The 114,098-nt window shown below is 62.8% G+C and carries 107 protein-coding genes (2 of these 107 only partly in view); 29 read left to right on the plus strand and 78 right to left on the minus strand.

The window, feature by feature from the left end; translation table 11 throughout:
• From EG19_RS03590 to EG19_RS03600, 3 genes are all read left to right on the plus strand, one after another.
• On the plus strand, positions 1-1,653 hold the 3' portion of the coding sequence (locus EG19_RS03590) for a 3-hydroxyacyl-CoA dehydrogenase/enoyl-CoA hydratase family protein (RefSeq protein ID WP_038047590.1). It extends 762 nt beyond the left edge of the window; the window shows 1,653 of its 2,415 coding nt (coding positions 763-2,415); its start codon lies off the left edge, out of view; its stop codon occupies positions 1,651-1,653.
• A 12-nt stretch (positions 1,654-1,665) separates the two neighbouring features.
• A complete protein-coding gene (locus tag EG19_RS03595; protein ID WP_038047591.1) occupies positions 1,666-2,829 on the plus strand; it encodes a thiolase family protein in 1,164 nt (387 codons plus the stop codon).
• A 112-nt stretch (positions 2,830-2,941) separates the two neighbouring features.
• Entirely contained in the window at positions 2,942-3,739 is a 798-nt protein-coding gene (locus EG19_RS03600; protein ID WP_152543893.1) for a GNAT family N-acetyltransferase, read from the plus strand.
• 55 nt (positions 3,740-3,794) lie between these two features.
• Here EG19_RS03600 and EG19_RS03605 read toward each other — a convergent pair whose 3' ends face one another.
• The 7 genes from EG19_RS03605 to EG19_RS03635 all read right to left on the minus strand — a co-directional run bounded on the left by EG19_RS03605 (position 3,795) and on the right by EG19_RS03635 (position 11,724).
• Positions 3,795-4,799 carry an NAD(P)-dependent alcohol dehydrogenase gene (locus tag EG19_RS03605; RefSeq protein ID WP_038047596.1) on the minus strand — a complete coding sequence of 335 codons (1,005 nt, stop codon included), beginning with the start codon at positions 4,797-4,799 and terminating at the stop codon, positions 3,795-3,797.
• A gap of 11 nt (positions 4,800-4,810) precedes the next feature.
• The gene (locus tag EG19_RS03610) at positions 4,811-5,545 is read right to left on the minus strand and encodes a response regulator transcription factor (protein WP_053334834.1); all 735 of its coding nucleotides are present in this window, start codon (positions 5,543-5,545) and stop codon (positions 4,811-4,813) included.
• Positions 5,506-6,399 carry a sensor histidine kinase gene (locus EG19_RS03615; protein WP_038047597.1) on the minus strand — a complete coding sequence of 298 codons (894 nt, stop codon included), beginning with the start codon at positions 6,397-6,399 and terminating at the stop codon, positions 5,506-5,508. Before EG19_RS03615 ends, EG19_RS03610 begins: the two co-directional genes overlap by 40 nt.
• Positions 6,396-6,764, minus strand: coding sequence for a hypothetical protein (locus EG19_RS03620; RefSeq protein WP_038047598.1), 369 nt, complete (start codon positions 6,762-6,764; stop codon positions 6,396-6,398). Before EG19_RS03620 ends, EG19_RS03615 begins: the two co-directional genes overlap by 4 nt.
• Before the next feature lie 80 nt (positions 6,765-6,844).
• Entirely contained in the window at positions 6,845-9,178 is a 2,334-nt protein-coding gene (locus EG19_RS03625) for a M4 family metallopeptidase (protein WP_152543894.1), read from the minus strand.
• A 154-nt stretch (positions 9,179-9,332) separates the two neighbouring features.
• The gene (locus EG19_RS03630; protein WP_200867111.1) at positions 9,333-9,731 is read right to left on the minus strand and encodes a YraN family protein; all 399 of its coding nucleotides are present in this window, start codon (positions 9,729-9,731) and stop codon (positions 9,333-9,335) included.
• Positions 9,721-11,724, minus strand: coding sequence for a (Fe-S)-binding protein (locus EG19_RS03635; protein ID WP_038047600.1), 2,004 nt, complete (start codon positions 11,722-11,724; stop codon positions 9,721-9,723). Before EG19_RS03635 ends, EG19_RS03630 begins: the two co-directional genes overlap by 11 nt.
• Positions 11,725-12,027: 303 nt before the next feature.
• Here EG19_RS03635 and EG19_RS03640 point away from each other — a divergent pair, with 303 nt between their 5' ends.
• Positions 12,028-12,972 carry a GNAT family N-acetyltransferase gene (locus EG19_RS03640; protein WP_038047602.1) on the plus strand — a complete coding sequence of 315 codons (945 nt, stop codon included), beginning with the start codon at positions 12,028-12,030 and terminating at the stop codon, positions 12,970-12,972.
• A gap of 10 nt (positions 12,973-12,982) precedes the next feature.
• Here the strand turns inward: EG19_RS03640 and EG19_RS03645 are convergent, their stop codons facing one another.
• The 9 genes from EG19_RS03645 to EG19_RS03685 form a co-directional block, all read right to left on the minus strand.
• A complete protein-coding gene (locus EG19_RS03645; RefSeq protein ID WP_038047604.1) occupies positions 12,983-13,213 on the minus strand; it encodes a glutaredoxin family protein in 231 nt (76 codons plus the stop codon).
• Between the two features lie 111 nt (positions 13,214-13,324).
• Entirely contained in the window at positions 13,325-13,816 is a 492-nt protein-coding gene (locus tag EG19_RS03650; RefSeq protein ID WP_038047606.1) for a hypothetical protein, read from the minus strand.
• A 308-nt stretch (positions 13,817-14,124) separates the two neighbouring features.
• Positions 14,125-15,036, minus strand: coding sequence for a GTPase Era (era, locus tag EG19_RS03655; RefSeq protein WP_038047613.1), 912 nt, complete (start codon positions 15,034-15,036; stop codon positions 14,125-14,127).
• Positions 15,033-16,304 carry a hemolysin family protein gene (locus tag EG19_RS12300; protein WP_053334835.1) on the minus strand — a complete coding sequence of 424 codons (1,272 nt, stop codon included), beginning with the start codon at positions 16,302-16,304 and terminating at the stop codon, positions 15,033-15,035. Before EG19_RS12300 ends, era begins: the two co-directional genes overlap by 4 nt.
• Positions 16,301-16,732: an rRNA maturation RNase YbeY gene (gene ybeY, locus EG19_RS03665; RefSeq protein WP_053334836.1), complete on the minus strand. Its 432-nt coding sequence runs from the start codon at positions 16,730-16,732 to the stop codon at positions 16,301-16,303. The genes EG19_RS12300 and ybeY overlap by 4 nt, the downstream gene beginning before the upstream one ends.
• Entirely contained in the window at positions 16,722-18,992 is a 2,271-nt protein-coding gene (locus tag EG19_RS03670) for an HD family phosphohydrolase (RefSeq protein WP_038047616.1), read from the minus strand. The genes ybeY and EG19_RS03670 overlap by 11 nt, the downstream gene beginning before the upstream one ends.
• On the minus strand, positions 18,989-19,948 hold the full coding sequence (locus EG19_RS03675) for a PhoH family protein (protein ID WP_038047619.1): 960 nt from the start codon (positions 19,946-19,948) through the stop codon (positions 18,989-18,991). The genes EG19_RS03670 and EG19_RS03675 overlap by 4 nt, the downstream gene beginning before the upstream one ends.
• A gap of 99 nt (positions 19,949-20,047) precedes the next feature.
• Positions 20,048-20,578: a cob(I)yrinic acid a,c-diamide adenosyltransferase gene (locus EG19_RS03680; protein ID WP_038047622.1), complete on the minus strand. Its 531-nt coding sequence runs from the start codon at positions 20,576-20,578 to the stop codon at positions 20,048-20,050.
• A gap of 38 nt (positions 20,579-20,616) precedes the next feature.
• The gene (locus EG19_RS03685) at positions 20,617-23,241 is read right to left on the minus strand and encodes a hybrid sensor histidine kinase/response regulator (protein ID WP_081799885.1); all 2,625 of its coding nucleotides are present in this window, start codon (positions 23,239-23,241) and stop codon (positions 20,617-20,619) included.
• 74 nt (positions 23,242-23,315) lie between these two features.
• On the opposite strand from EG19_RS03685, the gene ggt reads away from it, so the two are divergent.
• A complete protein-coding gene (ggt, locus tag EG19_RS03690) occupies positions 23,316-25,016 on the plus strand; it encodes a gamma-glutamyltransferase (protein ID WP_038047855.1) in 1,701 nt (566 codons plus the stop codon).
• 3 nt (positions 25,017-25,019) lie between these two features.
• Here ggt and EG19_RS12305 read toward each other — a convergent pair whose 3' ends face one another.
• The 5 genes from EG19_RS12305 to EG19_RS03715 are packed head-to-tail and all read right to left on the minus strand — an operon-like array spanning position 25,020 to position 29,298.
• Entirely contained in the window at positions 25,020-25,847 is an 828-nt protein-coding gene (locus EG19_RS12305; RefSeq protein WP_081799886.1) for a helical backbone metal receptor, read from the minus strand.
• Positions 25,844-27,142, minus strand: a complete 1,299-nt coding sequence (locus EG19_RS03700; RefSeq protein WP_053334838.1) for an acetyl-CoA hydrolase/transferase family protein — start codon at positions 27,140-27,142, stop codon at positions 25,844-25,846. Before EG19_RS03700 ends, EG19_RS12305 begins: the two co-directional genes overlap by 4 nt.
• 9 nt (positions 27,143-27,151) lie before the next feature.
• Positions 27,152-28,270, minus strand: a complete 1,119-nt coding sequence (locus tag EG19_RS03705) for an alanine dehydrogenase (protein ID WP_038047628.1) — start codon at positions 28,268-28,270, stop codon at positions 27,152-27,154.
• A gap of 27 nt (positions 28,271-28,297) precedes the next feature.
• Entirely contained in the window at positions 28,298-29,023 is a 726-nt protein-coding gene (locus EG19_RS03710; protein ID WP_038047630.1) for an SDR family NAD(P)-dependent oxidoreductase, read from the minus strand.
• Positions 29,020-29,298: a hypothetical protein gene (locus tag EG19_RS03715; protein ID WP_152543895.1), complete on the minus strand. Its 279-nt coding sequence runs from the start codon at positions 29,296-29,298 to the stop codon at positions 29,020-29,022. The genes EG19_RS03710 and EG19_RS03715 overlap by 4 nt, the downstream gene beginning before the upstream one ends.
• A 66-nt stretch (positions 29,299-29,364) precedes the next feature.
• Between EG19_RS03715 and EG19_RS03720 the strand changes: the two genes are divergently transcribed.
• Positions 29,365-30,552: an acyl-CoA dehydrogenase family protein gene (locus tag EG19_RS03720; RefSeq protein WP_038047637.1), complete on the plus strand. Its 1,188-nt coding sequence runs from the start codon at positions 29,365-29,367 to the stop codon at positions 30,550-30,552.
• A 51-nt stretch (positions 30,553-30,603) separates the two neighbouring features.
• Here the strand turns inward: EG19_RS03720 and EG19_RS03725 are convergent, their stop codons facing one another.
• From EG19_RS03725 to EG19_RS03760, 8 genes are all read right to left on the minus strand, one after another.
• Positions 30,604-31,353 (minus strand): hypothetical protein, encoded by a 750-nt coding sequence (locus tag EG19_RS03725; RefSeq protein WP_038047640.1) that lies wholly within the window; start codon positions 31,351-31,353, stop codon positions 30,604-30,606.
• Positions 31,354-31,479: 126 nt separating this feature from the next.
• Positions 31,480-31,710: a hypothetical protein gene (locus EG19_RS03730; RefSeq protein WP_038047643.1), complete on the minus strand. Its 231-nt coding sequence runs from the start codon at positions 31,708-31,710 to the stop codon at positions 31,480-31,482.
• Positions 31,711-31,791: 81 nt separating this feature from the next.
• A complete protein-coding gene (gene trpS, locus EG19_RS03735; RefSeq protein WP_038047645.1) occupies positions 31,792-32,763 on the minus strand; it encodes a tryptophan--tRNA ligase in 972 nt (323 codons plus the stop codon).
• Between the two features lie 431 nt (positions 32,764-33,194).
• Positions 33,195-33,881: a lytic transglycosylase domain-containing protein gene (locus EG19_RS12310; protein WP_053334839.1), complete on the minus strand. Its 687-nt coding sequence runs from the start codon at positions 33,879-33,881 to the stop codon at positions 33,195-33,197.
• Positions 33,878-36,529 (minus strand): alanine--tRNA ligase, encoded by a 2,652-nt coding sequence (gene alaS, locus EG19_RS03745; RefSeq protein WP_038047649.1) that lies wholly within the window; start codon positions 36,527-36,529, stop codon positions 33,878-33,880. The genes EG19_RS12310 and alaS overlap by 4 nt, the downstream gene beginning before the upstream one ends.
• A complete protein-coding gene (locus tag EG19_RS03750) occupies positions 36,483-36,995 on the minus strand; it encodes a regulatory protein RecX (RefSeq protein WP_053334840.1) in 513 nt (170 codons plus the stop codon). Before EG19_RS03750 ends, alaS begins: the two co-directional genes overlap by 47 nt.
• Positions 36,976-38,157 (minus strand): type IV pilus twitching motility protein PilT, encoded by a 1,182-nt coding sequence (locus EG19_RS03755; protein ID WP_081799887.1) that lies wholly within the window; start codon positions 38,155-38,157, stop codon positions 36,976-36,978. The genes EG19_RS03750 and EG19_RS03755 overlap by 20 nt, the downstream gene beginning before the upstream one ends.
• An 83-nt stretch (positions 38,158-38,240) precedes the next feature.
• Positions 38,241-39,737, minus strand: a complete 1,497-nt coding sequence (locus EG19_RS03760) for a type IV pilus twitching motility protein PilT (RefSeq protein WP_081799888.1) — start codon at positions 39,735-39,737, stop codon at positions 38,241-38,243.
• Between the two features lie 50 nt (positions 39,738-39,787).
• Between EG19_RS03760 and EG19_RS03765 the strand changes: the two genes are divergently transcribed.
• Positions 39,788-40,846, plus strand: coding sequence for a TolB family protein (locus EG19_RS03765; protein WP_038047652.1), 1,059 nt, complete (start codon positions 39,788-39,790; stop codon positions 40,844-40,846).
• A 10-nt stretch (positions 40,847-40,856) separates the two neighbouring features.
• Positions 40,857-43,091 carry a thioredoxin domain-containing protein gene (locus tag EG19_RS12315; protein ID WP_053334841.1) on the plus strand — a complete coding sequence of 745 codons (2,235 nt, stop codon included), beginning with the start codon at positions 40,857-40,859 and terminating at the stop codon, positions 43,089-43,091.
• On the opposite strand, the gene EG19_RS03775 is transcribed toward EG19_RS12315, so the two are convergent.
• Complete coding sequence (locus EG19_RS03775) at positions 43,088-43,633, minus strand: hypothetical protein (protein ID WP_038047655.1); 546 nt, start codon at positions 43,631-43,633, stop codon at positions 43,088-43,090. The genes EG19_RS12315 and EG19_RS03775 overlap by 4 nt on opposite strands.
• Positions 43,630-44,283 (minus strand): lysophospholipid acyltransferase family protein, encoded by a 654-nt coding sequence (locus EG19_RS03780; protein ID WP_152543896.1) that lies wholly within the window; start codon positions 44,281-44,283, stop codon positions 43,630-43,632. Before EG19_RS03780 ends, EG19_RS03775 begins: the two co-directional genes overlap by 4 nt.
• Before the next feature lie 78 nt (positions 44,284-44,361).
• On the opposite strand from EG19_RS03780, the gene guaB reads away from it, so the two are divergent.
• Complete coding sequence (guaB, locus tag EG19_RS03785) at positions 44,362-45,831, plus strand: IMP dehydrogenase (protein WP_038047658.1); 1,470 nt, start codon at positions 44,362-44,364, stop codon at positions 45,829-45,831.
• Between the two features lie 96 nt (positions 45,832-45,927).
• Here guaB and EG19_RS03790 read toward each other — a convergent pair whose 3' ends face one another.
• From EG19_RS03790 to EG19_RS03850, 14 genes are all read right to left on the minus strand, one after another.
• Positions 45,928-47,880 (minus strand): cytochrome c3 family protein, encoded by a 1,953-nt coding sequence (locus tag EG19_RS03790; RefSeq protein WP_081799889.1) that lies wholly within the window; start codon positions 47,878-47,880, stop codon positions 45,928-45,930.
• Positions 47,881-47,953: 73 nt separating this feature from the next.
• A complete protein-coding gene (locus EG19_RS03795) occupies positions 47,954-48,388 on the minus strand; it encodes a multiheme c-type cytochrome (protein ID WP_053334843.1) in 435 nt (144 codons plus the stop codon).
• A gap of 87 nt (positions 48,389-48,475) precedes the next feature.
• Positions 48,476-50,434: a cytochrome c3 family protein gene (locus EG19_RS03800; RefSeq protein ID WP_038047662.1), complete on the minus strand. Its 1,959-nt coding sequence runs from the start codon at positions 50,432-50,434 to the stop codon at positions 48,476-48,478.
• Entirely contained in the window at positions 50,431-51,342 is a 912-nt protein-coding gene (locus tag EG19_RS03805; RefSeq protein WP_053334844.1) for a formate dehydrogenase subunit gamma, read from the minus strand. Before EG19_RS03805 ends, EG19_RS03800 begins: the two co-directional genes overlap by 4 nt.
• Positions 51,335-52,396 carry a cytochrome c3 family protein gene (locus tag EG19_RS13590; protein WP_053334845.1) on the minus strand — a complete coding sequence of 354 codons (1,062 nt, stop codon included), beginning with the start codon at positions 52,394-52,396 and terminating at the stop codon, positions 51,335-51,337. The genes EG19_RS03805 and EG19_RS13590 overlap by 8 nt, the downstream gene beginning before the upstream one ends.
• Complete coding sequence (locus tag EG19_RS03815; protein ID WP_038047664.1) at positions 52,396-53,100, minus strand: cytochrome b/b6 domain-containing protein; 705 nt, start codon at positions 53,098-53,100, stop codon at positions 52,396-52,398. The genes EG19_RS13590 and EG19_RS03815 overlap by 1 nt, the downstream gene beginning before the upstream one ends.
• Position 53,101: 1 nt before the next feature.
• A complete protein-coding gene (locus tag EG19_RS13595; RefSeq protein WP_161685346.1) occupies positions 53,102-53,266 on the minus strand; it encodes a hypothetical protein in 165 nt (54 codons plus the stop codon).
• Between the two features lie 15 nt (positions 53,267-53,281).
• Entirely contained in the window at positions 53,282-54,064 is a 783-nt protein-coding gene (locus EG19_RS03820; RefSeq protein WP_053334846.1) for a formate dehydrogenase subunit gamma, read from the minus strand.
• Positions 54,061-55,281 carry a cytochrome c3 family protein gene (locus EG19_RS12320; protein ID WP_053334847.1) on the minus strand — a complete coding sequence of 407 codons (1,221 nt, stop codon included), beginning with the start codon at positions 55,279-55,281 and terminating at the stop codon, positions 54,061-54,063. Before EG19_RS12320 ends, EG19_RS03820 begins: the two co-directional genes overlap by 4 nt.
• A 65-nt stretch (positions 55,282-55,346) precedes the next feature.
• Positions 55,347-55,700, minus strand: a complete 354-nt coding sequence (locus EG19_RS03830) for a SpoVG family protein (protein WP_053334848.1) — start codon at positions 55,698-55,700, stop codon at positions 55,347-55,349.
• An 11-nt stretch (positions 55,701-55,711) separates the two neighbouring features.
• Positions 55,712-56,647 (minus strand): 4-(cytidine 5'-diphospho)-2-C-methyl-D-erythritol kinase, encoded by a 936-nt coding sequence (gene ispE, locus EG19_RS03835; protein WP_053334849.1) that lies wholly within the window; start codon positions 56,645-56,647, stop codon positions 55,712-55,714.
• The gene (locus tag EG19_RS03840) at positions 56,644-57,303 is read right to left on the minus strand and encodes a hypothetical protein (RefSeq protein ID WP_038047665.1); all 660 of its coding nucleotides are present in this window, start codon (positions 57,301-57,303) and stop codon (positions 56,644-56,646) included. Before EG19_RS03840 ends, ispE begins: the two co-directional genes overlap by 4 nt.
• Positions 57,287-59,200 carry a tetratricopeptide repeat protein gene (locus tag EG19_RS03845; RefSeq protein ID WP_161685349.1) on the minus strand — a complete coding sequence of 638 codons (1,914 nt, stop codon included), beginning with the start codon at positions 59,198-59,200 and terminating at the stop codon, positions 57,287-57,289. Before EG19_RS03845 ends, EG19_RS03840 begins: the two co-directional genes overlap by 17 nt.
• 70 nt (positions 59,201-59,270) lie before the next feature.
• Positions 59,271-60,182: an SMP-30/gluconolactonase/LRE family protein gene (locus tag EG19_RS03850; RefSeq protein WP_038047667.1), complete on the minus strand. Its 912-nt coding sequence runs from the start codon at positions 60,180-60,182 to the stop codon at positions 59,271-59,273.
• A gap of 17 nt (positions 60,183-60,199) precedes the next feature.
• Here EG19_RS03850 and queG point away from each other — a divergent pair, with 17 nt between their 5' ends.
• From queG to elbB, 6 genes are all read left to right on the plus strand, one after another.
• Positions 60,200-61,147, plus strand: coding sequence for a tRNA epoxyqueuosine(34) reductase QueG (gene queG / locus EG19_RS03855; RefSeq protein WP_038047668.1), 948 nt, complete (start codon positions 60,200-60,202; stop codon positions 61,145-61,147).
• Positions 61,148-61,299: 152 nt separating this feature from the next.
• Positions 61,300-61,908: a hypothetical protein gene (locus tag EG19_RS12325; RefSeq protein WP_053334850.1), complete on the plus strand. Its 609-nt coding sequence runs from the start codon at positions 61,300-61,302 to the stop codon at positions 61,906-61,908.
• On the plus strand, positions 61,902-63,008 hold the full coding sequence (locus EG19_RS12330; protein ID WP_152543897.1) for a L,D-transpeptidase family protein: 1,107 nt from the start codon (positions 61,902-61,904) through the stop codon (positions 63,006-63,008). The genes EG19_RS12325 and EG19_RS12330 overlap by 7 nt, the downstream gene beginning before the upstream one ends.
• The gene (locus tag EG19_RS12335; RefSeq protein WP_053334852.1) at positions 62,998-63,693 is read left to right on the plus strand and encodes a L,D-transpeptidase; all 696 of its coding nucleotides are present in this window, start codon (positions 62,998-63,000) and stop codon (positions 63,691-63,693) included. The genes EG19_RS12330 and EG19_RS12335 overlap by 11 nt, the downstream gene beginning before the upstream one ends.
• Positions 63,668-64,372 (plus strand): hypothetical protein, encoded by a 705-nt coding sequence (locus tag EG19_RS03875; RefSeq protein ID WP_152543898.1) that lies wholly within the window; start codon positions 63,668-63,670, stop codon positions 64,370-64,372. The genes EG19_RS12335 and EG19_RS03875 overlap by 26 nt, the downstream gene beginning before the upstream one ends.
• A gap of 51 nt (positions 64,373-64,423) precedes the next feature.
• Positions 64,424-65,092 carry an isoprenoid biosynthesis glyoxalase ElbB gene (elbB, locus tag EG19_RS03880; protein ID WP_038047678.1) on the plus strand — a complete coding sequence of 223 codons (669 nt, stop codon included), beginning with the start codon at positions 64,424-64,426 and terminating at the stop codon, positions 65,090-65,092.
• Between the two features lie 274 nt (positions 65,093-65,366).
• Here elbB and EG19_RS03885 read toward each other — a convergent pair whose 3' ends face one another.
• The 9 genes from EG19_RS03885 to ffh all read right to left on the minus strand — a co-directional run bounded on the left by EG19_RS03885 (position 65,367) and on the right by ffh (position 73,243).
• On the minus strand, positions 65,367-66,134 hold the full coding sequence (locus EG19_RS03885) for a hypothetical protein (RefSeq protein ID WP_152543899.1): 768 nt from the start codon (positions 66,132-66,134) through the stop codon (positions 65,367-65,369).
• Between the two features lie 127 nt (positions 66,135-66,261).
• The gene (locus EG19_RS03890; protein WP_038047681.1) at positions 66,262-68,973 is read right to left on the minus strand and encodes a tetratricopeptide repeat protein; all 2,712 of its coding nucleotides are present in this window, start codon (positions 68,971-68,973) and stop codon (positions 66,262-66,264) included.
• A gap of 3 nt (positions 68,974-68,976) precedes the next feature.
• Positions 68,977-69,534: a ribonuclease HII gene (locus tag EG19_RS03895; protein ID WP_200867112.1), complete on the minus strand. Its 558-nt coding sequence runs from the start codon at positions 69,532-69,534 to the stop codon at positions 68,977-68,979.
• A 67-nt stretch (positions 69,535-69,601) separates the two neighbouring features.
• On the minus strand, positions 69,602-69,949 hold the full coding sequence (rplS, locus tag EG19_RS03900; protein WP_038047684.1) for a 50S ribosomal protein L19: 348 nt from the start codon (positions 69,947-69,949) through the stop codon (positions 69,602-69,604).
• 121 nt (positions 69,950-70,070) lie between these two features.
• Positions 70,071-70,835 (minus strand): tRNA (guanosine(37)-N1)-methyltransferase TrmD, encoded by a 765-nt coding sequence (gene trmD, locus EG19_RS03905; RefSeq protein WP_038047686.1) that lies wholly within the window; start codon positions 70,833-70,835, stop codon positions 70,071-70,073.
• On the minus strand, positions 70,825-71,352 hold the full coding sequence (gene rimM / locus EG19_RS03910) for a ribosome maturation factor RimM (protein ID WP_053334853.1): 528 nt from the start codon (positions 71,350-71,352) through the stop codon (positions 70,825-70,827). Before rimM ends, trmD begins: the two co-directional genes overlap by 11 nt.
• Before the next feature lie 3 nt (positions 71,353-71,355).
• On the minus strand, positions 71,356-71,586 hold the full coding sequence (locus EG19_RS03915) for a KH domain-containing protein (protein WP_038047688.1): 231 nt from the start codon (positions 71,584-71,586) through the stop codon (positions 71,356-71,358).
• Positions 71,587-71,617: 31 nt separating this feature from the next.
• Entirely contained in the window at positions 71,618-71,854 is a 237-nt protein-coding gene (gene rpsP, locus EG19_RS03920; RefSeq protein WP_038047690.1) for a 30S ribosomal protein S16, read from the minus strand.
• Between the two features lie 66 nt (positions 71,855-71,920).
• On the minus strand, positions 71,921-73,243 hold the full coding sequence (ffh, locus tag EG19_RS03925; protein ID WP_038047692.1) for a signal recognition particle protein: 1,323 nt from the start codon (positions 73,241-73,243) through the stop codon (positions 71,921-71,923).
• A gap of 64 nt (positions 73,244-73,307) precedes the next feature.
• Between ffh and EG19_RS03930 the strand changes: the two genes are divergently transcribed.
• Positions 73,308-74,222: a sensor histidine kinase gene (locus EG19_RS03930; protein WP_038047694.1), complete on the plus strand. Its 915-nt coding sequence runs from the start codon at positions 73,308-73,310 to the stop codon at positions 74,220-74,222.
• Positions 74,215-75,177 (plus strand): RluA family pseudouridine synthase, encoded by a 963-nt coding sequence (locus EG19_RS03935; RefSeq protein ID WP_053334854.1) that lies wholly within the window; start codon positions 74,215-74,217, stop codon positions 75,175-75,177. Before EG19_RS03930 ends, EG19_RS03935 begins: the two co-directional genes overlap by 8 nt.
• On the opposite strand, the gene EG19_RS03940 is transcribed toward EG19_RS03935, so the two are convergent.
• The 4 genes from EG19_RS03940 to EG19_RS03955 are packed head-to-tail and all read right to left on the minus strand — an operon-like array spanning position 75,143 to position 78,499.
• Positions 75,143-76,138 (minus strand): NAD(P)H-dependent glycerol-3-phosphate dehydrogenase, encoded by a 996-nt coding sequence (locus tag EG19_RS03940; RefSeq protein ID WP_038047695.1) that lies wholly within the window; start codon positions 76,136-76,138, stop codon positions 75,143-75,145. The two genes, EG19_RS03935 and EG19_RS03940, sit on opposite strands and share 35 nt — an antisense overlap.
• Positions 76,135-76,725 carry a glycerol-3-phosphate 1-O-acyltransferase PlsY gene (gene plsY, locus EG19_RS03945; protein ID WP_038047699.1) on the minus strand — a complete coding sequence of 197 codons (591 nt, stop codon included), beginning with the start codon at positions 76,723-76,725 and terminating at the stop codon, positions 76,135-76,137. Before plsY ends, EG19_RS03940 begins: the two co-directional genes overlap by 4 nt.
• On the minus strand, positions 76,722-77,282 hold the full coding sequence (thpR, locus tag EG19_RS03950; protein ID WP_053334855.1) for an RNA 2',3'-cyclic phosphodiesterase: 561 nt from the start codon (positions 77,280-77,282) through the stop codon (positions 76,722-76,724). The genes plsY and thpR overlap by 4 nt, the downstream gene beginning before the upstream one ends.
• Positions 77,279-78,499, minus strand: a complete 1,221-nt coding sequence (locus tag EG19_RS03955) for a competence/damage-inducible protein A (RefSeq protein ID WP_038047702.1) — start codon at positions 78,497-78,499, stop codon at positions 77,279-77,281. Before EG19_RS03955 ends, thpR begins: the two co-directional genes overlap by 4 nt.
• Positions 78,500-78,582: 83 nt before the next feature.
• On the opposite strand from EG19_RS03955, the gene EG19_RS03960 reads away from it, so the two are divergent.
• The 4 genes from EG19_RS03960 to EG19_RS03975 all read left to right on the plus strand — a co-directional run bounded on the left by EG19_RS03960 (position 78,583) and on the right by EG19_RS03975 (position 81,879).
• Positions 78,583-79,338: a Nif3-like dinuclear metal center hexameric protein gene (locus tag EG19_RS03960; RefSeq protein ID WP_038047705.1), complete on the plus strand. Its 756-nt coding sequence runs from the start codon at positions 78,583-78,585 to the stop codon at positions 79,336-79,338.
• Between the two features lie 90 nt (positions 79,339-79,428).
• On the plus strand, positions 79,429-79,965 hold the full coding sequence (locus EG19_RS03965) for a DUF6580 family putative transport protein (RefSeq protein WP_038047708.1): 537 nt from the start codon (positions 79,429-79,431) through the stop codon (positions 79,963-79,965).
• Between the two features lie 18 nt (positions 79,966-79,983).
• Positions 79,984-80,700: a Dph6-related ATP pyrophosphatase gene (locus EG19_RS03970; RefSeq protein WP_038047710.1), complete on the plus strand. Its 717-nt coding sequence runs from the start codon at positions 79,984-79,986 to the stop codon at positions 80,698-80,700.
• Between the two features lie 102 nt (positions 80,701-80,802).
• A complete protein-coding gene (locus EG19_RS03975; RefSeq protein WP_038047712.1) occupies positions 80,803-81,879 on the plus strand; it encodes a branched-chain amino acid aminotransferase in 1,077 nt (358 codons plus the stop codon).
• 138 nt (positions 81,880-82,017) lie between these two features.
• Here the strand turns inward: EG19_RS03975 and ahcY are convergent, their stop codons facing one another.
• The 6 genes from ahcY to EG19_RS12340 form a co-directional block, all read right to left on the minus strand.
• A complete protein-coding gene (gene ahcY / locus EG19_RS03980; RefSeq protein ID WP_038047715.1) occupies positions 82,018-83,352 on the minus strand; it encodes an adenosylhomocysteinase in 1,335 nt (444 codons plus the stop codon).
• A gap of 292 nt (positions 83,353-83,644) precedes the next feature.
• Entirely contained in the window at positions 83,645-84,322 is a 678-nt protein-coding gene (locus EG19_RS03985) for an LA_3696 family protein (protein WP_200867113.1), read from the minus strand.
• Between the two features lie 513 nt (positions 84,323-84,835).
• On the minus strand, positions 84,836-85,279 hold the full coding sequence (locus EG19_RS03995) for a hypothetical protein (protein WP_038047720.1): 444 nt from the start codon (positions 85,277-85,279) through the stop codon (positions 84,836-84,838).
• A gap of 18 nt (positions 85,280-85,297) precedes the next feature.
• The gene (locus EG19_RS04000; RefSeq protein ID WP_152543900.1) at positions 85,298-87,790 is read right to left on the minus strand and encodes an RHS repeat-associated core domain-containing protein; all 2,493 of its coding nucleotides are present in this window, start codon (positions 87,788-87,790) and stop codon (positions 85,298-85,300) included.
• Between the two features lie 115 nt (positions 87,791-87,905).
• A complete protein-coding gene (locus tag EG19_RS04005; protein ID WP_038047723.1) occupies positions 87,906-88,229 on the minus strand; it encodes a hypothetical protein in 324 nt (107 codons plus the stop codon).
• Positions 88,226-89,455: an RHS repeat domain-containing protein gene (locus tag EG19_RS12340; RefSeq protein WP_235208694.1), complete on the minus strand. Its 1,230-nt coding sequence runs from the start codon at positions 89,453-89,455 to the stop codon at positions 88,226-88,228. Before EG19_RS12340 ends, EG19_RS04005 begins: the two co-directional genes overlap by 4 nt.
• Positions 89,456-89,525: 70 nt before the next feature.
• Here EG19_RS12340 and EG19_RS13600 point away from each other — a divergent pair, with 70 nt between their 5' ends.
• Positions 89,526-89,816, plus strand: a complete 291-nt coding sequence (locus tag EG19_RS13600) for a hypothetical protein (protein WP_161685355.1) — start codon at positions 89,526-89,528, stop codon at positions 89,814-89,816.
• 270 nt (positions 89,817-90,086) lie between these two features.
• On the opposite strand, the gene EG19_RS04015 is transcribed toward EG19_RS13600, so the two are convergent.
• The 3 genes from EG19_RS04015 to EG19_RS04020 are packed head-to-tail and all read right to left on the minus strand — an operon-like array spanning position 90,087 to position 91,467.
• On the minus strand, positions 90,087-90,371 hold the full coding sequence (locus tag EG19_RS04015) for a hypothetical protein (protein ID WP_038047726.1): 285 nt from the start codon (positions 90,369-90,371) through the stop codon (positions 90,087-90,089).
• Positions 90,372-90,385: 14 nt separating this feature from the next.
• On the minus strand, positions 90,386-90,898 hold the full coding sequence (locus EG19_RS13355; RefSeq protein WP_152543902.1) for a hypothetical protein: 513 nt from the start codon (positions 90,896-90,898) through the stop codon (positions 90,386-90,388).
• A gap of 41 nt (positions 90,899-90,939) precedes the next feature.
• Complete coding sequence (locus EG19_RS04020) at positions 90,940-91,467, minus strand: hypothetical protein (RefSeq protein WP_038047728.1); 528 nt, start codon at positions 91,465-91,467, stop codon at positions 90,940-90,942.
• A gap of 271 nt (positions 91,468-91,738) precedes the next feature.
• Here EG19_RS04020 and EG19_RS04025 point away from each other — a divergent pair, with 271 nt between their 5' ends.
• The 5 genes from EG19_RS04025 (at position 91,739) to EG19_RS04045 (ending at position 99,880) form a co-directional block, all read left to right on the plus strand.
• Positions 91,739-92,911, plus strand: coding sequence for a pyridoxal phosphate-dependent aminotransferase (locus EG19_RS04025; protein WP_038047731.1), 1,173 nt, complete (start codon positions 91,739-91,741; stop codon positions 92,909-92,911).
• Between the two features lie 38 nt (positions 92,912-92,949).
• Positions 92,950-94,701, plus strand: coding sequence for an alkaline phosphatase (locus EG19_RS04030; RefSeq protein ID WP_053334857.1), 1,752 nt, complete (start codon positions 92,950-92,952; stop codon positions 94,699-94,701).
• 15 nt (positions 94,702-94,716) lie between these two features.
• On the plus strand, positions 94,717-96,108 hold the full coding sequence (locus EG19_RS04035) for a sodium:solute symporter family protein (protein ID WP_038047733.1): 1,392 nt from the start codon (positions 94,717-94,719) through the stop codon (positions 96,106-96,108).
• A complete protein-coding gene (amrB, locus tag EG19_RS04040; protein ID WP_038047735.1) occupies positions 96,105-97,559 on the plus strand; it encodes an AmmeMemoRadiSam system protein B in 1,455 nt (484 codons plus the stop codon). The genes EG19_RS04035 and amrB overlap by 4 nt, the downstream gene beginning before the upstream one ends.
• Positions 97,560-97,669: 110 nt before the next feature.
• Positions 97,670-99,880: a carbohydrate binding family 9 domain-containing protein gene (locus EG19_RS04045; RefSeq protein ID WP_053334858.1), complete on the plus strand. Its 2,211-nt coding sequence runs from the start codon at positions 97,670-97,672 to the stop codon at positions 99,878-99,880.
• A gap of 180 nt (positions 99,881-100,060) precedes the next feature.
• Here EG19_RS04045 and EG19_RS14395 read toward each other — a convergent pair whose 3' ends face one another.
• From EG19_RS14395 to EG19_RS04075, 6 genes are all read right to left on the minus strand, one after another.
• The gene (locus tag EG19_RS14395) at positions 100,061-100,285 is read right to left on the minus strand and encodes a type II toxin-antitoxin system HicA family toxin (RefSeq protein ID WP_081799892.1); all 225 of its coding nucleotides are present in this window, start codon (positions 100,283-100,285) and stop codon (positions 100,061-100,063) included.
• On the minus strand, positions 100,282-100,497 hold the full coding sequence (locus tag EG19_RS04050) for a type II toxin-antitoxin system HicB family antitoxin (RefSeq protein ID WP_038047737.1): 216 nt from the start codon (positions 100,495-100,497) through the stop codon (positions 100,282-100,284). The genes EG19_RS14395 and EG19_RS04050 overlap by 4 nt, the downstream gene beginning before the upstream one ends.
• A gap of 295 nt (positions 100,498-100,792) precedes the next feature.
• Entirely contained in the window at positions 100,793-102,235 is a 1,443-nt protein-coding gene (locus tag EG19_RS04060) for a helicase HerA-like domain-containing protein (RefSeq protein ID WP_200867114.1), read from the minus strand.
• Positions 102,236-102,319: 84 nt separating this feature from the next.
• Positions 102,320-102,889 carry an elongation factor P gene (locus tag EG19_RS04065; protein ID WP_038047741.1) on the minus strand — a complete coding sequence of 190 codons (570 nt, stop codon included), beginning with the start codon at positions 102,887-102,889 and terminating at the stop codon, positions 102,320-102,322.
• A gap of 106 nt (positions 102,890-102,995) precedes the next feature.
• Positions 102,996-104,630, minus strand: a complete 1,635-nt coding sequence (gene groL, locus EG19_RS04070) for a chaperonin GroEL (RefSeq protein ID WP_038047744.1) — start codon at positions 104,628-104,630, stop codon at positions 102,996-102,998.
• A gap of 14 nt (positions 104,631-104,644) precedes the next feature.
• On the minus strand, positions 104,645-104,935 hold the full coding sequence (locus EG19_RS04075) for a co-chaperone GroES (protein ID WP_038047746.1): 291 nt from the start codon (positions 104,933-104,935) through the stop codon (positions 104,645-104,647).
• A gap of 177 nt (positions 104,936-105,112) precedes the next feature.
• Between EG19_RS04075 and EG19_RS04080 the strand changes: the two genes are divergently transcribed.
• A complete protein-coding gene (locus tag EG19_RS04080) occupies positions 105,113-106,279 on the plus strand; it encodes a glycosyltransferase family 4 protein (RefSeq protein ID WP_152543903.1) in 1,167 nt (388 codons plus the stop codon).
• On the opposite strand, the gene EG19_RS12345 is transcribed toward EG19_RS04080, so the two are convergent.
• The 3 genes from EG19_RS12345 to EG19_RS04095 are packed head-to-tail and all read right to left on the minus strand — an operon-like array spanning position 106,265 to position 110,895.
• Entirely contained in the window at positions 106,265-107,128 is an 864-nt protein-coding gene (locus EG19_RS12345; RefSeq protein ID WP_053334859.1) for a glycosyltransferase family 2 protein, read from the minus strand. The genes EG19_RS04080 and EG19_RS12345 overlap by 15 nt on opposite strands.
• Positions 107,128-108,459, minus strand: coding sequence for an exopolysaccharide biosynthesis polyprenyl glycosylphosphotransferase (locus tag EG19_RS12350; RefSeq protein ID WP_081799893.1), 1,332 nt, complete (start codon positions 108,457-108,459; stop codon positions 107,128-107,130). Before EG19_RS12350 ends, EG19_RS12345 begins: the two co-directional genes overlap by 1 nt.
• Before the next feature lie 45 nt (positions 108,460-108,504).
• Entirely contained in the window at positions 108,505-110,895 is a 2,391-nt protein-coding gene (locus EG19_RS04095; RefSeq protein ID WP_038047752.1) for a M6 family metalloprotease domain-containing protein, read from the minus strand.
• Positions 110,896-111,108: 213 nt separating this feature from the next.
• Between EG19_RS04095 and EG19_RS12355 the strand changes: the two genes are divergently transcribed.
• Complete coding sequence (locus tag EG19_RS12355) at positions 111,109-112,935, plus strand: phosphoenolpyruvate carboxykinase (ATP) (RefSeq protein WP_053334861.1); 1,827 nt, start codon at positions 111,109-111,111, stop codon at positions 112,933-112,935.
• Position 112,936: 1 nt separating this feature from the next.
• Here EG19_RS12355 and EG19_RS04105 read toward each other — a convergent pair whose 3' ends face one another.
• On the minus strand, positions 112,937-114,043 hold the full coding sequence (locus tag EG19_RS04105; protein WP_038047755.1) for a response regulator: 1,107 nt from the start codon (positions 114,041-114,043) through the stop codon (positions 112,937-112,939).
• A gap of 2 nt (positions 114,044-114,045) precedes the next feature.
• Positions 114,046-114,098: the 3' end of a UDP-2,3-diacylglucosamine diphosphatase gene (locus EG19_RS04110; protein WP_038047757.1), read on the minus strand. Its footprint extends 715 nt past the window's final position; 53 of the gene's 768 nt are visible here — the last part of the coding sequence; the start codon falls outside the window, past its right edge; it ends in the stop codon at positions 114,046-114,048.

The raw sequence follows: 114,098 nt of genomic DNA on the forward strand, positions 1-114,098 counted from the left end.
CTGGTGGGCCTCGACACCATGGTGCACGTGGTGCGCACGCTGCGCGAAGACCTGCCCAACGATGAGGGGCAACCCTACTTCCAGGTCCCCGAATTCGTCACCCGCATGGTGGAGCAAAAGATGCTGGGGCGGAAGTCCGGCGCTGGCTTTTTCAAGCGCGAAAAGGGCGCCAACGGGGAAAAGCAGGATTTCGTGCTGGATTGGAAGACCTTCAACTACCGTCCCAAGCAGCGCTATGACTTTCCTTCGCTCAAAGCCACGAAGAACATTCACGATCCGGGGGAGCGCATCAAGACGCTGGCTTTTGCTGAGGACCGCGCCGGCAAGTTCGCGTGGCGGGTGCTGCGCGACACGCTGGCCTACACCTCCCGCCGGCTTTTCGAAATTGCCGACACCATCGTGGACATTGATAACGCCTTAAAGTGGGGGTTCAACTGGGAGCTGGGGCCGTTCGAAACCTGGGACGCCCTGGGCGTGCGCACGGTGGTGGAGCGCATGAAGGCCGAAGGCGTGAGCCCGGCGCCGTGGGTGGAGGAAATGCTGGCCTCCGGAGCGGAGAGCTTCTACCGGCCAGGAGAGCTGAGGCGAGAGTACTGGGATGCCGCCAAGAAGGCGTACCTCCCCGAGCCGCGGCCGGACACCTTCCTGGTGCTTCCCGAAATCAAAAGGCGAAACCGCATCGTTTACGAAAACCCCGGAGCCTCGCTTATTGACCTGGGGGACGGCATTGGCTGCGTGGAGTTCCATTCAGCCATGCAGCCCAAGCTCAACCCCATTGATGACCAAATCATGGAGGTCATGCACAAGGCCCTGGAAATCGGTCCCCGGGAGTTCCGCGGTTTGGTCATCCACCACCAGGCGGAGCAGTTCTGCGCCGGCGCCAATTTGCTCATGATTCTGGAAGGCGCCACGTCCCAAGCGTGGAAGGCCATTGACGAAATGATCCGCAAGTTCCAGGGGATGACCATGGGCATGCGCTACGCTCCCATTCCGGTGATTACCGCCCCCTTTGGCTTTACCTTCGGTGGCGGCGCAGAGATCACCATGGGCGGCGACCGGGTTTGCGCTTTGGCCGAAACCTACATCGGTCTTGTCGAGGTGGGAGTGGGCTTGGTCCCCGCCGGTGCCGGGCATGTTTTCATGTTGGAGCGCGTCTTGGAAGGGATTGACGAGCCTATCCTCGACAACCTCCCCTTCATCCGCAAGGCCTTTGAAACCATCGCCATGGCCAAGGTGGCCACTTCCGCCGAGGAAGCCCGGGAGCTCAAGTACCTGCGGCCCTGCGATCACGTGGAGCTCAACCGCGACCAGCAGCTGTGGACCGCCAAGCGCATGGCCATTGCCATGGCCGAGGAGGGCTACAGGCCACCGGTGCCCAAGACCTTCCGTTTGCCGGGGCGTTCCGGAATCGCCACCCTGCGCATGATCCTGCACAACCTCAAGCTCACCCACAACATCTCCTCCCACGACGAAAAGATCGCCACGCACATTGCCACCATCCTCTGTGGTGGCGACACCACCATCAACAACCCGGTTTCGGAGCAAACCATCCTTGATTTGGAACGGGAAGCGTTCCTGTCGCTGTGCGGCGAGCCCAAGACCCAGGAACGCATCAAGTACATGCTTTTGAACAACAAACCGCTGCGCAATTAAAAGGAGGCGAGCATGAGACAAGCCGTGATCGTCAGCTACGCCCGAACCCCCATCGGCCGAGCCAAAAAAGGGAGCCTCAAGGACACCAGACCCGAGGAGTTCGCGGCGGCGGTTCTGAAGGACCTGGTACGCCGCACCCCGGGCTTGGACCCCGCCATGGTGGATGACTTCGTCGTGGGCTGCGCCATGCCTGAAGGCGAACAAGGCATGAACATGGCGCGGCTCATCTGGCTTCTGGCGGGCTTCCCGGTGGATGTTCCGGCCACCACCATCAACCGCTTCTGCTCCTCCGGTTCGCAATCCATCGCTTGGGCGGCGGATGTAATCAAGGCCGGCTCCGCCGACATCATCATTGCCGGCGGGGTGGAATCCATGTCCATGGTGCCCATGGGGGGCAACAAGCTCACCGCTGACCCCGAGCTCATGGACCTCCTGCCCAACGCGTACATCGCCATGGGCACCACAGCGGAAGTGGTGGCTCGGCAGTTCGGCATTACCCGGGAAGATCAGGACGCCTTTGCCCTGCGCTCCCATCAGAAGGCTTCCGCCGCCATTGCCGCCGGCAAGTTCAAGGATGAAATCGTCCCCCTGAAGGTCCGCACCATGGACGACGGCGTGTGGCGGGAGTTTGTGTTTGACACCGATGAAGGCCCGCGACCGGACACCTCCTTGGAGGCTTTGGCCAAGCTCAAGCCGGTCTTTGACCCGCGGGGCACCGTCACCGCGGGGAACTCCTCGCAGATCAACGACGGTGCGGCTTTCGTGGTGGTCATGTCCGAGGAAAAAGCCAAAGAAATGAGGCTGGAAATTCAAGCGTACGTGCGGCAGTGGGCGGTGGCGGGGGTCCCTCCGGACATCATGGGCATTGGTCCGGCCAAGGCGGTACCCAAGCTTTTAGCCAAGGCCAACCTCTCGCTTAAAGACATTGACCTGGTGGAAATTAACGAGGCTTTTGCTTCGCAATCGGTCTACTGCGTACGGGAACTGGGGCTTTCCGACGAGCAATTCAACGTGAACGGCGGCGCCATTGCCACGGGACATCCCCTGGGGGCTACCGGTGCGATTTTGACGTGCAAGATCATCGGCGAAATGAAACGACGCAACGCCAAGCGGGGCATCGTCACCATGTGCATCGGCGGCGGCATGGGCTTTGCCTACCTTTTGGAAAGGCCGTAAGGCAGAAGTCCAGGAAAAAACTGCGGGGCGGGGGGTCTCCCTCGCCCTTTGTTGTTTGCGCACGAGTCACAACAGCCTTTCTTTTTTGTTGTTGAATGGCTACCATACAGTTGTGCTGGACCACGTGGCGCAACTCGAGTACAACGTGGCATCGCTTGTCACATTTCTTTCGCAGTGGCCGGGCTGGCGCGTTTACACCGAGCCTGGTCTTGTCTGGTGCGAAAGCGCCATCGCCAACGAGGCCTTCAATAAGGTCATTCGCTGCGAGCTCGCCAACGTTGACGCCGCTTTACGGCTGGTTCGCTTACGGGATGAAGCTTTCGGAAGGGGTGCTCCACTGGCCTTTTGGGTAGGACCCCGGTCAAAACCCGCAAACCTCACCCACATTTTGGAGGAGCTGGGCTTTCGCCCCACCGCCCAAGCCTGGGGCATGGTGCGCTCCACGGAGCTTGAGCTTCAACGTCACCACCTTCCCGATGTGGAGGTTCAAATCCTCAGCGGGTACAACCTCTGGCCCTCCTGGCTTGCAGTTTTCGGCCAGGGCTTTGGCTTACCTTGGGAGGTGGCCGAAGCGTACGGCGAACAACTGGCCATAGGTTTGGGCGCAGAACAGCCCCTCATGCACCTGGCCGCCTTCATTCAGGGCAAGCTGGTAGGCACCGCCAGCATGTTTGTAGACGACGACCAGGTGGCGGGCATTTACAACCTGGCCACCGCCGCTTCCGCCCGCGGGCAAGGTGTGGGCGAGGCGCTGGTCAGCCACATCCTCTCCCAGGCCAGGGCCAGGGGTTGCCGGTGGGCGGTTCTGCGTTCCACGGCGTCTGCGTACGGCTTTTACGTTGGCGTTGGCTTCCAGCCGGTGGCCCGTTACCAAATTTACGCGGCCACGCCACCGGCAACCCTGCTCTAGCGCCGGGAAAAAGCGACAATTTGGAGAATCCTTTGCTCCCCTTCCCAGGACGCCCTCAGGCGTTCCGGAGCACCGCTCGATACCGCACGCGGTTTTGCCGTACGTGCTCCAGCGCTTGGTTTACGGAAGCCATGGGAAACACCTCCACCTTCGGGGTAATCCCCAAACGCGCGGCTAGCTCCAGCGTTTCCTTGAGGATGGCCCGGCCGCCGATGGGCGACCCCATGATCCTACGGCGTTTGGTCAAAAGCGCCCAAAAGGGAATTTCCAGCGGCTTGGGTCCGCCAGCCACCAGCACCAAGGTACCGTCGGAATCCAGCCAGTGGAGGTAAGCCACCCAATCCTGGGGGTAAGGCACGGTGCTCAAAAGCAGGTTCAAACGATACGGAGGCGCCGGCGGACTTTGCCCAGGTTCCACCACAAAGGCCCGGGTGGCTCCAAGCTTTTCCGCTTCCTTGGCCTTCTCCGGGGTGGTGGTGAACACCGTCACCTCGTTACCCAACCGCGCAGCAAACAGCACCGCCAGGTGGCCTAACCCACCCAGGCCAATCACCCCGACCCGCTGGCCCGAGCTCATGCCGGCGTGACGCAGGGCCGAGTACACGGTCACCCCGCCGCACAGGAGCGGCCCCGCTTCCACCGGCAGCTTTTCCGGGAACGGCAAGGCAAAGCGTCCGTCCACCTTCACATGGGAGGCAAAGCCACCCTTGCCCGTGACGATGAGCCCCTGGTGGTGATCGCAGAGGTTTTCGTTGCCGGAAAGGCAGTCGGGGCAGGTCATGCACGCGGAAGCCTGCCAGCCAATGCCCACCCGCTGGCCCACCTCCAGCCCTTCCACCGCAGCCCCCTTTTCCACCACCCGACCCACCACTTCGTGGCCAGGCACCAACGGGTAGGTGGACATCTGCCAGTCGTTGTCAATCATGTGGATGTCCGAATGGCAAATGCCACACGCCTCCACAGCCACCAAAACCTCGTGGGGTGAGCTCACCTCCAGCTCGTACTCCAAAGGCTCAAGTTGCGCTCCTTTTTCTTTTGCAGCCCAACCTCGAACCTTCATCGCAGCACCTCCTAGCTTTTTTGGGGGGAACCCCCCTCTTCCCAGCACAACCGATATCCTAAACCACGGACCGTGACCAAAAATTGGGGGTTCTCCGCATCCTGCTCCAGCAGCCGGCGCAGCTCCATCACCGCGTTGTCCACGATGCGGCGGGAGCCAAACTTCTTCCCCGGCCGGGCAGCGGCAAACAGGTCCTCCCGGGAAACCACCGCCCCTTTGGCCCGCACCAGGGTAAAGAGCACCGTACGAGCGGTGGGGGAAAGGGCAAGGACCTCCTCACCCCGCCGCACCACCTGACGCCCCAGGTCCACGGTAAGAGGGCCCACCTGCAGGACCTCCGGGGTCTGGGCCCGACGCAACAGAGCCCGCAAGCGGGCGGCCAGCTCCGCCGGAGCAAAGGGCTTGGTCATGTAATCGTCGGCGCCCAAATCCAGGGCCATCACCTTGTCCAGGGGATCGCTTTTGCCCGAGAGCACCAGCACCGGGGTGCGGATGCCCTCCGCACGGAGCGCCGTAAGCAGCTTGAACCCGTCCACGCTGGGGAGGGTCAAATCCAACACCACCGCGGCAAAATCGCCGCGAAGTGCCAGCGCCAGGCCGCGGGAACCATCCTGCGCCGTAACCACCTCGTAACCTTCCCGGCTGAGAAAGCTCTGGAGCGCCTGCAAAAGCTCGCTGTCGTCCTCCACCGCTAAAACCCGCAAGCTCATTCCCGCTGCCCCCGGCGAAACCACAGGGTAAAGCACGAGCCTTCCCCGGGCTTTGAGTAGAGCGTCACCTTCCCGCCCTGGGCGGCCATGACCTGGGACACAATCGCCAAACCTAAGCCAAAGCCCTCCACCCCCTGGGATTCCACAAAGGGGAGGCGGAAAAAGGGGCGGAAGATCTTGCGCTGTAAGCCAGGGGCAATGCCCACCCCCTGGTCCCGCACCCATACGGTGACCCACTCCCCCTTTTCCCCAATGCCCAGCTCCACGGTGCTCCCCGGGGGGCTGTACTTGCTGGCGTTGGTGAGGAGGTTGACCAGCGCGGAAACCGCTGCTTCCTGGTCCGCCCAAACTGAGGCATCCTCAAGGCCGGATCTCACAACCCGCTGCCCCCTCGCTGCCAAGCTGGCTTCAGTACGCCGCAGCGCCTCCCCCACCACGTGAGCCACCGACACCGGCAGCAAACGCAAGTGCAGCTGCCCGCCGGTGAGGCGCCCCCAGTCAATGAGCCGGTGAATGCCGGCCTCCAGCACGGCCACCGCGTTTTCCAGGGCGCGGGCCTTTTCCCGATCCTCCAAGCCCGAAGCCAAAAAACGCAAGGTGGTGAGCGGCGTGCGCAGCTCGTGACTGGCTTGCGCCACAAACAAAGCCTGGTTCTTGCTCATGCGGGAAAGCTCCCGGGAAGACAAGAGCAAAAGCACCCCGCCTGCCAATAGGGCCGCTGCCAGAGGCACCAGAAAAAGAGGAAACAGCAGGGAGCCGGGTTCCGGCAGGAGCTGCACCATGGCGAAGCTCAAAGCCAAAATCGCCACCGCCGGGATGAGCACCAACCCCACGGCAATACGCACCACATCCCGGGGCAGGGAACCCGCCGGCAACCCCCGCCAGCTCACGACGCCACACCCTCAAAGCGCCGCCAAAGGGACACCCCCCAAAAGGCGTAAGCCGCACCAAAGAAACCATGAAAGAAAACCACCGCTGGAGGCAAGCGGAACTGGGAGGGATCGGGGATCTTTGCGGCCAGGTAAAAGCCGTAAAGAGCGTCAGCCAGGGCGTAGAGAATGAAAACCACAAAAAACCACGGGGAAAGTCCCCGGCGCAAACTCACCACCAGGCCTACCAGGCAAAAAAGCAACCAAAGGTAGGAAAACACGCCCAACCAGGCCCATCGAGACGAAGGACCAAAGCTGGCCACCGCCACTGCTTCTCCCAAAAGTAGCAACCCAACGGCCGCTCCGCCCAGGTAATACCAGCGCATGGTCCCCTCCTGCCTGATGCAAGCCTAGCAAAAAAAGGCCCGGGGATGACCCCGGGCCCGGAAAAAGAGGAGGCCAGGTTCTATTGCACGGTAAGGGCGGTGTCATCAATGAGGAAGCCGGTGGCTAAGCTCGAGTCCTCAGCGCCGTAGAAGTAAATCCGCAAGGTTTGACCCTTGTACTGGGTGATGTCAAAGCTCTTCTGCACGTAGGTGGAGGTCTTGTTGAGGTTGGAGTAAATGGCCAGCGTCTTGATCAGCGAGTTGTCCGAAGGCCGGCGCAGCTGCACCCAGAGCCGATCGTAGGCGGTGGTGGTGCTGGTCTCCTGCGTGCGGATCCACAGCCAGAAGGAAAGCGTTACCGAGGTGGCGCTGGCCGGCACCGTGACATCCTGGTACAGGTATTCGGAGGAAATAGTGCCGTAGCCATTCAGGTAGGCCTTCCAGGAGCCGCTGCGGGGCGCCGGCGAGGCGTTGTTTTCAATGACGCCGGTGCTCGCCGTCCAAATCACGTTGCCCTGCTCAAACCCCGGGTTTTGCAAAAGCTGGCTACCCGAGCTGCAGGAGGCGGTGAAGTTAATGCCGGTGGCGTTGGGTCCCACCGTCACCGAGCGGGAGGTGGGGGTAAAGGTGCAGCCGGACTTGGAAGGCGTCACGGTGTAGGTGCCCGCAGCGAGGCCAGAAATGGTGTAGTTGCCGCTGGCATCGGAGGTGGCGCTGGCGCTACCCGCGGTCACCGTGGCTCCGGAGGTGCCCACGTTTCCGGAAATGGAGTAGGTACCCGGTGCCGAGCAGCTCCAGGTTCCCGGAACGCCCACCGCATCCCACGCCATTTGCACGGTCTTCCACTCAGGCGTGCAGGTCCCGCCGTACAGATCGGCGGCCGCTTGAGCGGTGTGGTTGCGGGCTTGCTCAAATGTGTCCGAGGAGGTCATATACACGGTGAGGGCGCGATAAAAGATGGAGCGCATCTTCACCACCCCAAAGCCCGGCACGTTCACCGAGGTCTTGCCGCGCGGATGGGTGCCACCGTAGGACATGAGGAAAGCCGCCAAGTTGGCAATCCCCGAGTTGGTGTGCACACCGCAGTAGTCGTTGGAGGAAGAAGGCGTGCAACCCGAGGCGTAGTTGCGCTCGGGGTAGTAATCCGCCGACTGCCCGTCCTTCTTGGGGTCGTACATGTACCGCAGGGCGTCCCCGGATTGATTCGGGGTGTAAACATCAGCGCCAATAACCCAATCGGTCTTCACCGAGGGGTCCCCCTGTCCAGCCCAGAACGATGTGGCCCGACCCAGGATGTCCGACATGGCCTCGTTGAGCGCTCCCGACTCGTTCTGGTAGGCCAGGTTTGCGGTCCGGGAGGTGACACCGTGGGTGAGCTCGTGGGCCGTCACATCCAGGCTGCGGGCCAGATCCCCCAGGGTCGAGCCGTCGCCATCACCGTAGGCCATTTGGTGGATGCTCGAGGTGTCAATCCACGCCGCGTTGTTCTTGGTGCAACCGAAGAGTCCCGTGGAAAACTGCGCGTGCACGGAAGAGCGCAGCTCCGCTCCTTGCCCATCGTAGGAATCCCGGCCAAACACGTTCTTGTAAAAGTCGTACGTGGTGCCGGTGCCGTTGTAGGCCCCCATGGCCGATTGATCGGAAGAGCTGCCACCTTCGGAGAACATGAAGGTGCCGGGGAGTTCCGAGCCGGTATAAATGCACTTTTGGTTGAGGTTGTAAATGGTCCGGTACTTAGCCGTGAATAGCCGCGGCTCCAAGCCCTTCACTTCCCCGGTGGTGGCATCCACGTAAAAGATGTCCAAATGGGGGTTGCCTTGGTAGGAGTAGTAAACCAGCACCGGCAAAGCCAGGTATGGCACCGTGTCCCGGGCGTAAATCACCGGCGCACCCACTTCCACCACCCCTTCCGGCATCCCGCCGTCCGCTTCCACCCGGGCCGTAGCTGCTGCAATGGCCTCTCGCTCCGAAAGACGGGGTGAAACCTCCAGGTCCAGATCAGGCACAAACTGACCGTTTACCCCCAACACCTGCTGGGAATCCAGGTGCACGATGAGGTCCCCTCCCACCACCGGCACACCGCGGTAGGTTTGCTGCAACCGCACGTGCTCCTGGCCCAGCTCGTCCCGCTCCACCACCCGCGGGGTGAAGTTGTCCTCAGCCTGGAGACGGAAAAGCGGACCCAGCTCATGAACGGCCAAGAGCGCGGCTCCTTCCGCTTGCGGGGCCAAACGGGCTTTCCCCGGACGCCAAAGCTCCCGGGGCACACCCCTCTCGCTTAAGCTCAGCTCCGCGCCCTCAGGCAGGGCCTGGAGCGCTTGCTCCTGGAGCGCCCAACGGTCCTGGGACGAAGCGGCCCAAAGGGTTCCCGTCCCAAGACCCAAAACCAGCATCGCTACTGCCATCCTCCTCATGGTTCCTCCCTCCTCCCCCTGTTGGGGAAGCTTGAATTGGCAAATCAAAGGCAGAAACGGCTTCAAGCCCTTCACCTCCTGGTGCTGGGGCCTTTTTTACCCGGAGGCCCAGGGAGGGGGAAGGCGTTTTTTTCCGAGAAAGGTCAGGGAAACGTCAGGTTTTCATGACAAAGGCGCCCCGGTGGTGGCGCAAGCGCGGGAAAAAGCCAGAAAGCTCCACCGCCACCACGTCAAAGCGGCAAGGGGGCAGAGGGCCCCGGCGCTGGGAAAGGTACGCCTTGGCGACCCGCGCGAGCTGCGCTTGCTTGCCCAAGGAAACGGCCTCTTCCGGCAACCCCACCTGCCGGGAGGTCCGGGTTTTCACCTCCACGAAGACCAGAAGCTCGCGCCGGCGCATCACCAAATCCAGCTCCCCCAGGGTGCAACGCCAGTTGCGAGCTTCCAGGCGGTAGCCTTTGAGCCAAAGCCACAGGAGCGCCAGGGTTTCCCCCCAGCGGGCAAGCCGCAGGTGCCGGCCTTTGTGGGAACTCGAAGGAAGCGCCTTAGCTTTCACCTAAAGCCTGGGCCGCCAACTGCACCACATCGAGGGTCTTAGCTTGCTCCCTTCCCAGCTCCCCCTGGGCGTTGCCGATCATGATGGCGCAGAAGGGGCAGGCCACCGCCACATCCTGGCAACCGGACCCCTCCAGCTGCTGCAGGCGGGTTTGGTTGATGCGGCTGCCCAGCTTTTCCTCCAGCCACATGCGGCCACCACCGGCCCCACAGCACATGGACTTTTCCCGGGAAAGAGGGGCTTCCTTCAGCTGCAAACCGGGGATGGCCGCCAAAACCTCCCGGGGGGCGTCAAACTCCCGGTTGGTGCGGCCCAAATAGCAGGGATCGTGGAAGGTGAGTTCCTGGTGGAGCTCCTTGGTAAGCTTGAGCCTTCCTTCCCGCAAAAGCTGGGCCAGCAGCTGTGTGCCGTGGACCACCTCGTACTGGCCGCCAAAATCGGGATACTCGTTTTTCAACGTGTGCAAGCAGTGCGGGCAGTTGGTGACGATCTTTTTCACGCCGTAGCGGTTGAGGGTTTCCACGTTGGCCTGGGCCAGCATTTGGAACAGGTACTCGTTTCCCAAACGACGGGCCGCATCCCCGGTGCAGGTTTCCTCGGGTCCCAAAATGGCAAACTTGACCCCCGCAGCCTTGAGGAGCCTGGCCAGCGCTACCGAGGTGCGCTTGCCCTGGTCGTCAAAGGAGCCGGCGCACCCTACCCAGAACAGGTACTCGAACTCACCAGCTTCGCTGGCCAGGGGCACATCCAGGCCCCTGGCCCAATCCGCCCGGCTGTCCGCCGGCAGCTGCCAGGGGTTGCCTGCGGTTTCCATGCCGCGGAAGGCCGGCTCGGCTTCCGGGGGGAACTCCGCCTTTTCCAGCACCAGGTGCCGGCGCATTTCCACGATCTTGTCGGTGTAGGAGATGAAAAGCGGGCAGGCCTCCTCGCACCAGCGGCAGGTGGTACAGGCCCAAACCGTTTCCGGGTTAATCACCGGCCCCGCCAGGTCTGAAAGTTCGCCCTTCTTCCCACTTAGGATGAGCCCGCTGTTGGCGGTGAGGTGATCCCGCAGGTCAATGGTGAAATCTCTGGGGATGAGGGGCTTGCCGGTAATGGTGGTGGGGCAAACCACCGTGCAGCGGCCGCACTCGGTGCAGGTGTAAAGGTCCAAGAGCTGCTTCCACGTGAAGTCGGTGACCTTGGCGGCCCCCAGAGTAGTGCCTTCTTCGATGTTTTCCAAATCCATCTTGGTGAGCTTGCCGGGTTGCTCCAGGGGCCGCAAAAGCACGTTGGGAAGCGAAAGGTACACGTGAAAGTGCTTGGAATACGGGAGGTAATTGGCAAAAACGAAGAGCACCAACACGTGGAGCCACCAGGAAACGGCATACACGGCATCGAGCGTCCCTGCCGCCGAACCCGCAAACCACCCGGCTACGAACTTGGAAACCACCGCGCCCTGAAAGCCTTCCGCAGCTCCCGCAGCCAGGCGCGGCGCATCCATGGTGATGTCGGTGATCATGAGGGTAGCGATCATGCCCAAGATGAACCAGGCGTCGGCCGAATACTCCAGGCGCGCCGGGCGGGTCACTGCCCGGCGGAACATGGCCACGCCCACCCCCAAGAGCACCAAAACCGCAAACACATCCTTGGTAAAGCCGTAAACGGTGCCAAAGCCTCCGGAAAGGAAGGGAAGCCCATGGCCGCCGGTGATGCCTTCATAGACGAGGGCCAAGGAGCGCAAAAGGAACACGCAAAAGCCCCAGAAGATCAGCGCGTGCATAACCCCCGGCACAGGATCGGAAAACATGCGCTTTTGACCCAGCACGTACACCACCACGTCCCAAATCCTGCGACCCCATTGCCCCAACACCACCCCACGCCGCCCGGCAGCCACCAACTTCAAGCGCCGGGTGAGCGAATAGGCCACCCCGGCAGCGGCAAGCAAAAGCAACAACCAAAAAAGCCACAAACCTAACCCAGAACCCGGAAAAAGCTGCGTGGCGTGGTGCATAGCCCCTCCCTTCCCGGCAATTATGCCAAAGAAAGGGATGTTTGCCACAGAACTCTTATCAAGGTGAGGCTCTTCGTTGGACGAGACCTCCAAAGGCTCGGAAGCAAAAGCCTGTGGGGATTTTTTAGTGCGAAACCGCTCTGTTACAATGGCTCGGCGGTGGTTTATCGCCGGCGTTAGCCGATCTTTCACAGAGCACGCCGCGGGCGTGAGCGTCAGGCCAGAAGGCCGGCACCAGCAGAGCGGGAAGAAGCCCGGCGAGTACAGGTGAGCGCTTGGGGGAAGCATGGAGAAGGGGGAAGCATGAGCGGAAAGGTCAAGGTACTGCCCACGTCGCGGATTGGCGTTGGCCCGCTTGCCGACATGGCCGAGCAATTCCGTTCCTTCCTTCCCGGTTGGGAGGACACCCGCCCCACCTCGGAAAAGAGCCGGCAGCCCTCCGATTTGCGCTGGGATTTGGAGCACTTAGCCCAGCACGACGCCGATGGCCTGCTGGTCGCCAGCCTGGGCTCCGAGGTTGTGGGCTTCGTGGCCAGCTTCGTCCGCTCCCGTTGGCTCTTAATTTCTCAGCTCTGGGTCCTACCGGAGTACCTTAAAGCCGGTGCCGCCGAGGCACTCCTCCGTCGTGCTTTGCTTTTCGGCGAGCGCTCGGGAACTACAAAAGCGGCCTTCCACGCCCTGACACCCTGGCAAATTGCACTGGGCCTGGGTTTTGGTCTTTCGCCGGCGTTTCCCCTTTTGCGCCTGGTGATTCCCGTGGACAAAGCCCTGCCTTTGGCGCATCAACTGGCCAAGCTGCAACCGGGTGCCGAGGTCACCGCCGAAGCGGTGGGGCGCCGCGCGTACTTTGCCGACCTGGAGCGGTTGGATCGGCTGGTCCGGGGCTTTGCCCGCCCCATGGACCACGAGTACTGGCTCTTTTCCCGAAACCTGCGGCTGGCCGTGGTGCGGGAAGGCGAAAGGATCATGGCTTACGCCTACGGGGGCCCCGGTCAGTGCGGGCCGGTGGTGGGAGCCACCGAGGAAGCCTCCCTTTCGGCCTTCGGTTGGGCCTTGCAGCTCGCCGCTGGTTCGGTGGCTGAAAAGGCCGAAAACGCCTCGGTAGCCTGTCTTGTGCCCACAGCCTTTGCCCGGGTTTTTGATCACCTCCTCGAGGCCCAGCCGGAATTCACCGCCACCTCCTTTTGGCTGGCCAACGAAAACCCCCGGGCCGGGTACTTCGTGCCGGCAAGCTTTAGCTTGTTGTAAACCGCAGGCGCTACAAGCCCAAAGCGGCCAGTTCGGTGCTTTTCCCCCGAAACCCCACGCTGCACCTTTCGTGATCCACCACCACCGGCACCGCTCGCTCAAAGGTCCAGCGGGCCAGCTCTCCGATCCTTTCTGGCTCGCGGCTCAGGTTCACCGCCACAAAGGAAACCCGCCGCTTTTGGAGATCGGCGAGCAAAAGCTCGCAAAAGGGACAACCATCGGCCACGTAAACCAGGATCAACTTTTTGGCCCTCTTCGGTAGATGCGTCCCCCGTTTCCGCTCACGTCTCTAATACCTCTAACGTGTAACGATCCCCAAGAGTTGCAGCGAAGGTAAACGACCGACCCCTGTTCATGCCTGTACCTCGTTGCCACCATCCTCAATAGTATCGTGAAACCGGATGGAGAGAACGCCACCAAGCACAATAGCCGAACCGACGAGCAGCAGCACATACAGCGGGGCAGAGAACCCAAAGATAAAAAACCATGCATAGGTGGACACGATGAGCGCAATGGTGCTGCCCCACGACCACCTGAATTCGTTCAAGTACCCGAACAGCCGCATAGTCACGGCCTCGAAGATCCCAAGCAATGGGTTCACCATATGGAAGGCTAACATCATGAAAAACGCTGTGATACCGTCGTAAAGAAACCAGAGTGCCCGTGCCGTATTACTCCCTGGCCTTGAGGTTGAAAAGCCCACAGCAAGAGTCAGACACGCAAGGCTGCCTTTTTCTACTTCATACCCGTTAAGCTTAAGCAGGAGGTACAAAAGCGCGTAGCACAGCAGCGCCACAACGGCAATACCGTAAAATGACCTCAGTATTCTTGTCAGTGTCTGCATCTTAATCTTTCTCCCCAAAGATTTGACCAGACCCCGCCTCAGTTTTAGATTTTGTGTTCACCGTAAACCTACATGCAACGAAAGGTCGCTAGACCCACGCCCCTGTCCTTGGCGTCGCGTATTTTGCCATAAAGAAACCCGGGGCGGGCTCCGCAACTGCCGCGCCGGGGCATTCGTTTGCGTGAATCATCCAGCAAATCCTATCTTGGCGAGCTACAAAAATAAAGGCCTATGCCGACATTTCCGGTCAAGCACCCAATTCGATGGTCCCATCATCAAGGTCGAGAAGAAAGCTTAACCCAGCCCAGCTACTCATCCCAGGGTACGTCCACCGGCTCCAGCTCAGAAAGCACGTGGGGCTTTTCCCGCCAGCCGGGGTGGGCCTTCACCCGCAGGTCCAGGTACAACCTTACCCCCAGGATCTTCTCAATGCGCTCCCGGGCCGCTTGACCCACGGCTTTGATCATGCGGCCGCCGCGGCCCACGACGATGGCCTTTTGGCTCTCCCGCTCCACCAAGATGTCGGCCCACACCTTCAGGAGGGGAATCTCGCCCGGGCGCTCTTCTTCCTCCATGTGCCGAACCAAAACAGCAGTGGTAAAGGGCAGTTCCGCTTCCACCCGCTCCAGGAGCGCTTCGCGGATAAGCTCGGCAATGAAGAAGCGCTCGCTCTGGGTGGTGGTGGCGTCCGCCGGCAGCAGCGGCTCACCCTCGGGGAGCAGGGCAAAAAGATGCATGAGGAGGATGGGGATGCCCTCGCCGGTGAGCGCCGAAAGGGGAACGATGGCGGCGTAGGAGCGGCGCTCGGTGTAAAAGGCAATCCGCTCTGAAAGGTGCTTGCGCGCTGCCGAAAGGTCCAGCTTGTTGGGTACCAGAACCACCGGCGTGGAAAGGCCGGAAAGCAGCTCCACCACAAACTCCTCGCCGTGGCCCGGAGGTTCATCGGCGGCAAACATCTGCACCACCACATCCACTTCCTGAATGGTTTCCCGCAGCACGTGCATCATCTGCACGTTCATGCGGTGCAGGGGACGGTGAACCCCCGGTAAATCGAAGAGGACAATTTGCCCCCGCTCGTCGTTGACCACCCCCACGATACGGTGGCGGGTGGTTTGCGGACGCGGCGAAACGATGGCCACCTTTTGCCCCGCCAGCGCGTTGATGAGCGTGCTTTTGCCCACGTTGGGTCGGCCCACCAACGCCACCGTCCCGCTCTTCATGCTGGAAGCCCTCCCGGGCGCGGGCAAACCCGCACCCGCTTGAGCCGCCGCCGCTCCACCTCCACCACTTCAAAGAGCAGCCCCCGGTACTCCACCTTTTCACCGGGGCGCGGCAGGTGCCCCAGGCGATCCAGCACCAACCCCGCCACCGAGTCGTAAGCGGCGTCGTCCTCCAGCTCCAGGCCAAAGAGCTCCGTGAGGGTTTCCACATGGGCGTTGCCGGCGATGAGGTAACAGCTGTCGCCTTCCTGCTGGATTTCCGGAGGCTGGGTTTGGTGCTCGTCCTGAATTTCCCCCACAATTTCCTCGAGCACATCCTCCAGCGTCACGATGCCAGCGGTGCCGCCGTACTCGTCCACCACCACCGCCAGCTGCTGCCGGCTTTGCTGGAAGAGCCGTAGAAGATCACGCAACGGCTTGGTTTCGGGGACCATCAAAACCGGCCGCATGAGGGTCCGGGCCGGTGGGGATTGGTTGGAAGCCACCGCCCGCAGCACGTCCTTAACGTGCACCACCCCTTCGATGTGGTCCAAGCTTTTGCCGTAAACCGGCAGCCGGGTGAACATGGACTCGGCAAACACGGTTTTTACCGTTTCAAAATCCGCATCCACCGGCAGCGCGATGAGGTCGGTGCGGGGGGTCATGATTTCCCGGGCCACGGTATCGGAAAGCTCAACGATGGAGGCCACCAGCTCCGCTTCTTCGTGCTCCAAGATGCCCGCTTCCTCGCCGGCGCCAATGAAAGCCCGCACCTCGTGCTCATCCACCTCGCTTTCCTCTTCCTTCTGGCCGCCGTCGGGGTTTTCCTCCGGAGCTTGCGAGGAGCTGGCCAGGAAAGCGATCACTGGAGCCACCGGGCGCAAAAGGTAAAGCGCCGCCACGGCAAAGAACTCCGCCTTTTCACCCCCCGTGACCTGGGCGGACAAGGCCACCAGGCCTAACCACGCCACCAGCACACCGGTCCAAGCCCCCAGCTCGCCGACTCCCACCAGCGTGGCCGCCCGCCACAGCGCCGCGGTTAAAAGCACCCAAAGCCCCGCCACCGCTCCCACCAGGAAAACCACACAAGCGCTGGCCGCTTCAAAGCTTCTGGGCACACCGGGGAGCAGGTTCTTGCGGGCGGACAAAAGCCCCGCAAACTGGATGCTGCCCATCCGCACCACACCGAAAACCCCGGACATGAGAAAGAAGGCCACCGTTGCCGTGAGCGCCGAGAAAAGCAAAGCCGTGATTGGGTTGGCCCACCACTGGGATAGTGCTTGGCTCACAACAGCTCCTCCCGCAACTGGGCTTCCAGTGCCTCCATTTCCCCTTGATCCTGCTCGTGATCAAAGCCGCACACGTGCAAGGCACCGTGGATCAAAAGCAGGCAAAGCTCGCGCTCCAAGCTGTGACCGGCCGCTTCGGCTTGGCGGGCCGCGGTTTCCAGGGAAATAGCCACATCACCCAGATGCACGGTGCCGGTGGGCAGGCGATCGTGGGCAGGGAACGAAAGCACGTCCGTGGGCTTTGGTTTGTGGCGGAAATGGCGGTTCAAAAGCTCCATGGTGCGGTCGTCGCACAGGAGCACCGAAAGCTCCCCTTCCTCTGCGCCCGCCCGCTGCAGCGCGGCAATACCGACGGCCCGCAGCCGCTGGGTCACCCCCGGCAGGGCCCGCCCCTGCCAGCGCACGGCCACCTTGAGCTTACCGGCCATTGCCCCTCCGGTTGAAGTCGAAACCCGGGTAGTCAATGCGGTGGTGCCCCGCCGAGGTAATGACCCAGGAAAAGGCGGCGGAAATTTTTTCCAGGTCTTTAAGCGTCAGCTCGCACTCATCCAGCTGCCCGTCTTCCAGGACCTTCTTGATGACCTGGTCGATCATGGACTGCACCCGCCCCGGGGTGGCTTCGGTCAGAGTACGCGCCGCCGCTTCCACCGCATCGGCCAGCAGGATGATGCCCATTTCCTTGGACTTGGGCTTGGGACCTTTATAGCGAAACTCCTGCTCCTCTACTTCCCCTTTGTCCGGGGTTTCTTGCTGCTTGGCGCGGTTGTAGAAGAAGTGGATGAGCTTGGTTCCGTGGTGGGTGGCAATGGCCTCACGGATGGGCTCCGGAAGCTTGTACTGGCGGGCCAGCTCTAAGCCGTCTTTGACGTGTTTTTCCACGATCAACGCCGACATCCACGGCGACAGGTGATCGTGGGGGTTGGGTCCGCCCCGCTGGTTCTCAATGAAGTACTCCGGCCGCATGAGCTTGCCGATGTCGTGGTAGTAGCAACAGACCCTGGCCAAAAGCGGGTTGGCACCGATGGCTTCGGCCGCGGCTTCCGCCAAGTTGGCCATGGCCAGGGAGTGTTGGAAGGTACCCGGAGCTTCGGTGGCAAGCCTGCGGAGCAAGGGCAAGTTGGGGTTGGAAAGCTCCAAAAGGCGGATGTCGGTAATGGTGCCGGTGGCGCTCTCCAAAACCGGCAGGAAGAAGCTGGCCAAAACCGCCGCCATGATGCCACCCAAAGCGGCAGTGGCCGCGTGCGCAGAAACCTCCTGGATTTGCGGATTGGGCAAGCTGTGGAGGCTCAAGGCCACCGCGCAAAACACGTTAAAACCGGCCAGAAAGAGACCCACCCTGGTGAGGGCGTTTCGCTCCTTGACCTTTTGCGTGGCAAAGGCCGCCGCCACCGCTGCCAGCAACGAGTACGCCACGGTGTGCCCGGGGAAAGCCAGCATCAGCGACACCAGCACCGCCTGGCTGGCGGCAAACAACACCCCCACCGACAGGCCAAACATGAGGCTTGCCAAAATTGGCCCGGTGGCGTGGGGGAGCACCGGCCAGTACACCGCCACCTGGTTGAAGGGCTCGCGGATCACCGCCGCTGCCACCCTGCTCACCACGAAGCCCACGGCCGCTTCCACCACCAGCGCCAGGAAAAGCACCACCAGCACGCTGCCGTAACGGACCAGCCTCTCGGTTTCCGCCACCGGCTCCCGCCGGAAGTAGAAGAACCACATGAGGGCGAGAAGCGAGGCCATGCCGAAGCCCCCGAGCATCGGCCAAACGCTGCGCGGCCCCTGGGACGAGGCAGCCAGGGATTCCAGGAGCCGGGCCACCTGGGGGGTAACTTCATCGCCCCGCCGCAAGAGCACCCGGCCGCGGTTGAGGTGCACGGAAACCTCCTCCACGCTGGCGGCGGCCCGCATCCTCCGGGAAAGGGTCTCCCCCCGGTCCAAGATCACGTTGGGGGGCATAAGCCGAGCCAAAAGCGAAGCCAGCGCCTTCCGGTGCTGACGGTCCACCACCCGCAGAGCGGCCAGGCGCTGCTCCAGGGTCTCGGCCAGGGTGGCGGCGTCAATGAAGCGAAACACGTCCAGCTGGAGCTGTTCCTTATCGGTTCCTGCCTCCTTGACGGTCACGCCTTTGTCGGCCCAGCGCAAGAGCTCCACGCGGTCTTCCACCACCCCCTGCCGGTACACCTGATCCACCACATCCAGCAAAGCCAGCAGAACTTCCTGGGAGAAACGCAGCGAACGAAGGGCCAACACCTCGCCGGTTTCCAAGCGCTGGCCGGCCACCTGGGAAAGCTCCGAGGCCAGGCGCGATAGATCCTGATGCTCGGCCTTTTGCCCGGCAGCCACAATGGCCGTGAGTTTGGCCTTCACCTGCTCGCTCACCTCGGGATCGAAAACATAAACGGGAGGCACATCCAGGCCTGCCCGCCGCCGCTTTTGCTCCGTGGATTCCACGTCCGGAAGCGTCACGTCGCGGTAAATCACCACATCGGTAGGGGCAATGTCCCCGGCTTTGAGCAGCGGGTAGTGAGCCTTCTGGCGAGGGGCAATCAAAAGCGTGGTGAAAACCACGAACGCCGGCCCAATCAACCAAGCCTGGGCCAAAAAGCGCCGGCGCTTTTGCCCCCACTCGCCGCTTTCCCGCCGGGGTTTGATTTCCTTGGCACCGGAAAAGAGTTTGGGCAGCTTCACGGTCTTTCGCGCTTTTCCGCCTCGAACCGCTCGTACGCCTCAACCACCCGCTGCACCAAGCGGTGGCGGACCACGTCCTCCTTGGTGAAGTCAAAAAAGCAAATGCCCGGAATGTCTCGGAGGATCTGCCGGGCCTGCACGAGGCCCGAAGAAGCCCCGGCCGGCAGGTCAATTTGCGTGACGTCGCCGGTAATTACGGCTTTGGAGTGGAACCCCATGCGGGTGAGGAACATCTTCATTTGCTCCGGGGTGGTGTTTTGCGCTTCGTCCAAGAGGATGAAGGAATCGTTGAGGGTTCGCCCGCGCATGAAGGCCAGCGGGGCAATTTCGATGACGCCACGCTCTAAGTGCTTGACCACCTTGTCGTAGCCCAGAATGTCGTAAAGCGCATCGTACACCGGGCGCAAGTAAGGGTTGACCTTTTGTTCCAGATCACCGGGCAAGAACCCCAAGCGCTCGCCGGCTTCCACCGCCGGACGGGTGAGCACGATGCGCCGCACCCGCTTTTCCGCCAAACTTGCCGCCGCCAGCGCCACCGCCAGGTAGGTTTTTCCGGTTCCCGCCGGGCCTACGGCAAAGACAATGTCGTTTTTCACCACCGCCTGAATGAACAAGCGCTGCTTTAAGTTTCTGGGCACCAGCAAGCGCTTTACGCTTTCGGGGATGGTGGCGTCGGTGAAGAAGTTCACCAGGTCCACCTCCGGGTCTTCTTCCAAAACCCGCAGGGCGGTGCGGAACTCCTCCCGTCCCACCGCATAACCCCGGCTCACCAGGGTGCCCAGATCCGAAAGCAGGCGCTCGGCAGTGGCCACCGCCTGCGGCTCCCCGGCCAAAAACACCGTGTCGCCGCGGGCCTGCACGCGGATTCCCAGGCGTTCGCCCAGGTAGCGGAAGTTTTCCTCCAAATTGCCCGACAAAACCTCAAGGCTCTTCTCAGGTAACTGCACGCTGGTCATTCTTCCCCTCTGCCCTCCGTAGAGGGCGTAACACGGCCGTCCAGCGCCTGGCCAGCTCTGGCCAAGCCTGGCGAGCCCTTACTCTCCGACTCCCCGTTGTTATTCATGCCAAAGGATTTCGCGACCGCCCTGGAGGTGATTGAGCCAGCGGGCCAACACAAAGAGGGCGTCGCTGAAGCGGTTCAAAAACCTCACCGCCGTGCCCACCACCTCGTCTTCAATCCCCAAAGCCGCCACCGCCCGCTCGGCACGGCGGGTGACGGTGCGGCAGAGGTGGGCCACGGCTGCGGAGCGGCTCCCACCGGGAAGCACGAAGTTCTTGAGCGGTGGCAGCTCCGCACTCATGCGGTCAATCCAGTTCTCCAACCAAGTCACGTCGGCGGCGTCGGGAGAAAGAAAGCCCCGGGGGCTGCCCGCCAGCACCGAACCCAGAGAGAAGAGTGCCCGTTGCGCCCTTTCCAGGTGGGCGTCAGCCTCAGAGGGGACCCCCTCGGCCCGCAACATCCCCACCCATGAGTTTACCTCATCCAGATCCCCGTAGGCCGAAACCCGCGGTTCCCATTTGGGGACACGCTCACCGCTGCCCAATGCGGTATAGCCCCCGTCACCGGTCCGGGTGTACACCCTCACGCCTCCATGCTATCACGCGAAGGGCTTTTTAAAACCGGCTAAGCCTGGGATGATGAGGGCGAAACCAGCCGCCTCACCACTTCCAGAAAAGCGTCGGCGCTGAAAGGCTTTACCAGCACCAAGGCGGAGGCCAAGGAAGGGTCGTTTCCCGGGTGGTAGCCGGTGGCCAGCAAAACCCGCGGGGGGTTTTTCCGGCGCATGAGCTCCGCGTAAACCTCCCGCCCGTCCATTTCCGGCATGACCAGATCCAGGACCACCAGAGCAATCCCTTGGGGATCGGCATCGTAAAGGGCCAACGCTTCCCGGCCGTTGGAAGCTTCCAGCGCCTCGTAGCCTTCCGAACGCAGGAGAAAAGCTAGGCCCTCGCGAATGGCCGCCTCATCGTCCACGATCAAAACCTTTCCCGCTCGCGGCTTTTCCGCTTCACCCACCGGCACCGCCGAAAGCACCGGCGGCAAGTCCACCCACACCCGAAAACCAAAGCCCGCACGCTCGCGGAAACCCGCTTCACCCAGGTGACGTCGGGCCACACAGGAGGCCAAAGCCCGCGCCCTCAGCCGGGCCGGCAACACCGATCGCAGCTCCTCCTGCCCCGAAAAGACCTCACCGGTATCGCTCACCGCCAGCCGGCAAACTCCTCCCGCCAGCTGTTCCACCGCCACCTCCACGGTGCCCGCTCCACCGTGCAAACACTCCACCGAGGCCTCCACCAGCCCATGCACCAACAGGGCCAGTTGCTCCCCATCGCCACGAACCACCGCCGGGGCGGACCACGGGCGCACCACCAACCTCACCCCGGTGGGCAGAAGCGAGCGGATTTTCGGCTCCAGCTCCGTGACCAGCTGGTTGAGATCCACGGCCACCAGCCCCGGACCGTGGAGGCGGAAAAAGACCCCCAGGCGGTGCACCTCCTGGGCCACCTGGGCCATGCCATTCCGCAAACCGGTGGCGCCCCCTTTTCCCGCCGAGCCTTTGGCCAGGGAGGCTTGCACCACGTTGGCCATGCGGTGGAGGGCATGGGCCACCAGCTCGTGCATGGGCGTAAGCACCTCCTCCGAAAGCGCTTGACCCGGTAGTAAGCCAGCCCGTTGTGCCACCACCACCACGCCAGCGAGGCTTCCGGCCACGTTAATGCTTCGAAACACCAGCTCCACAGAGCTAATCACGTCGCCCTTGCAGCGACAGCTCGCCACCACCGAGGCTGATTCCCCGCGTATGGCACGAACGAAGGCCCGCTTCACCTCCCGGCGGGAGGCAGGAACCACAAAGGGAAGCAAGCTGGCCTCCTGCAGCTCTTCGGGCCTAACGCCCAGGGCCGTGGCCAGCGCCGGGTTACACCACGCCACTGTTCCCTTGGGCTCCAGGAAAGCCACCCCCACGTTGACGCCGGAAAGCACCGCCCGCAGCACCTTTTCCAGCCGCTCACGGGCAGTGAAGTCCTCCAGGCTCAAGCAGGTCAGCGATTCCTCGCCGCTTTCCATGACCCAGGGATTAACCTCCACCGTGCGCCGCCGCCCCCGGGGACCCAAAAAGTGCGCGGTGAAAGCGCCCAAAGAAAGACTGGTGGCGGGGAGGAGCTTTTTGACGCGCTCCCGATCCTCGGGTGCCAAAAGCTCCTCAAACTTTCGGCCGATCAGATCGGCACGCTGTTCGAAGCCCAAAAGCCGGGCTGCCGCCTGATTAGCCCGAACCACCAAGTCGTCCCGCAAAAACAAAAGCGGCTCCTTCACCCCATCCAGCAACAGCCGCCAGGAAGCCTCGGCAATCCGGGCGGAAAGCTCAGCTTCCTGCCGAGCCAGGAGAGCTTGGGCTGCCGCTCGTTGAGCCTCCATGTTGGCCCACTGCCGCCAGACCAGCACCGCTGTTCCCACCAGAAACGCCCAAAAAACCAGCAAAAAAAGCCACGCCGGTGAAAGCCTCGTCAAGCTCTGGCTGGGAACAAAAACGCCCAAAGTGAAACTTTGGCCGGCCAGCCGGACCCGCTTGCCCACCGATGTGCCCTCGGAAAGCCGCACCTGCCCTTCGTCAGCAACAAACTCACCCTTGCCCCAGAGCGCTTGCCGGCGAAGGGAGCAAGCCCACCCCCCGGCAGCGTTGAGTCGGGGCTCGCAAAAAAAGAACCGCGGCTCTTCGCCGGAGCCCGTCACCCAAAGGATGAGCGCCTCTCCCGCGGCCGAAGGTTGGTAAGCACTGACCAGCAACCTGGGGAGCTCCAGCAGGAGAACACCCTGCCGCCCGGCTCTGGTCACCCGTAAAGCCAGCACCCCACGTTCCGCCCACGCCCCCTCCTCCACGAAGGCCCACCCCCGATCGGCAGGAAGCATGGCGTCAACCTGATCGGCCACGGCGTTGAGGCCCGACGGCCAACAGCGGTGCCTGCCCCCGCTTTCGTCAATCACAACCCCAAAAAGCGGGTCCTCACGCAAAAAAGCACCGAGGTGTTCGATCTTCTCAGGGCTTAGGCCCTCTTCCACGGCGTCCACCACGCGCGCCAGCTGGCTTGCAGCCCCCGACAACGACCGCTCCTGGAGCTCCACCTCCCGGGCTAGCTCGTGTTCGGAGCCCAACCAGAGCACGAGCAAGACTTGAGCACTCACCAGCCCCAGCCACAGCCACATCCAAACTCGAACCCGCTTTCCCGGAAACGCTGATGTACGCTCCATAGACAGAGCTAGTGTAGCGCAACCCCTTGGCAAAGGGTTCCCCTTTGGCTACCTTTGGCAAGGAGGAAGAAGCCATGAAGCCCGTTTGCTGCCTTTTTGCGTGCCTGAGCCTTACGGTGCTGGCGGTGGAGGCCGCCGACCGCCCGGAAGGCAGGTCCTTTGCCACCCGCTCGGTGACCGTAGCCCGCCACGGCATGGTGGCGGCGGCCCACCCGCTGGCGGTGCTGGTGGGCGTGGAAACCCTCAAGAAGGGCGGCAGCGCAGTGGACGCAGCCATTGCCGTCAACGCCGCGCTGGCCCTGATGGAGCCGGTTTCCTGCGGCCTCGGCGGGGACCTCTTTGCCATGGTTTACGACCCTGCCACCGGCAAGCTTTACGGGCTCAACGGCTCGGGGCGGGCACCTTTGGCCCTCACCCGGGACAAGGTTCCGCCGGCCCCCGATGGCACCGTTCCCCTGCACAGCCCTTACGCCTGGACGGTGCCGGGCTGCGTGGACGGGTGGTGGGAGCTCCACCGCAAATTCGGGCGATTGCCGTGGCGCGAGCTGTTTCAACCGGTCATCGCTTACGCCAAAGAGGGCGTCCCCGTCCCGCAGGTCATTGCCGGAGCCTGGCAGCGCAGTGCCCGGGTTTTTGCCCAGAAGCCCGGGTTTGCCGCCGTTTTTCTCCCCGGAGGCAAAGCCCCAGCTGAAGGTGAGCCCTTTGCCAACCCGGCCCTGGCGGCCACCTTCGAGGTCTTGGCTCGTGAGGGAGGCCGAGCCTTTTACGAGGGCACCATCGCGCAGCAAATCGTGGCTTATTCCCAAAAAAACGGCGGCTTTTTTTCCTTGGAGGATCTTGCCCGTCACCGCTCCGAATGGGTGGAGCCCATCAGCACCACCTATCGCGGCTACAACGTTTGGGAGCTGCCCCCCAACACCCAGGGCCTGGCGGCCCTGCAAATGCTGAACATCCTTGAAAACTTCGACCTCAAAAGCCTGGGCCGCGACCACCCCGACTTTTGGCACCTCTTGGTGGAAGCCAAAAAGCTCGCCTTTGCCGACCGTGCCCGCTACTACGCCGATCCGGCCTTCTCAAAAACCCCAATCCAGCAACTTCTGAGCAAGGCGTACGCCAAAAAACAGGCCAGCCGCATAGACATGACCAGGGCCGCTGCCACCGTGGAGCCGGGGAACCCTCACCTGGCCGACGGTGACACCACGTTTTTGGCAGTGGGCGATGCCTCGGGCATGATGGTGGCGCTCATTCAGTCCAATTACACCGGGTTTGGCTCAGGCTACGTGATCCCCGAGCTGGGCTTTGGTTTGCAAAACCGTGGAGCGCTTTTCAGCCTCCAGGAAGACCACCCCAACGCCATGGAACCTGGCAAGCGGCCGTTTCACACCATCATCCCCGCCTTCCTGGGCAAAAACGGCACCCCTCTCATGGCCTTTGGCGTTATGGGCGGGGACATGCAGCCCCAGGGCCACGTGCAAATCGTGGTCAACATCGTGGATTTCGGCATGAACCTGCAGGAAGCCGGCGATGCCCCCCGCTTTTACCACACCGGCTCTTCCGAGCCCACCGGCACGGTGATGCGCGATGGCGGCAGGCTTTCCCTTGAATCGGGCATCCCCGTTGACGTGCGCCATGAGCTTTTGCGCCGCGGCCACCGCCTGGTGGAAGCCACCGGCACAGTTTTTGGCGGGTATCAGGCGGTGCTGCGGGACCCCCGCACCGGTGTTTACTTCGGTGCCACCGAGTCGCGAAAGGACGGAATGGCGCTGGGCTACTGAAACCTAAGGGTGATCGGGGTTAGCCAGCAGAGAGAGGCATTTTTCGTGGAGCTTACGGCCCAGGCGTAAGCCCGCAGCGGTGCGGGAGGGGTACCAGGTGAGATCGGCCCCGGAAACCGCAAAACACAGGATGCGCCCGGCCAGCAGGAAATGGTCGGGTTTTTCTTCGACACCTTCGCCCCAGTCCTGAAGGTGGGCAGGCAGTGCAAAGGCGTAAGGCTCGTCCGGGTAAAGGTGAACGCGAACCCCATCGGCGAGCGCCATCTGTTTCCCGACAATGGGGTAGCGGCGCGGGCCAGCAGGAACTGCGTTGTCAAACCCGCAGGTCGTCAAAAGGCGGCTCACATAGGTGTCGGGCCCGGCGGCCATGAACGGGTCCTTCCACACGAAGTACACGAAAGGGATCGGCACGTGCGCATCAGCGCCAAGCAAAGCCTCCACCTCCCGTGCCAGCGCCTCCCCCTGGGTTTGGGCACCCAGCAATGAGCCCAAAAGCCGCCAGAGATCGGGGACCTCCTGGGGCCCCTGGGGGTCTGCCACCAGCACCGGCACGTGGGCCGCCAGGGCTTCCACCCTGGCTTTGGGGTTTTCTTCCTTGGCTGCCAAAACCACATCGGGCTTTAAGGCCAAAACCGCCGCCGGTTCGAAGGTCTTGGTGCCTCCCACCGAGGGCAAAGCGCGCACTTCTGAAGGAGACGTGCAAAAATCGGTGCGGGCCACAAGCTTTTGGCCACACCCCAGCTGAAAAACCGCCTCGGTGAGGCTGGGCACCAGCGATACCACCCGCTGCGGTGTTCGCCTCAGGCCCGGGCCTAACAAGAAGCTACTCACAGCAAATGGCGCCGGCGGGCGGCAGAGCGCAGCTCATCCCGAAAGTCGGGGTGCGCCACGCGAATAAGCTCAGCCGCCCGTTCTTTCAGGCTCTTGCCAAAAAGCGAGGCAATACCAAACTCGGTAACCACGTAGTGCACGTCTGCTCTGGTGGTCACCACGCCCGAGCCGGGAGCCAGCACATCCACAATGCGCGAAACCGTGCCGCCTTTGGCGGTGGAGGGCAGGGCAATGATGGGCTTACCGCCTTCCGAAGCGGCAGCGCCGCGGATGAAATCCACCTGGCCCCCAAAGCCCGAGTAAATCGAGGTGCCCAGGGAATCGGCGCAGACCTGTCCGGTGAGATCCACCGCCAAAGCCGAGTTAATGGCCACCATTTTGGCGTTTTGGGCAATGATGAAGGGGTTGTTGACGTAATCGGAAGGGTGAAACTCCACAAACGGGTTGTTGTCCAAAAAATCAAAGGTGCGTTTGGAGCCCAGGACAAAAGAGGCAATGGTTTTGCCGCGATGGAGGGTCTTTTTTTCGTTGGTAACTACCCCGGATTCCACCAGCTCCACCAACCCATCCGAAAACATCTCGGTGTGAATGCCAAGGTGCTTTTTTTCTTTCAAAAAGAGCAAAACCGCATCGGGGATTTCTCCAATGCCCATTTGCAGCGTGGAGCCATCCTCAATGAGCTCCGCTATGTGACTGCCGATGGCTTTGGCAACTGGGCCAATTTCCTGGGCCTGGGGCAGCTCCAGCACGGGCCGGTCAATTTCCACCACGTGGGTGAGGCGGGACACGTGAATAAACGCGTCCCCCAGCGCCCGGGGCATTTGCCGGTTAACCAGGGCAATAACCGTGCGGGCCGCTTCCGCTGCCGCTTTGGTGCACTCCACCCCCACACCAAAGGAACAAAATCCGTGTTCATCGGGCGGGGAAATGTGAATCATGGCCACGTCCACCGGCAGGATTCCCGAAGTAATCAAGCGGGGGATTTGCGAAAGATGCACCGGCACGAAATCGGCTCTCCCCTCGTTGACCGCTTGCCGCACGTTGGGCCCGGTAAACAAAGCCCGGTGGCGGAAAACCCCTTCGAATTTGGGATCGGCGTAATCAGCCCGGCCAAAGGTAAGGATATGGATCACCGTGACGTTGGAAAGCTCGGAAGCCCGCCCCACCATGGCGTGGATGAGCTCCTCGGGGTTGTTGCACCCCCCGTGAATCCACACGTAATCGCCGGATCTGATGGCCTTGACGGCTTCTTCAGCGGTGGTAACCCGCCGACGGTAAATTTCGTTCCACTGCACGGCGCCTCCCTATCCCAAAACCGTGGCCAAATCCGCTGCCGATTTACCGAAAATTCGGCCCAAGCCCCCATGCACCAGCTTACCCTGGTAAATGTACGTTCCTGCCGAAAGCTCCGGCGTGCGACGCAGGGCTTCGGCAAAGCCCCTTTCGGCCACCACCAAAAGGTAGGGCAAAAGGGTGTTGGTCAAAGCAAGCGTGGCGGAGCGGGCCGCCACCGAGGGCAAGTTAGGTACGCAAAAGTGGCGGATCCCATCTACCGTGTACACCGGATCGGGAAAATACGTGGGGCGGGAGGTTTCCGCGCACCCCCCCATGTCAATGGAAAGGTCCATGAGCACCGCCCGGGGCTTCATTCGCTTCAACATATCTCGGGTGATAAGCAGCGGGGCGCGCTCCCCCCGCACCGCCGCCGACAGCAACACCAGGTCGGCAAAGGCAATGGCCTTTTCGATGTTGGCCGGGCTGGCCAACATGGTGGGCACGGCATGCCCCACCGCTTGCGCGGCCGCCCGCAAATGGGCTACCGAGCGGTCCAAAAGCACCACCGAAGCCCCCATGCCCAGGGCTGCCTGGGCGGCGGCCCTCCCCAGAGCCCCGGCACCAATCACCACGAAGTTGGCGGGGGGTACACCGGGAACACCTGAAAACAGGATCCCCTTGCCGCCAAACTCGTTTAAAAGCAAACCCGAGCCAATGGTAACCGCCAAGCGCCCGGCAATTTCCGACATGGAGGTCAGCACCGGTGCGTGGCCGTGGGCGTCTTCGATGATTTCGTAGCCCACCACGGAAGCACCGGTGGCCAACAGCGCTTCCACATCCTCAGGGCGGGCTGCCGGCAGCGCCCAAAAGCCCATCACCACCAGCCCCGGACGCAACAGCGGGTAGTCCTGGGGGCTGGGGCCATGCACACACACCACCGCTTGCGCCCGGGAAAACACCTCCTGCCGGCTGTAGGCAAGGCGGGCCCCCGCTTGCTCGTACTCCTCATCCTCAAACCCCGCACCGGCCCCGGCGCCTCTTTCCACCCAAACCCTGGCCCCCGCCCGCACCAGGGCCTCCACCCCCGAAGGGGTGAGGGCCACCCGGTGCTCGTGGGGTTTTGTTTCCTTAGGAATCCCGAACTCCATGGTCACCTCCCCGCCCCCCTTGCCGGTCTAGCCCCGGGGCAAGGGCAAGAGCGCCCCGCCGGAAACCGGCAGGTCAATTCCGGTGATGTGCCGCTGCCGCTCGTCAGCTAAGAACACTACGGCCGATGCTACATCCTCAGGCTCGGCAATGCGCCGCAAGGGGATGCGCTCCACGATGCGTGCTTCCCTCCCCGGTTCCGACAGCGCCGGCTCGGCCATGGGCGTGCGCACCCAGCCCGGTGAAACCAGGTTTACGCGAATTTGGGGGGCCAATTCCTGGGCAAGGGATTGCACCAAACCCCAAAGCGCGGCTTTGGAGCCGGCGTAGTGGCTGTGCCCGGGTTCCCCCCGCTCCCCCGCAGTGGAGCCAATGAAAACCATGCTCCCCCGCGGCATACGGAAAGACGCCTCCCGCGCCAAAAAGTAAGCGGAAAACGTGTTGACCCGAAACATCTCCTCCAGCCTGGCCGCGGAAAGCTCACGGATAGGGCCGGCATTCCAAATCCCGGCGCTGTGCACCAGCACATCCACTTGCTGAAGGCCGGCAAACAGCGCCACACACCCCGCTTCCGTGCCCAAATCCGCCTGCACCAGACTCACGCGCCCGGGATAGCGCCGCGCCAGCTCGCCCAAACCCTTGGGATCGCTCCGAAAGTGAGCGATAACCTCATCGCCCAGCTCCAAAAACGCTTGGGCACAGGCCAGGCCAATGCCGGAAGCAGCCCCGGTGACCACGACGGTCCTGGGCTTCACAGCCGCCCCCGGGCCCGCTGCTGGCGGGCTACCTGCAGCTGCTGAAGGGCGTTGGTGACGCGGGAGATCTTGCGGTTTTTGAGCTGGTTGCCGGCTACATCATCGGCTGGCAGCACCTGGCCACGCAGGTCCCTGAGCAGCTTTTCCAGCTCAAACTGCAGCTGATCCATCTCAGAATCGGAAAGCCGCTTGAGCTGGACCGCTGAAAGCAGCGTGTAACCCTCAGCAATTTGGCTGGCCATCGCCACCGCCGAGCCACCGAGAAAAGGGCACATGGCTTTGCCCTCCCGGGACATTGTGCCATACTTCACGTGCCCGCGAAGGAGGGCCACGGAGGACGCATGGCAACGCAAACCCTGGACCTTTACCTGGTGGAAGAGCTGTACACCGAGGAAGAACGCATGGTGCGCGACGCGGTGCGGGAGTGGGTGGACGAGCGCATTCTTCCGCACATCGAAGAGTGGGCCTGGGAGGGCCGCTTCCCCCGGGAGCTGATCCCGGAAATGGCCGCCATGAACCTTTTCGGGGCTACGTTTTCCGAGTACGGCCTGCCCGGGCTTTCCAATGTGGCCTACGGGTTGGTCATGCAGGAGCTGGAGCGCGGCGATTCGGGGCTGCGTTCCTTCGTTTCGGTGCAATCCGCCCTGGTCATGTACCCGATCATGACGTGGGGCTCAAAAGAGCAGAAGGACAAATGGATTCCCCGTTTGGCCAAGGGCGAAGCCATCGGCTGCTTCGGCCTCACCGAGCCTGACTTTGGCTCCAACCCCGGCGGCATGCGCACCCGCGCCCGGCGGGTGGGCAACGACTGGGTGCTCAACGGCGAAAAGGCCTGGATCACCAACGGCTCCATTGCCGATGTGGCGGTGGTGTGGGCCAAGGATGATGAGGGCGTTATTCGCGGCTTTTTGGTGGAAAAAGGCACACCGGGTTTTGAAACCTTTGAGCACAAGGGCAAGTACTCGCTCCGGGCTTCGGTCACCTCACAGCTGGCCTTTACCGACTGCAAGGTCCCCGAAGCCAACCGCCTCCCCGGGGCCGCTGGCCTCAAGTGCCCGCTCTCCTGCCTCACCCAGGCCCGCTACGGCATTGCCTGGGGAGCCCTGGGATCGGCACTGGCCACCTTCCACGCAGCCCTGGACTACGCCAAGACCCGCAAGCAGTTTGGGGATGCCCCCATTGCCAGCCACCAGATCATTCAGGAGCGCCTGGTGTGGATGGCCAACGAAATCACCAAGGGGCAGCTCATGGTCTGGCGGCTGGGGCGGCTCAAGGACGAAGGGCGCGCCACCTTTGTGCAGGTCTCTCAGGCCAAGCGCAACTCCTGCTGGGTGGCCCGGGAATGCGCCAAGCTGGCGCGGGAAATTCACGGCGCCAACGGCGTGGTGAACGAGTACCCGGTGATGCGGCACCTGATGAACATCGAATCGGTGTACACCTACGAAGGCACCCACGACATGCACACGCTCATCCTTGGAGAGTTCCTTACCGGCATCCCGGCGTTCATGCCGCCAAGGCCAGAGCGTTAGGCGCTTCCCGAAGCTTTAGGCACGCCTGTCGAGGTGCTGGCGGGTATGCCTTTAAAAGCTCAACGCCAAGCTCACGTAAGGACCCGAAAGGCGCAGCCGTGCCCAATCGGGATCGTCGCGGTAGTTCACCCGCAAGCTTCGGAACCCGCCACCTAAGGCCACCGGCCCATACGGGCCCAAAAGGACGCCTGCCTCCAAGCTATCGTAGCTTCCCTGGCTCACATGCAGGGTGGCGCCCCGGGCAAAGAACCGCAGGCGCTTTCCGGGGCGAAGGTCCAGGGCCAACCCTGGGGCGGGGAGTGCCGTTTGAAACGTACCGGACTCGGTAATGGGCGGCGTGCTTTCCGGTGCATCGAGCGTTCCCTCGAAGCGCAGCCCCACCAGCTCCAGCATGGGTCCGAAGGCCACATGGCCACTGGGTGACGCCAAGAACTGCCAAGCTAGCTGCACCACGCCCCGCTCCACTGCCAGGTCGCTTTTCACCCGCGTGCCCACGGTGTAGGTTTTCCCGCCGTACTCGATGGTCCGCTCCACCACCCGGTCACCGGTGTACGAGGCCTTCTCGTAGGCAACCGAAATAAACCCGCGCTTTCCAAGGTGAGAGAGCCGCAAGCTCGGGAGAGGCTCATCGCTCATCCCCAGGTCCTTGGCAAAGTCAACCTCGGTCCCCACCCCTTGATCCACCACCCGTGCTTGGGCGTCCAAACTGGGGCGAGCTCCCGTGAACTCCAAAAGCGTCTGTGCTGCCAGTGGCACACTGAGCCAGGCGAAAAAAAGCGGTAGGGCTACACGCAGCTTCATCGTCCACCTCCGCAAGACCAGAGCGTTCCGGTCTGCCTTGTCTTGATGCTACGCCGCAACCCAGGGACAAGAGGTGACCCCGCACACCAGGGGCTGGGGACCGGCTCTCAACGCCGAACTCAGGCTTTAATCGTCTGGCAGCTCAAACGGGGGACAGCCAGCGTGGGTGGGGCGGTGCAATGCCGCTTGCGCCAGGTGCGGATAGGCTTCGGCAAAAGCCTGGCAAAAAGCCCAGAGCTCCGCCGGCGAAAAGCGGTGAACCTCCCGCAGACGGCGAACGTCCTCCTCGCTTACCGGCAAATCCTGGGGGCCGAGAAAGCCCCCGCTTTCGTTTCCAAATCCCTCGGAACGACTCATACAGGGGGCTACACTTCAAGGGACTGCCGGGTGCCAAGCTCGCCGACCAACACCGTCACCCACCAGCCGGGGGAAAGGTCGTTACCTCAACCCGCACACCCGCCGGCAATCGGCCATCACCTCGGCCACCACCGCATGGGCCCGTTCGGCACCCTCCTGCAAAACCCGCTCCACGTAGCCCAAATCCCTCATGAGCTCCTCCCTCCTGGCGCGGGCTTCCTTGAAGTAGTCCAGGATCAAACCCAAAAGGTGCTGCTTCATCTTGCCGTAGCCGGTGCCCCCCTGGGTAAACCACTTGCGCACCTCCGGCCACTCCTGCTTCGGAGTGAAGAGCTTGAGCAAGTGGTAAAGGGTGTTGCCGCGGGTGGGCTTGGGCTCTTCCACCGGTGTGGAATCGGTAACGATGGACATGACCCGCTTTTTCAGCTCGGCTTCCGGGGCAAAAATGTCCAGCGTGTTGCCGTAGGATTTGGACATCTTGCGCCCATCAATCCCTGGAACCACCGCCACTTCCGGAAGGATCATTTCTTCCGGAAGCTTCAGCACCTCCTCCCCGTACTCGTGGTTGAAAGCGGCGGCCACATCGCGGGTCACCTCCAGGTGCTGCTTTTGGTCCTTACCCACCGGCACCTTATCGGCGCGCACGATCAAAATATCCGCGGCCATAAGGACGGGATAGGCAAACAGCCCGTGATTGGGCGAAATGCCCTTAGAAACCTTGTCCTTGTAGGAGTGACACCGCTGCAAAAGCCCCATGGGTGTCACCGTGGATAAAAGCCAAGAAAGCTCCGTCACCTCCGGGATATCCGACTGCCGGTACAGCACCGAGCGCTTGGGGTCCAACCCTAAGGCGAGAAAATCCACCGCCAGCATTTGCGTGTTTTCGCGCAGCGTCTTGCCATCGTGCACGGTGGTCATGGCGTGCAAATTGGCAATGAAGTAGAAGCACTCGTTGGCAGGATCCTGTTGCAGCTCCACAAACTGACGGATAGCCCCAAAGTAGTTGCCGATGTGCAAGCGTCCCGACGGCTGCACCCCTGAAAGAACCCGCATAGCACCTCCCGCCCTGAAGTTTACCGGAAGCTCGCGCCTTAAGGGGAGGAAGTTACAGAAAGCCACCCGACCTTCATACTCAACCGCGCACTCCATGCAACCCAAACCCCGGGATAAGGCGCGGCCAGAAGCAAACCCATTCTCAGCGCGGGCACCAACAGCAAAACCCAGGTGGCGCGAACACGGTTGGCACCCAGACCACAATCGCAAAAAACGAAAGCCGCGCACAAACACACCTGGACGTGGCGGATAGAAGGTTCCCCGCTTCGCTCGGAATGACAGGCGCAACATGTCATTCCGAGGGCCGAAGGCCCGAGGAATCTGATTTTCAATGGTTCATCCTTGCAAGCAACCCGCGCGGGAGCGCGGGTCCCACATTCTTGAGCGCGGGTTCCACGTTTGCTCGGAAACCGCACGGAAGGCGGTAGCCGCTAGTAAACGCTGAGCCGGCGGGCGATGGGGGCTTCGCCGCTGCGGGGGGAGTTGGTCAAAAGCGGGCGGTTGCCATCTTGAACGAGCGTCACCGGTCGGGAGCTTCTGGTGGGGCGGCCAAAACCGCCGGAAAGGATGGGCGTGGCACCGCCTCCCCGGTAAGCGGAAAGAATCGAGCTGACGTACTGCTGGGTTTCCGCGTAAGGGGGCACGCCACCGTGTTTTTCCACGGCTTTCGGGCCGGCGTTGTAAGCCGCCAGCGCTTTGGCCAGGTCAAAGCCAAAGCGCTCCAAAAGGTCCCGGAGGTAGCGCACCCCGCCCCGCAGGTTTTCCTCCACGTCAAAGAGGTTGCTCACCCCGTAAAGCGCGGCAGTTTGCGGCATGAGCTGCATAACGCCCTTGGCCCCTTTGGGGCTTACCGCTTTCGGGTTGTAGCCGGATTCCAGGCGGATCACCAGGTCCACCAGGTGAGGGTCCAAACCGTGGGCCTTGGCCACCTCTTCCACCAAAGGCCAAAGCGCTCCCCGCCGGGAACCCCCATCCGGCAGACGAAAGGCCACGCTGGGACCAGGGATATTGACGATTTTCACCCCACCATCGGGTTTTTGCACCAAAAACACGTTGCCCGCCTGCACCGGCAGCGCCAGCGGCACGGTCACCAGCGCGGCACAAAGGAACGTCCTCACGGTGCCAAAAGCTCCTTAACCACCTGGGGGGCGGCCTCCAGCGCTTGCGGCAGCTTTTCCGGGTGCTTACCGCCAGCCTGCGCCATGGTGGGCTTGCCACCGCCCCGGGCATCCATGATGGCAGCCAGACGCTTGGCCACTTCCGCAGCGCTAATGCGAGACGCCACGTCCTGGGTCACCGAAACCAGAAGCGTTGCTGCGTCTTCTTCCGCCATGCCCACCACCACGATCCCGCTTACCAGCTTATCACGCAAGCGGTCGGCCAATTCCCGCAGGGCTTTGGCGTCCATGGGGGGAGCTTCCCGCACCACCAGCTTGACGCCGGAGATTTCGTGCACGTGGTCTTCTTCGGCCCCGCCACCGGTGGCCAAACGGAGCTTGAGGTCCTTCACCTGGTTGGTGAGCTCCCACACCTTGCGTTCCAGGTTGTCCCAGGCTTCGGGGAGCTTTTCCGCGGGCACGTTGGCCTTGGCCGAAAGCTCGCGCAACCACCGGAACTGCTGCTGGAAAAACTCCACCGCCCCCCGGCCGGTAAGCGCCTCAATGCGGCGCACACCAGCGGCAATGCCCCTCTCGCTGACGATCTTGAACACACCAATATCGCCGGTACGGCGCACGTGGCAGCCGCCGCAAAGCTCCCGGGACACCGTCCCCCCACCCACCGAAACCACCCGCACCACCTCACCGTACTTTTCGCCAAAAAGCGCCATGGCGCCGGCGGCTTTGGCTTCCTCCAGACTCATGTACGCCCACTCCACCGGGAAGTTGGCGCGGATGTTGGCGTTGACCAGCGTCTCGATGGCCTCAATTTGCTCCAGGGTTAAGGGCTCCCGCCAGGAAAAATCAAAACGCAAGCGGTCGGGAGCCACCAGCGAGCCGGCCTGTTGCGCGGTGGGGCCCAAAATTCGCTGCAACGCCGCATGCAAGAGGTGGGTGGCCGTGTGGTTGGCCTGGGTGTCCAGACGTTTGCCCCGGTGCACCTCCGCCCGCAGCTTCTGCCCCCGCCGGAGGCTGCCTTCCTCCACCACCACCCGGTGGACGATGAGCCCAGCCACCGGTTTTTGCGTGTCTTCCACCCGTGCTTTGCCGCCCTTCCACACCAGCACGCCCTGGTCCCCCACCTGACCACCGGCTTCCGCGTAAAACGGCGTGCGGTCGAGCACCACCTCGCCGCTGCCGGTGAGGATGTCCACCTCCCCGGAGCTGCCCAAAAGCGCCACCACCGTGGCCCCTTCCAGCTCCAGCTGCTCGTAGCCCACAAACTCGGAGCTCACGCCGCGCTCCACCAACAGCTCGTACTCCTCGCGGGTGCGGGCCAAAAGCTCGCCCTTCCAGCTTTCCTGGCCAGCGCGCCGGACCTCCTCCAGACGGGTGTCAAAACCCTCCCGGTCCAGCCGCAGCCCCTCCTCCTGGGCAAATTCCTCCAGCACCTCCAGCGGAAGACCGTAGGTTTCGTAAAAGCGGAAGGCCACATCTCCAGGCATCACCGTGGCTCCGGCTCGCTTCAAGCGCTCCAGCTCCCGCCCCACCACATCGGTGCCCACGTTGAGGGTGCGGGCAAACCTTTCCTCTTCGGTGCGCAAAAGCTCGGTGACCACCGGCAAGCGCTCGCGCACCTCGGGGTAGACATCCCCGAGGCTGTCCACCACCGCCGGCACCACGTCCACCAGGAAAACGCCGTCAAACCCCAGCCGTCGGCCGTAGCGCAGGGCCCGACGGATGATGCGGCGCAGCACGTAGCCCCGCCCTTCGTTGGAGGGCACCACGCCGTCGGCCAGCAACATGGTGACGGCGCGGGCGTGATCGGCAATGACCCGGAACGCCGGACCCAGCTCTGAGTCCTTTTCGTACCGGCGCTGGGCGAGCTCCTCTACCCGCGCCAAGATAGGGGTAAAGAGGTCGGTGTCGTAGTTGCTGCTCACCCCTTGGAGCACCGCGGCAAGCCGCTCCAGCCCGGCTCCCGTGTCCACACAGGGCTTGGGCAGCGGGTAGAGGTGGCCCTGGGCGTCCCTTTCGTACTGCATGAACACCAGGTTCCAAATTTCCAGGGTGACATCGCCCGGCCCGTTCACCAAATCGGCGGTGTTTTGACGCAAATCCTCACCCTGGTAGTAGTGGATTTCGGTACAGGGGCCACAAGGGCCGGTTTCCCCCATGGCCCAGAAGTTATCTTTTTCCCCAAAGCGCAGGATGCGCTCCCGCGGGGCACCCACTTTTTCCCAGAGCTTTGCCGATTCGTCGTCTTCGGTGTAAACGGTAAACCACAAGCGCTCCACCGGCAAACCGTAAACTTCGGTGAGCAACTCCCAGGCAAAGGCGATGGCTTCTTCTTTGAAGTAATCACCGAAGGAAAAGTTGCCGAGCATTTCAAAAAACGTGTGGTGGCGGCCGGTGTACCCCACGTTATCCAAATCGTTATGCTTGCCGCCAGCACGCACGCACTTTTGGCAGGAAGTCGCTCGGGTGTAAGGTCGCACCTCCCGCCCGAGGAAAACGTCTTTGAACTGGTTCATGCCGGCGTTGGTGAACAAAAGCGTGGTATCGCCAGCAGGAATGAGCGAAGAGGAAGGCACCACCTGGTGGCCTTTTTTGGCAAAAAAATCAAGAAACGTCTTCCGGATTTCCCGGCTCGACCAAAGCTTCTTCATCCAGCTCCCCTCCCAGGAACTCGGTAGCCCGCAGGGCGGCGGCAAGCCCGAACCCTCGGCCAAGCAAATACCGTACCACCTTCTGCCGGCGGAGGGAAGCTTCTTCCCCTTCATAGCGGCGAAGCGCCTTTTCCAAAGCCCTGGACAACGCCCCGTCCTCATCTTCCGGGGCAAGCTCCGCAAGCACCCGCTCGCTGACCTTGACGTCTATCCCCCGCTGCCGCAGGGCAACGCGCAAAGCCCACCGGCCATGGCCGGTTTGCAACTTCGAGCGCACCACCATCCGTGCCAGCTCCAAATCCGAAACAAGCCCCGCCCGGCGAAGACGAGACAGCTCCTGCTCCACTTCCTTGCTCCCGAAGCCGCGCTTCAATAGCTTTTTACGCAGCTCATCCTCGCTCAACGCCCGGCGGTTGAGCAGCTCCAAGGCCACCGTGTGGGCGGTCTTAGCCTTCTTTGGGCCCACCGAACTCGAAGGGACTACCCATGGCAAACGGGTCTTCCGTCACACCGGTTTCCAGGGTGGACTCCATTTCCTCCCGCGACATGTCGGCGGTGGACTGGATCCCCTGGATGCGCAGTCGCAGCTCGTCGGGGTTGGTGGCGCGCCGCAGCGCTTCTTCCAGGGTGATGAGGCCCTGCTTGTAAAGGGCGTAAAGCGACTGGTCGAAGGTTTGCATGCCGTACTGGGAGGTGCCAGCGGCAATGGCGTCGCGGATGAGCTTGGTTTTCTCCTTTTGCTCGATGCAGTCGCGGATGTAGGCCGTGGAAATCAGCACCTCCACCGCCGGCACCCGCCCCAGGCCATCGGCCCGGGGCAGCAGGCGCATGGAAATGATGGCCTTCAAAACCGCCGCCAGTTGGATGCGGATTTGTTTCTGCTGGTGGGGTGGAAAAACCGCAATGATGCGGTTGATGGTTTCGGTGGCGTCCAGGGTGTGCAGGGTGGAAAAAACCAAGTGCCCGGTTTCCGCAGCCAAAAGCGCGGTTTCGATGGTTTCGAAGTCGCGCATTTCCCCCACCAGGATCACGTCCGGGTCCTGACGCAGGGCCGAGCGCAGGGCTACCGCGAAGCTGCGAGTATCCACGTCCACTTCCCGCTGGTTGACGATGGATTTTTTGTCCCGGTGCAAAAACTCAATGGGGTCCTCGATGGTCACGATGTGGACGTTGCGGGTGGAGTTGATGTAGTCAATCATGGCGGCCAGAGTGGTGGACTTACCGGAACCGGTGGTCCCCGTGACCAGCACCAGCCCCCGTTCCTCGGAGGCAATGCGCTCCAGCACCGGTGGCAGCAAGAGCTCGCGGATGGTGAGGATGCGCGCGGGGATCAGGCGCAGCACCAGCCCCACAGACCCCCGCTGCTGGAAGATGTTGCAGCGAAAACGCCCCAGCCCCGGAACCGAGTAGGCAATGTCAATTTCCAAAAACTGCTTGAACTTTTCCTTTTGCTGGGAGGACATCATGGAAAAGGCCATGGCAATGGTGTCCTCCTGCATCAACCGCTTGAACTCCACCAGCGGCACCAGTTGCCCGTCCACCCGGATGATGGGGTGGGACCCCACCTTCAGGTGCACGTCCGAAGCCTTGCGTTCCGTCGCCACCTTCAAGATGTCGTTAATGTGCATCTCGCCCTCCCGCGCCGGCTCTCCCCCATAGGGTAAACCCTCCCCGCCCCTCCGTCAAAGACCCCAACCGGCGAGGCTTCTCTTTACGCCGGGGAGGCACTTCCCGGGGCAGGAGACTTGAGCAAGCTGCGCAGCCCCTCTTTGTCCTGGCTTTTGGCCAGCGCTTCCTCCAGTTCCACCACGCCGCTTCGCACCAGCTCCGCCAGGTGGTCGTTCAAAAGCCGCATGCCCAGGCGCTTATGGGTTTGCATGATGGAGGGGATCTGGAAGGTCTTGCCCTCGCGGATGAGGTTGGAGACCGCCGGCGTGCCCAGCAGGATCTCGTAGGCGGCCACCCGCCCTCCCCCTTTGCGCTTCAGGAGGATTTGCGCGATGACGCCTTTCAAAGAGTCGGCCAGCATCATGCGAATTTGCTCCTGGCGGTCAGCGGGGAACTGGTCAATGATGCGGTCCACGGTGGAAACGGCGGTGGTGGTGTGCAGGGTGCCGAAAACCAAATGGCCGGTTTCGGCGGTTTCAATGGCAATGGCCACCGTTTCCAGGTCGCGCATTTCCCCCACCAGCACGATGTCCGGGTCCTCGCGCAGCGCCGCCCGAAGGGCCTTTTTGAAGGATTCGGTGTGGGAAAAGACCTCCCGCTGGTTGATCAAGCAGCGCTTGTTATCGTGAACAAACTCAATGGGGTCTTCGATGGTGATGATGTGGTCCTGGCGGTTTTCGTTGATGTAGTCCACCATGGCCGCCAGCGTGGTGGACTTTCCGGAGCCGGTGGGCCCGGTGACCAGCACCAATCCTTTGGAAAGCATGCACAGGTTTTTCACGCAGTCGGGCAGCCCCAGCTCTTCCAAGGTCATGATGCGGTGGGGGATTTGCCGGAACACCGCGCCCACGCCCCGGCGGTCGCGAAACACGTTCACCCGAAAGCGGGCCAGCCCAGGGATCTCGTAGGCGAAGTCCGTGTCGTTGGTTTCCCGGAACTCCTGGCGGTTCTTGGCCGGGGCAATTTCATCGCACATCAACAGGATGTGCTCGGAGGTGAGCACCAGGTTCACCCCCGGCAACGGCACCATGTCGCCGTGGAGCCGCATCATGGGCACCACCCCGGAGGAAAGGTGCAGGTCGCTACCACCCAGCTCCACCAGCGTGGCCAGGAGCTTGTCCAGCGGCCGCTGCAGCTCCTCGGGGGCTTTGGGCTTGGCGGGTGCCCCGGGCTGGACCACCGGCGGCGGTGCGACCGTGGCTACCTCCTGCCCACCCCCGCGCTCCGGCTCGGGAGAAGCCAGGAAGTCCACCACCACCTTCACCGCACCGGCTACCCTTTGGGCGTAAGCCTTGCGCGGCTTCCCGCCCACCTGCACCGAAAAGGACACCTCCTCCCCCAGCTCGAAGGTAATGAGCTTGTGAGGGGGGACCACGGTGTCCAAAAACGCTTCCAGCTCCTCGTTGCTGAACGGCCGTTGCCCCCGGCTGGCCTTACCACCGGACCACAGGAGCGGAGGGTTGCCGCCCGTGAGCTCCAGCCTTTCCCCTTTACTTGCTGCCACCTCGAGTAACTGCGCCACCAGGGATTGATCGCCCATGCCCCCATGTTACCTTTGGCGGGCTGGGCAAGACCAGCGGCGGAGGAGCCATGCGGCGTTTAGTCCTCGTTTCCCTTTTAATCGCTGCCTGCGTTGCACCCAAGTCGCAGCTGCGCCACGACGTGTTTTTTGCCAGCCGTCCTGGGGATCCCCGGGAACGGCACCTGGCCAACCTGCGGCAGCTCACCCGGGGTGGTGAAAACGCCGAAGCGTACTTTTCCTTTGACGGTGGCCGCCTGATCTTTCAGTCCACCCGCCCACCCTTTGCCTGCGACCAAATCTTCACCATGGACTTGCAGGGGAAAAACCTCCAGCTGCTTTCCACCGGCAAGGGGCGAACCACATGTGCGTACTTTTACCCCGACAACCGCCACTTCATTTACGCTTCCACCCACGAGCAAAACCCCCAGTGCCCACCGCGCCCCTCCGCGGCCGGGGGCTACGTGTGGTCCCTGGATCCCAATTACGACATTTACCTCGCCTCTCTGGACGACCTCACCCCCCGCCCGCTCACCCGCACCCCAGGTTACGACGCCGAAGCCACGGTGTCGCCCAAAGGGAACCGCATCGTGTTCACTTCGGTACGGGATGGCGATGTGGAGCTTTACACCATGAACTTAGACGGCTCCGACGTGCGCCGCATCACCCATGAGCTGGGTTACGACGGCGGGGCGTTCTTTTCACCCGATGGCTCCATGCTGGTCTGGCGGGCCTCCCGGCCGGCTCCCGGGAAGGAAACCGAGGAGTACCTCGCGCTTTTGGCCCAGGGGTTGGTGCGCCCCAGCCGCCTGGAGATTTACGTGGCCAGCGCCGACGGCACCAACGTCCGCCGCCTCACCCACAACGGCGCTGCCAACTTTGCTCCAGCCTGGCACCCCTCAGGGAAGAAAATCATCTTTGTTTCCAACCTTCACGACCCGAAAAGCCGCAACTTCGATTTGTACCTCATGAACCTCGACGGCACCGGCCTGGAACGGGTCACCTACTTCGAAGACTTTGACGGCTTCCCCATGTTTTCCCCCGACGGCAAGACGCTGGTGTTTTGCTCCAACCGCTACAACACCAAGCCCGGGGAAACCAACGTGTTCCTGGCGGATTGGGTAGACTAGTGGCAAAGCCATGAGGCCCCGGAGAGCAAACCGCCTGGCGGCAGCCGAAAGCCCGTACCTGCGGCAACACGGCTACGACCCGGTGGATTGGTACCCCTGGGGCCAGGAAGCTTTCCAGAAGGCTAAAACGGAAGACAAACCCATCTTCCTCTCCATCGGTTACGCCACCTGCCACTGGTGCCACGTCATGGCCCGGGAAAGCTTCGCCGATCCCGAGGTGGCAAGCTTCCTCAACCGGCACTTTGTGGCCATCAAGGTGGACCGCCAGGAGTTCCCGCAGGTGGACGAGGTGTACATGCGGGCAGCGTTGGCTCTGGGGGGGCACGGCGGCTGGCCCCTGTCGGTGTTCTGCACCCCCGAAGGGTTGCCCTTTTTTGCCGGCACGTACTTTCCCCCCAAACCCCGGGGCGGGCTCCCGTCCTTCCGGCAGGTGCTGGAAAGCGTGGTGGCCTTCTGGCAATCAAAACGCTCTGAACTGGAAGAACAGCGGGAGGGGTTGCTTTCCCTGCTGGTTCCCCCTTCCCCGGCGCCCGGAAACCTCGACCTTGCAGCCTTGAAGGGCGAAGCCTTGGCCCGTCTGGAAGCGGAGTTCGATGAAGAAAACGGCGGGTTTGGGGGAGCCCCAAAGTTTCCGCTGCCGGCCCAGTTGGGCTTCCTCCTGCACCTCGCCCGCCAGGGCAACGCCAAAGCCCAGCTCATGCTCACCAGGAGCCTGGAAGGCATGGCACAGGGAGGCATCCGCGACGCGCTCTTCGGGGGCTTTCACCGCTATTCCACGGACGAACGCTGGTTCATCCCCCACTACGAAAAGATGCTCCCGGACAACGCCCTCCTTGCCCAGCTTTACCTGGAAGCGGGCCACCTCTTTCGGGTTACCCGCTGGCGGGAGGTGGGAAGGAAAACCTTGCATTTCTTGAGGTCCCTCTTTCGCCAAGAGGAAAGCCTCATGGCCTGGGCACCGGTGGATTTGTCGGGGATCCCCCACCCGTTTTTCGTTGCCGGCTGGGACGCCGACACCCACGGGGAGGAAGGAAAAACCTTCACCTTTTCCCTTGCGGAGCTTGCCGAAGCTTTAACCCCGGAGCAGCTTGAGCTCCTCCAAAAGCTCAGCCCCTTCCCCTGGAGCCATTCCCCCCGACCCCTGGCCTTGCCTCCCCTGGATGCGGAGGTAGCCCGGGAGCTTCGCTTGCCCTGGCCGGTAGCAAAAAAGGAACTTACCAAGGCCTTGGCGCGGCTCAAGCGCCTCGCCCAGGGCAAGGGGCTGCCGGCGGTGGACAGGCAAGCGGTAAGTGCCTGGAACGCCATGGCGGTTTGGGCCTTCTGCCGCTTCCTGCAACAGCAAAAACCGGGGCGAGCGCTGCTTTTCCCCGTGGACACAATGCTTTTCGTTCCCCTGGAAGATAACGACGACGAGGAGCTCTCGGGGGTTCCCTCGCCAGACCGGGCCTGGTCGGCGTCAGTGGCCTTCGCCCGCTACATCAGCCGGGATACCTACCTGCTTTCCGCCGCCGAAGCGCTCTGGCAGTTTCGCTGGCCCAAGCCCGGAAGCATCCCCAGGACCATCGTCAAAGGGTGCCCCCACAGCCCCGAAACCCTGGAAGACCTGGCCTGGGCTGCCTGGGCCTTTTTGGAGGTCTTCCTCACCACCGGTGCAAGCTTTTGGCTGTCTCGGGTGGCGAGGCTGCTGGAGAGGAGGGTCCCCCACTACCGCGGTGCTCAGGGAGAGCTCTTCACCACGCCCGATGACCAATCGGTGTTCCCCATCCGTCAGCGAAACCCTTACGACGGGGCCCACCCCAACCCGGGAGCGGTGCTGTGCCGCACGCTCTACCGGCTTTTCTGGCTCACCGGCAACGAAACCTTCCGCACCTGGGCCGATGAGGCTCTGGCCGCCGAGGCTCAGTTTGTGGCGGCAAGCCCCCATAACGCCACCAGCTGGCTTCTGGCTGCCGAAGAGGGGCAAAAGACCTCGGTGCTGGTGGTGGCGGGCTCTCCGCGGTGGGCCAGCACCCAGGCCCTCATCCGTACTGCCCACCGTCACCCCCACAAACCCCACATGGTGGTCTTTCTGGACCAGTGGCCGCCCACCAGGCACGAGCTTTTCTGGCTTCCAGTTTTCCAAGACCGCCCCGCTGCCGGCAAGGAACAAGCGCAGGCTTACCTCTGTCGGGGGAGCGAGTGCTTTCCCCCGGTTTCCAGCCCCGGGGAGCTCCGGCGCCTCCTCACCGAAACCGCCGGGACCTAAGGCCCTCTTAACGCCGCCCTCACACCGGAAAGAAGCGGCCGGCGCTCCCCCCGCGGCAACACCCAGTGGCCGGAAAAGCGATAGCTCTTTCGCCCAAACTGGGGGTCAAGGTAAAGCGCCTGCCCCGCCAAACCTGAAGCCACCAGCAACTGCAGAGCCTGGCATGACACCTCTGGGCTGCGGGAGGGATCCACAGCTTGGGCCAGGAAAACCCCGGGGGGCAAAAGCAACCAAAGCTGGGGGAAGGTGTGGGTGGGGTTTTCCACGGTGCTGGTCAGGAAACGCTGGGCAATGAGGTCCTTCCGGGGTGCGTAGCTCACCAACACCGGTTCCTCTTCCGGCAAGAGCCCCACAAAACCCACCGCGCCAGCACTCCTCTGCCAAAAAAGCCCAAAAAAACCAGCAAGTCTGCGAGCCACTGAGGCCAGCTCCCGGTAGGGGACCTGGAGCTCAAAGCCAAACCAGCACAAAAGGTCGGAAACGCCGTGGGTTTGCACTCTTGCCGCCAAAGCCTGCTTTCCAAAGGGCCAAAGCGGGGTCACGGCGTCACCTCGGGCCAAAGGGCAACACCCAGAAGCTCGCGGTCGAGCCTGGAGGTCAGGGCATCAATGGCCTCCCCCACCTTTTGGCATGCGGCTTCCATGTCTTCTGGCAAATCGCCGGGAAACAGTGGCGGACCGTAGCCAACCACCACCCGCGCCGCCACCTTGGGCACCACCATTCGGTCCCAGCTGGCCAACAGCCGCACCCGGCTGGCGGTGAAGCTGGCGGGCACAATGGGAACCCCCAACCACCGGGCGGCCGCCACCACCCCCGGTTTCACCTTTCGCCACGGCCCTTTGGGGCCGTCCACGGTAAGCCCCGCCAGCGGTGCCCCTGCCTGCAAGGCACGCTTCAACGCCCGCAGGGCCTGGGAGCCGCCGCGGCTGGCCGAGCCCCGCACCGCCCGGCACCCCAACGCCGCCACCGCTCCCGCAGCCAAAGCCCCGTCGGTGGACAGCGAAGCCATGGTCACCATGCCGGAGCCGGTTTGGTGAAGAAGTACCCCCAGGAGCCTTCCGTGCCAGACCGCCAAAATGCAGGGTTGGGGCAGTGGTCCCGGGGTCACCACCTGCCACCGGAGGAACCGCCGGTAAACCCGCAAGGCGGCGCCCAACACCCACCCCGCTCGGTACGCCCCGCGTTCACCCACGGCGCTATTGTGGCACCGGCGGCGCCGAGGCAGCTACACCCGGTTCTCCGAAAGCGAATTTTGAGGTTAGAATCTGCCATGGTGGTCAACGAGATTCCTCTGGCCTTGACATTTGACGACGTGCTTTTGCTCCCTGCCCGCTCGGCGGTGCACCCGGCGGAGGTGGACGTTTCCTCCCGGCTTACCCGCGACATCGTTTTGCGTGTCCCCATCCTTTCCGCAGCCATGGACACCGTCACCGAAGCGCGCATGGCCATTGCCATGGCCCAGCACGGCGGCATCGGGGTAATCCACCGCAACATGAGCATTGACCGGCAAGCGGAAGAGGTGGACATGGTCAAGCGCTCGGAGTCGGGGATGATCGTGGACCCCGTCACCATCCGCCCCGACCAGCTGGTGCGCGAAGCTCTAGCGCTTATGGCTCGCTACCGCATTTCCGGCTTGCCGGTGGTGGACGAGCAGGGCCAGCTGAAGGGCATCCTCACCAACCGGGACCTGCGCTTTTGCACTGACGAAGACCGGCCCATTTCCGACTTCATGACCAAGGAAAACCTCATCACCGCTCCGGTGGGCACCACCCTGGAGCAAGCCAAAGCCATCCTCCACAAGCACCGCATCGAAAAGCTGCTGGTGGTGGACAGCGAGGGCAACCTCAAGGGCCTCATTACCGTGAAGGACATCAAGAAGGCCCAGGAGTACCCCCACGCCTGCAAGGACTCCATGGGACGTTTGCGGGTCGCGGCGGCGGTGGGAGCCGGAAAGGACCTGGCCGATCGCTGCCGGGCGCTGGTTTCGGCACGGGTGGACGTTTTGGTTTTGGACTCCAGCCACGGCCACGCCGAGGCGGTGCTGGCTGCCGCTCGCTGGATCAAGGAGCACTTCCCCGAGGTGCCGCTGGTGGCCGGCAACGTGGCTACCTACGAGGGCGCCCGGGACCTCATTACCCTGGGGGTGGATGCCGTGAAGGTGGGGGTGGGGCCAGGGTCCATCTGCACCACCCGGGTGGTCACCGGCGCCGGTGTTCCGCAAATCACCGCCATCATGGAGTGCGCCCGCGCTTGCCGGGAAGCCGACGTTCCCCTCGTTGCCGACGGCGGCATCAAGTACTCCGGGGACATCACCAAGGCTCTGGCCGCCGGCGCCGACACGGTGATGATTGGCTCGCTCTTTGCCGGTGTGGACGAGTCCCCCGGTGAGCAGATCCTGTACCAGGGTCGAACCTTCAAGGCCTATCGCGGCATGGGCTCGCTGGGGGCCATGCGGGAAGGGGCTGGCGCTCGCGAGCGCTACTTCCAGGAGGAAGAAGAGCTCACCAAGCTGGTGCCCGAGGGCATTGAGGGCATGGTGCCGTACAAGGGACCGCTTTCGGCTCAGCTTTCCCAGCTGGTGGGTGGTCTCAAGGCCGGCATGGGCCTTTGCGGCTGCCGTACCGTGGCCGAACTGCAGCAAAAAGCGCGGTTCGTGCGCATCACCCAGGCGGGGCTGCGGGAATCCCACGCCCACGACGTCATCATCACCAAGGAAGCCCCCAACTATCGGGTCGAGTAGGGGCGACTGGCGGGTCACCCCTGGNNATCAGCCGCCCGCCCCTACAGTTGGTGTTGTTCTGAGAGGCAAAGGCAAGGGGAGGGCCCTGCCAGCGGCCTACCCGTGGCAGGCTCCGCAGAACTCCCCGCTCATGCCCCCAGCGTGGCACTTCTCGCAGGAATCCACACCGTTTTCCCGGGCAAAGGCCGGGTGGGTTTCGGCCCAATCGCCGGGGTGGGGCATGGCCACACCGCCGTGGCAGGCGGTGCACTGGGCTTTGCCCACCGTCACCCGGCCGTGATCCGGCCAAGCGCTGTGGCACGCCACGCAGCGCACCTCCGGGTGGGAGAGGTGCTTGGCGTGGGAAAACCGCACGCCGTCCACCTCCTTGTCGGCCGGAGCGGTGGTGTGACAGGGCTGGCAGGCCTCGGCCCGCTCACCCTTGTGGCAGGTAGCGCACGCCGCCACCCCTACCCGCTCCAGGGTGGCCTTGGCTTGCCGACGAAAACCAGCCGGGTGCGGCATCTCCACCCCACCGTGGCAGCGGGCGCAATCCTCGGGCTTGAGGGTGGTCTTCCCGTGGTCCGAGCGGGGGGTGTGGCAGGCGGTGCACTGCTCCACCGCCCGGGCATGGGGGCCGTGGGGGAACGGCTTGCCGGCAAAGCTCAAAGTTGCCGTGGGAGGCTCCAGGTGGCAAAGCCGGCACTCGTTGGCCTTCATCACCTGGGCCTCGGGCACCCCGGAAACCTCCAGCTTGAGGCCCGCCGCCTTGGCTAGCTTGAGCGCCTCATTTTGCGCTTCCGCCAAAAGCGCCATGGCAAAGCCAATGTTGTGCACGCCGTGGCCAGCCTTCACCTCGTCCACCTTGCCCAGGGCAAGCTTGAGGCTCTCCTGCAGCTCGGCGCGCCCCTTAACGGCGGGTGTTACTGCAGCTAAAGCCCTTTCGGTTTCCGGCAAGCGCTGGGCGAGAAGCGCCCGCCACCCCTGGAGGATCTGGCCGTAGCCGGGGCTATGGCAGGTATCGCAGGATTCCGGCGTGGTGGCCCGCACTTTGCCGCCCTCCGCCAGCTCCCGTTCGCTGGTGTGGCAGCCCACGCAGTGGACGTTCACCTGGTACATGGGGCTGGGCTCAGGGCTGCGGTGGGGCTCCACCGCCGAAGCCCCCACGTAAAGCCGCAGCTGGTTTTCATGGGTCCCCGAGTGGCAGTCCCGGCAGTTAAGGCCTTCCGCCAAGCTCACCTTGCGAATGGAGTGGGTGATTTCGATATGGCATTCGGAGCACTCCACCTTGTGCTTGGTCACGTGGGTGGAATGGACGAGGTCCAAATCCTCGTACTTGGCCAGGCGGTCAGCTTCGTTGTGGCAGGAAAGGCAGTGCTGGCGGGGAACCTCCCCGGTACCACGGGTAATGTCGCCGTGGCACCGCTTGCAGTCCACTTTGTTGGCCAAGATGTGGCGGTGGTCAAAGCGGTTGGCTGGGATTTTGGTGACGTCGTGGCAGGTCTGGCAGCGAGAAAGGTCCTGCTGCCAAGACACGCTCTTAAAGTGGCACAGGAAGCAGGTGGAGGGAGTCACCGTAAGGTGCTGTCCTTGCACGATTTGAGCGTGGCAGGAGGTACAGCGCAGTTGCTTGCCGCGCTTGAGATCCTTGAGGTGATGGGAGTGGTCAAAGCGAATGGTGCCGTCGGGGCCAAAGGGCACCGTGCCGGCTAAAAGCCGGGTCTCATGGCAACCGGAACGCAAGCACGCCGCATCTTCCACCTCCGCCCAGGGTTTGGTGCCGTAGGTCTTGGTCACGTATTGCACCACCTGCGAGATCGCAACGATTTTCGCGCGAATAACCGACTTGAAACCGGGAGGGTAATGGCACTTGAGGCAGCTCACCTGGTTGTGGGAAGATTGCTGCCAGGACTGGTAGTAAGGCTCCATGTAGTGGCAGGTAACGCAGAACTGTGGCCGCTGGGTGTATTCCAAAAACCCGAAAAACACCGCAGCCAGGACCGCGACAGCGATTGCAATAATTTGCAATCGTTTGGCCCAACTCATTTTACGCAAGGTTCCTTCGGCCATGCTCCCCCCGCCGGAAAATCTTTTTTTGCGTTTTCAACAAAAAAGGGGCCGGAACCGGCCCCCCGTTTCGCCACTACTTCTTGTGGGCGTGCACCAGCTCGCGGTCAAACTTCACCGGCTTGTGGTGGTCCTTCCCATCGTGGCAGCTGTTGCAGGTTTCCTGAGTGGGAATGATGAGGCCGTTGGCAACGGCCTTTTCCCGGTCCTTCATGATGGACATGGTCTTGTAATCCGAACCCGGGCCGTGGCACGCCTCGCACTGCACACCCGAAAGCGCCTCGTCCTTGTTGGTGGCGTGGCAAGAAAGGCAGGACGCATCAAACTTCCACTTGGTGCTGGCCTTAGCGGTTTCCGTGGCTTTGGCATGCCTGGTGGTAAGCCACGAATCGTACTGCAGCTTGTGGCACATTTTGCACTTCTCCGCCCCAATGTAGCTGTGCTGCGCGTTGCTCGAGCCCACCGCTGCTAACAAAAAAGCACCCGCAACCAGTCCGTAGCTTGCTTTCATCTCCGTTCCTCCCTGCGGGGCCACCCCCCGAGACCATACTAACCCCTTGTGAAGGAGTTTGCAAGCTATCGTGTTTTCGTTTACAAATCAACGGCTTGTGGGAATTGCCTGTCCCACCAGCGAACGTATCCTGGCTGCAGCCTTGGCCGCCAGGTCCATGTTGTGCACCCCTTTGGCCTTGAGCAAGGCGTTGTAAAGAGCCTCGGCTTCCCTGAGGGCTTCGGGATTAACCTTAGCCGCCTTGGCTTTGGCCAAAAGCACCGCCAGCTCCTGCAGCCTATTTTGGTCCTCGTTGATCCACTCCACCAGCATGGCGTCGTAGCCTTCCTCGTGGCAGCTCACGCAGGCCTTTTGGACGCTGGCTACCAGCGGTTCTTGGCGCTTCAAGTCGTGACACCCGCTGCACTCCACGCCGGCAGCAGCCATGGGGTCAGGGTCCCCCTTAAAGCCGGTACCCACCGCCTCACCCGCAGCCAAACTGGCCTGGGCTTGGTGACAACGGCTGCAGGGTTGAGCCTGCTTGGGGCTGTGATGGCAGGACATGCAGCCTTCAGCCACAATCGTGGTTTTCCCGTGTTCCTCCACACTGTGGCAGCTGTCGCAGGACAATCCAGCGCCTAAGTGGCGGCTGTGCTCAAAGCCCATGTTGGCAAACTCCAGCCGCAAAGCCAGGTGGCTGGTGGAATGGCAAACCCGGCAGTACCCGCTTTCCGAAGCCAAAATCGGCGAGCTAGGCACCGCTACCCCAGGAACCCGCCGGGCTTGCTCCAGGGCGTAGCGTAGCAGCTCCACCGCGTAGCGGACGTTGTGCTCCCCATGACCCCGGGTCACAAAGCGCACGTTGTGCCACGCCTCTTCGAGACCGCGACGGTACTGCTGGCCCCGGGTGCCCATGCGGGTTACGTTGTTTTCCGCTTGGGCAAGAGCCCGCTCCACGAGGCCCCGCAGCTCGCCCAGCTCCCGAATCCAGTCGTCCACCATGCGGTCGTAGCCGGCGCCGTGGCAGTGGACGCAGGAAGCCCGCAGCTTCTCCGCCCCCACCCGGGGATCAGAGCCAGGTTCCGCGTGGCAGGAATCGCACGCCACCCGCGCCAAAAACATGGTGGACGGCATATCGGGAACGCCCTTGCCGCCAATGCCCACGTACATTTGCTCCTGGGCGGTGTGCTCCGGCTTGTGGCAGTTCTCACACCGCTCGCCCAACGCCGCCGCCATGGCAATCTTGCCGTGCTCCATGCGGTTGTGGCAGCGCTTGCAGTCAATGGCGTGCTTTCGCAAATGAATTTCGTGAATCCGCTGGCTGTCGCCAATGGCTTCGGCTCGCGATACGTGACAGGCCGCGCAGCGCTCCACCGGAACGTTGGCATCTCCGCGGGTGACCTCGGTGTGGCAGGTTTCGCAGCGCACACCCCGCTGCAAGTAGGTGCCATGATCAAACTGGAAGCCCTGGTGGGTGACCACCACTTTCGGCGGCCCGTGACACACCAGGCACCCCGTTACCGCCTGCCCCTGTTCGGCCCCCTTGAAGTGGCAGGTAAAGCACACCGCTTCGTCCACCCCCACGTGGGTGGCGGCCTCGGTTTCGCCCATGACAAGGCCTGAGTGACAGGAGGTGCAGTGCAAACGCTTGCCCCGGCGCATCTCACCCAGGTGGTCCTGGTGCGAAAAGTGAATGTCCTTCAAAAACACCTTATCGGTGTCGAGGTTTTGCTTTTCGTGGCAGGCCAGGCAGCGGCCGTCGGGGACTTCCGCCCGCAACTGGGTCGTATAAATCCCCAACGCGTATTTGAGGTACGTGCGGGAAAGCACGTAGCGGTATTCGGTATGGCAGTAAACGCAAGCCACATCCCGATGGGTAGATTGCCGCCACATTTCCACGTACGGTTTCATGATGTGGCAGGATTCGCAAAGCGAAGAGGAGGAAGAAGCAAAGAAGAACACCGCGTGAAAAACAAAAACCACAGCTGCAATCCACGCCAGAAGCAGGAGGAGAGCGCGGCGATGCTCGATGATGCCTTCCCAAATGGCGAGCAGCAGGTGCCTCACGCCTCACCTCCTTGCCCTGAACGCGTCTTCATCAGGCGTTCGTACTCCAGGGGGTGTTCTTCCTTCATTTGTCGCTCGCTGATTTTCCCGGTAATAAAGGTTTTGTTCATGGGGAAAGAATGCGGGTTTAGGTGGACGTTGTAAAAATGCCAGATGATGATGGCCAACGTTGCCAGCAAAGCCTCATCCGAATGGGCTTCTTTGGCAATGTCGGTGACCCATTTGGGGACGTATTTCAAAAACCACTCGGTAAACCACAGGACCGTGCCAGAGCCGATCATGATGACCATGCCCCAGTACACCGCCCAGTAGTCGAACTTCTCCACGTAGCTGAATTTATCGAACTTCGGTTTGGTGTCGGTGAGGCCCAGGTAGTACTTGATCTGCTGCGCCGCGTCTTTGGCGTCCTGCCACCGGGGCAAAAGCAGTCGGAAATTCTCCCTCCCCTCACGGGTAAAGGCAATATAAAGCAAATGCCAAAAGCCAACGAAAGCCAGCAACGTAGCTGCCACCCTATGGATAATGGGTGTGACATCGGGTCCACCCAAAAACGCGATGAGTTCTTTAGCCCAGAAGCTCTCGTGGAACTTAAGGGGAAGGCCGGTGATGATCAGGACGATCACCGAAAGCGCCATGAGCCCATGCTGCAAACGCACGTTTAAGGAAAGCCGTTCGAAGAACTCCCCTTCCTCCTCCATTGGGGCGGCTTGGGCTTGAACCGCAGCCTTTTTCTCGGTCTTTTTTTTATGCCAGTAAAGCTCGCGGCGCACCCAGGTGGAAAAGCGCTTCTCCACCTCTGGTTCAAGCTTGGCGGCAAGCTTTTGCGCTTCCTCAAGCTCAAGCTTGTGAACCTGAATAAGTTCCTCAACGATGGCTTGCTTCAAGGCGGCTTTGGGTTTTTCAGTCATGGGCCGTCCTCTTCCTGAGCTTGGCTCGGAGGTCCAGGAGAATATGCAGGAACAGCGCTGCCAGCGTGCCCGCGGTAAGGTACTTGAAGAACAGCGCCACCCAGTACACAACGCCTGCATCTCTCTGGCTCGGATCAATGTGAAAACGACCGCGAGCGTAGTTGACGTTGGCGCCGGGGTGGCAGCCTGCCTTGCCACAGGTTTTGGGGATGTTTTCCGGGTTCACCGAAGAAGCCGGATCAGACGGTGGCAAAACGGCGTGGGACGTATGACACGAGGCGCAGTTGGCCACCTTTACCGACCCCAACTCATTGGCAATTCCGTGGAAAGAGTGCTTAAAGGTCTTCACCGGGTTCACGGGAATTTCGTACTTCCGGTTGAACTCCAAAGACCCGTGGCAACGCCCGCAGGTTTCGGGAATATGGGAGGCAGAAATTTCTGAGGCCTTTTCTTTTTTGGGGAGGATCTGGTGCTCACCGTGGCAGTCGGTGCAGGAAGGGGCGTCCAAGTTTTGCTTGAGAAGGAGCGCTTGGCCGTGAACCGACCGGCGGTAGACGTCGAGCACTCCCTCATGGCAACGCCCGCAAGTCAACGGCACATGGCTTTTGTATACCTTTGAATTGGGAGCCTTCGCCTTCTGCACGTCGTGACTGCCGTGGCAGTCCTGACAGAGAGGTGCTTTGGGGTTGCCCGCCCGCTGCAAACGCCCGTGCACCGACTCCACGTAGCCCTGGTAGTTCACGTCCTCAGGTGCGCCCACCGGGTTGCCGGGAAAGTGACAGCGCTGGCACCTGACCTTTTCCAGCCGTGGAGGGTGGGGAATAGCGGTGATATCGGCGTGGCAGTCCAAGCAGTGCCACTTGGCGTGAACCGACTGGGCAAGCTCGCGCTCGTCCACAAACAGCGCTCGTACCGAGCCGTCCGGCTGCACCTTCTTGAACTCACGCCTACCGTGACAGATGCTGCACTGGCGAACTTCTGAACCCGTTTGCTGGGCCCCCGCCGCCACTGCCAATGCGCAACCAAGCATCCACCAACCAACCCACCGCCTCATCATTCCTCCACCGGTGGCTCGTCGCCAAAAAGCGCCCGGTACTCCGCCCGATGGTCGCGCCAAAGCTTTTCTGCCGTGATTTTTCCGGTCAAAAAGGTTCGGGACATGGGGAAGTTTCCCGGACTGAAGTGAACGATGTAAATGTGCCAGACAAAGAGCACCAAAAACAGCAAAAGCCCTTCGTAACCGTGAATGACCGCGGTGATGTCGAAAAACCATTTAGGAAGCACCGCCATGGCCTCGGTGTGAAACCAAAGCAAAAGCCCCGTGAGGATCATCAAAAGCGAGCCCAAACCGGCTCCCCAGTACTGGAGCTTTTGCAGCGGGGTAAATCGGCCAAACTCCGGGAGTTCCTGCTGCTTTCCACGGTAATAGCGCAGCATACCTATCACGCCCTGGATGTCAGCCCCTCGCGGCACCATGGCCCGCAGTTGCTCATTCCCCCTTGGGGAAAACAAAACGTAGCCGAAGTGCCACAAGGTCAACGCCATCAAAATCACGGCAAAAACCCGATGCAAAATGCCCCGGGATTCCATGCCGCCTTCTAGCGCCACGAGCACCTTCCCCACCCAGGTCCCATGGGCAAAGAGGGCCAGCCCGGTGAGCGCCAGGCCCAAAAGCGTCACCATCAACACCCAATGCTGGACAAGCTCTACCTTCGTAAACCGGATCACTTCCTGACCCTTTTTCGGTGGTGTGGTCATGTCAAGGCCTCCGCCGGCTGCCAATTTGCTCCACGATCACGTAAAAAAGCATCCCCGCAATTAAAAGCCCAAGAAAAATTCGGACGGCAAGCCGAAGCCCACGGGGTAACAGGGGCAGGGTTTCTTCTACCTGTGCCACGCTGGCCAAAAGAGCCTGCATCCTCATGTTGCCTCCATAGGATCAAAGCAAACCGGGGGACCAACGCATCCACCACAAAAGCCACAGGCTCCCCAAAACAAATAAGGCTGTGACCACAATGAAAACCAGCACCCTCGCCAGCGCTGGCGGCTCCGGTTTTGGCACTTCCCCTCGGCGGATTTGCTCCAGCTCCAGCGGGTGTTCCTCGGCGTAAAGCTCTTCTTCCAAGTAACCGGTGAACATGGACCTGTTGAAATGCCGCAGGTGCACAAAATAGCTGTGCCACGTAAGAATGGACAACACCGCGAGAATAGCCTCCCCACCGTGGGCGGTTTTGGCGGCAATCACGCCTTGGCCGGTGATGACCTCCGCCCAACGGATGGGGTAAAGCAGCATGAGACCGGTGCCCACCATCAACACGGTCCCCCAAATAAGCGCCAGGTACTCGATTTTTTCCGCAAAGGTGTAGCGCTCCATACGGGGAGGCTCGGCAACCAACCCCAGGTTGTAGCGCACCTGCTGGAGGAAATCCTGGATATCTTTGAGCCGTGGAAGCATTGTGGTGGGATAGCGCCGGACCATGTGCAACCACAGGAGCTCCAAAAGGTGCACCACCAGCTGGATCGCCATGATGGTGCCGCAGAGGTGATGGAGCCAGCGGGCCCGTTCAACGCTGCCAAAGATGAGGATGAGACCCTTAGCCCAAGCTTGCTCCGGGTACTTTTGCGGCAGCCCGGTCAAGGCCAAGAGCGTAAAGCACACCACCATGATCGCGTGGCTCACCACTTGCCATGTGGAAAACCTGCGGATCCGTCCCGGGTTCATTGTGGCCTCCGCTGCCGACGCCGGGCCCACACATCAAGGGCAATGTAGGCCAGGAAAAACCCAACCGTTGACGGGATTACCACTTGGTAAAACAGCCGCACGTAGTAAATCAGCGGGTAACGCTCCCGATCCGGTACGTAGTGCGCCGTCCACGCCGACAAAAACTTCTTGCTGGCCCGCGGATGACAGACCTGACAGCGCTTGAGGAGGCGCTCCTCCACCTTTTCGGTTCCCAGCTTTCGCACCGATTCCACATCATGATAGCCGTGACAGTCATAGCAGACGGCCTTATTCAAAGGTTGATCGGGGCTGGTGGCGACGAAAAGCTCAGCCGTGGTCCCGTGAAAATCGGCAACGTAGGTATCAAAAACCTCGGCGCGCAGCCCGTATTTGCCGGCAACCTTGGGGTCGGCGTGGCAACGGGCGCACATTTCCGGCGAAACGTTGCGAAAACGCGGCAAACGCGGGTCCAAAGTGGCGTGGGCGGCATGGCAATCGGTGCAGGTTGGAACGTCCGCGTTCCCCGCGCTTAAGCTCCGTCCGTGCACCGAGGCTAGGTAAACCTCCGTAACCCGCCGGTGGCAGGTCCCGCACGTTGTGGGCACGCTTAGGCGATGCACGTGAGAAGCTGGGTCCTTGGCCGGCAAGATGTCGTGGCCGCCGTGGCAAGAGACGCAGGTGGCCGCGAGATCAAGCCCCGCCAGCTGCACCCCGTGACCGTGCACGCCCACCAGGTACTCCTGCTTGTTGTGGCAGTGAAGGCAGGTGCCGGCCACGTTGGCCGGCGCCAGGCTCGATTTGGGATCCTGGCTCGGCCGGACATCGTGAGCGCCATGACAGTGCCAGCACTGGGCGCGGAAGCTCCCCTGGCCCAAGGGGTCTTTGTGCACCGAGCGGCTCACCGCGGCGGCGGCATCCCCGTGACACCCCAGGCACGGGTTTTCCCGGCTCATGCCCTTAGGATGGGGAACTTGGGAAGCCCTGGGGTGACAGTCGAGGCAGGCCAAGGAATCGTGCACCGAATCGGGGCCCACGGCCACCACCAGCGCCGAAAGCCGCCCCGGAGCGAGGTGGGCACCCAAGCTCTCTGCGGCCGCCTGGACGTCTTCCACACTCCCGTGGCAGGAAAGGCACTCGTCCCGGGGAGCAGAGGTGGCTGCGGTAGCCACCAAAAGGCCTAAAACTGCAAACCACCGGCGGTCGCTTCGAAGGCTCATCCGGTCCTCCCCTCCGCCGTCAATTTAAGAAAGAATTCACAATTTGTCAATTGATGACAAAAACACTACTCTTCATCGAAACTTTCACCGCTCCAGTACGCTTCACCCAAGAGCTTTTGGAGGGTTTGGCGCAACCGCGGGTGCACCTCGGGATCCCCGAGCTCCTGCGCCAGACGCTGGTACTCGGCCAAAACAGCCTCCTCCAGCTGCCGGCGGGCATCGGTGGAAAGAAAGTGCACCACGTCTTTGAAAGAGCCGTTGCGCAGCCTGCGGGAAGGCATGGCCACGTACAGCGTTCCTTCCTTGCCTTCCATGACCCTGAGATCGCCAATCAGCAGGGCGTTATCAATAACGACTTGCACAAAAGCCTTGACCCGCCCTTGGCGGTTGAGGTTAACCCGCACTTCCGTGATTTCCATAACAAGCCTCCTTACTCAGCGTGAGCCAAAAGCTGGGACTCCTCCCGGCGAAGCAGCGGCACCGCCACCGCCTGCCGAGGGGAAAGCTCAGCGGCGACCCGCACCGCTTCCCCCTCATCCCGAAACAGCCCAAAGACCGTTCCCCCACTCCCAGAAACCATGGCAGTAAGCGGCGAAAAGCGAGCCAAAAGCGCCAGGTTCTCGCCAATCCATGGGAAGAGAGCAATGGCCGCAGCTTGCAAGTCGTTGCGCAATTTGGCAAACGGCAGCTCGCCTTTCCCCACCAGCCAATCATAGAGGAAAAAGCCCTCACCTTCGTGCCAGCCAGCTCCGGGCCTGGGCAACCCGGGAGCAGGCTCGAAAGACGGCAGCGCACTCTCCTGCTGGGCCTCATCCCAGGCCCTGTACACCGCCGGTGTGGACACCGGTTCCTGCCCGGGGATCACCACCACCCCGTAACGGGGAAGATCGGGAAGCGGCAACACCTGCTCCCCCCTTCCGGTGGCCCAGCAGGCACCCCCAAAGAGGAAAAACGGCACGTCCGAGCCGATTTCGGAGGCCATGGCCACCAGCTGCCCCGGCTCCACCGGAAGGCCCCAGAGCTTGGCCAACGCCACCAGCGCTGCAGCGCCATCCGCCGAGCCACCCCCCAGGCCGGCCGCGGCCGGGATGCCCTTGCGCAGCACTACCCTTGCGCCACCGGCATCCGGAAAGGCGGAAAGCAGAAGCTTGGCCGCCCGCCACACCGTGTTGTCCGCCGGAAGGCTCACCCCGCCCTCCACCCGCAGCTCCCAAACCCCCGGCGGCGCCGCTTCCACCTCCAGCTCATCCCAGAGCCCCACGGCGGCCAAAAGCGTCCGCACCTCGTGGTAGCCATCGGGGCGCAAGCCCAAAACCTCCAGGTGGAGGTTAACCTTGGCCGGGCAACGCACCACCATCCGCGTCATGGCACCGCGCAGCGGGGAAGCCCCAACCAGGGAGGTTCCGGAACGCCTAACACCGGCTGGAACTCCACCAGGGAAAGCCTTACCTCGCCGAAGGGACCCAAAACCTGAATTTCCCCCGGCACCCGGCCGTGGTGGCTCCGGGCGGCAAGGCGCACCGGCTCCGCGCTTCCCGAAGGCCAAAGCCAACCCCGCACCCAGCGGGTGGGCCCCCCGGCCAGCTCCAGCTCCAGACGACCGCCGCCAACCACACCCGACCACCGATGGGCAGCCACTGCCTGTCCCCCGGCCGGTAATCTCCCCGAAAGCAAGCTGGCGAAGGCCTTCTCGGCAATAGGCAGCGCCGAGCCGTCGGGAAGGGGAAGCCCTCCTGTCCGGGTGGCTGCCAAACACCTGCCCTCTACCCGCTGCACCACCTCATCCCCCTCCACCCACGCGGCAAAACCCACCCCCCCAGGACCTCCCACCACTTCCAGCGAGGTTCCCCTTGCCCCGTGGGCCACTACCAGCTGAAGCCCCCGCAAACCACAGCACTCCAGCCGGTAGAGGGCGCGGAAGAACGGCGGGTCTCCGGCAACTTCCGAAAGGTTCGGCAGCGGTCCCGGGGCCGTGCTGCATCCCAGCGTGGCCAGCAGCACAAGCTTAAGGAGCTGGCGCATGGGGAAGCCCCGCCAGCTTGGCCTTAATGCGCTCCTCCTGCCCCTCTTCGTCGGGCTTCAGCTCCAAAGCCCGCTGCCAGGAAGCCCTGGCTTTTTCCACCTGGCCCCGGGCCTGGAAAAGGTCGCCCAGGTGCTCGTGCACCGTGGGGTCGAAGGGCTCCAGGGTAGCGGCTTCGGTGAGGTACTTTTCGGCGCGATCCCAATCCCCCAGGCGGAAGTAAACCCAGCCCAGGGAGTCGAGATAGGCACCGGAAAGGGGATCCAAAGCCACCGCCTTTTCGATGAGCTCCTTAGCCTCGGTGAGGTTTTCGCCGCGGTCGGCAAACATGTAACCCAGATAGTTAAGCGCCGAAGCGTTTTCCGGATCGCTGGCTAAAAGCAGGCGAAAGGTCTTTTCAGCTTCGGCAAACTGGCCCGAGCGCTCCAGGGCGGCAGCCAGGGAAAAGGTGAGCTCGCCATCCCCTGGGAAGCGCTCCAGCGCTTTCTTAGCCCAAGCCACCGCTTCTTTGTAAAGCTTGCTGCGCATGGCCGTTCCCACCGCCGCCCGCGCATCCTCCAGCTCGCCACCGGCCATTGCGGCAAGCTCAGCAAGCGCCTCCTCGCGGCTGCCGGCAAAAAGCAAAAACTCGGCTTTGATGGAGCGGAGAAGGCGCAAGGTCTGGGGATCTTCGACGGCACTGGCGTTCTTGAAGAACGCCAAACCCTCGCTCCACCGCTCCTGGGCTCGAAAGTACTCAGCCCACAGCGCCAGACCCCGGCGCTCCAGCGGTTTTTTGGCCAGCTCCTGCAGGAACGGCAGCGCCCGGTCGTAGGCCCGCGCCACCAGCTCCAGAGCCGCCTGCTCCTCGGCCACCTCGGCTATCGCCCCCGGTAGCGCGTCCTCGTGTTGCTGCACCACCTCTCGCGCCTTGACCAGAAGCGGCCGGGCTTCATCAAAGCGCCGCAACTCCAGGTAAAGACGGGCCAGGCCCAAAAGGGCATCGGGGTCATCGGGGGAGGCCGCCAGCGCTCGTCGGTAGAAGTGCTCGGCCTCGTCGGCCTTTCCCTGGCGGAACGCCACCGCCGCCCGCAGGATCAGCGCATCGGTGAAGTTGGGGTCGCGGGATAAAGCCTCATCCAAAACCTCCACCGCTTTGGCTTCCTCCCTGGCCCGCACCAGCAGCGTCGCCCAACGCACCAGGCCCGGCAGGGTGGGCGCCCCTCCCTGCCGCACCGCTTCTCCCACCAAGGCCGCCGCTTCCTTGAACTTCCCCTGCTGGGCCAGCACCTCCACCAGCTCCCCTGTGGCTTGCGCGGAAAACTCCGGAACCCCCCGGGCCTTTTGCAGGTGCCCTTCCGCTTCCGAAAAGCGCCCCAACTGCCGCAGCGCTTGCCCAGCTACCAGGTGCAGCCAGGGGCTTTCCGGGTGCTCCGCCAACAGCGGCTCCACCTGCGCCCAGGCTTTGGCACCCTGCCCCAGTCTGAGGTAAGCCTCGATGAGGCTCTGTCGCACCCGATCGGCGTAAGGGGCAAAGGCCTGCCCTTTTTCCAGGTGAACCACCGCTTCCTGCAAATCCTCCCGGGATCCCGCGCCCTGAGCCGCCAAAAGCCCCAGCACCGCTTCCCCCTCGGACGAAAGCGTGGCGGCCTTTCGCAACTCGGAAAGGGCCTGCTCCCGCAGGCCCGCGCTGGCCAAAGCCAAGCCGTACTCCTCCCGCAGCTCCGCCGACCGGGGGTCCAGACGCACGGCTTCGGCAAAAAGCGCAAGCCCCTTTTCCACCCGCCCCTCGGCCAGCTCAAACTGCGCCTGTGCCACCAAACTTAAAACCTTCTCGCCCTGGTCAACGGCTCCCGGTGCCACCGTCTGGCACGCCGAGAGCACAAGAACCAGCGCCACCACTGCCCAGGCTTTTCCCACAAACACCTCCGCCGTCATTCTACCCGCCAGCCAACCCTGCTTTCGGCAAACTGATGTAAAAGGCTGCAGATCAAGGCTGGGAGTCACTCCAGGGTACCGCACCCGAAATCGGCCGGGATGGGATGACCCCCAGGGCGTAACCTCCCGCCACCGCCCCCTGGCCCAGCTCCCGCCCCTTCGGGCTCAGCAAGTGCACCGATTGGTCTTCCAAAACTAAAAGCCCCTCCTCGGTGAGCGCCAGCGCTCGAGGCTCCCCTTCACCTTGCCAAACCCGCTTGGGTTTGGGCACCCGCGAGGCCTTCTTGGGTACCGGGACCCGCCACACCTCGCTTCCCGGGGCAGCCAAAAGCAGGAAAAGCTCCCGGCCGTCCGGGGACCAGGCCATGCCCGCCACCGTTCCCGGCACGTTCACCTGTACGCCTTCGCTAAATCCCAGCGGCCAAAGCCCCACCCGGCCCTCCCCGCCCACCGCCAAGAATCCATCGCTCAAAGCTAAAAGGCGAGGAGAGGGAAAGCCGGAAAGCGGGACCGTGGCCGTTTGTCCCTGGTCGAACGGGAAAACCAGCACCACCTGGGCGGGCGGCGCCGTGGTCAAAACCGCCACCACCCGCCCGTCGTGGGAACACGCGGCAAAGGTAGGTGAAAGCCCCCGGGGCAAGGGCCAAGAGGCAATGCGAACCCGCTCAGGGTAAGCGAGAGCCACAAGCTCTCCCGGAAACACCGCGTACAGCCGATCGGGCTCGCGGAAGAAGAGCGGCACCAGCCGCCCACCGATGGTTTCCCCTGCCTGGCCCAAACGCGCCACCACGGTTTCCTCACGTTCAGCAGAAGGAAGCCACAGCGCCCCATCGGGAGCCACAAACACGCCCATAGTGTGGCTGGCAAGGGGAAAACGGCCCAATTCCCTCCCGGCGGGGAGCTCCACGGTGACCACACCGCCCGTTTGCACCACCGCCACCACCACAAGCAGCGCGGGAAGCATGGGGCTATTCTAGCCCTGTGGAGCGCGCTCACCACGAAGCAAAGGAGGCCCTGCGAGCTTACGCCCTAAAAACCCTGGGCTTTGACCTCTTTGGGGTAGCTCCCGCCGAACCCCTGGAAGGCCAACGCCACCTGGCAGCGTGGCTGGCGATGGGGTTCCACGGCGAGATGGCCTACATGGCCCGCACCGCAACCCTCCGCGGAAACCCCGATGCCCTCCTCCCCGGCGCCCGCTCGGTGATTTGCGTCGCATGCGCCTACCACGATCCCCCCGATGGGCCGCTTCCCTCCGGGCATGTGCGGGTGGCCCGCTACGCTCGCCGCCGGGACTACCACAAGGTCATCCGCAAAAAGCTCCTCAAGCTCGGTGAGCATCTTGTGGGGCTGTTTCCCGAAGCACAGTTCAGGATCGTAGTGGACTCCGGGCCGCTTTTGGAAAAAGAGGTAGCGCAAAGGGCTGGGCTGGGGTGGATCGGCAAAAACACCTGCCTCATCAACCGCCGACTGGGGTCCGAGCTGCTTTTGGGGGAGCTCATCACCACCGTGGCTTTACCTCCCGATTCACCGGAAACTGACCACTGCGGCTCCTGCACCGCCTGTCTTGCCGCCTGCCCCACGGAAGCGCTGCGGGGGCCTTACCAGCTGGACGCCCGCCGTTGCATTTCGTACCTGACCATCGAGCACAAATCCGCCTTTGATGCCGACCACCCTCCCCAGCTTTCCGGATACCTCTTCGGCTGCGACCTCTGCCAAACCTGCTGCCCCTGGAACCGCCACGCCCCGCTCCAGGTCAACCCCCATCTCCCCACCCGTGCCCATCTGGCGACCCTAAGCGTCAGCGAGCTTGCCGGGCTTGACGCCGAGGCCTGGGCCAAGCTTGCGGAAGGCAGCCCCCTGCGCCGGCTGACCTACGAACGCCTCCGCCGCAACCTGGGTGCCCTTGACAGCACCGCAAAACAGGAGTAAAAGCAAGGTCCCGGGGGAAGCCCCGGGGAGGTGATGCCCACCCCAGTCGGAAGACCATGGACTCTTGTCACGCTGAAAATTTTGGCGTAGCATTACAAACCAGCACCGCAAACGGTGCGAACCTCTATAGGAGGAGGAAAGGAGAGGAGACGATGCGTAAGAACGTTGTGGTTGGGTTGTTAGTGTTGGTCGTGGCGATTTTGGCCGTGGGTTGCGCCAAGCCGCCCCAGCAGGAACTGGACGCCATGAAGGCGGCCCTGGCTGCTGCTGAGCAGGCTGAGGCCCCCAAGTACGCCGCTGCTGAGTGGGACAAGGCCCAGCAGGCGGTGAACGCTGCCAACGCCGAGGTGGAAGCTCAGAACGCCAAGTTCGCTTTGTTCCGTTCCTACACCAAGGCCAAGCAGCTGATTGCTGACGCCACCGCGGCAGCCAACGCGGCCAAGGAAGCTGGCATTGCTGGTAAGGAGAAGGCCAAGAACGAGGCTCGCGCGGCTATTGACGCTGCCAAGGCTTCTCTCACCGCTGCCCAGCAGGCCCTGGCGGACCTCGAGAAGTGCCGCCGGAAGCCCAAGGACCTCAAGAAGGACCTGGAGCTCCAGAAGGGCAACTTGGACGGTCTGGCCAACCAGGTGAACCAGCTTGAGGATACCTTCAACCGCGAGGACTTCTTCGGCGCCAAGGCTCAGGCCGAGAGCCTCAAGGGCCAGCTGGACAACTTGGCCACCGAGCTTGCCAACGCCAAGACCAAGATCAAGTGCTAACTGAAGTGGTAGGGTTTTCCTTCGGGCCGGCGGCAGGCTTATGCCGCCGGCCCCTCTTTTTGGCGCTGGTGGTGTTGGCGCTGGGCTGCGGGTCTCGCCCGGCGCCGCCGGCGGTGGAGCCTGCCCGAACGGCCGTCAAAAAGGCCATTTCCGAGCTGCGCGCCAGCCAGCCGCAATCTGCGAGGATGCTGGAGCGGCTGCTGGCCGATGCTGAAAGCATCACTGCTTTTGAGCGGGAGGCCCCGTTCTGGGACCACACCCCCGGTCGAACAGAAGCGGCTTGGTTGCGTCTTGCCAAGTTGGCCTCGGTGACGGTGCGGGAAAAGCGAGAAAGGCAGCTTGCCGCTCGCCAGCAGTTCGAGCAGGTCTTCGCCAAAGCCACCAACGAGCTCTCTCGCGCCCAGCAGGAGCTTTCCGAAACCGGCATGGGCCGGCGCGAGGCCGCAGCGTTCCAACGCGCCAAGGGTGCCCTGGGCCGGGCCCAAGCCCTAGCCCGCCTGGGCCAATGGGGCGAAGCCAGCGATTTGGCCCGGGCTGCCATCAGCGACCTGGCCATCGTCCACCGGGAGTTTGGAGCCCTCCACGCCCGCTTTTCGGACCCCAACCTCCGGCGCCAGTGGCGGGATTGGGTGGAGCAAACGCTGCGGGAATCCCGCGAGCAAGGGATCGTGGTGATCATCGTAGATAAGCTCAAGCGCCGGCTGTCCGTTTACCGGGACGGCACGCTCCTCGCCAGCTTCCCCGCCGAGCTGGGAGCCAACGGCTTGCGTCCCAAGCAGCACGCCGGCGACCGCGCCACCCCCGAGGGTCGGTACAAGGTGGTGCAGAAAAAGCAAGGCGCAGCCACCAAGTACTACAAAGCACTGCTCATCAACTACCCCAACGACCAGGACCGCGCCCGCTTCCTGCAAGCGAGAAGCCAGGGTAAGATACCCTGGCGCGCCGGCATCGGCAGCCTCATCGAAATTCACGGTGACGGCGGCGAAGGGCGAGATTGGACCGACGGCTGCGTGGCCCTGCGCAACGCCGATATGGATAAAGTGTTCGCCTGGGCGCAAGTAGGCACACCGGTCACCATCGTGGGCACCTATGAGCACTGAACCCGACCTTTCCACTCCCGAGAGCACACCCCGGAAATCCTTTCCGCTTCTTCTGGTGCTGGTGCCGCTGGTGCTGCTAGTGCTCACCGTGGGCGGCGCCCTGGTCTTGGCCCGCTTTGGCAACCCCTTGACGCTGATGCCCCTGGTCACCGTGACCGACCCACAACTGGCGCAACTTTCCCCGAACGTCTTGAAGTCCCGGGCCGCCAAGGCCAGAACCACGCTGGAGCGGGTGCGTCCCCAGGGGCTTTACATCGTGGTGGACACCTACCGCAACCGCTTGCGTCTGGTCGAGGACGGCAAGGTGGTGCGGGAGGCTTTGTGTTCCACCGGTACCGGCATCGTGCTCATTGATCCCCGTAACAAGCGAAAATGGGTGTTTGACACGCCCCTGGGCGAGCGGATCATCGAGCGAAAACAGAAAAACCCGGTGTGGATGAAGCCGGACTGGGCTTTCATTGAGGAAGGAGAAGAGCCGCCTCCCCCGGGTTCGCCCGACCGCGTGGACCCCTATTCCCTGGGGGATTACGGGCTTTACATGGGGGACGGCTACATCATCCATGGGACCCTGTTCAAGTCGCTTTTGGGCCGGCGGGTGACCCACGGCTGCATCCGGTTGGGAGACGAGGACCTTGAGTACCTTTACCACCACGTGCCGATTGGCACTCGCGTGTACCTTTACTAGCCTGGCAGCGTGGGCCGGGGAAGCGCCCCTTTCCCCGGCCGCCGTGGCCGGGTTAGAGCTGGAGGCTTCCCTAGCCCGCAAGCCCAACGTGTACCTTAAGCTGGACCTCGGCGAGAGGCTCCTGCAAATCAAGGCCCGGGGGGTGGTGCTGGATCAGGTGGTGGTCAAGGCGGTGGAGGCCGCCACACGGCAGCCTTTTTACCAGCCTCCCGAACCCCTGGCGTTGGAGGTCCCTGTGATCCTGGAGGTCCTGCAGGGCCCGGGCGATACCGATCGCGAGGTTATTGCGCCGCCAAGCTTGCGCCCGGCAAGAAGCGCCGAGGAAGAAGAGGAGGAAGGGGCTGCAAAACCCACCCCTTCCCTCCAGGGCCCCACCCCAAACCCCACGCCGCGCCCGGAAACCCCAAGCCGGTACCGGGTGGAGCTCACCAAGAACGGAAGCAAAGGGGGCGAAGCTTCCCCGCTGGTTCTGTGGGTGGCCAACGACCTCCCCGCCCGCAGCTTATGGGAGCGCTTCCGCCAGGCGGTGAAGGAAGGCTGGGCGTTTTTGGCGCACCACGAAGAGGTTCCCCAGGAGCCGCCGGGCATCGTGCTGGTGGTGGACCCGGAAGACGCCCGCCGCCTGCACCACCTCTTCCGCCAGGGCATGGCGCTTTTGGTTACCGCCAACACTCCGTAAATCCCACACCCGTGTCACCAGGTTTCGTAAAATGCCACCGGGAGGTGCGCTATGGGCAAGGTAAAAGTGGGTGTCTTGCTTTCCGGCTGCGGTGTCTATGACGGTGCGGAAATCCACGAGGCGGTGATCACGCTTTTGGCCTTAGACCGGGCGGGGGCGGAAATCGTGGCCATGGCTCCCAACGTGGACCAGCTCCATGTCATCAACCACCTCACCGGTGACGTGGTCCCTGGGGAAAAGCGCAACGTGCTGGTGGAAGCGGCGCGCATTGCCCGCGGCAACATCCGCGACCTGGCCACGGTGGACCCCGCCGAGCTGGACGCTTTGATCCTCCCCGGGGGGTTCGGCGCCGCCAAAAACCTCTGCGACTTTGCCCTCAAAGGCGCCGACTGTCAGGTGCACCCGGAGGTGGCGCGGGTGGTGCAGGGCGTCCACCAGCAGGGCAAACCCATCGGCGCCATTTGCATTGCGCCGGCGCTCATTGCCAAGCTTCTGGGCCAGGAGCACCCCAAGCTCACCATCGGCACCGACAAGGACACCGCCGCGGCCTTGGAAAAGATGGGGGCCTGCCACGAAGCCTGCGGGGTGGAAGGCGTGGTGGTGGACCAAAAGGCCAAAATCGTGACCACGCCGGCCTACATGCTGGCCCGCTCCATTGCCGAAGCCGCCACCGGCATCGAAAAGCTGGTCAAAGAGGTTTTGGCCCTCTGCGGCCGGTAAAAGCTAAAAGCGCGCGTCTCAGCGGGGCCGCTCCCCCGAAAGCCGAACCTGCAACCACAGGGAGGGGGCCAGCGCCGCCGCCATCAGCATCAAGCTCGCGCTGACCCAGGAAGGCTGGGCGAGAGGCAAACGACCGTTAGAAGGATCGCCGGGCGACCAAAGCAGCGGGACCCAAGGACAGCAGTGGAGAAACGGAAGCTTGTTTGCCAAGACCCCTGACCCTGCGGCAAGGCCGGCGGGTGGCCGGCCCGGAAAAGCTTAGCAAGCTGAGCAGCTAGCGTGCGGCGTTTACGGGAAGATCAGCGTCCCCTGAGCGCTTGGTTGGTTTAGCCACCAGCTTGCTGGCAAGCCGGGAAAGCACCTTGTGGGCTACGGAAGCCACCCGCTGGGGTCGCGGCGGGCCTCGCCGCAGCCACTGGGCCAGCGGTCGCATTCCCTCGCCGGTTTTGCGGGCTATTTTCCCGTGCGCGGGAACCACCCAAAGCCGGATCACCACCGGGTCCAGGGTTCGGGAAGCAACCAAGGCCCCGCCAACCCAGGTGACGGTCTCCAGGAGGAACTCCCCGCCCCCCACGATCCAGCCATCCCGGGCCCGTCCGGTGACCTTGGCGGCAGCCACCCCATGCCCCACACCTGCCACTACGCCCTGCCCCAAAAGCACCCACAACCACGAGCGCCGCACCTCGCCGTAAGCAACAAGCTCCGGCAGCACCACCGCGTCCACGTGGTCAGCCAGGGCCCGTTCCCGCAGGTTCGCGGGTTGAGGGGCAAGCGAGGCCGCTTCCAGCTCCCCCTCGCACACCTGCACCCCTTTTTTCGTCAAAGCGTCGGCCAACGCCCCCCGCAGGTTCACCAGCACCTGCTGCCGCTGACGATCGGCAGGACCCGGTGACGTGGACCAAACCCCGGGATCGCGCACCGGCACCCGATCCACGGGGGTGAGCACCTCCACCCGCATTCCAGGCTGGAGCGGCCTCACCGTGGCACAGGCCGAGGCCACGACAACCAAGAGCGCCGTAGCCGCCGCACGAGTGACCGCCATGCCGCCGAGTGTAAACCCAAGCGAAGAAGCCATTCAAAAGACAGCGGCCGTTGCGTTGGGAAGCGACAGGGCCACACGCCCAATCCGGTGGGCATTGAAAAGCGCCAGCTAAAAGCAGCGGTAGGTTTTAATTGGTCGCAGTGCGGAGGCGGGTGATGCGCTCCACCACGTCGCGGTAAGCTGGGTTCACGGCCAGCACCTCGGCGTAATGCGCCAGGGCGGCCGCTACGTTGCCGGCGGCTTCCCAGGCCCTGCCCAGCTCGTAGCGCAGTCCCAGCTCAGCTTCTGGCGGCAAGTTGGGCGTCTTGAGGGCCTTTTCGAACCAAGAGGCAGCCTCTTCGGGGAGGCCTTTGTCCATGTAGCAGTTGGCAATTAGGGTCATGGCGTCCAGGGCAAGCTCCGGTGACTTCAAAACCAGCTGAAACTCGCCAATGGCCTCGTCCAAAAGCCCCATCTCCCGGTACGCCAGCCCCAGGTCAAAGTGGGTGGCGTGGTCCTCCTCCCCCAGCTGTTCCGCCACGCCCCGCTGGAACTGCTTGAACAGCTCCTCGATGGACTCCTCCTGGGCCCCATCCTGGCCGCGGGCTTCCGCCACCATCTGCTTTTCCTCGTCTTCCGCCAGCTCCTTTTCGATTTCCGCGGCCAGGTTGAAGAAACCTTCCTCCTCGGCAAACAGCTCGGTCGCCGAGGTCTCGGCCACCGGTGCCGGCGCTGCGGAAAGCTCGGCCAGGCGATGGGCCCGCCGGCTGAGCTCGGTGCTTTGGGGAAAGCTTTCTGCCAGCCGCTGGTAGGTTTCTTTGGCCTGCTCTACCAGCCCTTGTTCTAACAGCAAATCCAGCTCCGCCAGCTGCTCGGGGCTCGGCTCGAAGAGCTCTTCCGCCAGCTCCACCAGCTCCACGGGTTCGGGTGCCAGCTCCACCGGCTCGGGCGCCACCTCCACGGGTTGCAGCTCCTCCACCACCGGAGGCGGAGCGACTACCTCCGGGGCTGGCTGGGAGGCTAGCTCCGGAAGCTCAAACTGGGGCACGGAAAAATCAGGGACTGCTAGCTCTGGACTGGCATTTCCCACAGCTACCCCCTCGCTGGAGGGCGGCGACGGGGGTTGGACGGGCGACCCGAAGTCGGCTGCAGGGGCCAACGGCTTTTTGGGGGTAAGCCCCAACAGCGATTCCAGCTCGTCTAAGGCGGCTGAAGACCGGGATGCAACGGAAGACGCAGCCGGCTGGGCCGGGGGGATGAAGGGTAAGGGCGCTGCGGGCTCGGGTTTGGGGGCAGGGGCCGGCGAAGGCAGAGGCTGCGCCGGAAGCTCCTCCACCTCCTCCAGCCGGCCACCCAGGGAAGCCAAAAGCTCCCTGCCCTTGGCGTGGTGCGGGTCTAAGGCCAGGAGCTGCTGCAGGTGAGCCAAGGCCTTGTCCACCAACCCGTACTTGGCTAGCACCGAGGCTTCGGTGTACAGCTCCTCCACGTTGGGCTGTGGGCCGGTGGCCGGCACCGGTGCTTCCTCGGCTGGCGCTGCAACTTCAGCTGCGGAGTCCCACTGGAAGCTGGCCGCCCCAGCTTCCTCGGCCGGCAGCCCCGCTTCCTCCAGGGGAATTTCCACCTCCAGCTCTTCCGCTTCCGCAGGGGGTGGTGTAATCGCAGGCTTGGTGTGGACGATTTCCACCCCCACCGGGCCTACCCCCAGCTCCTGCAGGCGCTGCTTGAAGAGGGTGTTGCCGGGCTCGCGTTGAGCCAGCTCCATGTACAATTCCGCAGCCTCCTGCCGTCGCCCCGCTTGGTAATAAGCATCGGCCAAAGCGCCTTCCAGCACCGAGAAGAACTCGCCGTCTTGACGCCGGTCGAAGACCTTAAGCCCCCGCTCCAGCACGTCAATGTCCCTGGGGTTGGCCTTCAAAAGGCGCTTGATGAGCTGACCGGCCCGCTCCAAATCCTTGGCAGCCATGAGCCGATCGATGGTGGGCAGGAGCTTTTCCTTGGCGGCTTCGGTTTCCCCCACCCGCAGCAGGATGTCGCCGTAAAGCTGCACCACCTCGGTGCGTTCCCCCACCTCGGGCAGGGCCCGCTCCACGAGATCCCGAGCTGCGCCAATGTCCCCGGCTTCCAGCAGCACCCGGCCCATGGCCACCGCTAAATCGGGGGCTACCGCAGAGGGCTCCAGCTTGCGAACCAGATCCAAAGCGGTGGGGAGGCGACCGGTGGTCACCAGGGCGTTGAGCAAGGCCGGCCCGAAGCTGCCGAGGGAAAGCTGCATTTCCAGCGCTCGCTCCACCAGCTTCACCGACTCGTCCACGTGCCCGCGGCTTAACAGCAGCTGACCCAGGTGATCCAGCTCGGCGCTGGCTGCAGCAATATCGCCGCTGCTGGCCAACAGGTCCACCAGCTTGGCACGGGCTTGAAAGTTGCTGGGCTCCAGCTCCGCCAGCTTGCGGTACACCTTGATGGCGTCGGCCACCTTGCGGTTGCGCAGGTACCAATCGGCCAGTGTAAGGAGCTGCTGCCGCCCCTCCACCGGCATCCCCAGCTTGTAGTAAAACTCCGCCAATCGTTCGTAGGTGTCGGTGCGCTGGGGATCGGCGCGGTTGGCCTTCTTTTCGGCGGCCACGGCTTTGAGCGTGAACCCCATTTGCGCGTAGACATCGGCCGCTTGCTGGTAGGCGGCCACCGCTTCCCCCACGCGATTGGCTTTAAGCAGCAAATCCCCCAGCCGGTTCAAAAGCGCCCCGTCGGGAGCCCCCTGCTTGAGGGCTTTTTGGAACTGCTCGATGGCCGCATCCAGCCGGCCCTTGGCCGCTAGCTTTTCCGCTTCCTGAATGAGCTGTTCGCGCTTCGCCGTGGCCATCCGTTACCACTCCTGCTTTGATACTACCATGCGCACGGGCGCATAGCTTTTCCGATGCCAAGGGCTGGGTCCATGGTGACCCAAAGCCCGCAAATGTTGGGGCGTGGGGTAGCCCTTGTTCTCCGCCCAGCCGTATTCGGGAAACTGGCGGCCCAGCTCCTCCATGACCTCGTCCCTGGCCACCTTGGCGAGAATCGAAGCAGCGGCCACGCAAAGGTAGCGGGCGTCGGCCTTGGCCTCCACTATCACCGGCAGCGCCAGCCCCGGCAGCTTGACCGCGTCGGAAACCACACAGTGGGGCGAGGGTTTAAGCGCTAAAACCGCTTCCTCCATGGCTTGACGGGTAGCCTCGGCAACGTTGAGGCGGTCCACCTCAAAGGCTTCCCTCCGGACTATCGAAAACGCCACTGCGGCTTTTTTGATTTCCGCGGCCAGCTGCCGACGCCGGGCAGGCGCCAGTTTTTTGGAATCATCGATGCCGGAGACTGCGCAGGGGAAAGGCAAAATCACCGCCGCCACAAACAGAGGTCCCGCCAGGGCGCCACGACCCGCCTCATCCACCCCTGCCACCAAACCAAAACGGTGGGCTAGAGCCCCGTCGCTGCTGCCATCCGGTGGCGTTTTTCCCTTACCTCCGGTTCAAGTCTTCGGTGAGGCGCGCTGCCTTCCCCTTCAGGTTGCGCAAGTAGTAAAGCTTGGCCCGGCGAACCTTGGCGTGCCGCACCACTTCGATCTTGTCAATGTGGGGGGAATGCACGGGAAACACCCGCTCCACACCCACACCGTAGGACACTTTGCGCACCGTAAAGGTTTCACGGATGCCACCGCCCCGCCGGCCCAGCACCACGCCCTCAAAAACCTGAATCCTCTCCTTGTCGCCCTCGCGCACCTTGACGTGGACCCGAACCGTGTCTCCGGGCCCGAACTCAGGAATGTCCGTGCGCAGCCAACTCTCCTCAAGCTTGCGGATATCCATGACCGCCTCCAAAAGTACCGTCGCCCTTGCGGGGCGAAACGTGATTCTACAGCAGCATCTCCCGTTTGCCAAGAGCAGGAAAACACGCAAGAAGCACGTAGGCTGGCAACCCTGGGCTTACTTAGGACGGCTCTTCGGGCAAGCCGGAAACCCCCAGCTCCTGGGCCAGCTTTCGGGCCTTTTGGCGAAGCTCTTTTGGCAGCTCAAAGAAGTGGCGGAGCAACAGCTCCGGGCGGCGTAAAAGCGTCAACCGCAAGGAGACCTCCGTGCGGTAGTCCGCGACCTTCTGATGATCCCCGGAAAGCAGCACCTCCGGCACCGAAAGCCCCCGAAACTCCCGGGGTCGGGTGTACACCGGAAAGTCCAGAAGCCCCTGGGTAAAGGAATCCTGAACCACTGAATCGGGATCCCCCACCACCCCCCGCACCTGTCGCGCCACCGCATCCAGGATGACCAGGGCCGGCAGCTCGCCCCCGGAAACCACGTAATCACCGATGGAGATTTCGTCCGCCTTGAGGACCTCGGCCACCCGGGCGTCAAAGCCCTCGTAGCGTCCGCACAAAAACACCAGCCGCCGCTCGCCTGCCAGTTCCTTGGCCACCTCTTGAGTAAAAACCCGCCCCCGGGGATCGGGGAGGATGACCCGAGCTTGCTCCCCGGCGGTGACCTCCTCCACTGCCCGCACCGCCACCGGAGCCATGATGGCCATGCCGGGCCCGCCACCGTAAACCTCGTCGTCCACTTGCCCGTAGCGGTTGATGGCCCAACGGCGCAGGTCGTGGACGCGCACGTCGAGGATGCCGGCTGCTATCGCCTTGCCCAAGATCCCCACCGCCAGGTAGGCTTCTACCGGCGCTGGGAAAAGCGTGAGGATGTCACAGCGCATCGCCAAAAAGGAGGCCTTCCGGGGGGTCCAGGAGCACACAGCCCTGCTCTAAGTCCACCCGCACCACGATGGGGGAAACGAACGGCACCAGCACCTCCCGTTCCCCTTGCAGCACCACCAGCCACGCCCCCGCCGGCCCCGCCTCCAGGCGCTGTACGGTGCCGGCCTCCCGACCGTCCAGCAACAGGCAACGCAAGCCGGCCAGCTCGTGCTCGTAGTAGTAGTTGGCCGGCAGGGCCTCCCGCTCTTGTTCGGGGAGAAACAGGTACTGTTCGCGAAAGCTATCCGCCTGCTCCCGGCGGGTGCACTCCGAAAGCTTCAAAAGCCAAGCGCCCTTGTGCAGGCGCACCGATTTGACGGTAAAGAACTGCTCGGGCTCTGCCTGGCCCACACCCACAGAAACCCCCACCGCTAGCCGCTGGGGGAAATCCGTGAGGATTTCCACCAGCAGCTCGCCGTGAACCCCGTGGGGTTTCCGCACCCGCCCCACGGCCAGAAAGCGAGTGGGGCGGGACACGGGCTACTCGAGGATTTCCAGCATGTAGCGCTTGCGCATCTTCATGCCGGCGGCCGCCAAAATCGTGCGGATGGCGCGGGCCGTCTTGCCCTGCTTGCCGATGACCTTGCCCAAGTCCTCCGGGGCCACGCGCAGTTCAAGAACGGTGGTTTGCTCACCCGTGACCTCGCGCACCTGCACCTTGTCCGGATTGTCCACTAACGATTTAGCGATCTGCTCCACAAGCTGCTTCATACGACCTCCCGTGTGATGAGGAATTGGTGACTCACGAACGAGCCCGCTTGTAAAGGCTAGCTACGGTTTCGGACATTTGCGCCCCCCGCGCCAGCCAGTACTCGACCCTTTCCTTGTTCAAACGGATCTCCGGCGGTTCCACCCGCGGGTTGTAAAAGCCCACCTCTTCCAGAAAAGCCGCCTGGGGTGTCCGGCGATCGTCGGAAACCACAATACGGTACGTTGGCCTCCTGTTCGAACCCATGCGCCGCAACCGAATCTTGATCATCGAGCCCTTCCTCCGAACTCAAACCACATCTGCGCCTCAAGCGCCAAGGCATTGTAGCAAAAAACCTCAAAGCCCCAAACCGCGCAACACCCGCCTGGGGTCCTTACCCTGCATGCTGCGCATGAGCTTTTTGGTTTGCGCCCACTGACGCAGGAGGCGGTTGACCTCTTCCACGCTGGTCCCGGCGCCCCGGGCAATGCGCCGGCGGCGAGAGCCGTTGATGATTTCCGGCCGTCGGCGTTCCTCCCTGGTCATGGAGCAAATGATGGCTTCCATGCGTTTGAGCTGCCGCTCGTCGGGGGAAGCTTGCGCCTTGAGCTTCTTCACCCCGGGGAGCAGGTCCATCATGGCGGCAAAAAGCCCACCTTTCCTCAGTTCCCGCAGTTGCTCCAGGAAGTCCTCCAGATCGAAACCTTCCTTGGCCAGCTTGCGCTCGAGCTCGGCCGCCTTTTTGGCATCAAAGGCCTCCTGGGCCTTTTCCACCAGGGTGAGCACGTCCCCCATGCCGAGGATGCGGGAAGCCATGCGGTCGGGGTGAAAGAGCTCGAAATCCCCAGGCTTTTCGCCGGTTCCGGCAAAGCGCACGGGTACATGGGTGATGCTGGCCACCGAAAGCGCGGCGCCTCCCCGGGCATCGCCGTCCAGCTTGGTGAGGATCACCCCCGTGAGCTTGAGCCTTCCGCCAAAAGCCTGCGCCTGCCGCACGGCGTCCTGACCGGTCATGGCGTCGGCCACCAGGAAAAGCTCGCTGGGTTGCAGGATCTCGGCCACCCGCTCCAGCTCCGCCATGAGCTCCTCGTCCACGTGCAGGCGCCCGGCGGTGTCCACCACCACCACCTCGAACCCCTTGCGCCGGGCTTCCACTAAGGCGTTGCGGACAATAGCTTCGGGGGAGGACTCCCCGTGGGTGGAAAGCACCGGCAGGCCCATCTGACGGCCCAGCTGCTCCAGCTGCTCGCGGGCCGCTGGCCGCTGCGTATCGGCCGGCACCAAAAGCACGTGTTTGCCCAGCTTCTGCCGGATGAAAAGCGCCAGCTTGGCCGCTGAGGTGGTCTTCCCCGTGCCCTGCAGCCCCACCAGCATGATGGGGGCGGGAAAGCCCTTAAGGCGAAGCGGTTGGGCCTCGCCTCCCAGGAGCCGGGTGAGCTCGTCGTGCACGATCTTGGTGATCTGCTGGCCTGGGCTCAGGGAGGTCAGCACCTCCTGTCCCAAAGCCTTTTCCCTCACCCTGGCCACGAAGTCCTTAACCACCGGCAGCGCCACATCGGCCGCCAAAAGCGCCCGACGGATTTCCCCCAGCGCCTCGTCCAGGTGGCGTTCGGTGATGTGCCCTTCGCCCCGTAGCTTCTTGAGAACGCTTTGTAAACGTTCGGAAACCGCTTCCAGCACGGTGTCACTCCCGGGGGCAGTCTAGCAAAATGCACCGCGAGCGTTTCCGGTTTACACTTAGCCCATGGGCGACATTAGCTTGTTTTCGGCTGCGGGCCCCTTTTGGCTCAAAAAGCTCGACGAAACCCGGGTCTTGCTGCTCCTGGAGAACGGGGAAAAACTGGAGCTGGACTGCGAACCGCCGTTGCCTTCCCCTACCCCGCCGGGTTTTGCTGTCACCCTCATGCGCGGCGGGGAGCGCTACTCCCTGCACGTTTTTGCCGTGCCGGAAAACTCGGAGCTCCTTTTGGGGGTGAGCGCCGGCTGGGCCCTGCAGTGGTGCAGCGACTGCATCGAGGAGCTGGTCAACCACATTGCCCACGACCTCCGCAATCTGACCTTCACCGCTTCATTGCAAGCGGAAATTGCCCAGCGTCAAGCAAAAGAGGCAAGCCCCCACCTGGAAACCATCCTCTCCCAGCTGGGAAGAGTCCAGCAGTACCTGGAGCGTTTGCTTTTGTACGGGCGCAAACCCCGGGTTTCCCTTTCCACCCTCAACGTGGAGGCCTTCGTTCAGGAAAAGCTCCGGGCCCTCCGCCACCGCTGGCCGGCCAACCAGCCCCCCCTGAGCTTTCGGGTGCACACCGCTGCGGAAGCCGGGGTCGCCCGCTGGGATCCCCAGCTCATGGGCGCAGCGCTGGACGCCGTTTTGGAAAACGCGGCCCAGGCCAGCCCTCAGGGCACAGAAGTGGAGGTGATGGTTTCGGGGAGCGCCGATGAGGTGACGCTGGAGGTCCGCGACCACGGCCCCGGCATCCCTCCGGAGGTTTTGCCCAGGGTGTTTTTCCCCATGGCCGTGCGTCGCCCCCAGGGCATGGGCCTTGGTTTGGCCACCGCCAAAAAGCTGGTGGAAGCCCACGGCGGCAAGCTGGAGCTCTCCTCTTCCCCCCAAGGCACCACCGTCCGCCTGGTGCTGCCGCGGGAGGCTCGTCTTGCCTGAAGCTGGCGTCACCCGTTACCTGGTGGACCCAGGCCTTTCCGGCCTCCGACTGGACCAGGGGCTGGCGCAGCTTACCGGCCTTTCCCGGCGGCGGGCCAAAACGCTCGTGGCCGAGGGGTGGGTGTGGCTCAACGGCCGGGCGTGCCGGGTGGAGTCCAAGGTGCTGCAGGTGGGCGATGTGGTGGACGTTTTGCCCGTTCCCGACCCGCTGCGCCCTCCCCAGCCGCTGCCTCCGCCGCTACCGGTGCTCTATGAGGACGGCTGGCTGGTGGCGGTGAACAAACCCCCGGGGATGCTCACCCAGCCGGCCCCGGAGCGGCTCCCCGGGGAGCTTTCGACGGTGGAGCACCTGGCGCTGCAGCTCTCCTACCGGGAGGGGCACCGGGTGGAGCTCAAGGTGGTGCACCGCCTGGATCGCATTGCCAGTGGGTTGGTGCTGTTTGCCAAGCACCACGATGCTGCCGCCGCTCTTTCCCGCCTCTTTGCCGGGCGCTCGGTGGACAAGGTGTACCTGGCGGTGGTCAGCGGCCATCCCCCCGCGGAAACCACCATCAACGCCCCCATTGCTCCCGACCCTTTGCTTCCCGGACGCTTCCGGGTGGGAGCGGGGGGCAAGAAAGCCGCCACCAGGCTGCGGCTCGTGGCCCGCGGGGATGGCGTTTTTCTGGTTGAGGTGCGGCCCCTCACCGGCCGCACCCACCAGCTGCGGGTGCACCTGCAATCCATTGGCTGCCCCATCGTGGGGGACACCCTTTACGGCTCGCAAACCGAGGCCCCCCGGCCCATGCTCCACGCTTTCGGGCTTTCCCTGCCCCACCCCAGGGGTGGCCAAAAGCTGCAGCTTACAGCCCCAGTGCCTCTGGATTTTCTAGCCTTCTGTCGCTCCCATGGGCTTGCTCTGCCGGAGGCCGAGGAGGCCGTTACTCCAGCTCCTCTTTCAAGCTCCGGGTCATAAGCGCGGTCACCGCCTCCCGGGGGGACAACCGCTGGTCCAGGATGGCTTCCACTGCAAATGTAATGGGCATCTCCACCTGGTTTTTCCGCGCCAAAGCCGCAGCCGCTCGGGCGGTGGGCACCCCCTCCGCCACCTCCCTGCCGGAGAGGACCTGCTCCAAAGGCTCGCCGCGACCCAAGCGCTCCCCCACCGCGCGGTTTCGGGATAACGCGCCAGTGCAGGTCAACACCAGGTCCCCCATGCCGGCAAGCCCGCGGAAGGTTTCCGGCTGGCCGCCCAAGCGCACGCCCAGGCGGGCAATTTCGTGAAGACCGCGGGTCAGCAGCGCCGCCAGGGCGTTGTGACCGAGCCCCAAGCCGGTGGCCATGCCACCGGCAATGGCAATAACGTTCTTCAGGGCTCCGGCCAGCTCCACACCCACCACATCGGCGGAACGGTACAGGCGGAAGGAGGGGGTGGAAAAAGCCTCCTGCAGCATCCTGAGCGATGACGGAGAGCGCCCCGCCAACACCGCTGCCGCCGGCAAACCCGCCGCCACCTCCCGGGCAAAGGTGGGACCGGAAAGCGCCACGAACCTTTCGGGTTCAAGACCCAGCTCCTGGGCCACCACTTCGTCCATGCGGGAAAGGCTCGCCACCTCAATGCCCTTGCTGGCTGAAACCAGCACCGCTTGCACAGGCAGGGCCGCTTTCATTTCCCGCAGCACCCCTCGGGCAAACTGCACCGGCACCACAAAAAAAACCACCTCGGCGGCGCTCACCGCCTGCGCCACATCGCCTTCAGCGGTAAGCCCTGGGGGCAGCGTCACCTCCGGGAGGAAAAGCGGGTTGCGCCTTTCCCGATTGACCCCCTCCACCACCTCAGGTTCCCGGGCCCACAGCACCACCTCATGGCCGGCCCGGGCACAGTGCACGGAAAGCGCGGTCCCCCAGGACCCGCCGCCCACCACCGCCACCTTCATGGCTTCCCTCCCACCTTCGGCTCCTCACCCCGCACCCACCGGCGCAGGTTTGGGGCGTGCTTGAAAAGCAGCACCACGCTCAGCACCACCACCGGAAGCTCCGCCAGCAAGCTGGGCTTTTTCACGTACCAAAAGACCACCGGCAAAAGCGCCACGGTGAGGCTTGAAGCCACCGCCACCACGCGAAAGGCCAAAAGCCCCAAAAGCCAAACGCCAAAGCTCAAGGCCAGGCTCAAAGGGGAAAGCAGTAGCAGACCGCCGCCGGTGGTGGCCAGGCCCTTGCCCCCGTGGAACGAAAGCCAAAGAGGAAAGCAATGCCCTACTGCCGCCGAACACAGGGCCGCAGCGTGCCAAGCTGGATTCCCGGTAATTCGGGTGGCCAACCACACGGCCAAAAGCCCCTTGCCCACATCCAAAAGCATGACCGCCAGGCCCCAACCCAAGCCCAAAACGCGGCTGGCGTTGGTAGCCCCTACGGTTCCGGAGCCCTGAGTGCGGATGTCCATCCCAGCGCGCAAGCGCACCACAAGGTAGGCAAACGGGATGGAACCCAAAAGGTAAGCGGCCAGGAGCACCAGGCCCCTCATGGCCGCCCTACCGGAATCCTGGCTCTTTCGCTGTACACCGCCCCTCCGGGGCCCAAGGTGCTTTCAAAAAGCACCACCTCCCGGGCCACAAACGGGGCCAGTTGCCAGGAAGCCACCTCCTGAAGGAAGCGCTGACAGGCCACTTCCGGCCAGGGCCTTTCCAGGCGGGCCAGGGTCACGTGCAGGGAAAAGGGCCTTGCCTCCCGCGCCACGCCAATCAAAGAAGCCGCTTCCTCGCTGGCTTCCGCCCACGCCTCCAGACCCGGCGCCTGCCCCCCCAGCCACGCCACCCGTGGTCTTGCGGCGTTTGGGAAAAAACCGCCTCCGTGGAGGCTTACCTTTACTTCAGCGGGGACTTCCGTCAAAAGCTGGGTCAGGGCTTCCAGAAACGAAGCGGCCTGCGCTTCCGACTGCTCCCCCAAGAACTTCAAGGTGATGTGCAGGCCCTCCGGGCGCACCCAGCGCGCCGCCGGCAGCTTGCCCTTGAGCCTGGCCAGCCCCGCCATGACCGTGGCCTTTTGCGCCTGTGGAAGCTCCACCGCTAGAAAACACCTCATGCTGCCCCCTTCAGCACCCGCCGCAGCAAATCCAGGGCAAAGTTGGCCGCCAGCTCGCGGATGGTCTGCCGGCTTCCCCCGAAGAGAAAACGGCGGTGCTGCAGCTGGCCGGGGATGGCCACGGCCACGTGCACGGTACCCACGGGCTTTTCAGGGGTACCGCCGGCAGGGCCGGCAATGCCGGTAATGGCCAGACCGCACTGGGCCCCCAACCGGCAGGCCCCCAGCGCCATGGCTTCCGCCACCTCCCGGCTCACCGCCCCGTGGGTGGCCAAAACCTCCTCGGGCACCCCCAGAAGCCGCACCTTGACGGTGTTGGCGTAAGCCACCACCCCGCCCAGGTAGGCTTCGCTGGCCCCGGGCACCTGCGTTAAGGCCGAGCCCACCATCCCACCGGTGCAGGACTCGGCGGTGGCCAGCATCCAGCCCCGGCTTTTGAGGGCCTCCAGTACCACCTGCGGCAGCGTGGCTTCGTCCCGCCCGAAGATGTCGGCGCCCAGCACCTCGGCAAACGCCTGCTCCATAGCCGCAAGCTCCGAGGGGCCTTCGGCGTAAAGCACCAGCTCCACGGTCCCCCGCCCCGCCAAAATCGTGATCTTTTCCCGCCCAAACCGGCGGTAAAGGTCGGAAACCCGCTGCTCCACCTCCGATTCGAAGCGCCCGGCTACCTTCAAGGTACGCACCAAGATGGGCTTTCCTTGAATCCGGGGGAGCACGTGCAGGGCAAAGATGGTCTCCAGCTCCTCGGGAACGCCAGGGAGGAGCACCAGCGCCCGCGAGCCCACCTCCAGCCACTGGCCCGGGGCGGTGCCCCGCGGGTTGGGCAGCACCTGGGCGCCCTCCACCAGGTAGGCCATGCGTGCGGCAATGCTGGGCATGCTGCGGCCCAGGCGGCGGTAGCGCTCCTGGAGGAGGGCAAAAAGCTCCTGGTCAAGGTGCAGCTTCCGCTGCAAGGCGGCAGCCACCCCCTCCCGGGTGACGTCATCGGCGGTGGGACCCAGCCCCCCGGAGACCACCACCAGGTCCGCCCGGGTCAACAGGTCAGAAACCGCACCGGCAATGGCCTGGGCATCATCCCCCACGCACCGCTTTTCGGTCATTTCGACCCCGCAAGCGGCCAGCTTGGCAGCCACAAAAAGGGAGTTGGTGTCCAGGCGGGAGGTGCGCAGCAGCTCCGAGCCCACCGCCAGGAAAGCCGCCCGCGAGAAGGCACCCATGGGTGCGATTCTAGAGCATGTGCGGTGGCTTCCGGCCAAACGAGGGGCTTGTGACCGGCGGCAAGCCCGGGCACAATGCCGCTATGGACCGCGACGAGCTGGTTGCTTACCTGGACGAGTTTCTGGCGGTGGAAGACGTACCCGACGAAAGCCTCAACGGCCTGCAGGTGGAGGGAAGGGCCAAGATCAGCCGGGTGGCCACTGCGGTTTCCTGTAGCGCGCGCTTCTTCACCGATGCCGCCCGCTGGGGAGCCGATGCCGTGCTGGTGCACCACGGCCTTTTGTGGCGGGGCCAGGTGGAGCGGGTGCGGGGGAGCTTGCGCCAGCGTTTGGCGGTTCTGCTGGCGGAAGAGCTTAACCTCCTCGCTTACCACTTGCCCTTGGACCGGCACCCCGAGGTGGGGAACGCCGCCGTGCTGGCCCGCCAGCTGGGGCTGGAGGGGCTTGAACCCTTTGGGGTTTTTCACGGCTTCGCCATTGGCTGGGCAGGGGTTTTCAACCGGCCGCAAACGCTGGAAGAGCTGGCCCGGCGGCTGGAGCTGCTCACCGGACAAGAGCCCCTGGTCTTTCCAGGGCATGGCGAACGGGTGAGCTCGGTGGGGATCGTCACCGGCAGCGGTGCGGGAGCTTTTGCCGAGGCGGTGGAAACCGGCCTCGATGCGCTGGTGGTGGGCGACCCCAAGGAGTGGGTCATGCACCGGGCCGAGGAAGAGGGGGTGCACGTGGTGGCGTGCGGCCACTACGCCTCCGAGCGGTTTGGCGTGCAAGCTTTGGGCGCGCACCTGGAAGAAAAGCTGGGGCTGGAGGTGCAGTTCTTCGACTACCCCAACCCCGCGTAAAGGAGCCGGCGGCTTTCCTTGCCAATGGGGGCAACGGCTGGAGGGCGGGGACGCGGGGATTTCTTGCTATCATTGCAGCGGGAGGTAACCATGGGGCGTTTCTGGAATCGCATCACCGTAGCAACCGGCGTGGTCCTGGCGGTGGCTTTGCTGCGGCTGGTGCCTCACCCTCCCAACGTGGCACCGGTGACCGCCCTCGCGCTTTTTGCCGGGGCAACGTTTGGACGGCGGCTGTTGGGGTTTTTCGTACCTCTCGCGGCCATGCTGCTTTCCGACAGCCTCCTGGAGCTCCTCACCGGCCAGGGTTTTCACCCGCACATGCCGGTGGTTTACGGCACCTTTGCCCTGGTGGTGCTTTTGGGAAGCTTCCTTAAAGAGCGCCTCCAGGTGGGTCGGGTGGCTCTCGCTTCGGTGGCGGCCTCCACGCTCTTTTACCTCACCACCAACTTTGCCGTTTGGGCCTCCGGCACCATGTACCCCCACACCGCCGCCGGGTTGATAGCTTGCTACATCGCGGCGCTGCCTTTCTACGGCCTTTCCCTGGTGGGTGACCTGACGTTTGCGGCCCTGATCTTTGCCGCTTACAGCGCCCTCGTGCGCCACCTTCCCGCAGCTTCGGCGTCCTGAGGCGCCGGGAGAAAGCCCATGGGCCGGCTTCTGGTTTCCTGGAGCGGCGGTAAGGACTCCCTCCTCGCCCTGGTCCGCGCCCGCCAAGCCGGCCACCACATCGTGGGGCTTTTGACCACGGTTTCGGAACCCTTAGGGCGCGTCACCATGCACGGCGTACGGAGGGAGCTGGTGCAGGCGCAGGCAAAAGCCCTGGGGCTCCCGCTTTTTGAGGCCAGCCTTCCCGTTCCCGATCCGGCCAACCCCAGGGACCGGTGCCCCCTTTGCCCGGTGGATGCTCCCCAGGCGGGCCTTGTGCCCAACACCACCTACGAGGAGGTCATGCGGGCCACCCTCAAACCTCTGGCCCAGACCGGCGTAGAAGGGGTGGTGTTTGGGGATATCTACCTGGAGGACTTGCGTTGCTTCCGCGAGTCCCTGCTGGCCCGGGCTGGCCTTGCGGGGGTTTTTCCGCTGTGGGGTGCGCAGCCAACAGAGCTTATTCGGGAGTTTTCAAACCAGGGCGGAAAAGCTCTGGTGGTTTGCTGCCGGCAGGACCTCGCCCCGCTTTTGGCGACCCAAACCGACAACGGCTTTTTGGCCAAACTGCCGCCCGGAGTTGATCCTTGCGGGGAAAACGGCGAGTTTCACACCTTCGTTTTTGCCCATGCCTCGTTTTCCGAACCCATAAGCTTCAAGTTGGGAGAAACAGTCACCCGTGATGGTTTTATTTGGCAAGACGTGCGACTGGCTTGAGCTCGCCTCAAGCCTTCCTCGCCCGGCAGCCACCGGGCGCGGCCGCGCGTTTTTCTTGCCAGCGAACGAAAGGCCGGTGAGGACCGGTAGAAAGGGGTAGCCATGGACATTACGGATCGCTCGGTGGTACGGGCCCCAGATTTTCCCCTTGACCCGAACAACTTACCGTTCGGGCGCACCTTTTCTCCCAACATGTTCCTCATGGACTACGACGAGGAAAGAGGCTGGCACAACCCCAGAATTGTTCCCTTTGGTCCCCTTTCCCTTTCACCGGCCACCATGGTTTTCCACTACGGGCAGGAGATCTTCGAAGGGCTAAAAGCGTTCCGCCACCCCGACGGTTCCGTTCACATCTTCCGCCCGGACCGCAACGCAGCGCGCTTCAACCGCTCGGCCCGGCGCATGTCCATGCCGGAAATCCCCGAATCGGTGCAGCTGGAGGCCATGCGGGCGTTGGTGGCGGTGGACCGCGAATGGGTCCCCCCAACTCCGGGTGCCCTTTACATCCGCCCCACCATGATTGCCACCCAGGAAAGCCTGGGTGTGAGCCCCTCCACCCAGTACCTCTACTTCATCATCACCGGCCCCACGGGCCCCTACTTCCGCACCGCCGGAAAGACGCTGCGCATCATGATCGCCAGGGACTGGGTGCGGGCTGCCCCGGGCGGCACCGGCGCCGCCAAAACCGGCGGCAACTACGCCGCTTCGCTTTTGGCCCGCAAGATCGCCCGCGACCACGGCTGCGCTGAAGCTTTATGGCTGGACGCGGTGGAGCGCCGCCACGTGGAAGAAGTGGGCGCCATGAACATCATGTTCGTTTTGGACGGCGTGGTTACCACCCCTCCCACCTCCGGAACCATCCTCGAAGGTGTCACCCGGGAAAGCATTGGCGTCCTTTGCAAGGAACTGGGCATCCCCTTTGTCCAGCGGGCCATTCACATTGAGGAAATCATTCAGGGCCTGGAGGCCGGAGACTGCACCGAGGTTTTTGGCTGCGGCACCGCAGCGGTGGTGGCACCGGTGGGCGAGCTGGTGGATATCCTCCCCGACGGCAGCGAGCGCGTGTACAAGGTAGGCGACGGCAGCGAGGGGCCGGTCGCCAGGAAACTGCGGGAGGTGCTCACCGGCATCCAGTTTGGTACCCACCCCGACACCCACGGCTGGCTAGTGCGGGTGTAGGTTCACCCAGTTTCGCCAGGGTTGCCAATGGCTCAAGGCGGGCGTCCCTCTTGTTGGGGCACGCAACGCCGAAAATCAGAAAGCCACGTCGCCCAACGAGGCCAAGCTGCCTCGAAAGACCCAAAAGCGCACAGAAGCTTAAGTACCCTCCCGCCAGCTGGCCAAATAGCGTTCCTGCTCGGGAGTCAGCACGTCGCACTTCACCCCCATGGTAGCCAGCTTCAAGCGGGCAATTTCCCGGTCCAGATCGGCGGGAAGCCGGTAGACCTTGGGTTGCAGCCTGCCTGCGGTCTTCACCAGGTATTCAGCAGCCAACGCCTGATTGGCGAAGGACATATCCATCACCGCTGCGGGATGGCCCTCCGCCGCCGCTAAGTTCACCAACCGCCCTTGGGCGAGCACAAAAAGCGTTTTCCCCCAGGGGAAGCGGTAGGCTTCCACGTTAGGGCGGACGTCGCGGATTTCGCTGGCAGCCTCCCGCAAGCTGGCCAGGTCAATTTCCACATCGAAGTGCCCCGAGTTGGCGAGGATGGCGCCGTCCTTCATGTGGCGGGCGTGTTCCAGGGTAATCACCGAACAGTTACCGGTCACCGTGATGAAGAGATCCCCCACTTTGGCCGCTTCGGCCATGGGCATCACCGCAAACCCATCCATGGCTGCCTCCAAAGCCCGCACCGGATCCACTTCCGTGACCACCACCCGCGCGCCCATGCCGTGGGCCCGCATGGCCACGCCCCGCCCGCACCACCCGTACCCCGCCACCACCACCACCTTGCCGGCCAAAAGCACGTTGGTGGCGCGCAAGATGCCGTCAATGGTGGACTGACCGGTGCCGTAGCGGTTGTCAAACAAGTGCTTGGTATCCGAGTCGTTCACCGCAATCACCGGAAACCGCAAAACTCCGTCCCGCTCCATGGCCCGCAGGCGAATCACGCCGGTGGTGGTTTCCTCGGTGGAGCCCAAAACCCCGGAAACCAACGCCTGGCAACCGGCCTCACCTAGCTTTTCCCCCAGGGCCCGCACCTCCGGGTGGGCCTTTGCCAGCTCTCCGCGACCCAAAAGCAAAAGGGAAGAAACCAAATCGGCCCCATCGTCCATGGTGAGCGTCGGCGAGCTTTCCAAGCACTGGCGGATATGACGGTAGTAAGTCGCTTGATCCTCACCGCGGATGGCAAAAACCGAAACCCCGTGTTCGGCTACCAGTGCGGCCGCCACGTCGTCCTGGGTGGAAAGCGGGTTGGACGCGCACAGCCGCACCTCCGCACCGCCAGCCTTCAACGTCAACACCAAATTGGCGGTTTCCGTGGTGACGTGCAAACAGGCGGAAAGCCTCTGGCCGGCCAAAGGCTTTTCCACCTCAAACCGCCTCCGTATCTCCGCCAACACCGGCATCTCCCGCCCCGCCCAGGCAATCCGAGCCGAGCCCTCAGCCGCCTTCGACAAATCCGCAACGTGATGTTCTGGAACGCCCATGATCCCTCCGGAAAACCGCAATCGCCGGCATTTTAACGTGCCTCCCGGCGAGGACCAAACCCCGCCGCCGCGCGCGAGAGAACGCCCCACGGAACTGTGGCTCCGGCATTTTCCCCGTTACGGCTCAAAATCACCCGAAAGGAACGACCCAAATCTTGGGTCTCTCGAAAAATCGCGAAGGCAAAGGTGGCCTAGTGAAAGCAGAAGACACCAAATCAGGAGGCAGCCTTAGGAAACTGAAACAGCAATCACAAGGGCCTAAAGGGAAAAAGAAGCGCACACGCCACCGCGCTTAGCGAAGCAGCGCCAGCAGACCGCCCACGGCAGCCAACTGGCCAATCCAAAAAAGGAACATCCACTTGATGATTTCGGTCTTGAAGGCAGTCATGTCAGCGCGGAGTTTGGTGACCTCTTCGGTAATTCGATTATCCACCCTAGCAATTTGCAGCTCCAGCTTGGCCACTTCTTCGGTGATGCGGCTATCCACCCGGGCAATTTGCACCTCAAGCTTGGCCACCTCTTCGGTGACCCGGTTATCAAGCCGGGCTTCCGTTTCCAAAATGCGCTGGTTGAGCCGCGATTCGGTTTCCGCAAGCCTCCGGGCAAACCGCTCCTCCACCACCACCAGCGTGTCTTCCCGCGCCGCTTCCTCCACCGAAGACAAAAGCTTCGCCAAATCTTCGGCCCCCTCGTCGCCCAGCCGGTCCCGCAACGCCTTGGAAACCGCCACCACCGGCATCGCTGCCTCCTCACCCCATGCTACCCAACCCCACCCCGCTGTCAAGGGCCGGGTATTCGTCCATAACCTTTGGCACGCGTTGGTGGATTCGCGGAAAGCTTGGATGGGACGTGTGAGCTTGAGGGCGTGGTGGGGGAGCTGAGTGTTGGAGAGGATGAAGAAGTGGGCGAGCTTGCGGTTGAAAAGATCGGGGTCGGTGAAGAGCAAATCGAGGTGGAAGTTGACAAACATCTCCTGGAGGGTACGGTGGAAGCGCTCTACCTAAGGGTTTTCTTTTGGGGGGCGGGGGTGGGGGAAGAGGTGTGCCAAGCCAAAGGTTTCATGGCCTTTTCAAGCTCACCCGCAAACTCAGAGCCGTTATCCCTGACAAAACAAAGAAGCGATAAAGGCGGCTCGCTGGTGTCCGCCGAAGGACGGAAGAACGTGTGGACAGGTACCTTGAGGAACTTGCCCTGTTTGCCGTGAGGAGAGATTTTCGGAGGCCGTCCAGCCGTAGTGGAGGAGCTTGAGGACGCCGAGGGCAATCGGGATACACCGCGGGCCCTGCCCGCTAGGGTCGGTAGAGCACAGCGGGTATTGAAGGGCATAGGCGTAGCGGTTGAGCGCCTGCGGGTTGCCCGGCCAGGGCACAATCGTATCCGGCTGCACGAACAGACCCACCAGCGGCTCGTAGAAACACGTCTGATATCAGGGCTTCTTTAATCCTGATCGCTGAGTCATCACATCATAAGGATAATTCACAGTTTATCCAAAAACAATATCCGCTCGATCGAGCAAGACATCTTGTCCATATTTCCTCAACATCTGAGCATAATCGCGAATGCGCACCCTGATCTCGTCTTCAAAATTTGTGGTCTTCACTCGAGTGAACAAGGGGTCTTGGATTCCCAGTTTGCGAAGCCACGACGCTAAATACATCCTAATTTGCTCTCCTTGCTCATTGAGATATAATCCCGATGGCATTTGTCCATCTTCCAAGCGTACTACGAAGCACGAGAGATCCTGATCCCGCCACTCAAGCACCAACTCGACTCCCAAATTCTTTCCTACAAACCACACTTTATATAGGTACATGAACTTTCCAGCCTCAAAATTGGAATAAGGTCCTGTGAATCCATATTCGTCTTTCAGAAAAGAAAATTCTTTTTGAACGGTCTCTAAAAACAACTTGGCAATCTCGATAGCCATCCCGTACCCTCCTGCCTGTCAAGACTTGTCCAAGCCTGGCACACCTCCACGCCATTTGCCGAAGCGCCGAAACACTCGCTTATAGTTCCCATATCCCTTCAACTCCATTCGCTCCATGTTATAAACGTCAGACCAGGGCACCTTGCCTTTCTCCAGCCGCTCAACACGACGAGCAAAGTCGGGACCGGTATCAATAACCTGGCGTCCTTCCGCCTTCATCTGCCGGATCCATTCTCGATTGGCCCCGAAGCTCCACTCGGTTACAAAATCCTCAATGGTTTGGGCACCAATTTGTCGCGCATATTCACGTACGCGCTCCATATTCTCCCCGATCACTATCGGCGGCTTGGTGAATTGACCGGTCTGGAGATCGCGCCAGCGCTTCACTCTCGGATCGTATGCGACTGGAAGTTTCCAGCCTGGCAGCGCCTTTGGTGCGTGACCCGCCGGCAGCGCCTTCGCCACACGCCCAGGGGGGAGGGCGGGCTGGTCGGCGAGCTTCTTGAGGCCGGCAAGCTCCCGCAGGCCTTTGCCCGACACCACCGGCGCAAGGCCCGCCACCACCGTCGCACCCCGCTCCCACCACGCAAGCCTCTCCCCGGTGATGAGATCAACCCCGGTAATTGCCTCCTGCCAGTCCTTGATGTCCCCCACCACCGGCGTAAAGCCAAGCGCGGTGCTTTGGGCGTTGGGGTCGGTTACGATGTTCTTCCCAAACTCCTCCGCCACCCAGCCCCAGCATTCCCAGTCGTTCCAGCGGCAGGTCCCCATCGGGTCCCGGTACATCTGGGGTTGCCAGGAGACGTAGGCGTAGAGGTTGGGGGAGTCGAGGTCACGCAGGGGGTCTTCGGAAAGCCAGGACGCCGTGCGGGGGTCGTACCAGCGGTTGCGGGCGTAAGCAAGACCGGTGGCAGGGTCCGTCCACAGCCCGTGGAAGAGCAGGGTTTGTCCACCCGGGATGGCCCCGCCCAAGGTGTCGCTGGCCGCTTGGATGGTGTCGTACGAAACGGGGAAGGTTTGTGCAAAGACAACTTCGTCCCGGCCTTCCGGAATGCTCCAGACAACGCTTTGTTCTTCCGCAAGAGGCCGGCCAGCAAGGTCAGCCAGCGCCTGGGTAAGCCGCACCCGGAAGCTTGCCCCCCGCGGCCAGCCGGCAAGGGCCAGGATGTCAATCCCGGGGGGAAGGTCCTGGGCCGTGTGGTCAGGCGGCGCCCGGGTGGGGGCCACCACGACCTCGCTTTGCGAAACTGGCTTCCACCCTTCCCCAGGCACCAGCTTTTCCACCATCACCCCCTCGCCCAGCGTGGCTGCATCCACCGGCAAGGCCATGGTGATGCGCAAGCCCCCTTTCGCCGCCTTCCCTTCATCCGCCACCACCCGCGTGACCGTCCCGCCGTCGGTGACCACAGCAGTGAGCTCCTTGTCAAAACGCACCTCCCGCACCTCCGGCCCCACCTCCCAATGAGCCTCAGCGTACGGGGTGTAGAGGTACCGCACGGGCATAGGAGGCCTTTCGGGACTACTTCCCGCCCTTTCCTCCACCAACCCCACGACGCTTCCCAGCTCGTCCTTCAACACCGTGTACACCCGAACGCTTGTGGGCTTTGTGGGATCGGAAGCGGCAAAGGTCTCCACCTTGATTTGCACCACATCATCCAAACGTTGAGGCCCGGAAAGGTAGCTTTTCCGCCATAAAAGCCCGCCTTGGAAGTTCAACCCTTCTTCGGCAAGCAAGCGGTTGCCCTCCCAGAAAAAGCGCGTTTTGGCCACAAAGGGACGCTTGGCCTCATCGCGTTCGCCTTGCGGAAGGGGCCCCAGGTGAATGCGGTGCAGGAGCCTGCCCAAGGCATCGTGCTCGTAAAGGATGCGGTGGCCTTCCAGGAGCCTGCCCGAAGCGTCCCTCACCCCCGAGCCCGGCTTGATGTCCACCTGCACGAGCCTCCCCCGCCAGTCCCACACGTAGGAAAACCGCTCGTCCTCCACCCTCCTGCCGGAACGGTCGTAGAGGTACGCCACACCTCCACGGGAGGCGATCCGCCCTCCCACACCCACCTCAAAGCCCACCGCTTCCCCAGCACCTTCCCGCACCATGCGGGAAAGCCCATCCCCTTCCCCGTAAGCAAAACGGAAGCGCTCAAAGCTTTCCTGGCTGTCGCTTTCCCGAAGGCTGCCTGCCCCGGCAAAGGCACCGGCAAGGCGCTGCCCGGCGTCCAGCGCAAAGGACCACCCCATGCCGGAGATGAGCTCCGGCGTATGGGCCTGCACCCTTGCTTCGCAAAGGCGAAAGGTTGAACGCCTGGCAAGACGCTCCCCACCGTCCAACGGCGCCATGGACGAGGCCAGCGCCATGCCCGCAGCCAGCGCCGGTACCGCCGCAATCATGCGATTCCCCGGGTCGGAAGTGTACCTGATGACCACCCCATCCCGGGTGGTCCAGGTTTTGATGGTGCCGTCGGGGTAGTAGCTGAAGGTTTCGCTTGTGGCATGCTGCCTTCCTGACGGCCTCGCCAACCAAGCGCACGAGCCAACCCGTCACGCCGCCCGCCCGCAGCGCCCGCCCACGGGATTTTTGCGAAACAAAGCGAACCCGAAGGACCTTGTTTGCAGACCGCCTTGTGGTCCCGTGTTATTGCTTCGCGAGGCGACGGCAAATCGCCAGGAATTGATTTTCGGCGCGAAGAAGGAGGTCTCCCAACTCCGATTCAAGCGGCCAAGAGTCCACAATCAGCCGCCCAAAACGAATTCCGCTCTCAGCAGCTTCGGCGAACCTTTGCGCAGCCAAGTCGGAAAGCATTTCAATAAGCTCCTGCCTTATGAAACGTAATTGCTCCTCAGTAATCCTCCCGTGCGCAGGTAGGTTACACCCGGCAAGCAGCTGGTCAATCCCAGCGATTCCCCTTCTGATAAGCTCTGCAACCTTCGCGAGTTGCCTACGGTCACTATCCTTCATGGAAGTAGGTCCTCAGGATCTAAGATGAATTTCTGAAGTTGGCCGCCGGGGTAACGGCCTTGTGGCGCTGCGCGTCCTTCGATGATCACGGTTCCGGGGCGGATACGCCATTGCTTAAAGTGTATCATTCGATTCCATTCTGGCGGGAGCGCTAGAGATTCCCTCGAAGCCGGAAAAGTTTCAAACAAATAACTACCTTTCTCGAAGGCCTTCAGATTATCGTAGTACCGGATGCCAAACTCATGGGCACCCGCAGGTCGGACTTTTACGGTTTCCACCACGAAGGATTGCAATATTTGCTGGCGCCTGGCACGCGGAACACCCTGAGCCCTGAGATACCTTGATGCATCTCGGACGCCTTGGTAAGGATCCACGAACGCGTTGGCAACCGGATTAGGCAGCGCCTCGGGCACGTGACCCGGCGGCAGCGCCTCTGCCACACGACCCGGGGGCAATGCGGGTCTATCTAAGATCCTGAGCTTTTGTAGCGCCTGAGCGCCCTCCGCGCTCTTCGCCGCAGCACCAAGGCCCGAAAAGAAAAGCGTCTCCCCAACAAACTCACCCACCTTGTCGGGGTCGGCGTTGACCACCGCGTTTCCAAGCCTTTGCATGCTGCCAGGGAAATCGGTGACCACTGACTTGCCAAATTCGTAAAGCCCAGTCGCGGTTTCAATCGGATGTGCAGCCACTTCGTAAAGGCCTTTTGCCATTCTCGGAATGGCCAGGGCCGCACCTTTCAACTCCGCCAGAGCAAACGAGCCCGATCGCTTTGCCGACCGCCACAGCTCCTCAGGAGAGCTAAACTGAGCAACGAACTCACTGGCGTACACCCCGCACGGTATGTCATCAAGGCCCAGGCAAAGGCCCATCGGGTCCCGGTACATCTGGGGTTGCCAGGCGACGTAGGCGTAAAGGTTGGGGGAGTCGAGGTCACGCAGGGGGTCTTCGGAAAGCCAGGACGCGCTTTTCGGGTCGTACCAGCGGTTTCGGGCATAAGCAAGCCCAGTGGCCGGGTCCGTCCACAGCCCGTGGAAGAGCAGGGTTTGTCCGCCCGGGAGGGCCCCGCCCAGGGTGTCGCTTGCCGCTTGGATGCTGTCGTACGAAACGGGGAAGGTTTGGTGGAAGACCACCTCTTGGGAAGAATCCGCGGGAATGCTCCAGACAACGCTTTGTTCTTCCGCAAGAGGCCGGCCAGCAAGGTCAGCCAGCGCCTGGGTAAGCCGCACCCGGAAGCTCACCCCCCGCGGCCAGCCGGCAAGGGCCAGGATGTCAATCCCGGGGGGAAGGTCTTCGGCCGTGTGGTCAGGCGGCGCCCGGGTGGGGGCCACCATGACCTCGCTTTGCGAAACTGGCTTCCACCCTTCCCCAGGCACCAGCTTTTCCACCCTCACCCCCTCGCCCAGGGTGGTTGCATCCACCGGCAAGGCCATGGTGATGCGCAAGCCCCCTTTTGCCGCCTTGCCTTCATCCGCCACCACCTGCGTGACCGTCCCCGCTTCCGTGGTGAGGCTCGTAAGGCTTGCTTCAAATTTGACCTCCCGCACCTCCGGCCCCACCTCCCCGTGGGCCTCACCGTACGGGGTGTAGAGGTACCGCGCGAGGACAGGAGGCCTTTCGGGACGGCTTCCCGCCTTTTCCTCCACCAACCCCACGACGCTGCCCAGCTCGTCCTTCAGGACGCTATACGCCAGAACGGTTGTGGTCGTACTGGCACTACAAAAAAAGTGCTAGCGCCTTAGCCTATTGCGTTACCCAACACTCCGCTGTTGAGCTCGCGCTTCCCAGGTGGTCCGTGCGAAGCCGCGCAATTGCTGAAGTGCCCAGCCAACGGGAGATTCATTGCTTCTTCCCTCGCTCTTAGCGAAATCGAGGAAATCGCCAGGCGTATTTCCGTACGACGTCATCCGCCAATTCCAGCAATTCAGTGCCCAAGGGGCTTTCGGAAAAGGCATAGCTATCCGTTACCAGCCGACCCAAACCCCGGGCCCATAACAATAAGCGCTCAGGGTTAGGTTGATCCTTCTCAAGCTCGCTTTTGATGTCTTCAAGCTCTCCAATGATGTCCGGAAGGAATCCATATGCGGCGGGTTGCTTAGCAGCCACTTTGCATTTGGCAATAAGCCCTTGGATCTCGCCTTTCATAGACCACCTCCACGCTACTTGGTCAGATCAACGGGACCAAGAGGAACTGCAACCTCAGAATTTGCAACGTAAATCTGTGTTCCGCCTCCAACTGCATAGGGCCCGAATTCTGGATGGCGCACCCGAGGGCCTACTTTACCAAGGATAATTGCCGCTCCTGCTGGAATTTTTAAGGCAGACACATTTTTCGCACACTGAAATCGATTATCGGGCGAGTGATAAACAATCGGTGCACCGCAGGTCGGGCACCAGATTTTTCCGGCGAAATCGTACAGGTGCCCTGAGGGGGCGGGATCGCAAACTACCCCTAGCACACGTCCGAAGCACTCGCTGGCGCCACGTTCACAATCCAGCAAGTCGGGCACGAGTTCGCTCACTTCATCAAAAACAGGATCTTCCCACGAATTGGACTCAGCCAATTCATGACGTGGCGTTCTGCTTAGCAATCGCCCGTGGGTGTCGCCGGCAAACACATAGGTGATGGCTTCACGTTCTCGGTGCAAGAGCTTCCCACAGAGCAAAATCACGCATGCTGCGACCGGGAGACACGGGGCAACGTCAGCGGCCATTAGTTGGGTCGCGTCATCCTCTGGTGCGCGTATCGAACCTCGGACATCACTACGTGGCAGTTATTGAACAACGCAGCAAACGGGTGCCGGCGCTCTTTTAGCTCGATTTCCTTGGCGCGCTGGTGGTACACGCCGTGGATCGTCAGCAAATAGAAAAACACCTCACCATCTTCGGGCATGGGGAAATCCGAAACCGGATACGAAGCCCGTAAGAAGTCCTCGGCAAATTCATTCACAATTCCCAGCATTTCAAGGCACGCACTCCGTACATCCGCGTGCTGGCCGGCCCCAATGATGCCGCCACCGGTGGAAAAATAAAGGCTGACGGTGCCATCGCCCATGCACAGAAAAGTGGCTACCGCGTCTCCCATGCCGGTTTCCATAATCACGCCATAAACCGGGGCCTTGGGGTCGGGCGTCAGACCAAGCTCCTCGATGCGGACGTTCAGGGCCATGGACCGTATGCGGGAGTAGAGTTCTTCTGGGGATTTCGAAGAACGACCGAAAAGCTTCTTTAAAAGTCCCATCCTCTCCTCCATTCATGGCCGGTTTGAAGACACGCCATGCTTTGTGCTGTTCTGAGGGTCTGTGTTTTTCCCGGTCTTGCCATACTGTTGCCCACCGCTGCGTTCCAAACTAGGCCACATCATCCCGAATTGCTTGGGGTTCGTCAATGGGCGTATGCACCCCACTGAGGCTGGGTTGCCCGGTCAGAAGAGCGCCTGAGGGGGAAGGGCCTGCTGCTTTTAAAAAGCCAGCGCCGAGACGTATAATGACGCGACTCGGAGGACCTCAGTGATGGCTAGCGTTCATCCGGTGGATCGCATTGAGTTAGGCGGTATTGTGACGATTCGGGATGCGCTTTTGGCGCAGCAGCGCCAGGGGCGCAAGGTGTACCGGCTGGAAAGCGGGGACCCCTCGTTTTCCATCCCCGGGCACGTGGCGGAAGCGCTGGCCAAGGCCATTCGCGACGGGCACACCCACTACACCCCGGGGGCCGGCATTCCCGAACTGCGCCAGGCGCTTTTCGAAAAGCTGGTGAAAAAGAACCACCTTCCCCTCACCGGCCCGGACCAGGTGCTGGTGACCAACGGCGCCATGCACGGGCTCTACATCGCCTACCGGGCGCTGCTGGATCCCGGGGATGAGGTGCTGATGCCCGATCCCACCTGGACGGAAACCGCCGACAACGTGCTTTTGGCGGGGGGAGAGGTGGTCCGGGTGCCGCTCGGCCCGCAGCTCCGGTACCAGGCCGCGGCGATGGCGGAAAAAATTACGCCGCGAACCAAAGCCCTGGTGATCAACTCCCCCCACAACCCCACCGGCACGGTGATGACCCGGGAAGAGCTGCAAGCCATGGTGGAGCTGGCAGCCCAGCACGGGCTTTGGATCATTTCCGACGAAGCGTACGAGGACATCCTCTTTGACGGCCGAACCCACTTAAGCCCGGGAAGCCTGGGCTACGAGCGGGTGATTTCCCTGTACAGCTTTTCCAAAAGCTACGCCATGAGCGGCTTGCGCTTGGGCTACGTGGCCTGCACCGACCCCCAGCTTTTGGAGCGCATGACCAAGCTCCTGCGCTGCACCATCAACGGCGTGAACTCCGCCACCCAGCACGCCGGTGTGGCTGCCGTAACCGGACCCCAGGACCACCTGGCAGCCATGGTGGCGGAATACCAAAAGCGGCGGGATGTGCTGTGGGGGGCCCTGGCCCATTGCCGGCTTTTGCACCCGTTTAAGCCGGAAGGGGCCTTTTACCTTTGGGCCACCATGGATGCAGCGTGGGAAGGCTACCAGGGCCAGCGGGACGGGTGGGCCATGACCCGCTACCTCATTGACGCCTTCGGCGTTGGCAGCTCTCCCGGAGAGGTTTTCGGCCCGCAAGGTAAGGGCTTCATCCGCTTTGCCTTTGCCTGTAGCAGCGAACAGGTGGCAGGGGCGGCCGAACTTTTGCGCCAGGCGTTTGCCTAGGGCTTGCCGGGCGGCTAGCATGACGTCAGGAGGGAACGATGGGACGTCGGCTGCTTTCGGCTTTGGTGTGGTTGGTAACGTCGTTTTCGGCTTTTTCTGCAGGTCTCACGGTGCTCAGCCCAACCCCCCGCACCACCGTGGCCGTGGGGCAACGCTTTGATGTCCAGGCAGAGGCGGAAAACACCGCCGGGCTTTTTTGGGAGGTGACGCTGGACGGCCAACCCCTGGCCGGTGAGGTAAAGGGCAACCGCTTTGTGGTGCCGGCCTTAAGCGTGGAAAAGCCCGGTACCCACGTTTTGGAGTTCCGGCTGCTGCAAAAGCTCGGGAAAAAAGGACAAACGCAGGTGGTGGCCAGCGCCCGCCAGGAGTTTGAGGCAAAAGCGTGGCCCCAAGGGGGCGGCCGGGTGCGCCACGTAATCCTGTTTGTGGGTGACGGCTTTGGCTTTGCCCACCGCACCGCGGCTCGGGCTTTCCTCTACGGCTTTGAAGGCGGCAAAAGCCGCGGTTTTCTGGCCATGGACACGCTGCCGGTGCAAAGCGCCATGGTGACCGCCTCCCTTTCCGGTTTCGTCACCGATTCGGCAGCCGGAGCCCACGCCTTTGCCACCGGCACCAAAACCGCCAACGGCATGATGGGCGTTTTCCCCGATACCACCGAGGACGACGGCGACAACCCAACGGTGGAAACCCTCCCCTGCTTGCTCTTCCGCACCCGGGGGATGGTTTCGGGGTTGGTGAGCACCGCCGACCTGACCGACGCCACCCCCGCGGCTTTTGTGGCCCATGTGGCGGACCGGGGGGAAGCCAGCCGCATTGCCCGGCAGATACTGGAAAGCAGCGAACCCTGCGGGGTCCGTGTGCTTTTGGGCGGAGGGAAGAAGACCTTTTCCAGCCCCGATCTTTTGCCGTTCTTCGCCGCCCAGGGCTTTTCCCAGGTGTTTTCGGCAAGCGAGCTGGAAACGGCTTTGCAAGCCAGGCCCCGCAAGCTCTTGGGTCTTTTTGCCGACCGCCACATGAACTCGCCCTTTGACATCCAAAAGCGGGGAGATGCTTCGGTGGTGGGTGGCTACCCCGATCAACCTTCGCTTTCGGCCATGACCCGCGCCGCTTTGCAGGTGCTTAAAGAAAACCCGGCAGGGTTTTTCCTCATGGTGGAAGGGGCGCTCATTGACAAGCAAGCGCACATGCTGGACGCGGAACGCATGCTCTGGGAGGTGTACAACCTCGACCAGGCGCTGAAGGTAGCCCTGGAATTTGCGGAAAAAACCAACTCGGATGGCGATCCCACCAACGACACCCTGGTGATCCTCACCGCCGACCACGAAACCGGCGGCTTGGTGCTCCCGGGGGTAACCGACCCGTCCCGCATGGGCACCCGGGACCAGGTGGGCACCTACGACCGCATGGGCTTCCCCGAGGCCGCCGATGCCAACGGTGATGGCTACCCCGACAACCCCGATCCCGAAAAGAAGCTGGTGCTCCACTTTGGCGGGGCTCCCGACCATTTTGACGACTTCCGCTCCCAGCCGCGGCCGGTGGCTCCCGCAAAAGCTGGCGATGACAGGAAGGTCCACGCCAACCCCGAAAAGGACGGGCAAACCGGGGTGCTGTACACCGGGGTGAGCGAGGTCACGGTGCCGGAACACGGCTACGCCCCGGACCGCGGCGTTCACACCGGCGTGGACGTGCCGCTTTTGGCCCTGGGGCCTGGGAGCGAGCGCCTTACCGGCGTTCGCGACAACACCGAAATCTTCTTTGCCATCCTCCAGGCGCTGGCCCCAAAACCCTAGCTTTTCGGAAAGCCCATGAACACCCCGGTGCTGGTGGGTTTGGCGGTTTACGCCGGGGTGCTGTTCTTCCTGGACCGCCGGGCCCGCACCACCCGGCTTTTGGACTACCTCCTGGCCGGGCGGCAGCTCACGCTGGTGCCATTCGTGGCCACGCTGGTGGCCACCTGGTACGGCGGCGTGCTGGGGGTTGGGGAGTTTTCCTACCGCTTTGGCCTGGCCAACTGGGTGGTTTTCGGGGTGCCTTACTACCTGGCGGCTGTGCTCTTCGCCTTTGGTTTGGCTTCCCGCGCCCGCTCTTCGGCGGTGCTTTCCATTCCCGAGCAACTGCGGGCGGCCTACGGGCCGGTGGCCGCCAAAGTTGGCGCGGTGCTGGTGCTGCTCATGGCCACCCCGGCGGCTTACGTGCTGATGCTCGGGCAGCTGGTGGAGGTTTACCTGGGCGTATCCCGCCCCTGGGGGGTGGCGGTAACTACCGCCCTCACCGTGGCTTCCGTGGTTTTAGGCGGTTTCCGCACGGTGGTGCGCGCCAACCTCTTTCAGTTTGCCCTCATGTACCTGGCTTTTCTCATCCTCCTGCCGGTGGCCTTGAGGGAGCTCGGCGGTTTCAGTGGGCTCTGGGCGATGCTCCCGGAAACGCACAAAACCTTAAGCGGAGGGCTTCCCCTGCAGGCCATTGCCGTTTGGTACGTGATTGCCCTGCAGACGCTCGTTGAGCCCACCTTCTACCAGCGTTGCTACGCCGCCACCACTCCCAAGGTGGCTCGCAACGGCGTGCTTATTTCCGTGGCCTTTTGGGTGCTTTTCGACTTTCTCACCACCTTTTCCGGCCTGGCCGCGCGAGTGCTGGTGCCAAACCTGCAAGACCCCGGCCTGGCTTACCCGGCCTTGGGCAACCTTTTGCTTCCCCCCTGGCTTAACGCGGTTTTTGCCGTGGGCCTTTTTGCTACGGTCTCCTCTACCGCCCATTCGTACCTGTTTCTGGCCGCCGCCACCGTGGGGCACGACCTCTTGCCGTCCCGCTGGAAGGCCCGGGAACGCCCCTTCATTGCCGTTAGCCTGGCCGGACTGGGCCTGGCAGCAGCGGTGTTGGCCTTAGTCCTGGGCAGCGTGGTGCTCATCTGGCACGACGTGGGCAGCATCGTCACCTCGAGCTTGCTGTTGCCCTTAGTGCTGGCCCACTTCCCCAAGCGCTTTTGGTTTTCCCCCAAAGCGTGTCTTCTGGCCGTTACGGGCTCGGCGCTTTTGGCTAGCGGCTGGATTTTGGCCCGGGAAGGTGGGGTTTACCCGCTGGGTCTTGAGCCGGTTTTTCCGGCGCTTTTGTGGTCCTTGCTCGTTTGGGGCACCGACGTGCTGTTGCCAAAGGCAGGCTCAGGGTTTATTTGTTTGGGCAGAAGGAGGCAACCATGAGAGGCGTGCGCCCCCCGGCGGTAGCTGGCAGCTTCTACCCCTCTTCGCCCTTGCAGCTCAGCCAGGACGTGGAGCGCTACCTGCAGGAAGGCAGCAACGGCAGCTCCTGTCAGGCGGTCATTGCCCCACACGCCGGGTACATGTTTTCCGGGCGAACGGCTGGCTACGCCTTCGCCCGTTTGAGCCCTGAGGTTTCTCGGGTGATTCTCCTAGGGCCTTCCCATTTCCGCTCCTTTTCCGGGGGGGCGCTGCCCAGCCCCCACCTTGCCGCCTTTGCCACGCCGTTGGGCGAGCTTCCCCTGGACCAGGCGGCCCTGGCCCTTTTGCGCGAAAACCCGCTTTTTGCCGGCCCACCGCAGGCCCATGATCCCGAGCACTGCCTGGAGGTGGAGCTGCCGTTTATCCAGAAAAGGGCCCGGGAAGCGGCCATTGTCCCGGTGCTCATTGGCAACCAGACAAGCCTGCAGCAAACCGAGGAAATCGCCCAGGCGCTTTCGCCGCTTTTGACGGCGGACACCGCAGTGGTGGTTTCCTCGGACTTCACCCACCACGGCCGGGCCTACGGTTACGTGGTTTTTCCCGAAAACGAAGACCTGGACCTGCACCTGAAAACCCGGGCGGAGCGCACCGCCGGCCGGGCCATTGCCTTGGACGTGCGGGGGTTCTGGCATCAGGTGGAGGTGAGCGACGACAGCGTCTGTGGTGCCAAGCCCATTGCCGTCTTGCTGCAGCTCTTGCAGCACGCCTTTAGCGGAGAGGGCAAGCTGCTCCACCTTTCCACCTCCGGCGAGGTGAGCGGCGATTGGCACCAGGTGGTGACCTACGTGGCCGCAGGTTTTTCCGGGCAGTGGACAGCGTGGCGGGAAGACGACGCGCCGAAACCTGCTCCCCTCACCCCCGACGAGCAAAAGGCGCTCCTGGCCCTGGCCCGGGCCACCATGGAAACCCACCTCACCCGCGGCGAGCAGCTGGCGCTGTGGTTTGCCACCCACCCGCTCACGCCCACCATGCTCGCCCCCCAAGGAGCCTTTGTAACTCTCCACACGCTGCCAGAAAAAAAGCTGCGGGGTTGCATTGGGCTGTTGCAGCCGGCCGGCAGCTTGGTGGACACGGTCATTCACGCGGCGGTGCAGGTGCTTTACGATCCTCGCTTCCCGGCGGTGCGCCTTGCCGAGCTTGAGTCCCTGGAGGTGGAAATTTCCGTGCTTTCCCCACCGCAGGCGGTGCCCAATGCCGAAGCCATCCGCTTGGGTGAGCACGGGGTGATCCTGAAAAAAGCCGGGCACAGTGCGGTTTTTCTCCCGCAGGTGGCGGATGAAACCGGCTGGGATTTGGAGACGTTTCTGTCGCGCCTGGCGCAAAAGGCGGGGCTTCCCCCCGAGGCCTGGCGCAGCGCCGAGCTTTCGGTGTTCACCGCCCAGGTTTTTTCCGAACACACTTTAACCGCTTAAGGCCATAAAACCGCGAGCGTTTGATCGCCGCAAGATTTACACCTGGAACTTGCCCGGCGTTTTCACGTTTAATGTGCTGCCGGGGTATTGCCGGCCGAGAGGGAATGAGGATGCGCACGAAGACCATCACGCTCGTTTTTTTGCCTTTGGCCCTAACTCTTGCTACCCACGCCCAGACCCTTGAGGTTCCCGAGGTGAACGCTGAGTTTCGCATCGATGGGATCATGGACGAGCCCTCCTGGCAGAAGGCTTTGGTCCTGGAGCTCCCCTACGAAGTAGAACCGGGCGACAACACGCCGGCACCGGTGCGCACCACCTGTTACGTAGTGAGCACGCCGCACGCGCTTTTGGTGGGTTTTGAAGCCTTCGACCCTAACCCCAGCGAAATCCGCGCCCACTACTCCGATCGCGATCGGCTTTTCCGCGACGACTTTGTGGGCTTCATGTTGGACACCTTTGCCGACAAACGGCGGGCGTACACCTTTGCCGTCAACCCCCTGGGGGTGCAAGCGGACGGGGTGCGCAGCGAAACCGCCGGTGACGAGGAAAACTACAGCTTCGACTTCACCTGGAACGCCGCCGGGCGCATCACCGCTTCCGGCTACCAGGTGGAAATTGAAATCCCCTTTTCCGCGTTGCGCTTTCCCGCTGGCAACGGCGCAAAAAAGTGGGGCTTTGGCGCGCTGCGCGCCTACCCGCGCTCGGTTCGCCGTATGTTGTTTTCGGCTCGCCTGGACCGTAACAACTCCTGCACCCTGTGTCAGCTCCCGGAAATCCAGGGCTTCGCCTCGGCCCGCCCCGGGCGCAGCCTGGAGGTGAACCCCACCTTTGCCGCCGCCCAATCGCAAACCCGCAAGGAGCTGGATCAGCCCACCATGAGCCAGCCATCCCGTCGTGGAGACGGCGGGCTTTCCCTGCTTTGGGGGATAACCCCCAACCTCTCCCTGGCTGCCACCTTAAACCCCGATTTTTCGCAGGTGGAAGCTGACGCCGCGCAGCTTTCGATCAACCGCACCTTTGCCCTGTTTTACCCGGAAAAGCGCCCGTTTTTCCTGGAGGGAGCCGACAACTTTTCTACCCCCCTGCCCGTGGTGTACACCAGGAGCTTGGCCGACCCGCAATGGGGACTGAAGCTCACCGGCAAAGAAGGGCGAAGCACCTTGGGAGTTCTGGTCGTTCGCGACGAAATCACCAACCTGCTGCTGCCCGGGGTGCAGGAGTCCTCGCAAACCACGTTGGAACGCCCCTCCGATGCGGCGGTTTTCCGCTACCGCTACGATCTCGGGCAGTCCTCAGTGCTGGGTGCCATCGTCTCAAACCGACAAGCTGCCGGCTACTACAACCGCGTGCTGGGGGTGGATGGCATGCTGCGTTTCTCTGATGCCGACAGCCTGCAGTTTCAGGTTCTGCGATCGCAAACCCGTTATCCGGCCCTGGCCGATATTGAGCCCTCCCTCCAGGAGAAGGAGCTGGAGGAAAGCGCCTGGCAGCTGGCCGCAGGCCATTCGAGCCGTAACTGGGAAGGCTGGGTGTTCCTCCGCAACGTGGGGGAGGGTTTCCGCGCCGATTTGGGCTTCCTCCCGCAGGTGGGGATGCGCGGCGGTGAGGTGGGCGCCCAGCGCATCCTGTGGGGTGAAGAGGGGTGCTGGTACACCCGCTTGGCCTTTGGCACCGAGGTCAACTTCTGGGAAGACCAGCACGGTCAGCTACTTCACCGCAACGCCGCGGTTATGGTGCGCTACTCGGGCCCCCTGCAATCCACGGTTTTCCTGCGGGCCACGCGCTTTACCGAAGCCTGGAACGGCCAGCAGTTCAGCGGAAAGCGTTTGCGGGTTTTCAGCAACGTGCGCTTTTCAGGAAGCCTTACCTCTTCGCTGGGGCTGGAGCTTGGCGATGCCGTGGACTACAGCAACTCCCAGCTGGCCAGGATCACCCGCGTAAGTCCCGGATTTACCTGGAACTGGGGGCGCCACCTTTACCTGCAGGGTGACTTTGTGGGCGAGCGGTTGGAAGTGGCCAGGGGCGAGCTTTACCGGGCGCTGGTGGCCGAGCTCCGCAGCTGGTACCACTTCAACGTGAGAAGCTACCTCCGCTTGATCCTCCAGCGCACGCAGGTGACCTACCACCCCGAGCTTTACCAGGATCCTCCCAACCGCCGCAGCATCCGCACCAACACCCAGGTGCTCTTCGCCTACAAGCTCAACCCCCAGAGCCTGGTGTTTGTGGGCTACTCCAGCAACCTGCGGGGCGATGAACACACGGCCAACGTGACCATGGGCCGCACGCTGTTCCTCAAGCTCTCCTACAACTGGCTGGTTTAAGGCGATCCTTTTGGTGCGCCTTTACCAACGCGCTTTTCCGGTGGTTTCCTTAGCCTTCGCCACCCTCACCTCTTGGCATTTGGGGGCACCTCGGCCAGCCACCACGACACGGCTGCAAAAAGCCGGCACCCTGGGAAAAACGCACGCGGGTTTCACCACCTCCGGGGAAAAAAACTACCGTCACAAAAGCTTTAAAAGCTCTTCCGGCGTTATCTCGCAATCGGACAGGATCTTCCCCATTAACCCTGGGCCAATGGTCTCGCCACGGTGTACGGGAACGACCGTGCGGCGACCGTCGGGATGTTGCAAGAAATGGTGGCTCCCTTTCACGCGGAGCACCTCAAAACCAGCTTTCCGTAGCGCAGCAATGAGCTCTTGCCCTTTGAGGCGTGGAAGCTTTGTCACACTTCAACCCAGATCCGCTGGACACCAACGAACTCTTGAGGTATCGGTGCTTGCCCTTCCACTTCCAAACACAGCTCGATGGCTTCACGGACCCGTTTCATTAAGGTGTCCAGCGACCTCGCTTGAGTGTGGCAGCCGCGGAGCTCCGGCACACTGGCTACGTAGTAACCTTCGGGGTCACGCTCAATGATCACGTTAAACGCTCTCCTCATCGTTCACCCCCCTTCTATTTTGCAACCCCCCGCCCTAAAAGTTGCAGCGCTTCGCGCTTCTGCGCTGGCCAGCTGCCGCTCGCAAACCCGTGTGGACCGCAGGTGCCCACAGCGCTTGGATGCTGAAATTTGAGCTCTTCCGAGAGGGCCCAGGCAACGGGTGAGGGGTTACAGCGCAGGGCCGCGTTACCGTCTGAAACCTGGAAGTTCAACGGGAACAGCATTGCGAATTCTCTTGCCGCCGCAAAAAATCGTTCTAAGCCGGCTGCCTGGCAAAGTAAAGCGCGCAAACGCCTCACCTCCCGCGGAGGAGGGAGCCCAGGATGCCCCGCACGATTTGCCGGCCCAGGCTGGAACCCACCGAGCGGGCCGCGCTTTTCAGGAGCGCCTCGGCCAGGGTATCCCCCCGCCTGGAAGGCTGGCTGGGCCGCGGTGGACCCCCACCCCAGCTCCATCCCCCCCAAACCGGCGTTTCCTGGGGTTTGGTGAGCACCTCGTAGGCGCTTTCCCGGTCAAGGCTTGCCTCGTACTTGCCGGCCAGGGGGCTGGCCGCCCGCACCTTGGCCCGCTCCTCCGGGGAAATCGCCCCCACCCGGGACACCGGTGGCGCGATCTTCACCCGCTCCACGGGGCTTGGGGTGCCATCCTCCTGCAGCACCGAAACCAGAGCTTCGCCAATGCCCAGCTGGGTAATCACCGCTGCTGTATCCAGCCTGGGGTTGGGGCGGAAGGTTTCCGCGGCTGTTTTCACGGCCTTTTGCTCCCGCGGGGTAAAGGCCCGCAGGGCGTGCTGCACCCGGTGGCCCAGCTGAGCGCTAATGCTGTCCGGAACGTCCAGCGGGTTTTGGGTCACGAAGTAAACGCCCACGCCCTTGGAGCGCACCAGGCGCACCACCTGCTCGATCTTTTCCAAAAGCACCCGGGGGGCATCCTCAAAAATCACGTGGGCTTCATCAAAGAAAAGCACCTGCTTGGGCTTGGGCACATCGCCTACCTCGGGGAGGTTTTCGTAAAGCTCAGCCAAAAGCCACAGGAGCACCGTGGCGTAAAGGCGGGGGTACTGGAAGAGCCTGTCGCAGGAGAGGATGTTCACGGCGCCGCGACCGTCGGGGGCGGTGAGCATGAGATCGTGAACGTCCAGCATGGGCTCGCCCAAAAAGCGCTCCACCCCCTGCTGCTGCAGCACCACCAAGCGCCTTTGGATGGCCCCCAGGCTGGTGCTGGGTACGCTCATGCCGGCCACGGCGTCCCTGTGGGTGGTCAGGTGCTGAAGGAGCGCTTGCAGGTCCTTGAAAACCAACAGCAGCAAGCCCTGCTCATCCGCCCACCGGAAAGCCACGTTGAGCGCCCCTTCTTGGGCTTCGGAAAGCTCCAAAAGCCGGGACAAAAGCAGCGGCCCCACGTCGGAAACCGTTGCTCGAAGGGGGTGGCCCTGTTCCCCCAGGGCGTCCCAGAAGATCACGGGAAACGCCTGGGGACCGTAGGAGGTAAGCCCCAGCTCCTGGGCTCGCTTGAGGAAGGGTGCTTTGTCGGCCCCGGGGAAAGCCATTCCAGCTAAATCACCCTTCACATCGGTAACCACCACCGGAACACCCGCACGGGAAAACCCTTCCGCCAAAAGCTGCAAGGTAATGGTCTTGCCTGTTCCCGTGGCCCCGGCAATGAGCCCATGCCGGTTGGCCCGGGAAAAAGGAAGAAAAACCGCCGTTTCCCCTTTGCCTAAAAAGATACCCTCCACAATTCCCTCCTGCCCGAAAAGAGCCAAAAACCGCACCACCGTTCGCTGGGCGCCGTCCACCCCGGTGACGTTGCCCTGGTTCTTTCACTTCTTTTGCCGCACCCGCTCCAGGTACTTGCCGGTTTCGGTTTCAATGCGCACCGTGTCGCCGGTTTCAATGAACTGAGGCACCAAGACCTCCATGCCGTTTTCCAGAACCGCGGTTTTGTAGGTGGAGGTTTCCATATCCCGTAGCCCTGGTGGCGCCGAGGCCACTTTCAGCTCCACCACCTCCGGAAAGATCACGTTCACCGGTTGCTCCTCCCAGAACTCCACCGGCAGGCGGGCGTTAGGGGTCAAAAACACGCTCTTTTTCCCCAGCACGTCCTTGGGCAGGTTGTACTGCTCGTAGGTTTCGCTGTCCATGAACACGAAGCTTTCCTCGTCCTCGTAAAGGTATTCCAAATCCCGGCGGGTAAGCTCGACGTCTTCCACTTTTTCGTCGCTGGCCAGGCGAATTTCCTTGATGTGGCCCGTACGCAGGGACTTGAGCTTGAGTGCAATAAAGCCGGCAAACTGACCGCTCCCGCCGTGATGGGCCACCTCCAGAACCCGGAATAGCTCCCCTTCCCGCCGGATGACTGACCCCATCTTCAAGCTCGCAGCCTCCAGCATGTTGCCCTCCGCTCGTTTTTTTATTATGCCTTAGGGCGGAAGCCCAGCAAAGCATAAAAAAACGCGGGGCACGAAGCCCCGCGCTTTGTCCTTTGCGAGAAGGAGATCAGTACATGTCCATGCCGCCACCGCCGGCTGCCGGCTTCTTCTCCTCCTCGGGGATTTCAGAAACCAGCGCCTCGGTGGTGAGCATGAGGCCAGCGATGGAAGCAGCGTTGATGAGGGCGTTCTTGGTGACCTTGGCCGGGTCAATGACGCCGCTTTCCACCAGGTCCTCGATCTTCATGGTTTGAGCGTTGAAGCCGTAGTTGCCACCCTTCTGGCGGATTTCCCGCACCAACACCGCGGCTTCGTCAATGCCGGCGTTGTAGATGATCTGGCGGGTGGGTTCCTCCAGGGCCCGAAGCACGATTTGGATTCCGGTCCTCACGTCACCGTTGTGCTGCTCCAAGAGCTTCTCCACCTCGTCCATGGCCCGCAGCAACGCCACACCGCCGCCGGGAACGATGCCCTCTTCCACCGCGGCCTTGGTGGCGTGGAGGGCGTCCTCCACCCGGGCCTTCTTTTCCTTCATTTCGGTTTCGGTGGCAGCGCCGACCTTAATTTGCGCCACACCACCCACCAGCTTGGCCAGCCGCTCCTGGAGCTTCTCGCGGTCGTAATCCGAGGTGGTTTCCTCGATTTGCTTGCGGATTTGCTTCACACGGCCGGCAATGGCTTCCCGCTTCTTGGGATCATCGTCGTCCACCACGATGGTGGTGTCGTCCTTGGTCACCGTGACCTTGCGGGCGGTGCCCAGGTCTTCCCACTTGACGTTCTCAAGCTTGATGCCGAGATCCTCGGAAATGAGCTTGCCACCGGTGAGGATGGCAATGTCCTCGAGCATGGCCTTGCGGCGATCGCCAAAGCCGGGGGCCTTCACCGCCACCACCTGCAGGGTGCCCCGGAGTTTGTTCACCACCAGAGTGGCCAGCGCTTCACCTTCCACGTCCTCGGCCACGATCAACAAGGGCTTGCCCTGCTTGGCCACCTGCTCCAGGATGGGCAAAAGGTCCTTCATCGAGGAGATCTTCTTCTCGTAAAGCAGGACCTTGGCGTTTTCGTACACGCACTCCATGCGCTCGGCGTCGGTGACGAAGTAGGGGGAAAGGTAGCCGCGGTCAAACTGCATGCCCTCCACCACTTCCAAGGTGGTCTCCAGGCCCTTGGCCTCTTCCACGGTGATCACACCGTCCTTGCCCACCTTGTCCATGGCTTCGGCAATGATGTTGCCGATCTCCTCGTCGTTGTTGGCGGAAATGGTGCCCACGTGGGCAATGGCCTTGCCCTCCACCGGCTTGGCCAGCTTGGTGATGGCCTCCACCGCCTTCTTCACCGCCAAATCAATGCCGCGCTTCAGGTCCATGGGGTTGGCGCCGGCGGTAACGTTCTTCACGCCCTCGCGGTAAATGGCCTGGGCCAACACCGTGGCGGTGGTGGTCCCGTCACCGGCCACATCGGAGGTCTTGGACGCCACCTCCCGCACCATTTGCGCGCCCAGGTTCTCGAGCTTGTCCTTGAGCTCGATTTCCTTGGCCACGGTGACGCCGTCTTTGGTAATCACCGGCGAACCGAACTTCTTTTCAATGACCACGTTGCGGCCCTTGGGGCCAAGGGTCACCTTCACTGCATCCGCCAGCTTGTTAACGCCACGGAGAACGGCCTGCCTGGCCTCCTCGGAATAGACGATTTGCTTCGCCATAGTCACCACCTCCCTTACTTTTCAATCACGCCGAGGATTTCGTCCTCGCGCACGATGACGTACTCCTCATCACCGATCTTGATGTCGGTGCCGGAGTACTTGCCGATGAGCACCCGATCGCCCTTCTTCACCTCGATGGGCACCCGCTTGCCGCTGTCGTCCAAGCGGCCAGGACCCACAGCAATGACCTCAGCTTCCTGGGGCTTTTCCTTGGCCGTGTCGGGGATGATGATGCCACCCTTCACCACCTCCTCCGGCTCGATGCGCCGCAGGAGAACCCGATCGTTAAGCGGTCGAATCGTCATAACGTCTTCCTCCTTTCCTGTGGTGCTTCCTTGGGCGTCCGGAGCCGATTAGCACTCCGGACCCGAGACTGCTAATAGCATAAGCCTTGCGCCTCAACCCGTCAAGCCCCCAAAGGCGGTTTGTGCACATTCCTTTAGTGAAGCAGACTAAAGGTTCCCTTGGGATAGGATGTGCCGGTGCGGCTGCTGTTTGTGACCCCCCGCCCCTTTTGGCCTCCCCGTCGAGGGGAGCAAGCTCGGCTTTCGGGCTTTTTGTCCCGTTTGGCCCCCCGCCACCAGGTGCTGGTGGTCTCTTTGGTTCCTCCGGGTTTTCACCCCACCCCCGCGCCGCTCCCCGTGGAGCAGCGGTACGTGACCACCCGCCCTTGGCGTCCGGTGACGGGGATCCTCACCCACCCCTGGGAACCGCTGCAGGTTGGTTTGCATCGAGAACCAGGCTTGCTCCGGGGGCTTCGCGAAAGCCTGGCGGTGTTTCGGCCGCAGGTGGTGGTGCTCATGCTTTCCAGGATGGCCTGGCTGCTCCCGCACCTCGAAGGGGCCCCCACCGTCGTGGATTTCGTGGACTCCCTTGCCCTCAACATGCGCATGCGGGCCCGTTTTGAACCGTGGCTTGCTCCGCTTTGGTGGTGGGAGGCCTGGCGTCTTTCAGTGTGGGACCGGCGGGTGCTGGCCCTGGCGGATGCCGGCACGGTGGTGGCTGAAAGGGACCGCGCAGCCATCCTCGGCGGCCAAGAAACGCTTGAGCCCAAGCTTCGCGTGGTCCCCTTTGGCATTCCCGTTCCTGAGGAGCCGCTGCCAAGAACAGCAAAAGCGCCCACCTTGCTTACCACCGGCAATCTGGGGTACTTCCCCACGGTGCAGGGGATCCTCTGGTTCGCCCGTTACGTGTGGCCCCGCCTCCGTCAAAAGGACCCCCACCTGCGGTGGGTGGTGGCGGGGACCCGCCCCAGCCGCCGCATCCGCGCGCTGGCACGGATGGGGGTGGAGGTCGTCCCCGAACCCGAAAACCTTACCCCCCTCCGGCAGCAAGCTACCGTGGCGGTGGCACCGTTGTTTGCCGGTTCGGGAACCCCCATCAAGGTGCTGGAGGCCATGGCCTGGGGATTGCCCGTTGTCACCACGCCCCATGCCGCCCAGGGGCTGGACGGCATTCCGCCGGGGTCCCTGGCTCAAGCCCAGGACCCCGCCGGCTGGTACGAAGCTGTTGCCGGGCTTTTGGACGACCCCGCAAGAGCGCAAGCACAAGCGGTCACCGCCCACCAGTGGGTGAAGGGCCGGCACGAGCTTGGGCAGGTCGCAGAAGAGTTTGAGCGTTTGCTCTCGTCGCTGTCAGCTAACCGGTAGCGGCCCTTGGGGAAGGCTTACCAAGGCCGCCCAATGCCCCCGCCATAGCGCCCGGGCTTGCTCCCTTTGACCACGCAGGGAGAACCCCAGCGATCGAAAGGCCACGTACAGCGAGTGGACCAAAGCCAGCCACAGGCGAAAGGCGAAAGGACGGAACGGTCGCAGGCGGGTTTTGGTCATGTGCTCAAGGTAAAAAGGCGAAAACACGTGGGAGCCGGTGGCGCTGCCCAGGTGGTGCACCGCCGCCACCGCCGGCGAGTACCACAGCTTCCAGCCCGCTCGCCGCAGCCGCAGACACAAATCCAGGTCTTCGTGGTACATGAAGTAGCGAGGGTCAAAGCCACCCACCCGGGAAAAAGCCTCCCAGCGAAAGGCCAAAGCCGCCCCCGGCAAAAAACCCACCGGCCGGGAACGCCAGGCCCGGGCCAAGGAGCGGTACTGCATGACCACCCCCAGCGGCCAGAGCACCGCTCCACCCGCCGACCACAGGGATCTCCCGTCGGGAAAGAAAAGAGGGCCTCCTACCGCACCCACCTTTGGGCGCTCCAGGTTGCGCACCGCAGCTTCCAAGAACCCCGGGAGCAACTCCACATCGTGGTTTAAAGCCACCAGCACCTGCCCCGAATCCCCGCCAAGGAAGCGCGCCCCACGGTTGACCCCCTCGCCAAAACCGGGGTTGTCAGAAAACGGAAGCACATCGGCGCCGTCCAGGGCTGGCAAATTGCGGCTGTTGTCCACCACCACCACCCGCCGATCCACCGGCGAGGGGTCTTCCCACACCGAGCGGAGGCAACGCCAGGTGGGCTCGGCATCGCCGTAGTGCACGATCACCACACCCACGCGGGCCATTACCCCCGCACCCCAAAGACCGCCGCACTCACCGTGCGCAGGAGGATCAAAAGGTAAAGGGAAAAGGACCGCTCACGGATGAAGTAAAGGTCAAACTCCAGCTTCCGCCGGTGCTCTTCCAGCGTCCTCGCGTAAGGCATGTTCACCTGCGCCCAGCCGGTGAGCCCAGGGGGGACTGCCAGGCGAAACGTGTAGTACGGGATTTGCTCGGCCAGCTCCCGCACAAACTCCGGCCTTTCCGGGCGGGGACCCACCAGCGACATGTCCCCCACCAGCACGTTAAAAAGCTGCGGCAGCTCATCCAGCCGAAAACGCCTCAAAATACGGCCAACCCTGGTTACCCTGGGGTCCTCCTCGCCGGCAAACTCCGGGCCGTTGACCTCGGCATCAGGCTTCATGGTGCGCAGCTTCCACAGCACAAAAGGCCGTCCAAACTGTCCCAACCGCACTTGCCGGTAAAAAACCGGTCTTCCGTCCCACAGCCACACCGCTAACGCCGACAAGGCCAAAAGCGGTAACGTCAGGACAAGCAAGAAGAGGGAAACCACCACGTCCACGACGCGGGTGGTGCGGTTGAACACCTCCCAGTGGATGCCGCCAAACTCCCGCTGGTGCAAAAAAGCTTCAGGCGGCAAAAAGCTCACCGGCAGGCGCCCCTCCACAAACGCCCAGAGCTCCGCCGCGGGAACCACCGGAACCCCCGAGAAATGCAGGGTCACCAGTTGCTCCGCCATGCGCCCGGGGTTGGCCACCGCCACCAGCGCCGTTTCCCCCTGCACCAGCGCCTCCTGAAGTCGCTCCGGAGCCACCGGTGCAAGCTCCCAGGGGCATGCCGGGTGGTGGGCCAGGGCTAAAAGCGGGGCAAGCTCCTCCTCGCCCCCAACCACCAAAACCCGCGGTTTTTGCCGCCCCCGGAGCCAGCGGTCCCAAGCGGCGCGCACCCCCAAGGCCCCCAGAGCCCAGCCGGTGGTTGTCCCCAAAAGCAAACCGCGCCCAAACTTCCAGGTGGGAACCAGGTAGGTAGCTAAAGCCAGCAGCACACCCCAAGCCAAAGCGGCAAAGGACACCCGCAGCAAGCGCTCACCCGGCAAAAGGTGGGCCTTCTGGTACAGCTCGGCGGCAGTGGCCACCAACCAAATCCCCAAGACTCCAGCCGCCGCCAGGCCGGGGTGTTCCGAAAGGCGGGCAAAGTGGGCCGCCCGGTCAACCGGGTTAAAGCGCACGTAGTGCGCCAACACCGCCGCCGCCACCAAGAGCAACCCATCCAAAAGCGGAAAGAGAACTCCCTCTCGGGGATGACGGCTGAGCCTTCCCAACATCCGCCCCATCATGCCGCTCGTGGAACCCTACGTCAACGAGCTGGCATGCTCCGGCAACTATCGCCTTGCCGGCTTAAGAACCCGGCGGGGGGTGCGCTGGCAAACGAAGCCAGTTTCCGCTTGTCCGGTGCGGTCCGAGGTGTCCACCTCCACCCGCACGCGGCCTTCGGGGGGAGCCCAAACAAACAGCCAGTACGTCTGCGGATCCTCCATGGCAAACTGCATGATGGCCGATTCCTGGTCGCCAAAATAAACGCGGAAGTTTTCAGGCTCCAGTTTGAAGCCCAAAATCCCCTCCGGGGTTTTCACGGAAACCTTAAGGGCCATGAAGGGACAGCCCCGGGTCTCAAGGATTTCCACCACAAGGGGATCCACCGGTGCAAGGCTCACCGTGAGCGCAAGCTCCCCACCCACCGGCCGGCCGCTGCCGTACCGCCCTACGGCCAGCAGGTACGGCTCCCCCCGCCGCAGGGGAACTCCCCGGAGCTCGGAAGCACCGGTCTGATCCACATCGTCGTTGCAGGCCAAAGGGTGAAGGTTCCCACAGCTACCACCAAACAACTGGACCACGGTGTCGAACCCCTCGGCGCGGACGTTAAGCTTGCCGGTCCGCCGCGGGGTGATTTGCCAGAAAGCGGTTTTGGAAAAAGGCGCACAGGACGCCTCCACGTCGTCGCCCGTAGCCTGGGCCAGCCAGCCGCGCCACTGGTAGGTTTCGCCGGGAGAAAGCGCTACCGCCACCGCACCCTGGCATTGGTCGTGGGCCACGCCTGCAGGGTTGGGGGCGGTGATGGAGGTGGCAAGGGCGTTGTCTTCCCAAGCCACAGCCTCCACTGCGACGCCGGTGGTGGCGCCGTCGGTTTGGCGCCGGGAGGAAGGCGTGCTGTCGTCGGCAAAGCGGGAAAAGCTTCCGGGCCGGAACAGCATGTCAAAGGTGAAGTTGCTGTCTTTGCTGTTCAAAGGCTCGGTGCCGTTAGCTTCTTCCAGGTCCACCAGCCGCCGGTTTTCGTCGGCGTTGGAAGATTGGCTTTCGTCCACGTGCCAGAGGGCAAGGCCAGGGCGGCTCTCAAAGGCTCCGTCCCAGCGCAAAAGCCCACGATCGAAACCCTGAGCCCGTCGTTGCTCGAGAAGGAAGTACTCGTTCCCCAAACCGGTGCCCAGACGCACCACATCCCCGGCCGTCACCGCCGGCAAAAGGCGAACCACCTCCGCCCCCAGCCCATCCCGAGGGCGCGTAATTTCCGTGATCGTTCGTGCCCAGGCGGAAAGCAACACCGGCAGCTCTCCACCGTAGCAGGGCGGCTCACACCCCCAGGAGCCCGAGCCCATCAAGCAAAGACCCCCAACGCCCGCCGAAGAGCCATCGGTGTCGTAAAGATCGGGCAGGCCCAGGATGTCGTGACCCAGCTCGTGGACCATCACTCCAATGGTGCTGCGGTGACCGTTGCTGGTGGTGGATTGCATCCACTCCCCAAAGGAAGCGTAGCCGCCGTCAAAGGCGTAATCCGCCACCTGCACCCCATCCACCACCGGAGCCGGCACCACGCCAATGCCGTCGTTAAAGTTGCCTAAAGACCAACGGTGCCCCCAGTTGGCCGGGCTGTAGGTGGGTTTGTACCCGCCGTAGGAGGACTCGTAACCGGCAGTAATGACCACCAGCGAAAGCTCGGCCCGGGAAAGACCGCCGTTGCCGTCGGTGTCAAAACGACGGAAGTCCACGTAGGGATCGGCAGCTTCAATGGCGGCCTTCACGGCCAGCCGCATGTTGTGGCTGGCCTCTTTCTTCTGTTGCTCGGTGATCGTGGGGTCTTTGCTGCCGGTGATCCCTCGGTTAGGGTGGGGCATGGGCAGAGAAAGCCAACCCACAACGCCATCCCCGGCAATACCGTGGCTTTCCGGTGCAGGCGCTAAGGAAAGCTTGCCTAGGCTGGCCTGGGTAAAGTAAGAAGCGGCCGAGCCACTTCCGGTAAAGAAAAGCTGGGCAAAATCGCTGGCCTGGGAGCCCACCGGTTGCCGGTCGGTAAAGGAAACCAGGATCACCAGAACCGGCTGCTGGCCGGGGACCGAAAGCTTTCGGATCCCCGCCGGCCGCGAAAACGGCAAAGGCGGCAGAAATTCCCCCCCACCCCAGCCGCGAACGGTGGGTCGCAGATGCTTGGGGACAAGTCCTTGCGCAGCAATTCGGCCGGCGTCGCGCAGCCGGGGACCGGGCTGCAGGCGCCCGCTGGCATCCAGCATCGCCAGGCAGAAAAAGCCCTCTTCATCCTGGATTACCGTTTCCCCAGAGGGCAGCTCCCACCAGAAGTTGAACTCGTCCCCCACCGGCACCAGCTCCAGCACGCTCCCGTCCGGTTGCACCACGGTTTCCCGCTGGGGGTTTACCACCACCGACCAGCCGGCGCTGACCCAGGCCATCCCAAGCAGCAAAGCAATCCAAAGCCGTTTCATGCCCTATACTTTGCCGAGGAATCGTTCCTTCTGCAAGCGTTGGTGTGCCACGAGCGTGTGGGTTTCGCTGCGAGTTTGACAATAACGTAGCGCCGGCCCCACAGATGCAGCTAAGTCGCCCTCTTCTTACCGTCGGAGGTGGCGAAGCGCTTGTGCTTTTCGGGGGGTCGGTCGTAAGCTAGCCCTGCGGCGAAAGCCGCAAAGGAGAGCGGGATGGCCTCACCGTACGATCCTCTGGTGTACCGGCAGTTTGCCGAAAACTTCCGCCACGCCGTTACCGGCAAGAACATCGAGCACATCGGCATGGGCACTTTGCGGCGAAAGGCGTGGCGGACCGCCTTTCGCACCGCCCAGGGCTCCCCACTCTGGTGGTCGGCCATTTCTTCGCGCATGGCGGCCAAGACCGTGTACCTGGGCTCGGGGCCGGCCATCGTTTTGCCCAAACCTTCAGCCCAGCAGCTTTCCATTGTGGAAAAGGCACCGGAGCAACTGCACAAGGTGGTGCAGCTCCTGCACACCATGCCCTTTGTCCACGTGCGGCGGCAAATGGGCGACAACCCGGAGTTCAACCCCATTTGCAACCTTTACGTGTGCACCGCCGATCCCAAAAACTACCGCATTGCCTACGAGTGGGCCACCACCATGGGCGACGTCAAGAAAAACCGCCCGGGCCCCGAGTTTTTCATGGTGGACATCCCCATGGAGCACCAGCTGCGCATGCAAATCCTGGTGCTCCCCGAGTACGACATCAACATCGCTTTGGGTAGCGATTACACCGGCGAGTGCAAAAAGGGATTTTTGCGCCAGGCCATGTTCCGCGCCGATCAAATGGGCATGCTGGGGCTCCACGCGGGAACCAAAATCGTGCGGGTGCGGGATGCCGCTTCCGGCAAGCTCAAGACCTTTGCGGTGTTCATGTTTGGTCTCACCGCCACGGGGAAATCCACCTGGTCCTGTCACCAGCTTGGGCTTGATCCTGAGCAGGGAGAGGGCACCTGGGTGGCTCAGGATGACATCGTTTTCCTCCGCCGCGACGGCTCCTCTTACGGCACCGAGCAAAACTACTACGTGAAAACCGATGTGGATCCCCGCTTTCAGGAGGCCATGTACTCGGCGCTCACCCACCCCACGGCGCTTTTGGAAAACGTGATGGTCAACCACAAGGGCGAGCTGGATTTCCTGGACGAGCGCCTGGGAGAAAACGGGCGGGCGGTGATTAACCGCCACCAGCTCAAAGTCAAGCGGGGTAAAAAGTGGATTTCCATTTGCTATGAGTCCATCAACACCCCGCCCATTGAAGAGCTGGACGGCATCGTTTTTGCCTTCATTACCCGCCGCAACACCATCATGCCCTTTGCCCAGCGGCTAACCCCCGAACAAGGGGTTTTGGCTTACCTGTGGGGGGAATCCACCCACTCCTTTGCCACCGTGCCGGAAAAGGCCGGCGAGTCGGTACGCATCGTGGGCATGGACGACTTCATTATCGGTGCCCAGGGCCGTAAGGTGAACGTCTTTTACGACATCGTCATGGACCTGGTCCACCGTTACCCCGGTAAGGTGCACTTTTTCCAGTACAACACCGGCGGCATGGGGGAAATCATTGAGGTGGATCAAGCAACGGGCAAGAAAAAGCTGGTGCGCAAGGCGGAAAGGGTGCCCATTGACCTCATGGCAGCCCTCCAGCGGGCGCACCTGCGGGGAAACGCCGAACACGCCCCGGGTCGGCTGGGCACCGAGTACGTGGTGCGCTGCGAGGGCGTTGACCTCTCGGCCTGGGATCCAGCCCGGTTCTACAGCGAGGAGCAAATTGAGGCTTACGTGGCGGAGCTGGTGGCGGGACGAAGGGCCTTTACCGACGAAATCGCTGACCAGGGCTTGCGCAAGGACATTGTGGCTTTAGCCCATAGGGAGCTGGACCGCATTGCCGGCAGAATTTCCGCCAAAGCCGAGCGGTGGGCAGAAGCCCAAGCTTTGAGCCTCACCGCCGCCGAGGACCGGGCCCCCGGTTACGTGCTCCCCTGGCCCCGGGCGGTGCGGTAGGTTAGCTTTCCTCGGCGGCTGCTTCCAGCTCGGCGATCCGCTGGCGCACCAGCATTTCCGCCATATCGGGGATGACCTCCCAGGCCACCCGTTCCAGGATGGGGGTGGCCAGCTCCAGGACCTTGCGCGCCACCCGCTCCACATCGGCCTCGGAAAGCTCACCCACCGCCGGTGCCGTGCCGGCGGGAAGCTGCTTGAGCACCTCCGCCACCACCCTTTGCACCAGCCCGTCGAAATCCGCTTCGGCTACGGCGGAAGCAGCTTCCGCTGCACCGACCGGCGCGGGGAAACCCCCAGGGGGCACGGTTTCCACTTCCTCTTCCGGCGGGGTGGCCGGTGTAAAGCTTGCGGCCGCGGGTGCAACGGGGGGTTCTTCGTGAAAACCAAAGGGCGGAGCTTCGGCTTCCGCTGGTGGCACAGGAGCAATGGGTGTTTCCGCTAAGGTTTGCGCCGGCTCCTCCCAGGGAGCTTCCGGAGCCATGCTCGCCGGTGTCGGTGTGGGCGCGAAGGCTCCAGCCGGCGGCGTGGCCAGCTCGGGGGGCGGCGGAGGCGGCGGGGTGACGGCGCTTTGCATGCTGGAAGCGGTGAGCTCCAAACCGTGCTCCGGGATTTCCGGCGGTTTCTCGGGAGGAGGCACCATGCGGTCGAAACCGGTGGTGGTGAAATCCAGAGCCGGCACGCCCTCGGGCACACCCACCCCCATGATTTCCTCTTCGGAAGGGGGCGCCGGGGCCTGGGCGGCACGGGCGGTGAGCTCCTCCACGGTGGCAATGAGGGCCCGGGCTTCGAAGGGCTTGGTGACGATGGCATCGCAACCCGCCGCCAGGGCCCGGTCGCGGTCAAAGGGCTCGAAGGTGCCGGTGAGCAGCACTACCGGAATGTGCAGGGTTGCCGGGTCGCTCTTGAGCTTTTGGCAAATCTCATAGCCGGAAATGTCGGGCATCACCACATCGCAGAGCACCAGGTCCGGGCGCTCCTGGGGAAGCCTTTCCAACAGCTCGGTGCCCGAGCCCACAGCAACCACCTCAAAGTCGGTCTCGGCAAAAGTGAGCTCCACCACTTTTTGGATGGTGACGCTGTCATCAGCTAAAAGGATCTTTCTGCCCATACTCACCTCGCCATTTCTTGCCCTTGGTAGCAAAAAGGTTTGCCGTTGTCAACAA

This window comes from Thermoanaerobaculum aquaticum (assembly GCF_000687145.1).
GTDB lineage: Bacteria > Acidobacteriota > Thermoanaerobaculia > Thermoanaerobaculales > Thermoanaerobaculaceae > Thermoanaerobaculum > Thermoanaerobaculum aquaticum.

Bases quoted from the DNA above. Each gene is read 5' to 3' on its own strand.
- ahcY (WP_038047715.1), bottom strand. From the start codon at position 83,352: ATGGGCGTTCCAGAACATCACGTTGCGGATTTGTCGAAGGCGGCTGAG.
- EG19_RS04075 (WP_038047746.1), bottom strand. From the start codon at position 104,935: ATGACGATTCGACCGCTTAACGATCGGGTTCTCCTGCGGCGCATCGAG.
- EG19_RS04015 (WP_038047726.1), bottom strand. From the start codon at position 90,371: ATGAAAGGCGAGATCCAAGGGCTTATTGCCAAATGCAAAGTGGCTGCT.
- EG19_RS12355 (WP_053334861.1), top strand. From the start codon at position 111,109: ATGGCCTCACCGTACGATCCTCTGGTGTACCGGCAGTTTGCCGAAAAC.
- EG19_RS04030 (WP_053334857.1), top strand. From the start codon at position 92,950: ATGGGACGTCGGCTGCTTTCGGCTTTGGTGTGGTTGGTAACGTCGTTT.
- EG19_RS03620 (WP_038047598.1), bottom strand. From the start codon at position 6,764: ATGCGCTGGTATTACCTGGGCGGAGCGGCCGTTGGGTTGCTACTTTTG.
- EG19_RS03930 (WP_038047694.1), top strand. From the start codon at position 73,308: ATGGGCGACATTAGCTTGTTTTCGGCTGCGGGCCCCTTTTGGCTCAAA.
- EG19_RS12315 (WP_053334841.1), top strand. From the start codon at position 40,857: ATGAGGCCCCGGAGAGCAAACCGCCTGGCGGCAGCCGAAAGCCCGTAC.
- EG19_RS03765 (WP_038047652.1), top strand. From the start codon at position 39,788: ATGCGGCGTTTAGTCCTCGTTTCCCTTTTAATCGCTGCCTGCGTTGCA.
- EG19_RS12325 (WP_053334850.1), top strand. From the start codon at position 61,300: ATGCGTAAGAACGTTGTGGTTGGGTTGTTAGTGTTGGTCGTGGCGATT.
- EG19_RS04005 (WP_038047723.1), bottom strand. From the start codon at position 88,229: ATGAAGGATAGTGACCGTAGGCAACTCGCGAAGGTTGCAGAGCTTATC.
- EG19_RS13595 (WP_161685346.1), bottom strand. From the start codon at position 53,266: ATGAGGATGCAGGCTCTTTTGGCCAGCGTGGCACAGGTAGAAGAAACC.
- EG19_RS04095 (WP_038047752.1), bottom strand. From the start codon at position 110,895: ATGAAACGGCTTTGGATTGCTTTGCTGCTTGGGATGGCCTGGGTCAGC.
- EG19_RS12335 (WP_053334852.1), top strand. From the start codon at position 62,998: ATGAGCACTGAACCCGACCTTTCCACTCCCGAGAGCACACCCCGGAAA.
- EG19_RS03685 (WP_081799885.1), bottom strand. From the start codon at position 23,241: ATGGAGCGTACATCAGCGTTTCCGGGAAAGCGGGTTCGAGTTTGGATG.
- EG19_RS03595 (WP_038047591.1), top strand. From the start codon at position 1,666: ATGAGACAAGCCGTGATCGTCAGCTACGCCCGAACCCCCATCGGCCGA.
- ybeY (WP_053334836.1), bottom strand. From the start codon at position 16,732: ATGGCCGGTAAGCTCAAGGTGGCCGTGCGCTGGCAGGGGCGGGCCCTG.
- EG19_RS03675 (WP_038047619.1), bottom strand. From the start codon at position 19,948: ATGACCAGCGTGCAGTTACCTGAGAAGAGCCTTGAGGTTTTGTCGGGC.
- EG19_RS03635 (WP_038047600.1), bottom strand. From the start codon at position 11,724: ATGCACCACGCCACGCAGCTTTTTCCGGGTTCTGGGTTAGGTTTGTGG.
- trpS (WP_038047645.1), bottom strand. From the start codon at position 32,763: ATGCGGGTTCTTTCAGGGGTGCAGCCGTCGGGACGCTTGCACATCGGC.
- EG19_RS03720 (WP_038047637.1), top strand. From the start codon at position 29,365: ATGGCAACGCAAACCCTGGACCTTTACCTGGTGGAAGAGCTGTACACC.
- rpsP (WP_038047690.1), bottom strand. From the start codon at position 71,854: ATGATCAAGATTCGGTTGCGGCGCATGGGTTCGAACAGGAGGCCAACG.
- EG19_RS03915 (WP_038047688.1), bottom strand. From the start codon at position 71,586: ATGAAGCAGCTTGTGGAGCAGATCGCTAAATCGTTAGTGGACAATCCG.
- alaS (WP_038047649.1), bottom strand. From the start codon at position 36,529: ATGAAGAAGCTTTGGTCGAGCCGGGAAATCCGGAAGACGTTTCTTGAT.
- EG19_RS03725 (WP_038047640.1), bottom strand. From the start codon at position 31,353: ATGAAGCTGCGTGTAGCCCTACCGCTTTTTTTCGCCTGGCTCAGTGTG.
- EG19_RS03805 (WP_053334844.1), bottom strand. From the start codon at position 51,342: ATGACTGAAAAACCCAAAGCCGCCTTGAAGCAAGCCATCGTTGAGGAA.
- EG19_RS13590 (WP_053334845.1), bottom strand. From the start codon at position 52,396: ATGAGGCGGTGGGTTGGTTGGTGGATGCTTGGTTGCGCATTGGCAGTG.
- EG19_RS04035 (WP_038047733.1), top strand. From the start codon at position 94,717: ATGAACACCCCGGTGCTGGTGGGTTTGGCGGTTTACGCCGGGGTGCTG.
- elbB (WP_038047678.1), top strand. From the start codon at position 64,424: ATGGGCAAGGTAAAAGTGGGTGTCTTGCTTTCCGGCTGCGGTGTCTAT.
- EG19_RS03890 (WP_038047681.1), bottom strand. From the start codon at position 68,973: ATGGCCACGGCGAAGCGCGAACAGCTCATTCAGGAAGCGGAAAAGCTA.
- EG19_RS03975 (WP_038047712.1), top strand. From the start codon at position 80,803: ATGGACATTACGGATCGCTCGGTGGTACGGGCCCCAGATTTTCCCCTT.
- EG19_RS04025 (WP_038047731.1), top strand. From the start codon at position 91,739: ATGGCTAGCGTTCATCCGGTGGATCGCATTGAGTTAGGCGGTATTGTG.
- EG19_RS12345 (WP_053334859.1), bottom strand. From the start codon at position 107,128: ATGGCCCGCGTGGGTGTGGTGATCGTGCACTACGGCGATGCCGAGCCC.
- EG19_RS04050 (WP_038047737.1), bottom strand. From the start codon at position 100,497: ATGAGGAGAGCGTTTAACGTGATCATTGAGCGTGACCCCGAAGGTTAC.
- EG19_RS03960 (WP_038047705.1), top strand. From the start codon at position 78,583: ATGGACCGCGACGAGCTGGTTGCTTACCTGGACGAGTTTCTGGCGGTG.
- EG19_RS03790 (WP_081799889.1), bottom strand. From the start codon at position 47,880: ATGGCCGAAGGAACCTTGCGTAAAATGAGTTGGGCCAAACGATTGCAA.
- EG19_RS12350 (WP_081799893.1), bottom strand. From the start codon at position 108,459: ATGATGGGGCGGATGTTGGGAAGGCTCAGCCGTCATCCCCGAGAGGGA.
- EG19_RS03995 (WP_038047720.1), bottom strand. From the start codon at position 85,279: ATGGCTATCGAGATTGCCAAGTTGTTTTTAGAGACCGTTCAAAAAGAA.
- EG19_RS03840 (WP_038047665.1), bottom strand. From the start codon at position 57,303: ATGCGCCAGCTCCTTAAGCTTGTGCTGCTGGCCACGCTGGGATGCAGC.
- EG19_RS03650 (WP_038047606.1), bottom strand. From the start codon at position 13,816: ATGCAGACACTGACAAGAATACTGAGGTCATTTTACGGTATTGCCGTT.
- EG19_RS03940 (WP_038047695.1), bottom strand. From the start codon at position 76,138: ATGAAGGTGGCGGTGGTGGGCGGCGGGTCCTGGGGGACCGCGCTTTCC.
- amrB (WP_038047735.1), top strand. From the start codon at position 96,105: ATGAGAGGCGTGCGCCCCCCGGCGGTAGCTGGCAGCTTCTACCCCTCT.
- EG19_RS03830 (WP_053334848.1), bottom strand. From the start codon at position 55,700: ATGGAAATCACGGAAGTGCGGGTTAACCTCAACCGCCAAGGGCGGGTC.
- EG19_RS03795 (WP_053334843.1), bottom strand. From the start codon at position 48,388: ATGAAAGCAAGCTACGGACTGGTTGCGGGTGCTTTTTTGTTAGCAGCG.
- groL (WP_038047744.1), bottom strand. From the start codon at position 104,630: ATGGCGAAGCAAATCGTCTATTCCGAGGAGGCCAGGCAGGCCGTTCTC.
- EG19_RS03850 (WP_038047667.1), bottom strand. From the start codon at position 60,182: ATGCTTCCCGCGCTGCTTGTGGTGGTGGCGGTGGTGCAAACGGGCGGT.
- rplS (WP_038047684.1), bottom strand. From the start codon at position 69,949: ATGGATATCCGCAAGCTTGAGGAGAGTTGGCTGCGCACGGACATTCCT.
- ggt (WP_038047855.1), top strand. From the start codon at position 23,316: ATGAAGCCCGTTTGCTGCCTTTTTGCGTGCCTGAGCCTTACGGTGCTG.
- thpR (WP_053334855.1), bottom strand. From the start codon at position 77,282: ATGAGGTGTTTTCTAGCGGTGGAGCTTCCACAGGCGCAAAAGGCCACG.
- EG19_RS03820 (WP_053334846.1), bottom strand. From the start codon at position 54,064: ATGAACCCGGGACGGATCCGCAGGTTTTCCACATGGCAAGTGGTGAGC.
- EG19_RS03730 (WP_038047643.1), bottom strand. From the start codon at position 31,710: ATGAGTCGTTCCGAGGGATTTGGAAACGAAAGCGGGGGCTTTCTCGGC.
- EG19_RS03705 (WP_038047628.1), bottom strand. From the start codon at position 28,270: ATGGAGTTCGGGATTCCTAAGGAAACAAAACCCCACGAGCACCGGGTG.
- EG19_RS03965 (WP_038047708.1), top strand. From the start codon at position 79,429: ATGGGGCGTTTCTGGAATCGCATCACCGTAGCAACCGGCGTGGTCCTG.
- era (WP_038047613.1), bottom strand. From the start codon at position 15,036: ATGAAGAGCGGGACGGTGGCGTTGGTGGGCCGACCCAACGTGGGCAAA.
- EG19_RS03815 (WP_038047664.1), bottom strand. From the start codon at position 53,100: ATGACCACACCACCGAAAAAGGGTCAGGAAGTGATCCGGTTTACGAAG.
- EG19_RS03760 (WP_081799888.1), bottom strand. From the start codon at position 39,737: ATGGGCGATCAATCCCTGGTGGCGCAGTTACTCGAGGTGGCAGCAAGT.
- EG19_RS12320 (WP_053334847.1), bottom strand. From the start codon at position 55,281: ATGAGCCTTCGAAGCGACCGCCGGTGGTTTGCAGTTTTAGGCCTTTTG.
- EG19_RS04105 (WP_038047755.1), bottom strand. From the start codon at position 114,043: ATGGGCAGAAAGATCCTTTTAGCTGATGACAGCGTCACCATCCAAAAA.
- EG19_RS03755 (WP_081799887.1), bottom strand. From the start codon at position 38,157: ATGCACATTAACGACATCTTGAAGGTGGCGACGGAACGCAAGGCTTCG.
- EG19_RS04020 (WP_038047728.1), bottom strand. From the start codon at position 91,467: ATGGGACTTTTAAAGAAGCTTTTCGGTCGTTCTTCGAAATCCCCAGAA.
- EG19_RS03955 (WP_038047702.1), bottom strand. From the start codon at position 78,499: ATGGGTGCCTTCTCGCGGGCGGCTTTCCTGGCGGTGGGCTCGGAGCTG.
- EG19_RS03605 (WP_038047596.1), bottom strand. From the start codon at position 4,799: ATGAAGGTTCGAGGTTGGGCTGCAAAAGAAAAAGGAGCGCAACTTGAG.
- EG19_RS04045 (WP_053334858.1), top strand. From the start codon at position 97,670: ATGCGCACGAAGACCATCACGCTCGTTTTTTTGCCTTTGGCCCTAACT.
- EG19_RS03715 (WP_152543895.1), bottom strand. From the start codon at position 29,298: ATGTGCCCTTTTCTCGGTGGCTCGGCGGTGGCGATGGCCAGCCAAATT.
- ispE (WP_053334849.1), bottom strand. From the start codon at position 56,647: ATGACGCGGATGGTGGTGCGTTGCCCGGCCAAGGTTAACCTCCACCTG.
- plsY (WP_038047699.1), bottom strand. From the start codon at position 76,725: ATGAGGGGCCTGGTGCTCCTGGCCGCTTACCTTTTGGGTTCCATCCCG.
- EG19_RS03625 (WP_152543894.1), bottom strand. From the start codon at position 9,178: ATGAGGAGGATGGCAGTAGCGATGCTGGTTTTGGGTCTTGGGACGGGA.
- EG19_RS03985 (WP_200867113.1), bottom strand. From the start codon at position 84,322: ATGTTTGTCAACTTCCACCTCGATTTGCTCTTCACCGACCCCGATCTT.
- guaB (WP_038047658.1), top strand. From the start codon at position 44,362: ATGGTGGTCAACGAGATTCCTCTGGCCTTGACATTTGACGACGTGCTT.
- EG19_RS03970 (WP_038047710.1), top strand. From the start codon at position 79,984: ATGGGCCGGCTTCTGGTTTCCTGGAGCGGCGGTAAGGACTCCCTCCTC.
- trmD (WP_038047686.1), bottom strand. From the start codon at position 70,835: ATGCGCTGTGACATCCTCACGCTTTTCCCAGCGCCGGTAGAAGCCTAC.
- EG19_RS04065 (WP_038047741.1), bottom strand. From the start codon at position 102,889: ATGCTGGAGGCTGCGAGCTTGAAGATGGGGTCAGTCATCCGGCGGGAA.
- EG19_RS03885 (WP_152543899.1), bottom strand. From the start codon at position 66,134: ATGGCGGTCACTCGTGCGGCGGCTACGGCGCTCTTGGTTGTCGTGGCC.
- EG19_RS03640 (WP_038047602.1), top strand. From the start codon at position 12,028: ATGAGCGGAAAGGTCAAGGTACTGCCCACGTCGCGGATTGGCGTTGGC.